Below are 83,095 nucleotides of genomic sequence, written 5' to 3' on the forward strand. Positions count from 1 at the left end.
GGGGGCGGGGTGGTGGGGGTGGCCGGTGAGGAGCGACTGCTCGGAGCGCAGATAGCCGCCGGGCGGCGGGGTGGCACGCGCGCGTGCGGTGAGCATCGCGGCGACCACGTCCCTGCTGTCGGTCATCTCGGCGGGCAGCTCGTGGTTGTCCAGCCCGGTGTGCCCGCGCAGCACCTCGGCGACCAGGCCGACGAGCGCGGCGTGGCCGAGGCGGTGCCAGGCGCCCGCCGTGTACACCTCGGGGTCGGCGGGCCGCCGGGCGCCGCGCACGCGCAGCAGCCGGGCGGCGCCGGGCGACCCGCCGCCGGGCAGCCGGTACACGAACCGGCCGTCGCCGCCCGGCGGGCCGGGCAGCGGTTCGGCCACCTCCCGCAGCAGACAGTTGAGCAGCGGCGCCGCCGCGTGGGCGTCGGCGCGCTCGGCGACGCCGTCGGCGGACGGCGCGGCCTCGGCGGGCGGGGGGATGAGGTCCACGCGATCCACTGGTTCCCTGGTTCCCTACGGTTCTTCCGGGCGGAGACGATCATTATCGCGTCGTCACAGCCCCTCCGTGACGTCGTACCCGCACCCTCAGGAGCCCACCCGTGCACCGTCCCCCCACCGCCGAGGCCGAGCTGGCCACGGAACTGGCCGCCGTACGCCCCGCTCTCGGCCCGCGGTACACGGCCGCGCTGCCCGGGGCCAGGGCGGCCGTGCTGACCCGGCTGTGGCGGGCACTCGTCCACGAACCCCTGCCGTGGATCGCGCGCCGGGAGGAGTCCGGCGGGGAGAGCCTGCTGCGGCTGCGCGACGGCCGCCGTCTGCACGGCCCGCGCGCGGATCCGTACGCGACGGCCGCCTATGTGACGGACGTGCGGCTGGACGGCGTGGCGTACGACGATCCCGCGCGCCTGACGACGGATCTCGCGGTGCCGCACGGGACGGGCTTCGCCGCCGAACTCGGCCACAGCGTCGCGTCGTTGGCGTTGTCGCGAGCCGGGCAGGAGCCCCCCGGCCTCGCCTGGCCGAAGGATCCGGGCGAGTGGCCGGTGCACGACTGGGAGTGGGAGCAGCGGGTGGTCGACGGGCATCCCTACCATCCCAACTGCCGTGCGCGGCCCGGTTTCTCGGTGGCCGAGCAACTGGCGTACGCGCCCGAGCACCGGCCCTCCGTGCGGCTGGGGCTGGTGCCGGTACCGGCCGACGAGTGCCTGGTGTCGGGCGAGTGGCCACGGGAGTTGCGGGACGGGTCGCGACTGGTGATCCCGGTGCATCCGTGGCAGGCGGCGCACGTGCTCAAGCGGTCCTGCGAACAGGAGGCCACCGCGCATCCGCTGATGTCGTTGCGCACCCTCGCCCTCTTTGACGGCCCGCACGTCAAGACCGCGCTGAGTACCCGCCTGACCTCCTCCGTACGGGACATCTCCGTCGGCTCCATCGCCGCCTCCGCGGCTCTCTCGGCGTTCGCGCAGACCCTGACTCCGTACACGGACGGCCTGCTGCACATGACCCGCACCCTCGGCGCGGCCGCCGCGAACTCCCCCGATCTGGCTGCCGTGTTCCGGGAGTCGCCGAGCGTGTTCGGGGCGCCCGGCGAACACGTCGTCCCGGTCGCCGCCCTGGCCGGCACCGAACTTCCCTCCTCCCCGGCCTGGCTGGCGGAGTTCGCCCGTCTCGCGCTCACCGTCGGGCTGCGACTGCTGGAGCTGGGCGTGGCGTTGGAGGCGCACGGCCAGAACCTGCTGGTCGTGCTGTCCGCGTCGGGCGCCCCGCTGCGGCTGGTCTACCGCGACCTGGCCGACATCCGGGTCAGTCCGGTCCGGCTGGCCCGGCACGGCATCCCGTTGCCGGACGAACTGCCCGAACGGATCCGCACGGACGACGTGAGCGCGCTGCGGCGCAAGCTGTTCGGCTCCCTGGTCGCGGGCGCGCTGGCCGGGACGGCGGGCAGCCGCCCGGTCCTGCGGGCGGCGCTGGAGACGGCCGTCCGGGATCTCCCGCGTTCGCCGGACCTCGTGGCGTTGTGCGAGGAACCGCTTCCGGCCAAGGCGCTGACGCTGATGCGGCTGTCGGCGGGGGCGCCCGGGGACCGGTGGGCCCTGTTGCCCAACCCGCTGAGCGGGGAGGCACGTTGACCGGGTGACGAGCACCGGCCGGGGACGAGGACCGGCCCGGACGCCGAAACCGGTTCCCCCGCCGTTTTGTGGCCGGACGCCTCTGATCAATAGGATCCGCCGATGATCAGAACACAACGGCTGGCGGCGGGCGTCTGCGCCCTGCTCGCCGCGCTCACGGCGGGGATCGCGTTCCCGGCCGGGGCGGTCGCCGACGAGACCACCGCCACCGCGCCCAAGGTCGACCTGGTCCTCGACGTCAGCGGTTCGATGCGGACGAAGGACATGGACGGCGGGACGCGGATGGCCGCGGCCAAGCAGGCGTTCAACGAGGTGCTGGACGCGACCCCGGAGAACGTTCTCCTGGGCATCCGCACCCTGGGCGCCAACTACCCGGGCGACGACCAGAAAACGGGCTGCAAGGACACCGCGCAGCTCTACCCGGTCGGGCCGCTGGACCGGACCGAGGCCAAGACCGCGGTGGCGACCCTGTCGCCGACCGGCTGGACGCCGATAGGCCCGGCCCTGCTGAAGGCCGCCGGCGACCTGGACGGCGGCACCGGCTCCAAGCGCATCGTGCTGATCAGCGACGGCGAGGACACCTGCGCTCCGCTCGACCCGTGCGAGGTGGCCCGTGAGATCGCGGCGAAGGGCATCGGCCTGACGATCGACACCCTCGGCCTGGTGCCCAACGTCAAGATGCGTCAGCAGCTCAGCTGCATCGCGGAGGCGACCGGCGGTACCTACACCTCGGTGGAGCACACCGACGAACTCACCGACCGGGTCAACCAGTTGGTCGACCGGGCCGCCGACCCCGTGGTGACGCCGGTCGCCACCGAAGGCGCTGCCTCCTGCTCCGCGGCCCCGGCCCTGAAGTCCGGGCTGTACACCGACCGCGAGGAGTTCGGCCAGGAGCGCTGGTACAAGGTCGACGTCGAGCCGGGCCAGGAGCTGCGCGCCTCGGTGAGCGTGTCGGCGGACCGGGCCATGAACCCCGACTACGGGGTGCTGCTGCGGGCGGTCACGGTGCACGGCCGGGAGATCGTGCGCGGCGAGGCGGCCGGCAACGGCCGTACCGACGTCATCTCGACCGGTCTGCGCTACCCGAAGGCGGAGAGCGACGAGGACGAGGCGCCCGCCGAGACGGTGTGCGTGGCTGTCACCAACTCCTACTCGGCGGCCTCGGGGGTGAAGACCACGCCGGGCATGCCGCTGGAGCTGACCGTGGACGTGGTCGACGGGCCGTCGCAGGCGAGCGACGTTGCCTCCTTCGGCCTCGGCCGCGGCTGGTGGCTGCTGGGTGTCCTGGTGCTGTTCGGCTTCCTCGCGGGTGTGCTGTGGGGCTGGGTGTCCCGCTGGCGGGTCGCGGTCTGGAGGACCAACTGATGCGTATCACACGTGTGTTGAGCGGCGCCCTGTTGGCGCTGGGACCGGTGCTCGGGCTGGCGCTCGGACCGGCGGCCGCACCGGCCGCGGCCGACTCCACCCCGTCGGCGAGCCCGTCCGACGACGGCTCCACGCCGACCGAGGCGGGCACGTCGTTCCGTACGGCGACGGAGATCGACCAGGGGCAGACGGCGACGGCGAGCGGGTCGGCGGGCGACTACCTCTACTGGTCGTTCCCGGCGGACTCCGGGCAGCGCCCCACCGTCAGGGCGACGGTGAAGCTGCCTCAGGCCCACACCACGCAGACCTGGCAGGTCGACGTGTACGACGGTCTGCGGCGCCGTCAGGCCTGCCAGTACGGCGCCCAGACGCGCACCGCCGGCCAGGGCACGGCCTCGGTGGAGCTGGCCTGTGTGCTGCGCACGGTCCGCGCCTGGTCGGAGCCGTGGGCCGACGACCCGCTGCCGGGCACGTACTACGTCCGGCTGACGGCCCTCGACCTGAAGGCGGCCGACCTGGGCCTGCCGGTCAGCACGGAACTGCGGGTGGACTCCAAGGACATCGGGGGCGCCGCGGCCGTCGACGGCTCGCTGGCGAAGCCGCTGGTTCCGGGCATCGCCGTCACCTCACAGGCGCAGGAGGACGATGCCGGCGACTCGTCGGCCACGGCCGTGCTGTCGAGCATCGAGCCGGACGACGGCTGGGCGTCCGGCTGGTGGTCCGACCGCTGGGTGTGGACCGCGATCGGCGCGGTGCTGGCCGCTCTCGCCGGGATCGGCGGATACACGCTGACCCGGGGGTCGGGACGGCCACGGCACGTACCGCCGGGCGCCTGAGCCCTGCTTGACGTCTCATCGGACGTCATCCGCCTGACGCTTCACCAGAAGGCCTGCCGCGGTTCCGTGGCGGGCCTTCCGTCATGCGCTGCGCCCCCGCCCGCGACGCCCTCCGCGGCGTCCGCCCTCAGGCCTCCCGCAGCGCTTTGGCCAGGGTGCCGTCGCCACCGACCTCGATCCGTCCGGCCCGCACGGCGTCGAGCACGCCCAACTCGCCCTGGGCGACGGCCGTGCAGGTGTCCGTTTCGAGGACGAGTCGCGCGTCGGGCCCCCCCGGCGCGGGCCCGTCGCCGTACACCGGCCCGTCCTGCGCGCCGACGTCCAGGTGGAAGATCCCTTCGTCGAGCCGGACTTCGACGAGCCCCGCGCTCCCGGACACCTCGCCGTCGAGCCTGCGCAGCAGCGGCAGCGCGAACCAGTGCGCGCGGAGGGCGTCGGTGGCCCGCCGCGCGCCGAGTTCGCCTTCACCCCACTCACCCAGGGCCTGCAGGACGGGCAGCAGCCCCCGGCCGCGTCCGGTGAGTTCGTACACGTAGGCCGCGCCCGGCGGGGGCAGCCGGCGTCGGGTGGTGAGCCCGTCGCGCTCCATGTCCTTCAGCCGTGAGGCGAGCACGTCCGTGCTCACCCCCGGCAGATCGGCGTGCAGGTCCGTGTAACGGCGCGGGCCGGCGAGCAGCTCCCGGACGATCAGCAAGGTCCAGCGGTCGCCGACGGTGTCGAGCGCACGGGCGGCGGAACAGTACTGGTCGTAGCTTCGGCGAGGTGACATGGGACGCAGTCTAGACATGTCGTTGGACTTTCCAAGCTGGAACTTGGTAAAACCAAGCAACACACAACCGGAGGGGCGAGCGCGCATGGAGTTCCGGCAGTCGAACAAGCTGAGCGAGGTCTGTTACGAGATCCGCGGCCCGGTGATCGAGCAGGCCGACGCGCTGGAGGCGGCGGGCCACAGCGTGCTGCGCCTGAACACCGGCAACCCCGCGGCCTTCGGCTTCGAGGCGCCGGAGGAGATCCTCCAGGACATGATCCGGATGCTCCCCCGGGCACACGGCTACACGGACTCGCGGGGCGTCCTCTCCGCCCGCCGCGCCGTGGCCCAGCGCTACCAGGAGCGGGGCCTGGAGGTCGGCGTCGACGACGTCTTCCTCGGCAACGGCGTGTCGGAGCTGGTCTCGATGGCCGTACAGGCCCTGGTCGAGGACGGCGACGAGGTCCTGATCCCGGCCCCCGACTTCCCCCTCTGGACGGCGGTCACCACCCTCGCGGGCGGCAAGGCGGTCCACTACCTCTGCGACGAGCAGGCCGAGTGGTACCCGGACCTGGACGACATGGCGTCCAAGATCACCGACCGCACCAAGGCCGTCGTCATCATCAACCCCAACAACCCCACCGGCGCGGTCTACCCGAAGGAGATCATCGAGGGCATCCTCGACCTGGCCCGCCGGCACGGCCTGATGGTCTTCGCCGACGAGATCTACGACCAGATCCTCTACGACGACGCCGTCCACCACTCGGCCGCCGCGCTCGCGCCCGACCTGGTGGTCCTGACCTTCTGCGGCCTGTCCAAGACGTACCGGGTCGCGGGTTTCCGCTCGGGCTGGCTCGTGGTGACCGGTCCCAGGCAGCACGCCAAGGACTACCTGGAGGGGCTCACCATGCTGGCCTCCATGCGCCTGTGCGCCAACGCGCCCGCCCAGTACGCCATCCAGGCGGCGCTCGGCGGCCGCCAGTCCATCCACGAGCTGACGGTGCCGGGCGGCAGGCTCTACGACCAGCGCGTCACGGCCTGGGAGAAGCTCAACGAGATCCCCGGCGTCTCCTGCGTCAAGCCCAAGGGCGCGCTGTACGCGTTCCCGCGCATCGACCCCAAGGTGCACCCGATCCACGACGACGAGAAGTTCGTCCTGGACCTCCTGCTGAGGGAGAAGATCCAGGTCGTCCAGGGCACCGGTTTCAACTGGCCGGCCCCCGACCACTTCCGCATCCTGACCCTCCCGCACGCGGACGACCTGGAGGCGGCGATCGGCCGGATCGGGCGGTTCCTGAGCGGTTACCGGCAGTAGAGGCGGGGCGGTGGGCCCGGCCGGACCCTTTGCCTGACGGAGTTCCCCGGACCGGCGCTTCCTCCCCGCACGCCGCCCGATCGCTGACGTGCGCACGCCCAGGTCCTGTGTCACGGTGCTCGCAGGCACGGCAGGAAGGGGCACGCGCGCGTGGGTGACCTGTTTCTCGTGCGGCACGGGGAGACCGAGTGGTCACGCTCGGGCCGGCACACCGGATCGACGGACGTCCCGCTCACCGAGCGCGGCCGGGACGAGGCACGACGGCTGGTGCCGCTGATCCGCGCGCAGCGGATCGGGGCCGTGTTCGTCAGCCCGGCGCGGCGCGCGCGGGAGACGGCGGAGCTGATCGGACTGCACGACGTCCGGGTCGACGCCGGTCTGCGGGAGTGGGACTACGGCGGCTACGAGGGCGTCACCACGGCCGAGATCCAGCGGACGCGACCGGACTGGTTCCTGTTCACGGACGGGGTCCCGCCCGGCCCGCCGGACCGTCCCGGGGAGACGCCCGAGCAGGTCGGCGAGCGGGCCGACCGGGTGCTGGCCCAGGTGGACGCGGCGCACACCGACGCCGGGGAGGGCGTAATGCTGGTGGCGCACGGGCACTTCCTGCGGGTGCTGACCGCCCGTCGGCTCGGACTGCCGGCGTCGGCCGGAGCGCTGTTCCGGCTGACGACGGGGACGCTGTGCCGACTGGGCACGGAACACGGGCGGCCGGTGATCGACGGCTGGAATGTCAGACCCGGGCCGTAGCCTTCGACCAGGCCCCCGCCGGAGGGGCGGCACTCGAGGGGAGCACGCCGTGACACGACCGCCGACCGCCGCCCAGCGGCGCGTGATCGACGCCGCCGACCCGGTCACCGGGCGGCTGCGGGGCACCGAGACCCAGCTGGCGGCGCTGGTACGGCACGGGCTCGCCTTCCGCCACCCCCGCCCGCCGCACGACCACTTCCTGACACCGGCGGGGCACCGGACACGCGAGGAGATCCCCGCCCCCGACACCGCACCGGCGACCGCCCCGGAAGCCGCCGCACGGGTCGGTCCCGAGCCACCGACGGCGGACACCGGCGTCTTCGCCGCGCGCGTCGGCGGCGAGGAGGGCATCGGTCCGGCCCCCGCTCCCGCCCGGGCCCGCGAGGTGCACAGCGCCTGGCAGGGCCTGCTCGAGCTGCGCCGGATGACCAACCCGGACGCAGGCACGGACCGGCCGTGCGGCTGGGAGCGCACCCACCTCGTGCGGGCCGCCGCGCTGGCCCTGGAGGCGGCCGGCCACCGCCCCGCCGGGCCGCGGGGCACCGACGGCTACCGGGTGCGGGCGACCCCGCAGCCGGAGGCGGTCGCCGTGCACGGACCGGACGACACGACACTGCGGGACTGCGCGGCCACCCTGGAGAAGGCGGGGTGGCAGGCCGGCGAGCACACCGATCCCCGCACCCGAGCGCGCTATCTGCTGGCCTCCCCACGCCGGGTGTGAGGTACATGCCAAGATCGACGGGCAGGGCACCGACATCGAGAAAGCGAGAAGGGGACACCGTGAGCGAGCCGTTCTCCGTCCGGATCACCGTACGCGGATACGAGACCGACGTGCAGGGGCACCTCAACCAGAGCGTGTACATCAACTACGCGGAGCACGCCCGCTGGTCACTGCTCCAGGCCGCGGGCATCACCCAGGCCGGCCTGCTCGCCAAGGGGGTGGGTCCGGTCGCCCTGGAGACGACCATCCGCTACCGGCGGGAACTGCTGGCAGGCGACGAGGTCGACGTGACCTGCGTCTTCGAGTGGGGCGGCGGCAAGACGTTCCGGATCCGTCAGACCATCAGCAAGGCGGACGGCACGGTGTCCGCCCAGCTCACCTCGGTCGGCGGACTGCTGGACCTCGAGGAACGCCGGATGGTGGCCGACCCGACGGCCTACTTCAAGGAACTGGCGACGGATCCCGGCCTGTTCGGGCTGTAGCTCACACCGGCTCCGTCTCCCGCTCGGTGTCGTAGGCCGCCCGCGCCTCGGCGATATAGACCCTGTCGCGCTCGGCCCAGTTCGTCAGGCGTTGCAGGGTCTCGTGCAACTCCTGCGCCACCGGGGTCAGTTCGTACTCGACCAAGGGCGCCGACTACCCGGGCGCGGCCCTGGTCACGAGCGCGCTCATGCTGACCGTGTACGTCATCGTCGGCGCCGGCGGCCGCGACGGCACCGCGACCGCGCTCCTGGCCCTGCTCGCCGCGGCCCTCTTCACGGGGTTCGTCCTGCGCCAGGCCCGGACCGCGCGCCCGCTGCTGCGCCTGCGGCTGTTCGGCTCCCGGCTGCTCAGCGGGGCGAACGCCTCGCCGTCATGGGCGCGACCCCGGCGAAGGTGACGCCGTTGACGAAGGGAAGGCGGGCGCCGATCTTCCAGACGCCGAGGGTCTGCAGGAAGGTGGCGAGGCCGGCCGTGACCAGGCAGGCGCCGGCGAGGAAGGTGAGTTCGGTGCCGGTGAGGCCTGCGGCCGCGCCGACGATCAGGGGCGGGGCGACGACTCCCGCGTACATGGCGGCCACGTGCTGGAGGCCGCTCGTCGCCATTCTCAGTGCGGGGAGTTTCTCGTCGACGGGGTGGTCGACTGCATGCGGGGACACGGCGGCTCTCCTCCGGTCGGGTACACGTCGGCTCTGACGCGGGTGTCAGGGAGGTGGTGCGGCGGTGCGGAAGTACCCGGAAGTCGGGGGTACTCGGAAACGGGGAGCGTGGGGAACCGTTCCGGGGCACGCGCGTTCCACGCGCGCCCCGGCCACGGCTACCGGTCGAGGGCCGTCCCCCTCGACCGGAGTTCAGTGCCCGCAGGGACGAAGTACCTCAAGGAGCAAGCGGGTTCAGCCCTGTGCGGCGATGCGTGCCAGGCGCTGCGCCTCTTCCCGCGTCGAGCGGGCGATCGCGTCCTCGTCGGCGTGCAACAGGCGTCCGTCCTCGACGATCTGACGGCCGTTCACGAAGGAGGCGGTGACGGGGGCGGCCGCGCCGAAGACCAGGGCGGTCACCGGGTCGGCGATGGAGGCGTGGGCGAGGGTGTCCATCTTCCACAGCACCAGGTCGGCCAGCTTGCCCGGCTCCAGCGAGCCGATCTGCGAGGCGCGGCCCAGGACCCGGGCGCCGCCGTGGGTGCCGAGGCGCAGTGCCTGCCGGGCGTTCAGGGCGGCCTCGCGGTGGGCGCCGAGGCGGTTGATGAGCAGGGCGTTGCGCAGCTCGGTGTGGAGTTCGCCGGACTCGTTGGACGCCGTGCCGTCGACGCCGAGGCCGACCGGGACGCCGGCCTTCAGCATGTCGGGGACCCGGGCGATGCCGGCCGCCAGCCGGGCGTTGGACGACGGGCAGTGGGCGACACCCGTCCCCGTCCGGGCGAAGGCGTCGATGTCGGAGTCGTTCATGTGGACGCAGTGGGCCATCCACACGTCCTCGCCGAGCCAGCCGGTGGACTCGAAGTAGTCGGTCGGGCCCATGCCGAACAGCTCGTGGCAGAACTTCTCCTCCTCGACCGTCTCCGAGCCGTGGGTGTGCAGACGCACGCCGAGGCGGCGGGCCAAGTCGGCTCCCTGCCGCATCAGTTCGGTGGAGACGGAGAAGGGCGAGCAGGGGGCGACGGCGACCTGGGTCATCGCGTCGAAGGAGGCGTCATGGTGCAGCCGGACGGTCTCCTCGGTGGCGGCGAGGGCGCCCTCCAGGGTCTCGACGGCGAAGTCCGGGGGCAGCCCGCCGTCCTTCTCGCTGCGGTCCATGGAACCGCGGGCGAGGGTGAAGCGGACGCCCATGTCGCGGGCGGCGCCGATGATCGCGCCGGACAGGTCGCCGGAGCCCTTCGGGAAGACGTAGTGGTGGTCCATGGCGGTGGTGACGCCGCCGCGGGCCATCATCGCCAGGGAGCCCTGGGCGGCCGCGCGGACCATCTGCTCGTCGATGCGCGCCCAGGTGGGGTAGAGGGCGACGAGCCAGTCGAAGAGGTTGTGGTCGGTGGCCAGGCCCCGGGTGATCCACTGGTAGAAGTGGTGGTGGGTGTTGACCAGGCCCGGGGTGACCAGGTGCCCGGTGGCGTCGATGCGGCGCTCGACGTTCTCCAGGCCGTCCGGGGCCCGGCCCGCGCCGAGCGACTCGATCCGGTTGCCGGCGAGAACGACGTGCCCGTTCGCGTACTCGGTGTCCTGAGCGTCGACGGTCGCGATCGAACAGTTCTCGATGACGGTGCGCCGGTCTGCTGCCATGGTGTCGTCCTTTTCACTCAGTGGACTCTGGTGGAGAGGGCACGGCAGGACCCTGGGAGTTTGAGTGCCGTGGCCGGTGAGGCGCGGGCTCACCGGCCACGGGTGCCGAAAAGGGGGCGGTTCAGAGGGGGCGGGGGGGGCGGTTCAGAGGTTGGTGAGGTCCACCGGGATCTTCGCCTCGCAGCCGTCCCGCACGACGGTGGCCTCGATCAGGCCGTAGGGACGGTCGGCCGCGTAGTAGACGGCTCCGTCGGCGGTGTCGTTCTTCAGCCCGAACGGCTTCAGGTCCACCAGGAAGTGGTGCTTGTTGGGGAGCGAGAAGCGCACCTCGTCGATCTCGCCGCGGTGGTCGATGATCCGTGCGCCCATGGCGTACAGGGTCTGCTGCAGGGAGAGGGAGTACGTCTCGGCGAAGGCCAGCAGCATGTGCTTCTTGACCTGGGCGTACGACTCCTCCCAGTCCGGCGCCTGTCGGGCGTCGTCGGACCAGTTGAAGCGCCAGCGGCTGGACACCTCGGTCGCCAGGATGCGGTCGTGCGCCTCGGGCAGCGTCGTGTACTCGTCCTTGACGTAGCCCCAGAACTCCGAGTTCGTCGAGTTCATGACGGTCAGGTCCTTGAGCCCCGAGACGACCTCCCAGGAGGAGCCGTCGTAGGTGATCTGGGCGAGGCGGGTCTCCTGGCCCTGGCGGACGAAGGAGTGTTCGTCCTCGCCGGGCGTGACGATCCGCTCCCAGCCGTACTCCTCGATGCGGATCCGCGCGGTCCTGATCGGTTCCTGCGAGGTCACGAAGTGGCGGGCGAGGTGGATGCCGAACTGCTCGGCGGACTCGATGCCGTACTCCTTGGCGAACGCGAACACCGTGTTCTTGGTGGTGTCGGTCGGCAGCACGTTGGCGTTCGAGCCGGAGTAGTGGACCTCGTCCATGTCGCCGCTCAGCGACACGGAGACGTTGAGGTCCTTGATGTGGTGGGTGGCGCCGTCCCGCGTGATCTTGACGACTCGGTTCTCGGCCTTGCCGTACTGGTTCTGTCCCAGGTAGGTGGGCATCTAGCTAGCTCCCTCGGTAAACGGAGTAGCCGAACGGGTTGAGCAGCAGCGGTACGTGGTAGTGCTCGCCGGGCACGACGGCGAAGGTGATCGCCACCTCCGGGAAGAACACTGCCGGGGGACCGCTGTCCCGGTTCGCGGGGGCGTCCTGCTGCGCATCGGCTTGCTTCTTCTCGGATCGCTCGAAATACGCCTCCACGGCGAAGTCGAGCCGTACATGGGTGGTCCCCTCCGGCAGCGCCGGCAGGTCCTTGCAGCGGCCGTCCGCGTCGGTCGCGGAACCGCCGAGCGCCCGCCAGTCCCCCTCCTGCCCGTGCCGGGCGCCCCGGCCCGAGCGGGCGAAGAGGTGGACGGCGACTCCCGCGGCGGGTCGGCCGACGGAGGTGTCCAGGATGTGGGTGGACACCGATGCGGTGCTGCTGGTGCTCATGGGGTGTGTCAGTCCTCTTCGACGAGTCGGGCGAGGCGGATACGGTTGATCTTGCCCAGTTCGACGCGGACGATCTCCCGTTCCTGCTCCGGCGCGTTGCCGATCCGTTCCCTGACCGCGTCGCGCATCTGCTCGCCGGTGCGACCGGTGGCGCAGATCAGGAAGACATGGCCGAACCTCTGCTGGTAGGCCAGGTTCAGTTCGAGCATCTCGGCCTTGAGCTCCTCGGAGGCGCCGGCCATGCCGCGCTGTTCACGGGCCGAGGCCGGGTCGCCGGGCTTCGGACGGCCGATCGGCGGGTGCCCGGCCATCGCCTCCGCCAGGTCCGTGGCGGTCAGGCCGGCCATGGCGGCGTCGCTGACGGTGTACAGGTCGGCGACGGTGGCGTAGGGGCGGGCCGCGAGCAGTCGGGCGGCCCACGCCGTGGAGGCGCACGCCTCGTGGAGCGCGGCGCGGGCCACGGACTCCTCGAGGCCGTTGAACCGGGCCAGGCCCGGGGGTGGGGAAGTCGAAGTCACGGGAGCCTCCGTGGCCGCGGGACGGCCTTCGTGCTTGAGCGGGCTGCGGCCAGCTAACGCCTGTCCGCGACACGACGTCAACACTTTGTTGAAAATTCCGGGTAACGAAACCCGGTCTCCCCCACCGGCCTCAACCGGCCTCCATCGACCCACCATCCGCCCCCGATCGGCCCCGGAGACTCCCCCAGGAGACCGCTCAGGCCTCTTTCTCCCGGTTGAGATAGTTGTAGACCGTGAAGCGGCTCACGCCGAGCGCGCTCGCCACGGTCTCCACGCCGTGCCGCACGGAGAAGGCGCCGCGCGCCTCGAGTATCCGTACGACCTCCTGCTTGGCCTTGCGGTCCAGGTCGGCGAGCGGTCTGCCCTTCCTGCGCTCCATGGCGGCGAGGATGTGGTCGAGGGAGTCGGCGAGCTGGGGCAGGCGTACGGCGACGGCGTCGGCGCCCTCCCAGGCCAGGACGACATCGTCGGCGCCGGCCTCGTCCGGCGGGATCATCTCCCCGCCCATCGCGTCGATCAGCGGCTTCACGGCCGCGATGAAGGCCTCGTCACCGGAGGTGCTCACACGCCCTCCCCGACGACATCGCCGCCCGCGTCCCGGTCCGCGTCCCCGAGGACGTTGACCTGGAGCGAGATGCGGGTGGCGCCCGCGCCGAGGGACTTGCGCAGCAGGGCGTCCACGGCGGCGAGCACGGCGTCGGCGGCCCCCTCCGCGGTGTTGCCGAACGGCCCGACGTCCACCGTGTCCAGGTCGGCCGCCTCGATCACCTCACGGGCGACCAGCGCGTGCGCGGGCGCCTCGTCGAGGTCGAAGGGCTCGGTGGTGAACTCCACTTTCAGTCGCATCGCGCCCCACACCTCTCTGAACGGGACCGGACCTTCGGCGCCCGGACCCCGACCTTAACGGACCGGGCGGACGATCACCCCGGACTCGGAATTCCGCCTCAGCCGGGCTCCGGCACCCCCTCATCCCCTTGACAAGCCGTCCGGCCGACCGGCAATCTTCCATTAAGCAGAAAATAACTTCCGCAATACGGAAACATTTGCCACGGAAGGGAGCGCGGAACCCTATGGGCTTCGAAGACCAGCGCTTCGACGTCAACCTGTCGATCCTCTTCACGGAACTCCCGCTCCTGGAGCGCCCCGCGGCCGCCGCCGCGGCCGGCTTCACCGCGGTCGAGCTGTGGTGGCCCTGGATCGACTCCCCCACCCCCGAGCCGTCCGAGCTCGGCGCCCTGAAGAAGGCGATCGAGGACGCGGGCGTACAGCTCACGGGCCTCAACTTCTACGCCGGACAGCTCCCGGGCCCCGACCGTGGCGCCCTGTCGCTGCCCGGCGAGGAGTCGGAGCGGTTTCGCGCCAACATCGACGTGGCCGCCGGCTTCGCGCGGTCCCTGGGCTGCCGCGCGCTCAACGCGCTGTACGGCAACCGCCTGGACGGTGTGGACCCGGCCGAGCAGGACGCCCTGGCGCTGGAGAACCTCGTCCTCGCGGCCCGGGCCGCGCACCGGATCGGCGCGATTCTGCTCGTCGAGGCGCTGAACCGGCCCGAGTCGCCCCGCTACCCACTGGTCAGCGCGCCGGCCGCGATCGGGATCGTCGACAAGGTCAACGACGCGACGGGGCTCGGCAACGCGAGGTTCCTGATGGACCTGTACCACCTGTCGATGAACGGCGAGGACCTGCCGTCGGTGATCGAGCGCCACGCGTCGCGGACCGGCCATGTGCAGATCGCCGACAACCCCGGCCGCGGCGCGCCGGGCACCGGCTCACTCCCCCTCGAGGACCTCCTCGACCGGCTGCGCGAGGCCGGATACGACGGCTGGGTCGGCCTCGAGTACAAGCCGGGCGACCGTCCGAGCGCCGAGGCCTTCGACTGGCTGCCCCGCTGATCCCCGTACCGAGAGGCACCCCCGATGAGCAACGCAGTGCCCGCACTTCCCAAGATCGCCTGGATAGGCCTCGGCATCATGGGCTCGCCCATGTCCGAGAACCTGCTGGGGGCGGGTTACGACGTCACCGGCTTCACCTTGGAGCAGGACAAGCTGGTCCGGCTGGCCGCCGCCGGCGGCAGGGCCGCGGGGTCCATCGCCGAGGCGGTGCGCGACGCCGACGTCGTGATCACCATGGTGCCCGCCTCACCGCAGGTCGAGGCCATCGCCTACGGCCCCGAGGGCATCCTGGAGAACGCTCGGTCCGGGGCGCTTCTGATCGACATGTCCTCGATCACCCCGCAGACCTCGATCGACCTGGCCCGGGCGGCGAAGGACAAGGGCATCCGGGTGCTCGACGCCCCCGTGTCCGGGGGTGAGGCCGGTGCCGTGGAGGCCGTGCTGTCCATCATGGCGGGCGGCGAGCAGGCCGACTTCGACGAGGCGGAGCCCCTCTTCGAGGCGCTCGGCAGGACCATCGTGCTGTGCGGTCCGCACGGCTCGGGCCAGACCGTGAAGGCCGCCAACCAGCTGATCGTCGCCGTGAACATCCAGGCGTGCGCCGAGGCCGTGGTCTTCCTGGAGAAATCGGGCGTGGACCTGAAGGCGGCGCTGGACGTCCTGGGCGGCGGGCTCGCCGGCTCGACCGTACTGGCCCGGAAGAAGGACAGCTTCCTCACCCGCGACTTCAAGCCGGGCTTCCGGATCGACCTGCACCACAAGGACATGGGCATCGTCACGGACGCCGCCCGCAACGTCGGCGCGGCCCTGCCCGTCGGCGCGGTGGTCGCCCAGCTGGTCGCGAGCCTGCGCGCGCAGGGCGACGGCGGACTGGACCACTCGGCCCTGCTGCGGGCCGTCGAGCGCCTCTCGGGCGCGCGACTCTGAGACCTCCGGGCGGCGCCGTCGCCGACATCTGTCCTGTCGCGCCCAGGCGGCGACGCCGCCCGGAAACCCTTACAGCAACCCGTTGCCGCCCGTCTCGCTCGACACCGGCGGACGGCAACCGAGCCGAACATCGATCTCGCGTAAGGGTTCTGACGGTACGTCACAACCTGGTACGCGCGGCCCGCGACCGTACCACGCGACCCGGATGAGGGGTGGTCGCCGGACACGGCGCGGGCGGGGCGAGGACCGCGGCGGCGTGCGAGCCAGTGCGGTGGTGAAGGAACGGGGCCCGCTTCTCGACCTGAGGGAAGCCCGCTCCCGGCTCCGTCGCAACCCGCCGCGGTCCCTGCCCCCGCCTCGACCGCACCACACCCCACACGCTTGGCCCCCCACCCCCGAAAGCTCCGTCCGGCGGCGCGAACGTCCTGTCGCGCCCAGCCTCGCGCCGCCGGACGGCCATCCACGCACCGGCGCTCCCCCGTCAGCAGGACCGACGGAGGAGCGCTGCGCGTTGCCCTGTGGACAAGGGCGCCGGTCCGGATATGAATACGAATATGAACGATTCGCCACAATATCCGCACATCGTGGTCCACCCTCCGGCGCTGGACGGTTCCCGGCGGGTCACCTCGGGTGACGCTGTTCTCGGGGTCGCCTCCCATCTCGACGACGTCGTCGAGATCCTCCGCCTGGCCGACCTGGACCGGATCGAGGTGGAGGAGAGCGACCTCATCGAGTGGCAGGGCGGCGGCCCCGACGACTGGCCGGGACTGTCGGAGGAGCACGGGCACCGCCACGAGGAGTAGACCCGGCCCGCCGACCAACCTCAAATCAACCTCTGAACTCTGTTCAAGAGGCTTCAACCGCCCCCGGACAAGGGCACATTGTGGTCACGCGGGACCCGCCGACACGGGGGCGGCGGGCCCCGCGTCCGGGGGTGAGGACATGAGCGGTGGTACGCCGGTCCGGCTGGAGCCGTACGAGGTCGCACTGCTGCGGGGCGGTCCGCGGGCGGCGGTCACGGTGGCCGCGCTCGCCCTTCGGCTGAGGGGGCTGGTCGACGCGGGCCGGCCGGGCAGGATCCGGGCCACGAAGACGACGCGGGCGCCGGGTGCGACAGGGGCGCCGTCGGCCGGGGATGCAGAAGGCGGTCGGCCCGCCCAGGACGCCCTGGACGCCCTGCCTGCTCTGGACGACCTGCCCGAGGCGGTCTACGCGGCGCTGCAACGGCCCGCGAGCTTAGCGGAGTTGGAGGCACTACCGGATGTGCGGGAGGCGCTGTCCGGACTGCGGGCCGGGCTGGTGGCGGCCGGGATGCTGCGCTCCCTTCCGCCGCGCCGGACCCGCGCCGCTCGACGCGCTCTGCGCACTCTGCGGGACGGACGTCCCCTGCCGGCCGACAGGAAAGGGCTGTCGACGGACGACGTCCTGATGGCGGTGGCTCTGTACGGCGAGCCCGCCCTGAACGTCCTGGCAGCGCGCTTCGCCCTGCGGGCGGGTCTGGTCGCCCGGGCCGAGGTGGCGGACAAGGGATTCCACCGACGCTCACCGCGCGGCGGTGGCACGGGCGGCGTGATGTACAGCTGCGGCGGTGGGGGCGGTGGGGGCGGCGGCTCGGACTGAGCCCCCGAGGACCCTCGGGAAACGGGTTCAGGAAACGGGTTCAGGAAACGGGTTCAGGAAACGGGTTCTGGAATCGCCTACCGGAGTTACGCACGGCAACGCTTCGGAAAACGCATACAGAACAGACGGAAAGGGGAGGCCGTTCCACCGGACGGCCTCCCCTTCGCGACGACGAACCTCGGCATCAGACCTTCGGCATCGACCGTTCAGCCTCGGACCTTCGGCATCGACCGTTCAGCCTCGGACCTTCGGCATCGACCGTTCAGCCTCGGGCCTTCGGTATCAGACCTACGCCTCAGACCTTCAGCGTCCTGATCGACGTCGGCGCATGCCCCGGCTCGGTGGCGAGTTCCTCGAACTCCACCACGTTGCCGATGTCGTTGGTGCCGCTCATCGAGATGTTGGTGACGCGCTCCAGGATCGCCTCCACGACGACCGGCACCCGGAACTCGGCGGCCAGCTTCTTGGCCTGCTCGAAGGCCGCCCCCAACTCGGCGGGGTCCGTCACCCGGATCGCCTTGCAGCCGAGACCCTCGGCGACCTTGACGTGGTCGACGCCGTACACGCCCAGCTCGGGCGAGTTGATGTTCTCGAACTCCAGGTTGACCTGGAAGTCGATGTCGAACGCCCGCTGCGCCTGCCGGATCAGCCCCAGGTAGGAGTTGTTGACGAGGACATGGACGTAGGGGATCTTGTGCTGCGCGCCGACCGCCAGCTCCTCGATCATGAACTGGAAGTCGTAGTCTCCGGAGAGGGCCACGACCTGCGCCTGCGGGTCGGCCTTCGCCACGCCCAGTGCAGCCGGGATCGTCCAGCCGAGAGGCCCCGCCTGGCCGCAGTTGATCCAGTGGCGCGGCCGGTAGACGTGCAGCATCTGGGCGCCGGCGATCTGGGAGAGGCCGATGGTGGTGACGTACCGGGTCTCCGGGCCGAAGGCCTTGTTCATCTCCTCGTAGACGCGCTGCGGTTTGATCGGGATGTCGTCGAAGTGCGTACGGCGCTGGAGGGTCGCCTTCCTCTCCTGCGCGGCAGCCGCCCACGCGGAACGGTCGGGAAGCGTGCCCGCCGCCCCGGACTGCCTCGCCGCCTCGACGAAAAGCTCCAGGGCCGCCTTCGCGTCCGAGGCGATCCCGTAGTCCGGAGCGAAGATCCTGCCGATCTGGGTGGGCTCGACGTCGACGTGGACGAAGGTGCGACCGGCCGTGTACACGTCGATGCGGCCGGTGTGACGGTTGGCCCAGCGGTTTCCGATACCGAGGACGAAGTCGGACTCCAGGAACGTCGCGTTGCCGTAGCGGTGCGAGGTCTGGAGGCCGACCATACCGGCGTTCAGCTCGTGGTCGTCGGGGATCGCACCCCAGCCCATCAGGGTCGGGACGACCGGAGTGCCGGTCAACTCGGCGAACTCCAGCAGGAGTTCGGCGGCGTCGGCGGTGATGACACCCCCGCCCGCGACGATCAGCGGACGCTCGGACGCGTTCAGCATCGAGAGCGCCTTCGCGATCTGCGCACGGGTCGCGGCCGGCTTGTGGACGGGCAGCGGCTCGTACGTGTCCACGTCGAACTCGATATCCGTCTGCTGGACGTCGACCGGCAGGTCGATCAGGACCGGGCCCGGCCTGCCGGAGCGCATGAGGTGGAAGGCCTGCTGGAAGACGCCGGGCACCTGAGCCGCCTCCAGGACGGTGACCGCCATCTTGGTCACCGGCTTGGCGATGGAGGCGATGTCGACGGCCTGGAAGTCCTCCTTGTGGATCACGGCGGTCGGGGCCTGGCCCGTGATGCACAGGATCGGGACGGAGTCGCCGATGGCGGAGTACAGCCCGGTGATCATGTCGGTGCCGGCCGGGCCTGAGGTGCCGACACATACCCCGATGTTGCCCGGGTGGGTACGGGTGTAGCCGTCGGCCATGTGCGAGGCGCCCTCGACATGACGGGCGAGGGTGTGGTTGATGCCGCCGGAGGCCTCGAGCGCCGCGTAGAAGGGGTTGATCGCCGCGCCGGGGACACCGAACGCGCTGGTGACGCCCTCACGCTTGAGGATCTCGACTGCCGCGCGGGCAGCGGTCATACGGGCCATGGGCTACTCCTGCTTCGACTGGTTCAGCTGCTCCAGCTGTCGGATTCGCTCTCCCGTCGCGCCCCGCGGTGAGCCCTTCCATCGGTGTACAGCATTTCGCACACTTCCGTAATACGGAAAGTATTTTCTACTATCTGGAAGTAATGTAAATGGGGGCGCGAAGGTCGTCAAGAGACGGACAAGCGGGGGCCGGAGGAGGACGATGGGGCCATGCCCGAGAGCGTGCCGGTGCGCTGCCCGGCCTGTCGGCGCGAGCGCCTCTACACCGCGCCCTGCTACCCGTGCGCGTGCGGTGCACCCGTCACGCCCGTGCTCGACCGGCGGACGGCGCCGACGACCGTCGTGCACCGGGCGTGGGACGACGAGTGGGTCGCCCTGCGCTGCCCCGCCTGCCACCGCCGGCACCAGTGGCCGCACCCTGAACTGGGCTGCGCCTGCGGAGCGGTGATACGGATCCCGGTGACCGACCCTGCCCCGGAGCCGGGGCCGGGGCCGGGGCCGGGGACCGAGCCGGGGCCGGGGACCGAGCCGGGGCAAGGGCAAGGGACCGGAACAACCGCGCCGACGTCGCCGTCGACACCGCCACCGCCATCCCCACCGGCACCGGCACCGGCACCGGCACCGGCACCGGCACCGGCACCGGCGGCACAACGGCGTGCCTTCCGGCCCGTCGCCATCCGTACCGCCCGCGACGCGGTCACCGCCGCCGCGCTCTATCTGAGCTGGCTCGGGCACGGGGACGTCCGGCGGGCCGATCAGCGGCCCACCTCCGGCATCGGCCTCGCCGCCCGCGGACTCGTGGCCCAGGTGGACCCCAGCGTGCGCCCTGCCTCGCTGCGGGACGTGGAGTGTCTGTGGCTGACGGCCATGACGGAATCCGCGGACTGCGTCTACTTCTCCCTGGCCGGATACGCCGAGGAGGCCCGCGCCCGCGCCGACCAGCTGCGCGTGCCGCTCTTCGTGCTGGACCTGACGGGCACCCCGCAGCCGGTCAACGCGATGGCCGACGCCCTCGACGCCGGGGATGCCTGAGCCCGACTTCGCGACCTACGCCCTCTCCGACCTGCGCACCGCCCTGCACATCGTGGAAGAAGACGGTTCCGAAACCCGTCTCAGCTTCGCCGCCACGACGAGAACGCTCACCTCACCCACGTCGGCCGGGCCGAGGCGACAGCCATTGCCGCGTAGAACCCGGGGCCGGGGGGCGGGGGGCCAGGGAGGGGAGGCTGGGGCGGAGAACCGGAAGTACCCGAAGAACCCGAAGAACCCGGGACCCGCAGTCCCCGCCCGGCAACACGGAAACACCGCTAAAGCGCGTTCTCCTCGCGGAGCTCGATCTTCCGTACCTTCCCCGAGACGGTCATCGGGAAGGCTTCCATGATCCGCAGCCTGCTCGGGATCTTGTAGTGCGCCAGCCGGCCCTCGCAGTAGGCGCGCAACTCCTCCAGCGACAGCGGGTCCGCCGCGTCGGCCGGGATCACACAGGCGAGGACCTCCTCGCCGTACTTCTCGTGCGGGACGCCGACGACCTGCACGTCCCGGATCCCCGGGTGGCCGTAGAGGAACTCCTCGATCTCTCGCGGATAGACGTTCTCCCCGCCCCGGATGATCACGTCCTTGATCCGGCCGACGATCTCGACGTATCCGTCCTCACGCATCACCGCCAGGTCCCCGGTGTGCATCCAGCGTCCCGCGTCGATCGACTCGGCGGTCTTCTCGGGCTCGTTCCAGTAACCGAGCATCACGCTGTAGCCGCGCGTGCACAGCTCGCCCGCGACGCCGCGCGGTCGGGTCACCCCGTCCACCGGGTCCACGACCTTCACCTCGATGTGCGGCAGGACCCTGCCCACGGTGCCGGTGCGATGCTCCAGATCGTCCTCGCGGCGGGTCTGGGTGGAGACGGGCGACGTCTCGGTCATGCCGTAACAGATCGACACCTCCGCCATGTTCATCTCGGCGACCACCCGTTTCATCACCTCGACCGGGCAGGGCGAGCCCGCCATGATGCCGGTGCGCAGCGAGGAGAGGTCGTAGGTCGCGAAGTCGGGCAGGTTCAACTCCGCGATGAACATGGTCGGCACGCCGTACAGGGAGGTGCAACGCTCCCGCTGGACCGCTTCCAGCGTGGCCTTCGGGTCGAAGGACGGGGCCGGGACGACGATGCAGGCGCCGTGCGAGGTGGCCGCCAGGTTTCCCATCACCATGCCGAAGCAGTGGTAGAAGGGCACCGGGATGCAGATCCGGTCCTGCTCGCTGTAGGCGATCGACTCGCCCACGAAGTAACCGTTGTTGAGAATGTTGTGGTGGGAGAGGGTTGCTCCCTTGGGGAAGCCCGTCGTACCCGAGGTGTACTGGATGTTGACGGGGTCGTCGCACGACAACTCGTTTCTGCGGGTGCGGAAGGCCTCGTCGAGGTCGGGCGTTCCACGGCGCAGCAAGGCATCCCAGCTCGGATCACCGAGGTAAACGGTCTCCCGCAGTTGCGGGCATCTGCCGCGTACCTGCTCGACCATCGCCCGGTAGTCGCTCGTCCGGTGGCCGGTCGAGGCGAACAGCACGGAGACCCCGGCCTGGTCGAGGACGTACTCGACCTCGTGCGTGCGGTACGCCGGGTTGATGTTCACCATGATCGCGCCGATCCGGGCGGTGGCGTACTGGACGAGCACCCACTCCGCGCAGTTGACCGCCCAGATGCCCACCCGGTCGCCCTTGGCGACCCCGCTCGCGAGCAGCGCGTACGCCAGCCGGTCGACGTCCTCGACGAACCGGCGGTACGTCCAGCGCCGCCCGGACGGCACGTCGACCAGCGCCTCGCGGTCCGGCCAGCGCTGCGCCGTCCGGTCCAGGTCGGCGCCGATGGTGTCGCCGAGCAGCGCGGTCGCGCTCGTCCCGTGCGCGTACGAAACGGCCTCGCCCCGGGCGTACGGCCCCTCGCTCACCGGAAGTCCTCCTCGCGGTACTCGTCCGCCGAACCCGCCTCGGTCGCCTGCCGCAGCTCGATCCGGCGGATCTTGCCGCTCACCGTCTTGGGCAGCGGGGCGAACTCCAGGCGGCGGACGCGCTTGTACGGCGCGAGGACCTCGCGGGAGTGCTCGAACAGCACCTTCGCGGTGTCGGGGCCCGGCTCCCAGCCCTCGGCGAGCACGACGTAGGCCTTGGGCACGGCGAGGCGCAGCTCGTCCGGGGCGGGGACGACGGCCGCCTCGGCGACCGCCTCGTGCTCCAGCAGCGCGCTCTCCAGCTCGAAGGGGCTGATCTTGTAGTCGGAGGCCTTGAAGACGTCGTCGGCCCGGCCGACGTAGGTGAGGTAACCGTTCTCGTCGCGGCTGCCGATGTCGCCGGTGCGGTAGTAGCCGCCGGCCATCACCTCCGCCGTGCGGTCGGCGTCGCCGTGGTAACCGGTCATCAGGCCGACCGGCCGGGCCGCCAGGTCCAGCGCGATCTCGCCCTCCCGCGCACCCGGCGCGCCCGACACCGGGTCCAGGAGCTCCACCCGGTAGCCGGGGCTCGGCCGGCCCATCGAGCCGGTCTTCAGGTCCTGTCCGGGACTGTTGGCGATCTGCACGGCCGTCTCGGTCTGCCCGAATCCGTCCCGGACGGTCACCCCCCAGGTGCGCCGCACCTGCTCGATGACCTCGGGATTGAGCGGCTCGCCCGCGGCCACCGCCTCGCGGGGCGGGGTGCGCAGCTGGGTGAGGTCGGCCTGGATGAGCATGCGCCAGACGGTCGGCGGGGCACAGAACGTCGTGACCCCCGCCCGGTCCATCTCGGTCATCAGCCGGGCCGGGTCGAAGCGGGTGTAGTTGTGGATGAAAACGGTTGCTTCGGCGTTCCAGGGGGCGAAGAGGTTGGACCAGGCGTGCTTGGCCCAGCCGGGCGAGGAGATGTTGAGGTGCACGTCGCCGGGCCGGAGCCCGATCCAGTACATCGTCGACAGATGCCCGATCGGATACGAGGTGTGGGTGTGTTCCACCAGCTTGGGGCGGGCGGTCGTACCGGAGGTGAAGTAGAGCATCAGCGGGTCGTCGGCGAGGGTGGGGCCGTCGGGCGTGAAGCCGGCCGGGGCCGTGTAGGCGTCCTCGAACCGCTGCCAGCCCTCGGGTGCGCCGCCGACGGCGATGCGCCGGTAGTCGCCGGGAACCTCGTCGAACTTGGCGGTGTCCTCGGTGCGGACGAGGACGTGCCGGATGCGGCCGCGTTTCACGCGGTCGGTGAGGTCGGCGGGGCCGAGCAGCGGAGTGGCCGGGACGACGACGGCCCGCAGTTTCATCGCGGCCAGCGCGGTCTCCCAGAGTTCGGCCTGGTTGCCGAGCATGACGAGGATGCGGTCCTCGGCTGCGACGCCGCGCCCGCGCAGCCAGTTCGCGAGCCGGTCGGAGCGCTCCGACAGTTCGGCGAAGCTGAGACGGGTTTCGGAACCGTCTTCTTCCACGATGTGCAGGGCGGTGCGTCCGTTGCCCTCGGCGATGACGTCGAACCAGTCGAGGGCCCAGTTGAAGCGCTCCGGGCGGGGCCACTCGAAACGCTCGTAAGCGGTTGTGTAGTCCTCGCGGTGTTCCAGCAGGAAGTCGCGGGCCCTGCGGAAACGCTCCGTCGCCGTCGTCATCTGTCCTCCGTGCTTTCTTGGCTTGCTCGGCCGGCGCCTTTGGGGCTCGCTCAGCCCCTGCGGCTCACTCCCGTGGTGCCGGACCATTGCCGGGCGGCTCTCTGCCATCGTGTAATCCGTGATGCAGGTCTCACTACCCCCGGACGGGGGTGTGCGGCACCAAGCCGCGCGGAAAGGGCGAGAACGTGGCGGCAGACGCGGCCGGAACGGTGGAGATTCGCGGTGCGCTGGCGCGGCTGCGGCGAACAACGGGGCTGCCGGTCGCCTTCGGCGGTCTGGTGGAGCCGGGGCGGCAGCGGATGCGGATCAGCGAGTTCAGCGGCGCGGCCGGTCTCGCGCTGCGCGGACTGGCGGTGACCTCCGGAAACGGTCTCGGCGGCAAGGCGGTGGCGCTGGCCCGCCCGTGCGCGGTGACCGACTACTCCCTCTCCCGGCAGATCAGTCACGAGTACGACGCGGCGGTCGCCGAGGAGGGCCTGCGCTCGGTGCTGGCGATCCCGGTGGTCGTACGGCGCCGGGTGCGCGGGGTGCTGTACGGCGCCCTGCGCACGGCCCAGCCGCTGGGCGACCGCACGCTGACCGCGGCCGTGCAGGCGGCGCGGGACGTGGAGCAGGCGCTGCTGGTCGGGGACGAGGCGCGGGACCTGCTGACGGCGGCCCGGCCGGGCACGGCGGGCGCGGGGCCCGGTCCGGACGCCGGTCCCGGCGCCGGGGCGGGGGCGGGGGCCGCCTGGGAGCAGGTGCGCGAGGCGCACACGGCCCTGCGCGCCCTGGCGCCGCGGATCGCCGACCCGGCTCTGCGCGCCGAGCTCCTCGAGGTCTGCGGGCTGCTGGCCTCCCGGCCGGCGGAGCGGGCGGCGGGGCAGCCGGTCGCCCTGGCCCCGCGTGAGCTGGACGTGCTGGCGTGGGTGGCTTCGGGGGCGACGAACGCGGCGGCCGCCGAGCGGCTGGGGCTGCGTCCGGAGACGGTCAAGGGCTATCTGAGGTCGGCGATGCGCAGGCTGGGCGCGCGCACCCGGGGAGAGGCGGTGGTCGCGGCCCGGAGGGCGGGCCTGCTGCCCTGAACCCGGGGCGCGCAACATGCCCGTAGCGCGGGCGGTGCAAGATGCGTGGAAGCGGCGATCACATCAGGCCAGGGAGGTCCCTCACGACAAGAGACCATTCATTCATCGTCTCCATGAATTTCCCTATGCGTCACGTTGTTATATGCCTCACCACGCCGTGCCTCCGAATTTCAAAGGGACGTTGCCTAGAATTTGGCCCGGACACGACACTCGGAGGGGAGCGGTGACCGTGCGACGGGACTTCAAGGAGCCTGCCAGATGCCGCCCCGACCTGGTCATCGGCAGGGACGAGCTGTTCACGGCCGCCCGTGACCAGCTGACGCGCGGCGGCAGTGTGCTGCTGCACGGTCCGGCCGGAATAGGAAAGTCGACCGTGCTGCGGGCATTGGCCGCGGATTACGGCGAGGCGGCCCGCACCGTCCTGCGCTGCTCGGCGACCGAGTCCGAATCCCATCTTCCCTTCCTGGCCCTGGCCGACCTCTTCGGCCTCGTGCTGGACGAGATCTCGGACAAGCTGCCCGTCGCCCAGCGCACGGCCCTGGAGTCGGCGCTCACCGGCCGGGGCGAGTCGACTCTGCAACGCGACGGTCTCGCCCTGCGTCTGGCCGTGCTCTCGGCCCTGCGCGCGCTCGCCGCCGCGGGTCCCGTCCTGCTCGTCGCCGACGACCTCCAGTGGCTCGACTCGGCCAGCGCCGAACTGCTCGGCTTCGCCGCCCGCCGCCTCGGCGACACCCCCGTCCAGCTGCTGTGCGCGGTGCGGACGGAGGAGCAGGAGTACGACCGTCATCTACGCGCGTCCCCTCCCGACACCCTCGCCGTCCGGCTCAACCCCCTCTCCCGCGCCCAGGTCTCCGCGCTGCTCGACCACCGCGGCTACACCGACCTGCCCCGCTCGACGATGCGGGAGATCCACCGCACCAGCGGCGGCAACCCGCTCTTCGCCCTGGAACTGGGCCGCGCCCTCGGCGAGAGCCCGACGCCGCCCCGGCCCGGCGAGCCCCTGCCGGTGCCGACCTCGCTGCGCGCCCTGGTCCTCAGCCGCCTCGACATGCTGTCGGACGAGGCCCGCCGCACCCTGCTCGTGGCCAGCGCCGGCGCCCGCCCCACGCTGGCCCTGCTGCACGCGGCCGGCCGCGAGAACGCCGAGGCCGAGACCGCGCAGGCGGCGGCCCTCGGGCTGCTGGCGACGGAACCCGAGGGACCGGCCGTACGCTTCGCGCATCCGCTGATCTCGGCCGCGCTGTACGCGGAGGCCCCCGCCCAGGAGCGCCGGGCCGCGCACGCCGCGCTGTCCACCGCCGCCTCGGATCCGATCGAGCGGGCCCGCAACCTCGCGCTGGCCACCACCGGCACCGATCCGGAGGTCGCCGCCCGGCTCGCCGAGGCCGCCGCACTCGCCCGCGACCGGGGCGCTCCCTCGGTCGCCGCCTCCCTCGGGCTGCTGGCCGCCCGGCACACCCCGCCGGACGGCGCCCCCGCCCCGGACGACCGGCGGCTCCAGGCCGCCGAGGACGCGATCACCGCCGGCGAGGTGGACCTCGCCCGGGACATCGCGCGCGAGGTGCTGACCCGGGCGACCGTGCCCGCCGAGCGGATCCGGGCCTGGGAGGTGGTGATCGAGGCCGCCGGGCAGTCCCTGGGCGAGGTCGACGCCGTCTTCCCGCAGGCCCTCGCCGACGCCGGTGACGACCCGCGGCTGCTCGCCCTGGTCCACTACCGGCTGGCCTGGCGCAAGCTGATCGTCGAGGGCGACTTCGCCGAGGCCCGCGAGGAGGCCGCGCACACGGCCGACCTGGCGGCCCGCGGTGGCGACCGGCGCACCGAGCTGATGGCGCTCTCCTTCCAGGCCTCGACCGAGACCCTGATGGGCCACCCGAACGCCCCCACCACCATCAAGCGGGCCCTGCGGGAACCCCAGGACCCCTACGTGGCGTGCCATCACAACGGCGTCGGGGCGGCCCGGTTCCGCTGGCTGCTGATGAGTGATCAGCTCCCCGAGGCCCGGTCGACCATCACCGCGCTGCTGCGCGAGGTGCGCCGGCGCGGCATGGTCGAGAGCGAGGTGCACTTCCAGCGCTTCCTCGCCGAGACCGAACTGCGCTCGGGGCACTGCGGGCGCGCCCTCGACCTGGCCCGCGAGAGCCTGCGGCTGGCCCGGGACTCCGGCATCGGCCTGGGGGCCTCCGCGATGCTGGCCTCCCTCGCCGAGGCCTCCGGCGGTGACGTCGACCGGGCGCTGGCGCTGGCCAGGGAGGCGGCGGGGAAGGCCGAGGAGGACGGCGACCAGATGTACGTATCGCGTGCGCTGGCCGCGCTCGGCCACGCCCAGTTGGTGGCCGGGGACGCGGCGGGCGCGGTCGGCTCGCTGCGCCGGGTGCGGGAGCTGGAGCAGGGGCTGGGCATCACCGATCCCGCCCGGGGCCGCTGGCAGGGCGACCTCGCCGAGGCGCTGGTCCGGGTCGGTGAGCCGGGCGAGGCGCAGGACGTCATCGACGTGACGCGCGAGCACGCGCTCCGGCTGGGCCGCGAGAGCGTGCTGGCCGTGCTGGACCGGGCGGAGGCGATGGTGCGGGCGGCCCGCGGCGACCACGAGGCGGCGCTGTCCCGGCTGACGTCCGTTCAGGACCGGCTCGCCAAGCTGGGGTACGGCCTGGAGGAGGCGCGGGCGGCGTTCGCGCTGGCCATGCTGCGCACCGGGCGGCCGGGCCCGACGTCGTACGACGAGGCCGCCAGGTTGTTCCGGCGGTGCCGGGCGCTGCCCTGGCTGCGCCAGGTGGACGCGGCGGTCGCGGCGGCCGCGCCCGGGACGGTCGCCGTGCCCGCGCAGACGGCTCATCCCTCCGACGCGCTGGAGGGGCTCGCCTCGATGGAGCGTCAGGTCGCCGCGCTCGTCATGGAGGGCGCGACCAACCGGGAGATCGCCGCGCGTCTGTTCATCAGCGTCAAGACGGTCGAGGCGACGCTGACCCGGGTCTACCGCAAGCTGGGGATCCGTTCGCGGGTGGACATCGTCCGACTGGCGGCGGGGCGTCACGCGAAGTGAGGAATCGGCGGGTTAACTGCCCCTCAGGGGCACCCCACCCTGGGCGGGTGCTGGGCCCCGCGATGCGGTTTCCCTGAGCGCCCCCTCGGCGGCGACTGTGGCTTCCCTGAGCCGACCGAGGGTTTTCCCTGCCCCAACTCCCTTAGGGGGTTCCCTCATTGGGGGAAACGGGTGCCGGGTTCTAGCTTGAGGGACGTGCCGCTCGCCCGGGCATACGGGGGTCGGTCCCGCGACCCCCGTGTAACCCCCCACACCCGCGCGACCCCCCACCGGCAATCCCCCACCGAGGAGATCCATGTTCGGGCTCAACCGGTTCAAGAAGACCGCCGCCGTCCTCGCGGCGACCGCCGCCGCGGCGGCGACCGCACTGCTCAGCGCCCCCACCGCTGTCGCAGCGCCGCAGCCGATCGTCGGCGGCACCACGACCACGACCACGACGTACCCGTTCATGATGCAGATCACGGACGCCTCGCAGAACCAGTTCTGCGGCGGCACCCTCGTCTCGGCGACCAAGGTGGTCACGGCCGCCCACTGTATGGTCGGCGAGACCACGAGCAGCGTGCGCGTCGTCGGTGGGCGCACCTACCTCAACGGCACCAACGGCACGGTCAGCCGGGTCAGCAAGATCTGGATCAACCCGAGCTACGCGGACGCCACCAACGGTGACGACGTGGCCGTCCTGACCCTGTCGACGTCGATGCCGTACACCACGGCGTCGTACGTCTCCTCGTCCCAGACCGGCGTGTACGCGGCCGGCACCACCGCCCGCATCATCGGCTGGGGCACCACCTCGGAGAACGGCAGCTCCTCCAACCAGCTGCGGACCGCGACCGTCCCGATCGTGTCCGACTCCAGCTGCAAGAGCTCCTACGGTTCCGACTTCGTCGCGACCGACATGGTTTGCGCCGGATACACATCCGGCGGCGTAGACACCTGCCAGGGCGACAGCGGCGGTCCCCTGCTCATCGGGGGCGTCCTGGCAGGGATCACTTCTTGGGGCGAGGGCTGCGCGGAGGCCGGCTACCCGGGCGTGTACACCCGGCTGACCACCTTCTCCAGCCTGGTGACGACGCAGGTCAACTCCTAGCCGGTCGGTTCCCGACCGGTGACCGCGTAGCAGTCCCCGACAACTCCTGAGCACCCCTCAGGGAAAGACCGGGGGGCGCTGCGAGCCTCCACGAGCGGCCCGCAGCGCCCCCTATCCAAGCCCTCACCGGTCTCCGGTGGGGGCTTCTCGTCTGCCGCCGTGCGCCGCGGGCGGAGCGCGGTGGTCACGGCCGTACGACGGTGCCGAACCGGATGTCGTGGGCCCGCCCCGGGTGCATGGTGGACAGCATCCGCTCGCCCTCGGCGGCCACGTCCTGCCGCTGGGCCTTGGTCAGGGTGCCGAAGGGCTCGATGACCAGGGCGTCCCGCTCCGGCTTCCACACACCCGCCAGGAAGCCGTCGACGAGAAGGGTGCGGTACGCCTGGTTGCCCTGCCAGGAGCGGCCCCGGTACTCGGCCGGGACGACCCGGGTGCGGTCGGCGTGGGAGAGGAGGAGGTTGTCGAACTCGGGGAGGAAGCGGGGCGGGGCCGGGGTGCGCGGGTCGGGGCGCGGCGCGTCGGGGAGGTCGAAGAGCTCGACGCCGTGCTCGTCGCGGAAGGTGAGGAGGTCCGGGCGCAGGCGTTCGAAGGCGTCGCGCAGCCGGGTCAGGCCGGCCCAGGTCTGCATGTCCTTGACGGAGGCCGGGCCGAAGGCGGCCAGATAGCGCAGGACCACGGAGTCCGCCGTCGGGGCGCTCCGCGCGGGCCGGCCCAGCCAGTGCTCGGCGGTGGTGAGCGCGACCTGCCCGCTCCTGCCCCACAGTCCGCGCGGCGTGACCTGGACGAGGGGCAGTCGGCAGCGGGCGGCGACGGCGAGGGACTGCGGGTCGGCGTCCGGCCACTCGACGCAGAGCGCCTCGCGCAGCTGCTTCATGGTGCGCGGTTCGGCCTCGACGAGGTCGCGGGCGAGGACGGCGAGCCGGTCGAGGTCGACTCCGGCGAGACCCTTGCGGAAGTACGTCAGCTCACGGTCGCGGGCGGGCTGGACGAACGGCCTGAGCGTCAGGCAGTCGTCGGCGGTGTGGGTGTGGATGGTGGAACGCATGCTGACGATGCGGACGGCCTCGCGGCCGGCCATCAGCCTCGACAGCTCCTCGGGGACGAAGCCGTCGAGACGGGCGGCCAGCGCGTAGTACGGCGGCTTCACGTTCTGCGCCTGGAGTCCGAGCAGATGCTCCACGGCGGCCCCGGCGGACATCGACGCCGGCCGCAGCAGCAACTGCCGTTCGAGGGTGGCGCGGTTGAGGGCCCGAGCGCCGAGCACGGGGCCCGCCGGGTACGTCGTCTTCGTCATGTACGCAACGTAGCGGGGCTTGCGGACAGCTTCAGTCCGCAACGCACGAGCGGTCGGCCCCGTGGGCGGTACCGGAGTGCGCCGAACACCGCCCGAATGCGAACTGATTGACGGAAAGAATGCCCTCATTCGGACAAGCTTTCGCATATATTAATTAAATGGATGATCTTCTTTCGATGTGTGGCAAACTCCGTCCAGCAAAGGAGCAAGACGGGGAGCAACCATGTCACCAGCCCGGTCGGACTTCGGCCCGGAACTGCGCCGGAAAAGGCACGAGTCCGCGATGTCACTGGCCCAACTGGCCGCCGAGGTCTACATCTCGAAGTCGTACCTGAGCAAGATCGAGCGCGGACTCGCCACGCCCACGGGCAGGATCGCCCGATCGCTCGACGCCAGGCTTCGCGCGAAGGGGGAACTCGCCGCGCTGCTGGCACCCGGGCCCGCGGAGGGCCGGAGCGGGGAATTGCCCTCGTCCGCGCCCATGGACGCCGTCTCCTGGTCGTTCCACCTGCACGACGACGGGGAGGGCGACTTCACGTCCCTCGGCCCGGTCACCTCGCCGACGGGAAGGGCGCCCGCGGTCGTGGCGCACAGCGCCATCCCCCTCGGCGCGCACGAGGACGCGGCGGTGGAAGCGGCGCTGCCGGTGTTCCAGAACCTCTTCCATGAATACCGCCGGCTCGGCCAGTTCTCCGGCCCGGCGGTGGTACTCCCCCTGAGCACGGCGGCGACGGCCACCCTCCGCGGTCTGGGGCGCGGCGCGCCGCTGGCGCACCGGGGCGCCGCCCTGCGGCTCGCCGCGCGTTTCGCCGAGTACACCGGCTGGATGTGGCAGGAGGCCGGTGACGATCGGGCCGCACGGTGCTGGACCGACCAGGCGGCCACACTCGCCGAGGCCGTCGGGGACCAGGAGCTCGTGGCGTACGCGCTGCTGCGGCGGGCCGAACTCGCCCTGTACCAGGATGATTCGCTCGCCACCGTCGCGCTCGCCAGGGCCGCGGGGACGCGGGCCCGGGGCCGTCGCATCCGGGCACTGGCCGCGCAGCGCGAGGCCCAGGGGCACGCGCTCCTCGGCGACGAGGACGCCTGCCGGCGGGCGCTGGACCGCGGCGCCGACCTCACGAACGAGTCATGGCCGCAGGCGGACGGCGATCCGGCCCTGGGCGGCACGCATCTTCCCGACCTCACCGCCTTCGTCACGGCCTGGTGCATGAGGGAACTCGGCCGTCCGGAGGCCGCGGTCACCCTGCTCGACACCGGCCAGGACGCCATCGCGCCGCACGCGGCACGCGCCAGGGCCCGCCACGGCGCGCGGCTGGCCCTGGCCCTGGTCGACGCCGGCGAGATCGAGCGCGCCTGCGCCGTGGCCGAGTCGGTGGCCCGCGACGTCGTGACGACCGACTCGGCCACCGTACGGACCGACGTGAGACAACTCCGGTCGGCGCTGACCAGCCGGAGCAGACACGCCGCGGCCCGCGACGTCCTTCCCGTCATCGCCGCCAGCCTGAGCGGCAACCCCGTACCGCACGCACCCGGAGGCTCCGGAGTCTGACCCGCCCGCGCGGCACTCCCGCTCGGGACCGGTCGGATCCAGCGCACGCCGGATCTCCCGCGCGACCGGACCCCACCGGCGCCTCCCGCCCCCACGCGTGTCCCCGCGGACCGTCCGTGTCCTGTTGCCGACCCGACCGCCTGTGTCCTGTTGCCGACAGAAGTGTCCCCAGGCAACACCGTTGACCGCCCTCGGGGCGGCTGAAAACGTCAGGTTCACCCACCCCGCCCAGCCACTCGGCGGCCTCGCGCCCGCCCGAGGCCGATGTGGCGATCCGCCCTTCCCACCCACCCCGGCACGAGGAGCAGCATGGCCCCCTCCCTCTTCATCAACTTCCGTCGCGCGGACACGGGTTCCGTCGGCCCCCACCTCGACACCGCACTCCGGCACGAGTTCGGCGCGCAGGCGGTGTTCCGGGACCAGCGCAGCCTTCCCGAGGGCCTCGACTACCGCAAGCAGCTCGAACGGGGCGTCAGGAAGTGCGACCTCCTCCTCGCGGTCATGGGATCGCGCTGGGCATCCGTGCGGGACGGCGCCGACCGCCGTTTCATCGATGACGAACAGGACTGGGTCCGCAGGGAGATCGCTCTCGCCCTCGCCGACGAGACGCCCGTCATTCCCGTCCTGATCGACGACGCGCGGCTGCCGAGCGCAAGTGAACTTCCGGACGAGATCCGGCTCCTGACCCACCATCAGGCGTGCTATTTCCGGCCGCACCAGGAACACATCGACCTGCCGCCGCTCGTCGCCGCGATCTGCAGGGCGGTCCCCGCTCTGTGTTCCGGGCGGCGCGACGGCGAGAGCGGCGGCACGGGGACGGGCGGCGGAACCACCTTCCACATCGACCGGATCAGCGGCGGCAGCCACATCTACGGCGGCTCGCGCCACACGATCAACAACCACGGCTCCGCCGCCAGGACCCCGGCATCCGTCCCCGAGGACGACGACCAGGAGCGCCCGTGACCACGACTCCAGACCTCCCGGCGGACGGCAGCCGCGACGAGAGAGAATCCGCCGCCTGGGACGCGGACGTCCCCGTCGCGGAGGTCCCGCACCAGCACGACGGCGCCGGCGAGCCGGGCGCTCCCCCGCCCGACCCGCCGGAAGGCGGCGGCGCGGGAGCCACCTCCGACGAACCCGCCGGACATCGCAACGACGGTGGCGTCCCGGGCGATCGCCAGGAGGCCGCGGGCGCCTCTCGCTCCTCCGACGCGCAGCCGCCGGGGCCTCGGCCACCACGGGCCGCCGCCCGGGACGAGGGCGACACGGACGAGCAGATCTCCCCCGAACACTTCTCCTTCGTCATCCGCCATTCCGCCGGCAACGCGAACGCCTACGGCGGACACCACAACACCGCGCTGTCGCTGAACGTGGGCGGCCCCCAGCCCGTCGAGTTCCAGCAGACGCTCCTGGCGGCCGACGGCATCCAGCAGCTCCACCGTCTGCACCGGCCGGTCCCGGACCACCCGGTGATGGCGGACTGCCTGAAGAGGAACCACCTCGTCCTGCTGATCGGGCCGAACGGGAGCGGGCGGGACACCACGGCCCGGGTCCTGCTGGCCGACGCCTGCGGCAGCGACCGCGTCGCCGTCCTGTACAGCGGGGGTGCGGGGCTGGCGCAGGCGCTGGCCGAGCAGGCCGACCGGCACCTCACGCCCGAACACGGCGTCGTGCTCGACCTCGGCACCGAGCTGCCCGCACCGGCCACGCTGGCGGCCCTGGCGCTGCGAGCGGGCTCGATCGGGGCCCCCGTGGTGCTGATCGCGGAAGGCGTCGGAGCCGAGATCGAGGCGCTGTCACCGTATGCGTTCCGGCACACCGGCCCCGACCTCAAGCAGGTGCTCGAGGCGCATCTGGAGTCCGCGCTCCAGCGGCACCGTGCCGAGGAGCACCAGGGGGACCACTGCCCGCAGCACGCGCTGCGCGAGTTCCTGCGCGACGTCCTGCGGGACCCGCGCGTGCACGACGAGCTCGGTGCGAACCTGCCGGTCCGTGAGACGGTGTCCCTGGCCGGCACGCTGGCCGCCTTCCTGCACCGTCCCCCGGAGGAGCTCGGCCAGGCCTTCGGCGCCTGGCGCAACAGGCTGCGCACCCTGGCCCGGAGCCTGCTCGGTCTGACCGCCTCGGTGAACGTTCTCGACCCTCACCAGCAGCCGTTGCGCATCGCCTACGTCCTCTGCGACGGCCTGCCGCTGTCCGACTTCATCCGCGTGGGCACCCTGCTCTGTGACGAGGTGCAGGAGGCCGAGACCCGGGAAGCCGCCCCCGAGCGCCGGGTCTTCGACCTCGCTCTCGACCAGCTGGCCGAGACCGGCGCGGGCGTCGCCGCGGCGCCGGACGCCGGCAGATCCGACAATCCGCGCCGTGTCCGGCTCGCGGAGCCGGAGTTGATGGCGAGCATGCTCGAGGTCGTCTGGCACGGACCGGGGTGGCTGCGGGCACCGCTGGTGCGGTGGCTGCAGAAGCTCGCCGAAGACCGGCTGGAACGAGTCCGGTCGCGGGCCTCGGTCATCGCCGGCCTCCTCCTGCGCCACGACTTCGACAGCGTCTACCGCGACCTCGTACAGGTCTGGGCCCGCAGCAGGTCGGCACGGGACCGGCAGTACGCCGCCCTGGCCCTCGCGGTGGCCGTCGGGGCCGAGGACCCGTGGCTGACGGCGCGGATCGACCGGCAGGTCGCCGACTGGGCCCGCAGCCCCTCACCGCAACTGCAGGACAGCGCGGCCCGGACCTACGGCACGGTGGTGGGCACCCGGGACGTTGCGGGCACGCTGCGGGCCCTGGAGGAACTCGGCAGCCGGCGCACACCCGTCCGCTACGCCTCCGTCGCCTACGCGACCGCCGCGCTGTTCCTGGCGGCCGACGGCGCCGAGCCGGTGGCCGAGGCACTCGGCCGATGGGTCCGGCATCCGGACAACGAGGCGTCCCCGCTGCGGCACGCGGTCGGGACGCTGATCGTGCTCGGCCCGTACGCCGTCGGGCCCGAGCTGCCGTCCCGGCCGGCCCTCGCCGGCCAGGCGATGGCCGACCCCGAACGGGCGGCGTCCCTGCTGCTGCTGTGGCAGCACGCGCTGGTCGACCCGGCCTACTCGGGGCTGGCGTGGGCCTTGCTGGAGAAGTGGCTCCTGGCCGGCGACAGGGACGGCGAACTGTGCCTGTTCCTGGAGGGGTTCGTACCGGGCTTCTCCGCCGCCGAGCTTCTTTCCCGGGCCGACTTCCATGTCACCCGCATGGCGCGGCGGCACCCGGCCTCCACCTGCGTACGGCGCGTCCTGCGCGCGATCCGCCGGCGCCGGCGCCCCTGAGCACCGGCCCGCCCAGCAGCGCCCGCCCGCTCACGACCCCTACCACCCCCGTCGAACCGATCACAGGAGGATCAGCCATGCGACGACGGCCCCGAGGCCTGTTCGCCACCGTGCGCGAAGCGGTACGCACGTGGTGGCGCTCGATGTACGACGACAACGGCGAGCCGGAGACGGAGGACACCTGGTCCGACGACGAGACCGACGGGCCGGAACCCCGCAAGAAGGTGTCCGTGCAGTCGTCACCGCAGGAGAACCCGCTCTCCATGGCGGCCCACGGCGACGTGTTCTCCTTCCAGGTCTTCCCCACCTTCCGGTGGAGCAGCAGGGAGATGTCCCGGGACACGCTGAGGACGCGGGCCCGCCAGCACGAGACGACGGCGCGGGAGGAACTGCTCCGGGTCGCCTGGACGACCGCGCGCGGCTGTGCTCCGGACGACCCGGTCGCCGCCGAGCGGGCGATCAACGCCAAGCTCTCGACGGACGGCAACTGGTGCTTCGACGACACGCAGGGCCTCGTCCGCTGCACGCCCTCGGTCCGGGTGCGGGTGGATCCGGCCGTGCGTGACCACGTGCTGAAGTACCACCTGGAGGAGCTGACGCTGAAGGAGACGCTGCGGGTCGGCGAGTTCCGGGCGAAGCGGGCGCGGGAGCTCACCGAGGCCTGGCTCGAAGTGATCAAGGACCTGGAGCTGCTCGGCGAACTCGACGCGCACAAGCGGCGCCTGCTGGTGCCGTTCGCCGCCACCTTCGCCGACGCGGACTTCCACGTGGTGATGTCGGCCCTGCGCAAGGACCGGCTCACCAGCGTCCAGGCACTGCTCCAGGCCCTCGAGGGCGCGAGCAGCGCGCACCAGCGTTCCGGCATGTACGAGTTCGCCGCCGCGTACGACACGGCGATCTACGCCTTTCGCCAGGAGATGGGCCTCCACCCGGGTTCCTGGGGCGGGGGCGTCGTCATGGCGGAGGGGTCGGACCTGTGAGAATCTCCCCCGTCCCGGCGAGGGTCTCCCCCGTCCCGGTGAGGAACTCCCTGGTCACCCGCGCGGCCGGGTCCCTGGCACCCGTCGTCCTGCTCGCCGGTCTGCTGGCCGGCTGCGGCACGGACGACCCGAAGGCCGGCTGCGACTGGATGAAGGACCAGGCCGCCGCCTCCGGCGCGGGCGGCACCGTGATCCTCGTCGACGGCTCGGCGTCCGTGCGCGGCACCGCGTCCGACGCCGGGGGCCTGGACTACGCCCCGGCGATCGACGCGCTGCTGAGGGAGCGGGTCGGGGCGGGCGACGTCTTCTCCGTCGGAACCTTCGCGGGCGCCCCCGGAGACGTCGACTGGGTCTTCCAGAAACGGTCCGCCGACTGGAAGAGGAGCGCGCGGAGCTCCGGCAACCAGGAGAGCAACCGGGACGACGCGATCGGCTGCCTCGCCGAGGACGTCAGCACCGCCCGGCGTACGGTCCCCGCCGGCGAGGGCACCGACGTCCTGGCCGCCCTGTCGACCGGCACCGGCCTGTTCCACGGTGTCGAGGGCCCCCGGCGGCTCGTGGTGCTCAGCGACGGCCTGTCGACCGTCGGCTGTGCCGATCTGCGCCAGGCCGCTTTCGGCTCGGAACCGGAGATCAAGGCCATCGTGTCGGTGTGCGCCACCCGGGGCGAGTTCGCCGAACTGCCCGACCTGGACGGTGTCGGCGTCACGTTCGTGGGCCTGGGCCGCTCGGCCGGGAACCAGCCGTCGGCGAACCACGCCCAGCGCGACTGGCTGGCCCGCCTCTGGAAGACCCTGTGCGAACGTGCGGGCGGCGCCGGGACGACCTGTACCACCAGCGACGCCCCGGTCGGCTCGGCACCCGCCCCGGACGCCACCGGCCCGGTCCCGGCCGACCCGGTGGTGCCGTACCGCAACGGCCGCTCCCGCACGTACCCGCTGCCGGGCGCCGCGTTGTTCGACACCGACTCGGCACGGCTGCGCCCGGCGGCCACCGCGCCGCTCACCGGCATAGCCGTCCGGGCCCGCACCACACCGGGGCTCGACCGCGTCGAGGTCGACGGCTACGTGGATCCGCGCGGCGGATCCGGCAACGACCGGTCGCTCTCCCAGAGCCGCGCGGACGCCGTGGCCGAGCTGCTCGTCGCGCACGGGGTGCCCGAGTCGCACGTCTCCGCGTACGGCCGGGGGGTGTCCCCCGGGTGCTCCCCCGGCAGGTCCACCGAGGACATGTCCGACAAGGAGCGGTTGCAGTGCGACCGCCGTGTGGACGTCCGCGTCTTCTGGAAGTGAGGTCGGGCATCACGTCATGAACATCAACGGCAGCAACGGTTCCGGACGGACGGATCCCCTCGATGCGCCCCGGGCCTGCACCAGGCCGCTCCTCCCGCTCGTCGGAGCCAACGGGCACCGCCCGGCCGGGCGTCCGGTGGATCCGGTGGACAGCCAGGAGTGCGCGGCGCTGACGCGCGCCTTCACCCGCGGCAACTCCGGGCTGGCCGAGGCCCAGCCCGCCCTCGGCGAGATGGGCTCCGCACTCCACACGACGTTCCAGTCCGCGCGGGAGGCGATCGAGTCGGTGAGCCGGTTCACGGCCCGGCACTCGGCGGGCCTGGCACGGGACGACGTCAGGAAGGTGCGGGACCGGCACAGCGCGGACGGGCCGGAGAGCCGGCGCCATGGCCGGCAGCCCTGGGTGTGGCTCCAGTGGGTCATGCTCGTGCTCAGCGCCCTGTTCGAGCTGCCGTTCGTCGGGGAGGCGGTGGTGCGGCTCCTCGACGTGCCGGACCCGGACGGCTTCTGGTCCACCGCGGTCCATGTGTTCGCCTACCTGGCCGCGATCGGGGTGTCCTGCCTCCAGTTCGCCCTCGCCTCCGCGCTCGCCCGGTCGCTCTTCCGGCTGCGGGTGCGCACGGGCCGCCGCACCGAACGTGCGCGGCGCGGTCCGCGGGCGGCCTGGCGGCACCTGTGGCGGCTGGACGGGCCGGCCGTGGAGACCCGGCGGCCCGACGACCTTCCCTGGCCCGGCCTGACCCTGCCGGTGCTCGGCAACGCGCTGCTCGTCGGCCTGCTCGCGGCGACCGCCCACAGCCGCGCGAAGCAGAGCGGCCAGGTCACCGCGACGTTCGGGGAGAACGGCTATCTCATGGCGGTCTTCGTCCTCCTCGCGCTCAGCCTCGCCACCCTGACCACCACGGTCCTCGCGCACAATCCGTACGCGGAGCGCCACAAGGAGGCGAAGGAGTCCCTGTCCGACGCCGAGGACGAGGTGCGCGAACTGGTGCCGGCGGCGCGGGAGAGCATCACCGCGCACGGCGCGTCCTGGCACCGGCTGCTCGCCGCGGTGGAGCGGACCGCGGCCGACGCACGCCGTGTGGTGGACGACGCCTGCGCCGCGATCGTCGACGAGCGGGCCGACACCGGGGTGGCGGGCACCCTGGAACTGCCCCTGCGGGAGTACGCCCTGCCCGTCGCCGCCGACCGCGGCGGAAACGCCACCCCCCGGTTGCGTCTGGAGGTCCTGGACCACTACACCGACCTGCTGAGCTGGTACTCCCCGGACCTGCTGGAACACCTGCTGGAAGGGGTCGTCCACGAGCTGCGCCTGCAGTTCCTGATCACGGACGGTCCCGCGTCCCCGGCCGGGGCGCCGGTGCCGGAGGAATGACCCGGCGGCCGCACCTCAGCGAGCAGGACCTCAAGCACCTGGAGCTGCTGCAGAGCGTGATCTCCCGGCTCAGCAACAACTCCTTCCTGGTGAAGGGCTGGTGCATCACGCTCAACAGCGTGCTCATCGCCATGGCGCACGGCCGCCCGGACTGGAGGACCGTTCCGGTGGCCGTGACCGTGGCGATCGGGTTCTGGCTGCTCGACGGCTACTACCTGCGGCAGGAGCGCCTCTTCCGCGGCCTGTACGAAAAGGTCGTCACGGGCGGGGAAGCCGCCCCGCCGCTGTTCACGATGGACACCCGTCGCCACGGCGGCGAAGCGCCCTGGCGAGCGGTCCTGCTGTCCCGGCCGATGCTGTTCTGCTACGGGGTGCTCGCCATCGCCGACACTCTGCTGATCCTCTTCCTGAGCTGACGTCCCGGGCCCCGCACGCTCGGACCCGCGCCCGCGCGCGCCCCGCGCCCCGCGGCGCTCCCCGGGCTCAGCGCCCGGCGGGACGGGGGCCGTTCACGGCGGGCAGCCTCTTCGTGCGGGGCCGAGGAGAGGCACCCTCGGCGGCGACACGGAAGGGGCCGACGGGCCGACGGGCCCCCGGCTGCCCGGCGCTGCCCGTGGCCGCCGCTGACGGCCTCGGGCCCGCGACGGACAGGGGTCGGGCGCGTGTACGGCATGTTTCGGCTGTATGCCATTCAATGGAAAGCTGCCTGGTGGCCGTGGCGGCGGACGCTCATTCTTGCCGCACGCCTCGTGGGGGGCCGACCGTCATGAGTCGGACACGCCGCTCCCGAGCGTTCTGCCCTTCCCGCCCGGCTCGCGAAAGGAGCGGCTGCGTGACATCGACGTCTGCAAGCCCCTCGCTCACGGCATCGTCCGCCCGGACCTCCGAACGCTGGAACCGCCGCCTGGTGGCCTTGCTGGTGGCCCTGATCTGGCCGACACAGCTGCTGGCCGTCGCCGGCATCGTCACGGCCAACACGACGGCCGACATCGCGCAACGTTTCCACACCACCCAGGTGGCCTGGTTCTCGTTGATCGTCACGATGGTCTCGACCCTGCTCATCCCGTTCGTCATCAAGGCGGGTGACCGGTACGGAAGGCGCCGGATCATGCTCGCCATGATCGGTCTCGGGGTCGTCGGCGACATCATCGCGGCCATGGCGGGCAGCTTCTGGCTGCTGCTGGTCGGCCGGGGCATCGCCGCTTGCTACGCACCGTTCGCCGCCCTGTCCTTCCCTGCCGTGCGTGACCTCTTCCCCGCCCGGATGGTGAAGCAGGCCAGCGCGATCCTCGGCGGCAGCATGGGTCTGGTGGGCGTGGTGGGGCCGTTGCTCGCCGGTTGGCTGATCGACGCCGGGGGTTACCGGGCCGCGCTGTGGTTCATCGCCGGGGCGACCGCGGTGGCGTTCGTGCTGGTGGCCCTGCTGGTGCCCGAGACCCCGCGCCACGACTTCCAGAACGGCTTCGACTGGCTGGGCGGCATGCTGCTCGGCGGTGGCCTGACGGCCGTGGTGTACGCGGTCGGCCAGGGAGGGAGCTGGGGCTGGACGAGCGGTGCGACCCTCGGCTGGACGGCCGGCGGGCTGCTGGCGCTCGTCGCCTTCGTCCTCGTCGAGCGCGCCAGCGCCCATCCGATCCTCGACCTGCGCGTGCTCGGCCGGCGGCCGGTCGCCCTGACCGTCAGCGCCGCGGCCGTGGGCCAGGCCACCGCGCTGGCCATGGCCTCCATGGGCATCCTGCTGGCCCTCTACCCGGCGATCCCCGGGGTCTCCGACGGCCTGGGCTGGACCAGCACGCACAACGCGCGGATCGGCCTGACCTGGAATCTGGTCATGCTGGGCACCGGATTCGCCGCCGGCCGCCTGCTGCGCAAGGCCGACGCCCGGCTGCTGTGGGGGATCGGACTGGGGCTGGGCGCGGCGGGATACGGGCTGATGGGCCTCTTCCACGCCGATGCCACCGAGCTCGTCCTGACGGCGTGTCTGGCCAACCTCGGCACCGGCCTCATCGTCTCCATCGCTCCCGTGCTCGTCCTCGGCGTGGTCACGGTGGAGGAGCAGGGGCAGGGCAGCGGCCTGATGCAGATGCTCTTCAACTTCTTCGGCACGGTCGTCCCCGCCGTGTGCTTCGCCGTCCTCGCCGCGCACAGCACGGTCCTCCAGGGCACCGCCTTCTACCTGGACGGGGGCTACACCTGGGTCTTCTGGACCGGAGCGCTGATCCTGCTGGCGGCGCTTGCGGTGTCCCTGTTCATCCCGGCACTGCGGGATCCGGAGAGCGACGCGGCCCCCGCCGCCGCCTGACCGGGCCGCACCGCCTTCGTCGCCCCCCGCCGAGTCACCGGGCGGGGGGCGACGCCGTCGCCCGGGGGGACGCGCCCCGGATCCACTCACGCCCCCGCCACGGCCTCACTGCCGTCGGCGGGGGCCGCCCGGCGGCGGAGCCGGCGGGGCCGTGACCGCGCCGAGGCTGCGGGACAGGGCCCGGGCCGTGGCACGCAGGGCCGGGGCGAGCACGCGGGGCTCCGCGTGGCCGGCCGGCACGACGACCGACAGCGCCGCGACGACCTCGCCGTCGACCCCGCGCACGGGTGCCGCCACGGCGTGCAGCGGGACGGGCTCCGCGCGGTTGACGACGGCCACCCCGGTGCTGCGGATCTCGGCGAGGGAACGCCGTAGCGCGGCCGAGGACAGCGGTACGCCCTCGGGCTCGTGTGTCAGGGCCTGTCCGAGGATCTCGTCCTGGAAGTCGGGGCCGGCGTGCGCCAGCAGCACCAGACCGACGCCCGTGGAGTGCAGCGGCAGCCGGCCGCCCACCCGGTACAGCACGTCGATGGCCGTGTGGGCCGACAGCCGCTCGACGAGCAGCGCGTCCGTGCCGTCCCGTACGGCCAGCAGGACGTGCTGGTGGGTCGCCTCGTACAGATCCTCCATGTAGGGCAGCGCCACCCTGCGCAGCCCGTGCGCGCGCGGCGCGAGCGAGGCGACCTCCCACAGCCGAAGTCCCACGACGTAGCGGCCCTCGGCGTCCCGCTCCAGGGCGCCCCAGTGCACGAGCCGCCGGGCCAGGCGTAGCGTCGTACTCGGCGGCGTGTCCGTGACGCGGCTGAGCTCGGCGAGGGTCAGCGAGCGACGGTCCTCGGAGAAGGCCGTGAGCAGCGCGAACGCACGGTCGATCACCGGCTCGCCCCGTGGCGGCCGTCTTCCCCGGGCGGCGGCACCGGACGTGCCCGCGTTGTTCGTCACCCGTGCAGTGTGACCCACCCGGCGACCAGCAACGCGTTGCGTCCAGGTTTCGACCGCATGCCATTCAATGGAATTCCGCCTGGTGGGACGGTGGCGACGGGCCCATCCTTACGGCACCCGTCCGCATGGCCCCGTCCTTGCGGCCCCACCTCGACGGCTCTGCCCGCCCCGGGCAGAGCCGATCAGATTTCCGAGGAGACCCCATGACTGCGGAGTTCGCCCAGAGCGGCGGTGCGAAGCGCCTCGCCCTGCCGGGGAAGCCGGTGCCCTTCTTCCTGGAAGCCGGAGAGGGTGAGCGGTCCCACCTCTTCGACGCCCTCATCACCGTTCTGCTCAGCAAGGACGAGACCGGCGGCCAGTTCGGCCTGTTCACCTACGCGGCTCCCAAGGGCGACGCGATCCCCACCCACAGCCATGCCGACGTGCACGAGACCTTCTATCTGCTGTCCGGCCGCGCCCGGGTGTGGATCCAGGACGGCGACGGCGAGACGTACGAGAAGCTGCTGAAGCCCGGCGACTTCGGCTATGTGCCCGCCGGCTGTCTGCACACCTTCCGCGTCGAGGCGGACGACACGAGGATCATGGGCGCGTCCAGCGGCGGCTTCGAGCGGTTCTTCGGCGAGGCCGGGACCCGCACGGACTCGTCGGAGCTTCCGCACCCGCCGTACATCCCCTCCCACGAGCAGCTGGCCCGGGTCGCCCGCGAGCACCGGCAGGAGTTCCGGTTCGACGTCCGTCCCCTGGACGGCTGACATGGCCGCGAACGCATCCCCCCTCCCGGCTTCCCTCTTTCCCGCGTCCTCGCTTCCCGCGTCCCCCCTTCCGGCGGAGCAGACCACGCCTGCGGGCGCCCGCGTGCTCCGGGGGGTCGAGTACGGCTCGCCGCCCGGATTCCGGCCGCTGCTGCTCGACCTGTACCGCCCCGCGCGCGACCCGGAACATCCCGCCCCGGTGGTCGTCTTCCTGCACGGCGGCGGCTGGCGGACCGGACGGCGGGACCAGTTCGGCCCGGCCTTCGCCGGGTGGCCGGTCGGACCGTTCGACCGGCTCGTGCGGGCGGGCTTCGCGGTCGCCTCCCTCGACTACCGGCTCAGCGGCGAGGCCGTCTTCCCGGCCCAGCTGCACGACGGCAAGGCCGCGCTGCGCTGGCTGCGCGCGCACGCCGGCGAGCTGGGGCTCGACGCGGGACGGGTCGTGCTGTGGGGCGAGTCCGCGGGCGGTCATCTCGCGGCCCTGCTCGCGCTGACCGACGGCAGGCCCGAGTGGGAGGGCGACGTCGGCGAGCCCGGTCCGGGCGTGACCGTGGCCGGGGTCGTCGACTGGTACGGGCCCGCGGACCTGCGCACCATGCAGCGCCAGTCCCGGCCCGACGCGGTGAGCGCCCCGGACGCCGTGGACTCCCGGGAGGCGCTGCTCATCGGCGCACCCGTACGGGAGGCACCGGAACGCGCCGCCGCGGCGAGCCCGGTGAGCCATGTGTCCGCCGCCGCCCCGCCCTTCCTGCTCGCCCACGGCACCGCCGACCGGTTCGTCCCCAGCGGGCAGAGCGAACAGCTCGCCGCGGCCCTGCGCGCCCACGGGTGCCGGGTGAGCCTGCACCTGGTCGACGACGCGGACCACCTCTGGGCCGGGCTGCCCGATCCGGAGCCCGTGTTCGCCGAAGCCCTGGAGTTCGCCGCCCAGGTCTGCGGCCCCCGCGGGCTTCCCGGCCCGGCCTGACTCCTCCTCCAACGTTTGGTCACCTGTATGAACGCCGCTCCCACCTGTCTGCGTGCCGACGAGCTGGAACAGCCGCTGGGCCTCGGCAACCGCCGCCCCAGGCTGTCCTGGTGGCTGCCGCCCGGCTCGCGCGAGCAGTTCGCGTACCGCGTCGGCACGGGCACGGGCTGGGACTCCGGCCGTGTCGACTCCGCCGACAGCATGCATGTGCCGTACGGGGGGCCGCCGCCCGGCTCCGGGGAGCGGATCACCTGGCGGGTCAAGGTCTGGACCGACCTCGGCGAGAGCGCGTGGTCGGGGGAGGCCTGGTTCGAGACCGGCCTGCTGGAACCCGCCGACTGGCAGGCACGGTGGATCGAGCCCGTCGTGCCCGGTGTGCCCGGCGAACCCGGTGATCCCGTGCCCGACGGGGCGGGTGTGCCCGGCGAACCCGGTGATCCCGTGCCCGACGGGGCGGGTGTGCCCGGCGAACCCGTGCCCGACGGGGCGGGTGTGCACGGTGCTCCCGTGCCCGGAGGACCCGGCGTCCCGCCCGCCGGGCACCGGCCCGCCCCGCTGCTGCGCACCGCGTTCACCGCGGGCTCCCCGGTCCGCCGGGCCCGGCTCTACGCCACCGCGCAGGGTCTCTACGAGGTCTTCCTCAACGGGGAGCGGGTCGGGGACGCCGAGCTGACGCCGGGGTTCACGCAGTACGACGTGCGTCTCCAGGTGCAGGCGTACGACGTGACGGCGCTGCTGCGGGAGGGCGAGAACGCGCTGGGGGCGGTGCTCTCCGACGGCTGGTTCCGCGGCCAGGTCGGGGTCACCCGGGCCCACGACCAGTGGGGCGAGCGGGTCTCGTTCCTGGCTCAGCTGCACCTCGAGCACACCGACGGCACCACGTCCGTGGTGTCCACCGACCGGCACTGGCGCTGGGCTCCAGGGCCGGTCGTGGCCGCCGACCTGATCGCGGGGCAGTTCACCGACCTGCGCGGCACCCCCGTCGGCTGGGACCTGCCGGGGTACGACGACTCGGCGTGGACGCCGGTGGAGGTCGCCGACCACGGACATGCCGGGCTGGTCGCCTCACCCGCCCCGCCCGTGCGGCGCGTCGAGGAACTCGCCCCGGTCTCGGTGACCCGTCCGCGCCCCGACCGGCAGGTCTTCGACCTCGGCCAGAACATCAACGGCTGGGTGCGGCTGACCGACCTCGGTCCGGCGGGCACCCGTCTCACCCTCACGCACGGCGAGTCCCTGGGCCCCGACGGCGATGTGACGACGGATCACCTCCGCGTGGACATGCCGTTCCTGCCCGAGCCGCTCCCGGCCGGCCAGGTCGACCGGGTCGTCTCGGCCGGCCGGCCCGGCGAGGCCTTCGAACCGCGGCACACCACGCACGGCTTCCGCTACGTCCGGGTCGAGGGTCATCCCGGCGAGCTGACCGCCGACGACCTGCGCGGTGTGGTCGTCCACTCCGACCTGCGGCGGACCGGCTGGTTCGACTGCGACGACGAGCGGGTCGACCGGCTGCACGAGGCCGCCCGGTGGGGTCTGCGCGGCAACGTCTGCGACATCCCCACGGACTGCCCCACCCGCGAACGCGCCGGCTGGACAGGGGACTGGCAGCTGTTCGTGCCGACCGCCGCCTTCCTCTACGACGTGTCGGGCTTCTCGGCGAAGTGGCTGCGCGACGTCGCCGCCGACCAGTGGCCGGACGGCACCGTCGCCAACATCTCGCCGGCCTGCCGCACCGAGGGGCCCAAGGGGCCGGTGGCGCATCTCAACGGCTCGGCCGGCTGGGGCGACGCGGTGGTCATCGTGCCCTGGCAGCTGTACCTGGCCTACGGCGACCCGGGGATCCTGGAGGAGCTGTGGCCCGCCATGACCGCCTGGCTCGGCCGGGTCGAACGGGCCGCCCGCGAGGAGCGGCACCCGGACCGGATCCGGCGCTCGGCCCTCCCGGCGCCGCACGAGCGGTATCTGTGGGACACCGGGTTCCACTGGGGCGAGTGGCTCGTGCCCGGTGAGAAGGTCGGTGACCTGGCGGCGTACGCGGCCCTGGACAAGGCGGACGTCGCCACCGCCTACTACGCCCACTCCACCCGGCTGGCGGCGCGCATCGCCCGCGTCCTCGGCCACGACGAGGACGCCGGCCGCTACCGGGACCTGAGCGAGCGGGTGCGCGCCGCCTGGAGGACGGAGTTCGTCGCGGCCGACGGCTCGCTGCGCCCGGACACCCAGGCCCACCACGTGCGGGCGCTCGCCTTCGACCTGGTCCCGGCCGGACTGCGGGCCAGGACCGCCGCACGGCTGGTGGAACTCGTCCGCGCCGCGGGCACGCATCTGGGCACCGGCTTCCTCGCCACCCCGGACCTGCTGCCCGTGCTCGCCGACTCCGGACACCTGGACGTCGCCTACGAGCTGCTGCTCCAGGACACCGCCCCGTCCTGGCTCCACATGATCGACCGGGGTGCGACGACCGTCTGGGAGCACTGGGACGGCGTCGGCGCGGACGGCACCGCGCACGACTCCCTCAACCACTACTCGAAGGGCGCGGTCGTCTCCTTCCTGCACCGCTGCACGGCCGGGATCAGGCCCGACGAGGACGCGCCGGGCTACCGGCGCTTCACCGTGGCGCCCCGCCCCGGCGGGGGCCTGACCCGGGCGCGGGCCGAACACCACTCGCCGTACGGGCCGATCCGCTCGTCCTGGCACATCGAGGACGGCCGCTTCCGCCTCTCCGTCACCGTGCCGCCCGGCACCACCGCGCACGTCGTCCTGCCCGACGGCGCCCGGCACCACGCCGGGCCCGGCACCCACACCTACGGCTGCGCGGCACCGGACGCCGCCCTGACGCCCACGGGAGCGACCCCATGACCGACACCACCGGAACCGCTCGACCCGCCCCCGCGGCAGGGCCGGCGATCCCCGGCTCCGCCCACGACCCCGGGCAGGACGCCCTGGTGCGACAGGTCCTCGCCACCGTCCGGGGCGACGACGAGCGGCTGCGGGAGCTGATCGGCGGCCTCGTGGCCCATCTGCACGCCTTCGTGCGGGAGACGCGTCCTTCCGAGGACGAGTGGCTGCGCGCGGTGGACTTCCTGGTCCGCACGGGCCGGGCCTGCACCGACCGCCGCAACGAGTTCATCCTGCTCTCCGACATGCTGGGCCTCACCTCGGCCGTGGACGAGGTCAACCACACGGGCCCGGCCACCATGACGCCCAGCTCGGTCGAGGGCCCCTTCCACTCGCCGGCGCCGCACCGCCCGATGGGCGCCTGGATCGCCGAGGGCCCCGAACTGCGGCGCGGGGAGCGGGCCGTGGTGCACGGCAGGATCACCGACTGCGACGGCGGGCCGCTGGCCGGCGCCGTGCTGGACGTCTGGCAGGCGAACGACACGGGTCTGTACGACAGCCAGGACGCCGAGCAGCCCGACGGCAACCTGCGCGCTCTGTTCACCACCGGTCCCGACGGCGCCTACTGGTTCCGTACGGTCAAGCCCGCCAGCTACCCGGTGCCGACCGACGGCCCGGTGGGCGAGCTGCTGCGGGCGCTCGGCCGTCACCCGATGCGCCCCGCCCATGTCCACCTGCGGGTGGAGGCCGCCGGTCACCGGTCGCTCACCACCCATGTGTTCGCCGCCGAGGACCCCTACCTCGGCTCCGACGCCGCGTTCGCCGTCAAGGACGCGCTCATCGCGCCCTTCGCACCGGGCGACGAGGAGACGGCGCGTCGGTTCGGCATGGAAGGACCGTTCCTGGCGGCCGAGTTCGACATCCGTCTGGCCGCGGTAACCGCGCAGGAAACAGGAGGCACGCGCGCATGAAGCTCGTCGGCATGGCGGATCCGGGCCGGGCATCCGGCCGCAGGCGGGCCGTGATCGGTGTCGTCGTGGACGGCCGGGTCACCCCGCTCACGGAGGTGGACGACTTCTACGCGGACCTCCCCCACTGGCTGGAGCAGGCCCGCGCGGTCCGCCGCGGCACGGTCCCGCTCGCGGAGGTGACCCTCGCCCCGCCGGTGCCGGCGTCGGCGCGGGTGCTGTGCGTGGGACTCAACTACCGTGCGCACGCGGCCGAGGGCGGTTTCCGGGCGCCGGAGCACCCCACCCTGTTCGGCCGCTGGACCGCCTCCCTGTCGGTGGGCGGCGTACCGGTCCCGGTGCCCGCGAACGAACCGGGCCTGGACTGGGAGGGCGAGGTCGCGGCGGTCGTCGGCGCCCGGCTGTGCGACGCCGGGGAGCAGGAGGCCGAGGCCGCCGTCCTCGGCTACGCCGTCTTCAACGACCTCACCGCCCGTACCGCGCAGAAGCTCACCGCCCAGTGGACGCTGGGCAAGAACGCCGATCTCAGCGGCCCGATCGGGACGGTCGTCACCGCCGACGAGGCGGGCAGCCTCGCCGACGGACTGCGCCTGGTCACCCGCGTCAACGGGGAGATCATGCAGGACGGGAACACCCGCGACATGATCTTCGGGGTTCCCGAGCTGCTGTCGCGGATCAGCGCCACCCTGACCCTGCATCCCGGCGACGTGATCGCCACCGGCACCCCGGAGGGCGTCGGCTACGTCCGTACGCCGCCCCGTCTGCTGCGCGCCGGTGACGTCGTCGAGGTGGAGGTCGACCGGCTCGGGACGCTGCGTACGCCCGTCACCGACGCGTCCGCGAGGTCCGGCGCGTGACCGGGACGACCGCCCAGGTACTGATCGCGGGCGGCGGGCCGTCCGGTCTCGCCGCGGCGGTCGAGCTCGGCCGCCGCGGCATCGCCACCGTGCTCGTCGAACCGCGCACCACCGTCGACGACGACCGGCCGCGGGCCAAGACCACCAGCATCCGCACCATGGAGCACTTCCGCCGCTGGGGCCTGGCCGACCGCCTGCGCGCGGCCGCCCCGCTGCCGGTTGCCTGGTCCCAGGACGTCATCTTCTGCACCGGCCTCCTCGGCACCGAACTGACCCGTTTCCGCAATGTGTTCGGGCTGTACGACGGCCGCGACGAACGCTGGGCGGAGCCCGGCCAGCAGGTCCCGCAACCGGTTGTGGAGCGGATCCTGCGCGCGGCGGTGGCCGCACTGCCCTCGGTCACCTGCCTGACCGGCCACCGGGTCACCGCCGTCGAGCAGGACGAACACGCCGTGCGCGCCACGGTCACCGACGCCGACGGCTGCGTCCGCGTGCTCACGGCCGGCTATCTGCTGGGCTGTGACGGCGGCGGCGGAGTCAGCCGGCAGGCCGTCGGAGCGGTCTACGCCGGCTCGTCCGGTGAACGGCCCAACCTCAGCATCGTCTTCCGGGCACCGGGCCTGGGCGAGGCGGTCGGCCTGGACCGGGCGGTGCAGTACTGGGTGGTGAGCCCCGAGGCCGCCGGTCTCATGGGACGTCTCGACCTGGACGACCGGTGGTGGGCCATCGTCCAGCGGACCGACCCCGACCACCCGGTGGCACCCGAGGCGCTGGTACGCGCTCTCGTCGGCGCCGGGCACCCCGGACCCGTGGAGGTGCTCGCCACCGACCCCTGGACCGCCCGCATGCTCCTGGTCGACCGCTACCGGCGCGGCCGTGTCTTCCTGGTGGGCGACGCCGCCCATCTGAACCCCCCGTGGGGCGGGCACGGCTTCAACACGTGTGTCGGCGACGCGGTGGACATCGGCTGGAAACTCGCCGCGGTCCTCCAGGGCTGGGGCGGCGCGGAGCTGCTGGACAGCTACCAGAGCGAACGGCGGCCGGTGGCTCAGCAGATCATCGCCGGCAGTGCCGCCCAGGACAGGCTGCTCGCCCCGTCCTTCGCCGACCCCGCGCTCCTCGGGGACACGCCCGAGGCCGGCCGCCGCCGTGCGCGGACCGCCGCCGCACTCCAGGCCAAGGCGGGCGAGTTCCACAGCGAGGGCCTCGTCCTCGGCCAGCACTACGCCTCGTCACCCGTCGTCGTCGACGACGGCTCCGCGCCCCCGCCCCTGGTGCCGCGCAGCTATCACGGCCTGTCCTTCCCGGGCGCCCGGCTGCCGCACAGCTGGCTCCCCGACGGCCGGTCCCTGTACGACGTGCTCGGCGACGGTCTGACGCTGCTCCTCCTGGCCGGCGCCAGGGAGCCCGACCGCGCCGCCTTCGCCGAGGAGGCCGCGGCCCGGGGCATCCCCCTGACCACCGTCGACCTGACCGGCCTGGTCCCGCGCGAACGCTACGGCGCCCCGATGCTGCTGATCCGGCCCGACCAGCACATCGCGTGGCGGGGCGCGGACGGCGTACGGGCCGGGGCCGTGCTCGATGTCGTCCGCGGCGCGACGGATTCAACGTCCTTGCATGACAACACAGTTGATGCTCTGTGATCCTCGCGTGCTCCCCCGTCACGCGCGGTCGCCCGGGTGCCGCGCCCAAAGGTGAAGGTCGGCGTCACGCACGGGAGTCGCCCCCTCCGTCGCCTCCCGGTCACCCGAACGCGCCCGCCCCGCCGAAGGAAAGGGGCAGGAAGCGCTCGGCCATACGGGCGTAGCCGGCCGCGTTCGGGTGCAGGCCGTCGGGCAGGTCGGCCACGTCGTCGGGCCCGAACAGCGTTGTCCCGTCGACGATGTGAAGCCGGTCGTCGCCGTCCCCCCGACGCTGCTCGACATGCTCGCGCAGCAACGCGCGGATGCGGGTGAGCGTGAGGGCTCCGAAAGCGAGTTCGGCGGGACGGTCGACGGTGCGGACCATGGCGTCGGGGCCCACCAGCGTTGGCCCCGGCCGCTGTTCGGCGGCCGGGCAGACGATGGGGCTGATGACCAGGACCGGTGTGGACGGGTGCCCGTCGCGGATCGTGTCGAGGAATCCGTGGAAGGCCGGGACGAAGGCACGTTCGCGCATGCTGTCGGCGTTGTGGACGTTGATGCCCAGTTCGAGGCTGATCGCGCTCGCGGGCAGGTCGCGGACGGCACGGGCCATGAAGGGGTCGAGCTGGCACTGCCCGCCGAGACCGAGGTTGACCAGGGACCGGCCGGCCGAGCGGGCCACGGCGGCCGGCCAGGTGGCGGTCGGGCGGTCCGCGTCCGGGCACTGACTGACGGAGCTGCCGTAGTGCACCCACAGGGGGCCGCTCGCGGGAGCCGGACGCACCGACGCCCCGTCCGGGACGCGGACGTCGATCAGCGTGACGGCCGGGGTGACGGGCAGCCAGATCTCCACGCGCCGTTCGACGGCCCGCGGGCCGATGGGGAAGCGCACGGTCGCGGGCTCGGCCGGTCCGGCCTGCGTCGAGCCGGTGGCGGGGTCGAAGAAGGCCGGGTCGATCGGGCACTGTTGCGTCGCCACCACCGGCTCACGCAGTTCGCCGTCGACCACCAGGTCGAAGACGCTGCCGCCGGACGGCATGCCCAGCGGGAGGACCACGGTCAGCCGGGCGTCGAGCTCGAGCTCGGTGGCGTCCGTGAGCATCTCGAACCGCACTCCGGACGGCACGGCGCTGTTGAAGTCGAACGCCCGGTCGGCCAGCCGCGCCCGTCCCGCGTCCGGGGAACGGTGCAGGGTGACTCCGGTCGTGTCGGTGGTCTTCCCGAGCGCGCCGACGACACAGTCGAGCGCGCGGTCGAGTACGGAATGCATGCGAGGACCTCTCGGCGGCACGGGTCAGGTCAGGTCAGGTCAGGTCAGGTCAGGTTCAGTCGTAGTCCTCTGTCCGGCATTCGTCGCCTAATTCGTCGCGTCGGTCCACGACCGGTCCCCCGCGGCCTCCTGCCCCTCGCGACACGACGGACCGCAGGAGCCGGCCGTGGCTCCCTGGTGGGCCGCGGGTCCGGGTGCCAGAGTCGGGGCCATGGCCATCGATGTCGCCGCCCTCCGGGCACACTTCCCGTCCCTCGCACAGGGTCTCGCCTTCTTCGACGGACCGGGCGGGACACAGACGCCCTCCCTCGTCGCCGAGGCCGTCACCCGGACGATGACCGGTCCGCTGTCCAACCGGGGACGGGTCAGCGCGTCCGAGCGCAACGCCGAACAGGCCGTCGCCGGCTTCCGGGCCGCCTACGCCGACCTGCTGGGCGTGCCGGAGACGGCCGTCGTGCACGGGCGCAGCGCCACGCAGCTCACGTACGACTTCTCCCGGACGCTGGCCGACGGCTGGCGGCCCGGCGACGAGATCGTCCTCAGCCGGCTCGACCACGACGCCAATGTGCGCCCCTGGATCCAGGCGGCGGAACGTGCCCGGGTCACCGTCCGCTGGATCGAGATCGACGCCGCGACCACGGAACTCGACCTCGGCTCCTTTGAGCGGGCGCTGTCGCCCCGGACCCGGCTGGTCGCGGTGACGGCGGCCTCGAACGTGCTGGGCACCAGGCCGCCGGTGCGCCGGATCGCGGACCGGGCGCACGAGGTGGGCGCCGTGGTGTTCGTGGACGGGGTGCACTACGCCGCCCATCACCTGGTGGACGTGCCCGCGCTCGGGGCCGACCTGTTCGTCTGCTCGCCGTACAAGTTCCTCGGTCCGCACTGCGGGGTGCTCGCCGGTTCGCCCGACGTCCTCGAAGGGCTCGTGCCGGACAAGCTGCTGCCGTCGCCGGACACCGTGCCGGAGCGCTTCGAGTTCGGGACGCTGCCCTACGAGATCCTGGCGGGCGCCACCGCCGCCGTGGACTTCCTGGCCGCGCTCGACCCGATCGAGCCGGGGCGGCCGGGAGTGCCCGGGGACGCGCCGGGGACGGCGGGGTCGCGCAGGGAGCGGCTGGCGCGGTCGCTGCGGTCCCTGCACGAGCACGAGAACGTGGTGCGCGCCCGGGTGGAGGAGGGGCTGCGCACGCTGGGCGACGCCGTCACCGTCCACTCGAGGGCGCGGGACCGCACCCCGACCGTGCTGATGAGTTTCGCGGGCCGTGACGCACGCGAGGCACAGGCGCATCTCGCCGCCCGGGGTGTCGTGGCCCCGGCGGGCTCGTTCTACGCCTACGAGGCCTTCACCGCGCTCAAGCTCGACGACCCCGCGCTGCGGGTGGGACTCGCGCCCTACAACGACGACGAGGACGTGGACAGGCTCCTCGACGGGCTCGCCTCGTTTCTCTGACGTGTGCCGCTTCTCCGACGCGTGCCGCTTCTCCGACGCGTGCCGTTTCCCAGACTTGCACCGTTCGTTTTCTTGAATGGTTCGTGTTTATGAAGTAGGTTCGACACCATGACAGCACCCCGTACACCGACCACCGCCGAGGAGCTGCGCGGTGTCGGCCTGCGGGTGACGGCCGCCCGTGTGGCCCTGCTCGAGACCGTCCGGAACGGCGACCACCTCGGGGTCGAGGCGATCGCCACGGGGGTGCGCGGCCGCGTGGGCCACATCTCCCTCCAGGCCGTGTACGAGGCCCTGCACGCGCTGACCACGGCCGGGCTGGTGCGCCGCCTCGAGCCCCCGGGCAGCCCCGCCCGGTTCGAGGGACGCGTGGGGGACAACCACCACCACCTCGTCTGCCGGTCCTGCGGCGCGGTCGTCGACGTCGACTGCGCCGTCGGTCACGCCCCCTGTCTGACCGCCTCCGACGACCGCGGCTTCGCCATAGACGAGGCCGAGGTCATCTACTGGGGCCTGTGCCCCGACTGTTCCACCGCCCCCAGCACCTGAGCGCCCGCGGGACCCGACGCCTGCGGTACGTGAGCATGTGATCCGACCAGCCCAGAAGGATTCCCCCATGACCGAGAACCATGATGCGATCGTGACCGACTCGAAGGCGGCGGAGGCAGGTGGCTGCCCGGTCGCGCACGGCGGCCGCGCCGCGCACCCCACCCAGGGCGGCGGCAATCGCCAGTGGTGGCCGGAGCGCCTCAACCTGAAGATCCTCGCCAAGGACCCCGTCGTGGCGAACCCGCTCGGCGCGGAGTTCGACTACGCCGCGGCGTTCGAGGCCCTCGACCTGGCGGCCGTGAAACAGGACATCGCCGAGGTGCTGACCACCTCGCAGGACTGGTGGCCCGCCGACTTCGGCAACTACGGCCCGCTGATGATCCGCATGGCCTGGCACAGCGCCGGCACCTACCGCATCAGTGACGGCCGCGGCGGCGGTGGCCGCGGTCAGCAGCGCTTCGCGCCGCTGAACAGCTGGCCGGACAACGCCAACCTCGACAAGGCCCGCCGTCTGCTGTGGCCGGTCAAGAAGAAGTACGGCCAGTCCATCTCCTGGGCCGACCTCCTGATCCTCACGGGCAACGTCGCGCTGGAGACGATGGGCTTCGAGACCTTCGGCTTCGCCGGCGGCCGCGCGGACGTCTGGGAGGCCGACGAGGACGTGTACTGGGGCCCGGAGACCACCTGGCTCGACGACCAGCGCTACACCGGCGACCGTGAGCTGGAGAACCCGCTCGGCGCGGTCCAGATGGGTCTCATCTACGTCAACCCCGAGGGCCCCAACGGCAACCCGGACCCGCTGGCCGCGGCCCGCGACATCCGCGAGACGTTCCGCCGCATGGCGATGAACGACGAGGAGACCGTCGCCCTGATCGCCGGTGGTCACACCTTCGGCAAGACCCACGGCGCCGGTCCGGCGGACAGCGTCGGCGACGACCCCGAGGCCGCCTCCCTCGCGCAGCAGGGCCTGGGCTGGAAGTCCTCCTACGGCACCGGCAAGGGCGGCGACGCCATCACCAGCGGCCTGGAGGTCACCTGGACCTCCAAGCCCACCCAGTGGAGCAACGACTTCTTCGACATCCTCTTCGGCTACGAGTGGGAGCTGTCGGAGTCCCCGGCCGGCGCCAAGCAGTGGGTGGCCAAGGACGCCGAGGCGATCATCCCCGACGCGCACGACCCGTCGAAGAAGAAGCTCCCGACGATGCTCACCACCGACCTGTCGCTGCGCTTCGACCCGATCTACGGTGAGATCTCGCGCCGCTTCCACGAGAACCCGGCCGAGTTCGCGGACGCCTTCGCCCGCGCCTGGTACAAGCTGACCCACCGCGACCTGGGCCCGAAGTCCCTGTACCTCGGCCCGGAGGTCCCGGCGGAGACCCTGCTGTGGCAGGACCCGCTGCCGGCGGCCGAGGGCGAGGTCATCGGCGCCGAGGACATCGCGGCGCTCAAGGCCAAGGTCCTCGACTCGGGGCTGAGCGTCTCGCAGCTGGTGTCCACCGCGTGGGCGTCGGCCTCCACCCACCGCGGCAGCGACAAGCGCGGCGGCGCCAACGGCGCCCGCATCCGCCTCGAGCCGCAGCGCGGCTGGGAGGTCAACAACCCGGACGAGCTGGCCCAGGTGCTGCGCGTCCTGGAGGGCGTCCAGCAGGAGTTCAACTCCGGCGCGAAGAAGGTCTCCCTGGCCGACCTGATCGTCCTCGGTGGCGCCGCCGCCGTGGAGAAGGCCGCCAAGGACGCCGGTCACGCCGTGGAGGTCCCCTTCACTCCGGGCCGCGTGGACGCCTCGCAGGAGCAGACGGACGTCGAGTCGTTCGCCGCGCTCGAGCCGACCGCCGACGGGTTCCGCAACTACCTCGGCAAGGGCAACCGACTGCCGGCCGAGTTCCTGCTGCTCGACAAGGCGAACCTGCTGACCCTGAGCGCCCCCGAGCTGACCGTCCTGGTCGGCGGCCTGCGCGTGCTGGGCGCCAACCACGGCCAGTCCTCGCACGGCGTCTTCACCGACACGCCGGGCAAGCTGACCAACGACTTCTTCGTCAACCTGCTCGACCTGGGTACGACGTGGTCGTCGACGTCCTCGGACCAGACCACCTTCGAGGGCCGCGACGCCGCCACGGGCGAGGTCAAGTGGACCGGCACCCGCGCCGACCTCGTCTTCGGCTCGAACTCCGAGCTGCGCGCGCTCGCCGAGGTCTACGCGAGCGACGACGCGAAGGCGAAGTTCGTGAACGACTTCGTCGCCGCGTGGGTCAAGGTCTCGAACCTCGACCGGTTCGACCTGATCTGATCCCGGCCTCCCCGGAGGATCGGAAACAGCAGGACCGGCTGGCGCGGCACGACCAGCAGGAACAGCACGACCAGCAGGAACAGCAGGAACAGCAGGAACAACTGAACAGCGACACCACGGCAGGAACACAGCCGGCACATCCAGGGCGTCCCGCCCGGTCCACAGCGACCGGGCCGGGCGCCCTGGCGCGTGGCGCCGCCGACCGGCCGTGCGGTGACGGCTGTCGCCCCGACGTGTTCCCGGTGCCGCCGAGGCTGTCGAAACCATTGACGAGGACATGCAGGCCCCCTATCTTCTGGCCGAAGTTACGAACCATGTTCGAAATACCGCACAGGCAGTTTCACGGACAAGGGACGGTCCTGCATGCCTCGGAAGTACCGCCGCAGACCCCTGCTCGTCTGCGTCCTGGCCCTCCTCGTCGCCCTGGTGACGGCGACCCAGCCGGTGGCCGCGGCCGACGGCCGCCCGTACACCAACCCACTGAAGTCGGCCAAGGGCGCCGACCCCTGGCTGGAGTTCCACGACGGGAACTACTACCTGATCACCACGACGTTCACGGGCGTTCTCGGCATGCGCAAGGCGCCGACCCTGGCGGGCCTCGCCACCGCGCCCACCGTGCAGGTGTGGTCGGACACCACCTCGACCCGCAACACCAACATCTGGGCACCGGAGATCCACCAGTTCAACGGCCACTGGTACCTGTACTACTCGGCCGGCCAGGGCGGCACCGCCTGCTGCGACTCCCAGCGCACCCATGTCCTGGAGAGCGCCGGCACCGACCCGCTGGGCCCCTACACCTACAAGGGCTCCCTCACCGGCTCCAACCTCGCGCCGGGCGGCTGGCTGATCGACGCGAGCGTGCTCCAGGCGAACGGAAACCTGTATCTCGTCGGAAGCGGTTTCGTGAACGGCAGCGCGCAGAGCCTGGTCATCGCACCGATGAGCAACCCGTACACGCTGTCCAGTAACACGTTCACGGTGATTTCCAGCCCCACCCTGGACTGGGAACGGGTGGGCGCGCCCGTCAACGAGGGCCCGGAACCGCTGTACCACAACGGCCGCACCTTCCTCAGCTACTCCGCCAGCTACTGCCAGACCGCCGACTACAAGCTCGGCCAACTGGAGTTGACGGGCAGCGACCCGCTGAACCCGGCGTCCTGGACCAAGAAGCAGACGCCCGTCTTCCAGCGCAGCGACACAGCCGGCGTCTACGGCCCCGGCCACAACGGCTTCTTCACCTCACCCGACGGCACCGAGAACTGGATCGTCTACCACGCCAACTCCTCCGCGAGCGGCGGCTGCGGAAACGGCCGGACGACCCGCGCCCAGAAGTTCACCTGGAACGCCGACGGCACCCCGGACTTCGGCACCCCCGTCGCCCCGGGCACGACGCTCCCCGGCCCGTCCGGCGAGACGGCGGCGACCCCGACCTCGTACACCCTCGTCAACCGCAACAGCGGCAAGTGCCTCGACGTCGAGGGCGGTTCCACGGCCAACGGCACGAACGTCCTCCAGTGGACCTGCACCGGCGGGACCAACCAGAAGTGGCGGATCGAGGATCAGGGCGACGACACCAGCCGGCTGGTGAACGTGGCCACCGGCGGCGTGCTGGACACCGCCGACTGCTCCGGCGCCGACGGGGCCGACCTGCGCCAGTGGTCATGGCTGAACAACAAGTGCCAGCGTTTCCGTCCCGTCTTCACCGCGACCGGCGACTACGTACGGCTCGTGAACGAGAACAGCGGCAAGGTCGCCGACGTCGCCGACTGCGGGACCGCGAACGGCGCCGACGTACGGCAGTGGACCTGGCTGAACAACACCTGCCAGCAGTGGCGCCTGGTGCCCACCACCTGAGCCCGGCACCTTCCTCCCCCTCCCTCCCCCTCCCTCCCCTCTTCCTCCGTCAGGAGAACTCCCTTGAGACGCAACGCCGTTCGGCTGATCCTGGCCGGCCTCGTCGCCCTCGCGGCCGTCCTCACCGGTGTGGGCGCCCCCGCCCAGGCCGCCGTGCCCGACTCCCCCGCCGTGACGTACACCAACCCGATCGCGGAGCAGCGCGCCGATCCGCACATCTTCAAACACACCGACGGCTACTACTACTTCACCGCCACGGTCCCCGCGTACGACCGCATCGTGCTGCGCCGGGCGACGACCATCCAGGGCCTGTCGACGGCCCAGGAGGTCACCATCTGGACCAAGCACAGCAGCGGGGTCATGGGCGCCCACATCTGGGCGCCGGAGATCCACTTCATCGACGGCAAGTGGTACGTGTACTTCGCGGCCGGGTCCACCACCGACGTATGGGCGATCCGGATGTACGTCCTCGAAGGCACCGGCGCCAACCCGCTCACCGCGACCTGGGCCGAGAAGGGCCAGATCAAGACCACGTGGGAGAGCTTCTCGCTGGACTCCACCACGTTCGTGGTGAACGGCGTGCGCTATCTCGCCTGGGCCCAGCGCAACCCGTCCGAGGACAACAACACCAGTCTGTTCATCGCCAGGATGACCAACCCCTGGACGATCTCGGGGACTCCGGCGGAGATCTCGCAGCCGACGCTCTCCTGGGAGACGATCGGCTACAAGGTCAACGAGGGTCCCGCGCTCATCCAGCACGGCGGCAAGGTCTTCATGACCTACTCGGCGAGCGCGACCGACGCCAACTACTGCCTGGGCATGCTGACCGCCTCGGCGACGGCCGACCTGACCGACCCGGCGTCCTGGACCAAGGGGACGCAGCCCGTCTTCACCTCGAACGCCTCGACCTCGCAGTACGGTCCGGGCCACAACTCGTTCACGGTCTCCGAGGACGGCAAGTCCGACATCCTCGTCTACCACGACCGCAGCTACAAGGACATCACCGGCGACCCGCTGAACGACCCCAACCGCCGCACCCGCGTGCAGAAGGTGTACTGGAAGGCGGACGGCACCCCCGACTTCGGCATCCCGGTGGCCGACGGGGTCACCCCGCAGCGCTTCTCCTCGTACAACTACGCGGACCGGTTCATCCGGCACTGGGAGTACCGCGCCCGCATCGAGGCCGGGGTCAGCCCGCTGGCCGACTCGCAGTTCCGGGTGGTCACCGGTCTCGCGGGCACCGGCACGGTCTCCCTGGAGTCGGCCAACTTCCCGGGCTACTACCTGCGGCACAAGAACTTCGAGGTGTGGCTGGAGAAGAGCGACGGCACGTCGGCGTTCGCGTCCGACGCGAGCTTCTACCGGCGGGCCGGTCTCGCCGACTCCGCGGGAGTCTCGTACGAGTCGTACAACTACGCCGGACGCTATGTCCGCCACTACAACTACGTGCTGTACGTGCAGACGCCGAGCACGGCCACGGACAAGGGAGACGCGACGTTCTACGCCCAATAGGGCCCCGCGCGGCCTGAGGAGCGCATGACGGCCGAGACTATACATAGGGTGTATACGCTCTATGTATAGTCTCGACATGCCTTCTCTGACCAGGAAGATGAAGAAAACGGGGGCCAGGTTGCGGGCCGTCGCCATCTCGGCGGCGGCCCTCTGCCTGGCGGTCACGCTGACCGGCTGCGGCCGCGCCGACATCACGCACCCGAGCGCCGCCCGCGCCCACCCCGCGCCCACCACCCAGGCCGCCCGCCTCGGCCCCGTCGACTGCCGTGAGGCGAAGTGCATCGCCCTCACCTTCGACGCCGGACCGAGCGAGAACTCGGCCCGGCTGCTCGACATCCTGAAGGAGAGACAGGTCCCGGCGACCTTCTTCCTGCTGGGCCGGCGGCACATCGAGAAGTACCCGGAGCTCGTCACCCGCATGGCCGCCGAGGGACACGAGGTGGCCAGCCACACCTGGGACCACAAGATCCTGACACGGATCACCCCGGAGGAGATACGCGAGGAACTCCGGCGCCCCAACGACGAGATAGAGCGCCTCACCGGCCGGCGCCCCACCCTGATGCGCCCGCCGCAGGGCCGCACCGACGAGACCGTGCACGACATCTGCCGCGAACTGGGCCTCGCCGAGGTGCTGTGGACGGTGACCGCCAAGGACTACACGACGACCGACTCCGCACTGATCCGACGCCGGGTGCTCGCCCAGGCCGACCGGGACGGCATCATCCTGCTGCACGACATCTACGACGGGACCGTGCCGGCCGTACCGGGGATCATCGACGCGCTGAAAGAGCGCGGATACGTTTTCGTGACGGTTCCCCAACTGCTGGCGCCGGGGACGGCGGTACCCGGGCAGGTCTATCGCTGACCCGACCCCGGCTGCCGGTCCACGACATCGACGGCCTCGACCACACCGCCACAGACACGAAGGTGAGTCCGAACCTGTGAGCCGGAGGGTGATCCACCGTCGGACGGCTGCGACTCCCTACGATCAGCGTGTGGTCTTCTTCCAGCTCGAACGCACGGTACCGCTTTCCCCGGACGACGCCTGGCGTCGCCTGACGCAGTGGTCCCGGCACGGCGACGTGGTGCCGCTGACCCACGTCGCCGTGCTCACCCCCGCGCCGACCCGTGAGGGCACGGTCCTCGTGGCCCGTTCGGGTCTCGGCCCGTTCGCCTTCACCGACCGGATGGAGGTGACCGTGTGGCAGCCGCCCTCCGACGACGAACCGGGCCGGTGCCGGCTGGAGAAACGCGGCCGGGTCGTCCTGGGCTGGGCCGAGATCGAGGTACGGCCGGGCCCCGGCGGGCGGGCCCGGGTGCTCTGGCGGGAGGAGTTGCGCGTGCGTTTCCTCCCGTCCCTCTTCGACCCCCTCGTCCGGACCACGGCCCGCTCGGTGTTCGGGCGCGCGGTCAACCGGCTGCTCCGCGGCCGATGACGGCGCGATCGCCACGGCAGCCGTGCCAGGCTGAGGGCATGACGGCAGCCGACGACATCGAGGAACTCGCGGTGGACGCCCTGCGCTGGCTGCGGGGCACCGCCCGCGACACCGGGGGCGGCGGTCTCGGCTGGCCCGTCAGACCCTCGGACGACACGATCGATCCGCAGCTCTACACCGGCACGGCCGGGGTCGTACCCGTACTCCTGGAGGCCTGGCGGCACTTCGGCGACGACTCCTACGCGGACACCGTCCTGCGCGCCGCCCGCGGCCTCGCCGACGCGGTCGACGACCACCCGGACCACTCCCTGTACTTCGGGCTGACCGGTATCGCCCTCGCGCTGAGGACCGTCCACCGCGAACTCGGCGACGACACCGCCGGGGCCGCCGCGGACCGGGCCCTGGAGCGGGTGCGGTCACACTTCGACGGAGTGCGCTGGGGCGTGCTGTTCGAGCTGATGGGCGGCAACGCGGGCATCGGCCTCGGCGCACTGGCGGCCGGCGACGCCGACCTCGCCGTACGGGCACTGGAGCCGTACCTGGAAACCGCCGAGCCCACCGAAGGGGGCGGCGTCACCTGGGAGTTCAAGCTCGGCGCGCCGGCCCGGCTGCACCATGTCTCGCACGGCACGCTCGGGATCGCGTACGCCCTGGCCGCCGTCGGAACCGCCACCGGGCGTACGGACCTGGTGGAGCTCGGGCGGGCCGGCGTCGCGGACGTCGTCGCCCGGGACGAAGGCGGTCCTGACGGTTTCCTCGTGCCGCACTCCGACCCGCACCACCGGCCCGACGTGGTCGAGCGGTACAGCTACGGCTGGTGTCACGGACCGGCCGGCGACGCCCAGGTCTTCCGGCTGCTGCGGGACGTGCTCGGTGAGCCCGCGTGGGCAGAGCTCGCCGACCGCTGCTGGCACACCGTGACCCGGTCCGGACTGCCGCGCCGGCTGCGGCCCGGGTTCTGGGACAACAACGGCCGCTGCTGCGGGACGGCCGGGGTGCTGGCGCTGGCCTCGGACCGGATCGCCGAGCAGGGCGACTCCCCCGGCTTCGCCCGGACGCTCGTGGCGGACCTCGCCTCCCGCGCGACCCGGGACGCGGACGGCGCGCGCTGGTCCAACCTCGCGCACCGGCCCGCCCCGGACCGCCTCGAGCCGCAGACCGGCTGGGCGATGGGCAACGCGGGCATCGCGCGCGAACTGCTGCGCCACGTCCGGCTGAGCCGCGGCGGCGACCCGCGCTACGCGTTCACCTGGCCGGACCAGCCGGCTGTGCGCCGTACGGCGGCTCAGGCCACCGAGCCGATCCGGCCCGTCGGCACCGACCTCGCGTCGTGATGGATGGGCGTGTGCGCGCCGGTGAGTGAGACCCCGCTGCCGCCGCGCCGTTCGGCCACGATCTCGGCGGCGATCGACAGTGCCGTCTCCTCGGGCGTACGGGCACCCAGGTCGAGGCCGATGGGGGACCGCAGACGCGTCAACTCCAGCTCGCTCACGCCTACTTCACGCAGGCGCGCGTTGCGGTCGAGGTGGGTGCGGCGGGAGCCCATCGCGCCGACGTAGGCGACCGGGAGCCGCAACGCCAGCCGGAGCAGGGGGACATCGAACTTGGCGTCATGGGTGAGGACGCACAGCACGGTCCGCGCGTCCACCCGCGTGCGCTCCAGGTACCGGTGCGGCCACTCGACGACGATCTCGTCGGCCTCCGGGAAACGGGCCTCGGTCGCGAAGACGGGACGTGCGTCGCACACCGTCACGCGGTAGTTCAGGAACTTGCCGACCCGCACCAGCGCCGACGCGAAGTCGATCGCGCCGAACACGATCATCCGGGGCGGCGGGACGGACGACTCGACCAGCACCGTGAGCGGCGCCCCGCAGCGGGATCCCTGCTCGCCGATCTCCAGGGTGCCGGTACGACCGGCGTCGAGGAGGGCGCCGGCCTCGGCGGCGACCGTACGGTCCAGCTCCGGATGGCCGCCGAAGCCGCCTTCGTAGAAACCGCTGTCGTAGGAGGCTCCGTTTCGGAAACCGCTGTCGTAAGAACCACCGCCATGGACACCACTCTCGTAGGAGGCGCCGTTGCGGAAACCGCTGTCGTAAGAACCACCGCCATGGGCACCACTGTCGTGAGAAGCGCTCGTGTGGGAACCGTTTTCGTCGGTCCCGCCGCGGCGGACGACCAGCGCGCGGCCGACGAGGTCCGCCGGGCCGGTCACGATACGGGCCAGGGCCGTGGCCCCGCCGGAGGCGGCGGCCGCCAGGGCGGCCGCGATCACCGGCCGGACCCGGTCACCGACCCGCACCGGGGTGACGAGGATGTCGATGATCCCGCCGCAGGTGAGCCCGACGGCGAAGGCGTCGTCGTCGCTGTAACCGAAGCGTTCGAGGACGGACTCCCCGTCCTCCAGCGCTTGCCGGCACAGCTCGTACACCGCGCCCTCCACGCAGCCCCCGGAGACCGAGCCGATCGCCGTTCCGTCGGCGTCCACCGCCAGGGCGGCGCCCGGCCGGCGGGGCGCGCTGCCGCCGACGGCCACCACGGTGGCCACGGCGAAGTCACGGCCCTGCCCGACCCACCGGTTCAGCTCCTCGGCGATGTCCAGCATCTCTCGGTCTCCTTGGCTGCGGTTGCGTGGAGGGCGGTGGTGCGAAGTGCGGTGCTGCGGGGTGCGGTGGTGCGGGGGCGGGTGCCCGTCGGGCCGGGGTGCTAGTGCACGCCCAGCCGGCCCTCGATCGGGTTGAGGGCGAAGTAGACGAGGAAGACCGCCGTCAGGACCCACATGAAGGCGCCGATCTCCCGCCCCCTGCCCTGCGCGGCCTTGATGGCGACGTAGGAGATGACGCCCGCGGCGACACCGGTGGTGATGGTGTACGTGAACGGCATCAGGACGACGGTCAGGAACACCGGGATCGCGGTCGCCCGGTCGGCCCAGTCGACGTGGCGGGCGTTCATCAGCATCATCGCGCCGATGACGACCAGGGCGGCGGAGGCGACCTCCTGCGGGACGATCGCGGTGAGCGGGGTGAAGAACAGACAGGCCGCGAAGAAGGCGCCGGTGACGACCGAGGCGAGGCCCGTACGGGCTCCCTCGCCCACACCGGTCGCCGACTCGATGAACACGGTCTGGCCGGAGCCGCCGGCCACCCCGCCGATCGCCCCGCCGGCGCCGTCGATGAACAGCGCCTTGGACAGGCCCGGCATCCGGCCCTTGTCGTCGGCGAGCCCGGCCTCGGTGCCGACGCCGATGACGGTGGCCATCGCGTCGAAGAAGCCGGCGAGGACGAGCGTGAAGACGATCATGCCGACGGTCATCGCGCCGACCTCGCCCCAGCCGCCGAACTCCACGTCCCCGAAGAGCGAGAAGTCGGGCATCGAGACCGCGCTGCCGTGCAGTTCGGGAGCGCCGGCCGCCCACTGCTCAGGGTCGACGACCCCGGTGGCGTTGAGGACCGCCGCGACGACCGTGCCGCCGACGATGCCGATGAGGATGGCGCCGGGGATGTTCCTGGCCTGCAGCATGAAGATCAGCAGCAGTGTGCCGGCGAACAACAGGACCGGCCAGCCGGCGAGTTCGCCCGCCGGGCCGAGGGTGAGCGGGGTCGCCTCGCCCTGGTGCACGAAGCCGGACTTGTAGAAACCGATGAGCGCGATGAACAGACCGATGCCCATGGTGATGCCGTGCTTGAGCGCGAGCGGGATCGCGTTCATGATCATCTCGCGCAGGCCGGTGACGACCAGCAGCATGATGACGACGCCGTACAGCACGCACATGCCCATCGCCTGCGGCCAGGTCATCTCCGGGGCGACCTGGGAGGACAGGACGCCCGAGACCGAGAGCCCGGCGGCGAGCGCGAGTGGCACCTTGCCGAGGAAGCCCATCAGCAGCGTGCTGAAAGCCGCTGCGAAAGCGGTTGCGGTGATCAGCGCCTGCGGACCGAGGGTGTCCCCGGCCGCGTCCTTGCCGGACAGGATCAGGGGGTTGAGCAGGAGGATGTACGCCATCGCCATGAAGGTGGTGACGCCGCCGCGCACTTCGCGGGCGACCGTGGATCCCCGCCCGGATATGTGGAAGTACCGGTCGAGCCGGGACCGTCCGGCCGGGACGCGGGTGCCTTCGCCCGCGTCTTCGGCTGTGGTCCTCGGCTCCAGTGACTGCTGGGTCATGGGCCATCTCCCAAGGTTCAAAGGGACACCCGCGTGGCGCCTTCGGCCGGCCGCGGGATTTGGGAATGGACGACCCGGGGGACGGCCCGAGACGAACAAGGGGAGGGTGGTCCGGGGGTGCGGCACCCCCGGACGACATCCTGATCGGACCCCGTGGGGTCACGTTCCGGTGAGGTGCTCCGGTCGTACCGGCGTGCGGTTGAGCTCCAGCCCGGTCGCGTTCCGGATGGCCGCGAGGACCGCCGGGGTGGACGACAGGGTGGGTGCCTCGCCGACGCCGCGGAGCCCGTAGGGGGCGTGGTCGTCGGCGAGTTCGAGCACGTCGACCGGGATGGTCGGCGTGTCGAGAATCGTGGGGATCAGATAGTCCGTGAACGACGGGTTCCTGACCTTCGCCGTCCTGGGGTCGACGATGATCTCCTCCATGACCGCCACGCCCAGCCCCTGGGTCGTGCCGCCCTGGATCTGGCCGATCACGGACAGCGGGTTGAGCGCCTTGCCGACGTCCTGGACACAGGCCAGTTCGATGACCTTCACCAGACCGAGCTCGGTGTCGACCTCGACGACGGCGCGGTGCGCGGCGAAGGAGTACTGGACGTGTCCGTTGCCCTGCCCGGTGCGCAGGTCGAACGGCTCGGTGGGCCGGTGCCGCCACTCCGCCTCGACCTCGACGCTGTCGTCCTCGAGCACGTCGACCAGGTCGGCGAGGACCTCACCGCCGTCGGTGACGACCCTGCCGCCCTCCAGGAGCAGCTCGGCGGTGGCCCAGGCGGGGTGGTAGGAGCCGAACCTGCGACGGCCGATCTCCAGGACCTTCTCCCGGACGAGCTCGCAGGAGTTCTTGACGGCGCCGCCGGTGACGTAGGTCTGCCGGGAGGCCGAGGTCGAGCCGGCGCTGCCCACCTGGGTGTTCGCGGGGTGGATGGTCACCTGCGCGACGCCCAGCTCGGTGCGGGCGATCTGCGCGTGCACGGTGATCCCGCCCTGGCCGACCTCCGCCATGGCGGTGTGGACGGTCGCGACGGGCTCGCCGGCGATGACCTCCATACGGACCTTGGCGGTCGAGTAGTCGTCGAAGCCCTCGGAGAAGCCGACGTTCTTGATGCCGACCGCGTAACCGATTCCGCGGACGACGCCCTCGCCGTGCGTGGTGTTGGACAGACCGCCGGGCAGCTGCCGTACGTCGGCGCCCTCGCTGCTCTCCCACTGGCGCTCCGGGGGCAGCGGCATCGCCTTGACCCGGCGCAGGATCTCGGCGACCGGCGCCGGGGAGTCGACGGGCTGCCCGGTCGGCAGCAGGGTTCCCTGCTCCATCGCGTTGAGCCGGCGGAACTCCACCGGATCCATGCCGAGTTCGGCCGCGACCTTGTCCATCTGCGCCTCGTAGGCGAAGCAGGCCTGAACCGCGCCGAAGCCGCGCATCGCGCCGCAGGGCGGGTTGTTGGTGTAGAGGGCGACGGCCTCGATCTCGACGTCGTCGACGACGTACGGACCGATGCCGAGCGAGGAGGCGTTTCCGACGACGGCCGGGCTGGCCGAGGCGTACGCGCCGCCGTCGAGGACGATCCGGCACCTGACGTGGGTGAGCTTGCCGTCGCGGGTCGCGCCGTGCTCGTAGGAGAGCTTCGCCGGGTGGCGGTGGACGTGACCGAAGAAGGACTCGAAACGGTTGTAAACGATTTTGACGGGTTTTCCGGTGCGCAGGGCCAGCAGACAGGCGTGGATCTGCATCGACAGGTCCTCGCGGCCGCCGAACGCGCCGCCGACGCCGGCCAGCGTCATGCGCACCTTGCTCTCGGGCAGTCCGAGGACGGGCGCGATCTGACGCAGGTCGGAGTGCAGCCACTGGGTGGCGATGTAGAGGTGGACGCCACCGTCCTCCTCGGGCACGGCGAGGCCGGACTCGGGGCCGAGGAAGGCCTGGTCCTGCATGCCGAAGGTGTACTCGCCCCTGACGACGACATCGGCGCGCGCGGCGGCCGCGGCGGCGTCGCCCCGGACGATCGGCTGGCGGTGGACGATGTTCGGGTGCGGGACGTGGGCGATGTGGTGGTCGTCGCGGCCCTCGTGGATCAGGACGGCGTCCGGCGCGGTCGCCGAGGCCTCGTCGGTGACCACGGGCAGTTCGCGGTACTCGACCTTGATCTTCGCGGCGGCGCGGCGGGCGGTCTCGGGGTGGTCCGCGGCGACGATCGCGACCGGCTCGCCGTGGTGCCGGACCTTGCCGTGGGCCAGGACCGGGGTGTCCTGGATCTCCAGGCCGTAGTTCCTCACGTCGGTCGGCAGGTCGTCGTACGTCATCACGGCGTGGACACCGGGCAGGGCGAGGGCCTCGGACGTGTCGATGGAGACGATCTCGGCGTGGGCGACCGTGGAGCGCAGGATCTGGCCCCAGAGCATGTCCTCGTGCCACAGGTCGGACGAGTACGCGAACTCGCCGGTGACCTTGAGGGTGCCGTCGGGGCGGAGCGTGGACTCGCCGATGCCGCCCTTGGTGCGGGAGGCCTGGGTGACCTTGGTCGGAGTGCCGAGGGGAGCGCCGTTGGAGGGCATCGTCAGACCGCCTCTCCCTGTCGGGCGGCCGCCAGGCGGACCGCGTCCATGATCTTCTCGTAACCGGTGCACCGGCAGAGGTTGCCGGAGAGCGCCTCCCGGATGTCCGCGTCGCTCGGGTTCGGGTTGCGTTCCAGCATCTCGTCGGCGGCGACCAGCAGCCCCGGGGTGCAGAAACCGCACTGGACGGCGCCGGCGTCGATGAACGCCTGTTGGATCGGGGCGAGTTCGGTTCCCTCGCCGGTGTGGGAGTCGGCGCCCTGGGCGGGCCGGTCGTCGGCCCCGTGGAGGGAGGGGGAGGCGCCTGCCGCGCCCGGTGTTCCCGCCGTGCCGCAGGAACCGGTTCCACAACCGCCGTGCTCGGCACGCCGCTTGGCGTAGTCCGCGAGGCCCTCTACGGTGACGATGTCGCGGCCCTCGGCCTGCCCGGCGGCGACCAGACAGGAACACACCGGGACGCCGTCCAGCCGCACGGTGCACGAGCCGCACTCGCCCTGTTCGCAGGCGTTCTTCGAACCCGGCAGTCCGAGCCGCTCACGCAGCACGTACAGCAGGCTCTCGCCCTCCCACACGTCGTCGGCTTCCTGCGGACGTCCGTTGACAGTGAAGTTGACGCGCATCACGCGGCTCCCTTCGCGGTGCTGCGGGGGCCGCGGTACGACTCCCACGTCCAGGTCAGCGTGCGGCGGGCCATGACGCCCACCGCGTGCCGTCGGTAGCTCGCCGTCCCCCGGACGTCGTCGATGGGGTTGCAGGCGGCGGCGCACAGGTCCGCGAACTGCTTGGCGACGGAGGGTGCGATGATCTTTCCGTTGTCCCAGAAACCGCCTTCTTCGAGTGCCGCGTTGAGGAAGTCCTCCGCGGTCTTCGCCCGGACGGGGGTGGGCGCGGCCGAGCCGATGCCGGTACGGACGGTCCGGGACTGCGGGTGCAGTGCGAGACCGAAGGCGCAGACGGCGATGACCATGGCGTTGCGGGTACCCACCTTGGAGTACTGCTGCGGGCCGTCGGCCTTCTTGATGTGGACGGCGCGGATCAGCTCGTCGGGGGCGAGCGCGTTGCGCTTCACGCCGGTGTAGAAGGCGTCGATCGGGATCCGGCGGGTACCGCGCACCGACTCCGCCTCGACCTCGGCGCCCGCCGCCAGCAGGGCGGGGTGGGCGTCGCCGGCCGGGGAGGCGGTGCCGAGGTTGCCGCCGACGCCGCCGCGGTTGCGGATCTGCGGGGAGGCCACGGTGTGCGAGGCGAGGGCGAGGCCCGGCAGTTCCGCGCGCAGATTCTCCATGATCCGGGTGTAGGGGACGGAGGCGCCGAGCCGCACGCTGTCCTCGCCGACCTCCCACTCGTAGAGGTCACCCACGCGGTTGAGGTCGAGCAGGTACTCGGGCCTGCGGTGGTCGAAGTTGATCTCGACCATCACGTCGGTGCCACCCGCAATCGGCACAGCGGTGGGGTGCTCGGCCTTGGCGGCGAGCGCGTCCTCCCAGCTGGCGGGGCGAAGGAAGTCCATGACCGGCTCTCTTCTTCGTCTCTTGGGTCTCGTGAGTCGTATCGAGCCAGAATCGGGTGCGGCGGGCCCGGCTCGTATCTGTGGTGTTCACGCGGAGTGGGGCCAGTACACAGCGCCTTGCTCCGACCGGGTCAGTCACGGAAACCATGAAGGAATTGGCTGGTCGGCCCAGGCATCTTGTAGATTCGTATGAACGGAAGCCCTCGGTAACCTCCTCGTTTTCCTGTGGAAACGTAAGAAACGACCTGGCCACCGAAGAATGCGGTTCGTGACTGTCCGCCGCGCGGGTCGGGCTCCCCGGTGCGGGCCCGACGGCGGGTCCTCACCCACCGCGTCCTTCAGGATTCATCGTAGTTTTCGAGACAAAGAACGGCGGCGACGAGATGCGGCTGCGCGCACTGCTGGACACCGATGCGCTGGGCCTGAGGCTCCTCGGCGGCGAGGACGAGCTGGAGCGCACGGTACGGGGTGTCATGACCACCGACCTGCGCGACCCGAGCCGCTACCTCTCCGGGGGCGAGCTGGTGCTGACCGGCCTGGCGTGGCGCCGGGACGCGGCGGACTCCGAGCCGTTCGTGCGGATCCTGGTGCAGGCCGGGGTGGCCGCGCTCGCGGCCGGCGAGGCGGAGCTGGGGGCCGTTCCGGAGGACCTGGCCGTGGCCTGCGCCCGGCACCGTCTCCCGCTGTTCGCGGTGCACGAGTCGGTGGCCTTCGCGACGATCACCGAGCACGTCGTACGGCAGGTGTCCGGCGAGCGCGCCGGGGACCTCGCGGCCGTCGTGGACCGGCACCGCCGGATGATGACCTCGGGCCCGGCGGGCGGCGGCCCGGACGTCGTGCTGGACCTGCTCGGCTCCGACCTGGACCTGCGGGCCTGGGTGCTGTCCCCCACCGGACGGCTCATCGCCGGCCCCGAGATGACGGGCCCGGGCCTGCCGCCCGACGCGTGCGCGAAGCTGGCGGCGGAGCACCTGGCGGCCGTCCGCACCGGGCGGCGCGGACCGCACCGGGTGATCATGGGCCAGACGACGTACTCGCTGTTCCCGATCGGCAGCGGCGCCCGCGCCCCGCAGGCCGCACGCACCTCGCAGGCCGCCCAGGCACCGCGGGACGTGCGCGAGAGCGTCCTGTCGGACTGGCTGCTGGCCGTCGAGGCGGACGCCGGGGACTGGGCGGACGAGCGCCTCGACCTGCTCCAGGGCGTCACCCAGCTGATCGCCGTCGAGCGGGACCGCCGCGACGCCGCGCGCACGGTGCGCAGGCGTCTCGCACAGGAGGTGCTGGAGCTGGTCCAGACGGGCGCGGCCCCGGCGGAGATCGCGGCCCGGCTGCGGGTGGCGGCGCCGGTGCTGCTGCCGGGGCTGGGGGCCGCCCCGCACTGGCAAGTGGTCGTGGCCCGTGTCGAGTGGGACGAGGGCGGGCTGGAGGCCGGCCCGGTCGCCCAGTCGCTCCTGGAGGAGATCCTGGTCGACCCGCTCGCCACCGGACCCGAGCCCTCCGACCGTATCGCCGTGGCCCACACCGGCGACGAGGCCATCGCCCTGGTCCCGCTGCCGGCGGTGTCGAGCGAGCACGACGGCTCCGAGACCGGCCTCCTCGCCGACGCGCTGCTGGCGTCCGTTCGGGAGCCGCTGTCGTCCGGCCTCGACGGCGACGGGCGGCTGACGCTGGGCGTCAGCGCGGCCGTGCACTCCGCGGAGGGGCTGCGCGGGGCCCTGGAGGAGGCACGGCACGCCCGGCGGGTGGCCGCCGCCCGCCCCGGCCGGGTCTGCGCCGCGGGCCACCAGGAACTGGCCTCGCACGTGCTGCTGCTCCCGTTCGTCCCGGACGATGTGCGGAAAGCGTTTACCGCCCGTCTCCTGGACCCGTTGCGCGACTACGACCGACGGCATCGCGCGGAGCTGATCCCGACCCTGGAGGCGTTCCTGGACTGCGACGGTTCGTGGACCCGGTGCGCGTCCCGTCTGCACCTGCACGTCAACACGCTGCGCTACCGGGTCGGACGGATCGAGCAGTTGACGAGCCGTGATCTCTCGCGGCTGGAGGACAAGCTGGATTTCTTCCTTGCGCTGCGGATGAGCTGACACCGAAGCGACACCGGTCACCACCCCTGGGTCACGGCCTAGGAAGCCTTTGGGGCGCGGAGTCCCACGACTTTGTGAAATCCTTCACCCGCCCCCTTGGCCCGGTCCCGGGATTCGTGCTGAGATGCGGCCACCACTCAAAGCTCGACGGCGCGCTCGGGGAGGGCAACGTGGCGTACACCGCCATGTCTGGTACCGGAACGACCTCAGGTGACGATCCCCTCCAGACCGCGGTATGGCGGCTGCGCTCGCGCGCCTGCTGGGCCGACGCGGCGGCTCTGCTCCCGCCCGACAGCGCGGCCGGCTCGGTCCAGCGCGCCGCACTGCTCGTGGAACGGTGCCTGTACACCGAGCAGGGCTGGCAGGACGCCGAGGACGCGCTGCGCACGGCGGAGGCGCTGGCCCACGACGACGAGGAGCGCGGCGCGGCCGCTTGTGAGCGAGGGCAACTCGCCTACGCGGCCACGCTGCACGGCGTGCGCGACCGGGTGGACGAGGCGCGGGCCGCGCTCGGCCGGGCGGCGGCGCTGATCCCGCCGGACGCGCCCGGACGGGCGCTGCTGGACTTCCGCCGGGGTCTGCTCGCCGAGAACATCTCGCGTTCACCGCAGGCCGCGAGGGCCGCGTACCGGCGCGCCCACACGGCCGCCGCGGCCCATTCCGACCTGCTGCTGCTGTCCTTCACCTGGCGCCACCTCGCCGGACTCGCCCTGCGAGAAGGCGAGGTGGCGGAGGCGCGGCACGGATTCGCCGAATCCCTGCGTATCCGGGAGGAGTTGGGCTACCTGGTGGGCACCGCCCCGGCGCTCGCCTCGCTGGCGGACGCGGAGGTCGACCCGGAGGCCTCGCGGCTGCGGGAGGAGGCGCGACGCCTGTTCCGGCTCCTGGGCGGCGTACCGACCTGGCTGGCACGGCAGTTGGCCCCACCGCCGACGCCCAGCCCGTCCGGAGTCTGAGGACGCGGCGTCGCCGGGGGCGGGTGAGGAAGACGACGCGCGCTCACGGCCGAAGGGGAGCCTCTCGACGACTCGAGCGGGCGAGGCCCTCGTACGGTCCAGAGGGGCCGTGCCCCTCTCGCGGCTCGAACAGGCCGGGCCCCTTGGGTGCCCGAGCGGACAACGCCTCGGCGCAGCCGGCCGGCAAGATCTTGCGCGCACCGCGGGCGGGCCACCGCTCGGACGGCGGCGCGGTGGCGCGGGGCGGCGCTCGGACGGCAGCGCGGGCCACCGCTCGGACGGAGCAGCGCGGGGCGGCGCTCGGACGGGCAGCGCGGGCGCTTTGGTGCTGTGGTGCTGTTCGGGCCCGGCGGGCGGCAGGGTCGTGGCCCGGCGGCGGTCGGCTCAGCCGCGGGTGCCGGTGAAGTGCCCGCGCACCAGCGCCTGCGCCCGGTCCGGCTCGCCGGCCGTCAGCGCTTCCAGCAGTGCCATGTGTTCCGCCGCGTCGGCCATCAGGTCCACCCGCCCGCGCCGCACCGAACCGCCGGCCGGCGGCCACTGCGAGCGCCGGTGCAGATCCTCGGCGACGCCGACCAGTTGGTCGTTGCCGGACAGGGCGAGCACCGCCCGGTGGAAGACCCGGTCGGCCTCCGCGTACGTGGCCGGGCAGCCGGAGGCCGCCGCGCGCACGCTCGCCTCGCCGGCCGGCCGCAGCTCCGCCCAGCGCTCGGCCGGCACCGTACGGGCGAGCCGCAGCATCACGGGAACCTCGATCAGCGCGCGCACCTCGGCCAGCTCGGCCAGCTCGCGGTTGCCCCGCACGACCACCCGGAAGCCCCGGTTGGGGACGACCTCGACGGCGCCCTCCAGCGCCAGCTGCTGCATCGCCTCGCGGACCGGCGTCGCGGAGACCCCGAAGCGATCACCGAGGACCGGCGCCGAGTACACCTCGCCCGGCAGCAGTTCCCCGGCGACCAGCGCGGTGCGCAGGGCGTCGAGGATCTGGCCGCGCACCGAGGCACGCTGCACCACCGGCCGGGGGCGCGGAACGGGGGTCTCACCGTGCGTGTGCTCACCCCGTGCGGCGCCCGCCGGACCGCATCTCTCCCGGTCCGCGTCCTCGGCGGACCCGGCGGACCCCCGCGACTGCGCCGGCACCCGGGTACGGCCCTCGGCCCCCGGCACGGCCGGGGATCCGGTACCGGTGGAGCCCTGCGCACCCTGCTCCACGGGGCCTCCTCCGGCCTTGTCGGTACTTGGGGTCATTACGGCGGGTTGTTACTCGTCCGTCAAGCACCTTAGGCGTACTGGCCGTCAGTTCAAATCCCGACGATACTGAGTAAGGTAAGGCTTACCTTTAATTCCTCTCGAAACGGCGGTCCCGGCATGCCCACAGCCCCGTCGGCCACAGCGGAGGCCTACACCCGCCTCGCGGAGGTCTTCCCCGGCCTGACCGTCACGGAGCTGGAACACCGGGAACCGTTTCCACAAGGCGGCGGCTGGGTCGCGGCTGCCGACCTCGCGGACGGCGGAGCAGCCCTGGAGGCCTTCCTCGCCTGGGACGACGCCCAGGTCGTCCGTGACTACGGGCAGTCCGCCCGCCCGGACGTCGTGGCCAGCTTCGGACTGCACCGGTACTCCTGGCCCGCCTGCCTGCTGATCACCGTCCCCTGGTTCCTGCACCGCCGGGTGCCCCGCCTCCCCGTGACGCACGTCTCCTACGACCGCACCGGCGACGGCATGCGGATGGCCGTCCGGCCGCCCACCTCCTTCGCCTGCCTGCCCGGCGATCCGGCGGCGCTGCTGCCCGGCGCCCGGGTGGTCCGGGACGAGGAGGCGCTGCGGGCGGAGGTGCGGGCCGCGATAGCCGAGCACCACGAGCCGGTGCTCGCCGGGTTCGGACCACCCGCGCGACGCCGCGGCCGGGCCCTGTGGGGCATGGTGACCGACGAGATCGTCGAGAGCCTCTGGTACGTCGCCGGACTGCTCGGCGAGAGCGAGAAGGACCGGGCACGACGGGAACTGGAACTGCTCCTGCCGGGCGCGACCCGGCCGTACGTCGGCGCGGCGTCCTTCCGCGAGCTGACCGGACCGGACGGCGAGACCCTGCCCACCCGGGACCGGGCGAGCTGCTGCATGTTCTACACACTGCGCCCCGAGGAATCCTGCGCCACCTGCCCGCGCACCTGCGACGCGGACCGCGTCACCAAGCTCACCGCGGCCGCCGTCAGTTGAGGCGGCCTCAGGCGCCCCCGCGGGCCGGGCGCCGCCGACCGTCCCGTAAGATCACCCGGACGAGACCACTCCCAGGGTTACAGGCAATTCACAACTTCCTCACCTACCCCGGGAACTTTCCGAGGAACCACCCGTACGGGTAGTCTTATTCGAACTCAACTCCCGCCCCTCAAGCGGCAGTTCGAGCAGAACGTCGCCCTGGGCATCCCCTTGCACTTCCTTGGCGGCCTCTTGCCCCGAAACCCCCTGAGGGACGGCGGGGTTGCGCCACTATGGCGGGCGTTACGCCCTATCCCAATGCAAGGGACCCCTGATGAGATTGACCGACATATCGCTGAACTGGCTGCTTCCCGGCGCCGTACTGCTCCTGGGCATGCTGGCGGCGGTGGCGGTGCTCGCGCGCGGCAAGCGCTCCTCCGGGGCAAACGCGAGCGCGGACGATTCGTGGGAGCGTACCGAGGAGCGCCGCAGGCGCAAGGAGGCCATATACGGCACCGCCTCCTATGTTCTTCTGTTCTGCTGCGCGGCCGTTGCCGCCGCCCTCTCCTTCCACGGCCTGGTCGGCTTCGGCCAGCAGAACCTCGGCCTGACCAACGGCTGGGAGTACCTGGTCCCGTTCGGCCTCGACGGCGCGGCCATGTTCTGCTCCGTGCTCGCGGTGCGCGAAGCCAGTCACGGCGACGCGGCCCTCGGCTCCCGCATACTCGTGTGGACGTTCGCGGGCGCGGCGGCCTGGTTCAACTGGGTGCACGCGCCCAGGGGCCTCGGTCACGACGGCGCGCCGCAGTTCTTCTCCGGCATGTCCCTCTCGGCGGCCGTGCTCTTCGACCGGGCCCTGAAGCAGACCCGCCGGGCCGCACTGCGCGAGCAGGGTCTCGTGCCCCGTCCGCTCCCGCAGATCCGCGTCGTGCGCTGGGCGCGTGCCCCCCGCGAGACCTACAGGGCCTGGTCGCTGATGCTGCTCGAGAACGTGCGCAGCCTCGACGAGGCCGTCGACGAGGTCCGTGAGGACAAGGCCCGCAAGGAGGAGACGAAGCTGCGCCGCCGCGAGCAGCACCGCGTCGAGCGGGCTCAGTTGAAGGCGATCAGCCGGGGCCACGGCCCCCGCTTCCCCGGCCGCGGTGGCGGCGGTGGCCGTCCGGTGGAGGCCCCGGCCGCCCTGGAGCCGGCCACGGCCGAACGGGTGTCCGCGGAGCCTGCCATAGCGAACTCGGCGGAACAGCTGCCCGTACGCTCACGGCCCTCCCTGCAGCCCGTACGCCACGCCTCCGACTCCTCCCTCACCGTCGACCTCACCGCGGAGGACGACACGATGGCCCTGCCGCGCCTCGACTCCCTGGAGCGCAAGCTCAAGGACCTGGAGCAGCAGTTCGGCTGACGGATCATCACTTTTCATGGGAAGGGGGCGCGACCGCCGAGGTCGCGCCCCCTTCCCGTTGCCCGCAGCCCGCAGCCCGCTGCCCGCCGCTCGCCGCTCGCCGCTCGCCGCTCGGCAACCGTCGCTCAACGGCGATTGCCGAGCCGCCTTCGTTCACGCGGCTCCGGCGCCGAGCTCGAACCAGACGACCTTGCCGCCGCCCTGCGCCCGTACCCCCCATGTGTCCGCGAGGGACTCCACCAGGACCAGACCCCGCCCGTGCGTGGCCTCGTCGGCGCTCGGCACCCTCGGCCGGGGGCGTTGGGCCACGGAGTCCCGCACCTCCACCCGCAGGCCGGACGGTGAGACGGTGGCCGTCAGGACCGCGTCGTCGTCGGTGTGCACGAGCGCGTTGGTGACGAGTTCACTGGTGAGCAGTTCCGCCGTCTCCGACCGCCCCGGCCTCCCCCAGCCCCGCAACAGTTCCCGCAGCGCCCGGCGCGTCTCGGGCACCGCCCGCAGGTCGGCCCGTCCGAGTCTGCGACTGAGCTGCGACGCCCGGTCCTGCTCCGCCACGTCCTCGGCCCTGCTCTCCCCCGCCAGTATCGTCGCCGAGGTGCTCGCGATCGCCGTCGGACCGCTTCCCCGTGCCTGCCTCTCCATGACCCCCGCCCGCGTGTCGATGTGGTTTCCCCTCCTGCTCGAACACGTTCACGGGGATCCTTGCCCGGTCGGCACCGCGCCAGTCATGTCGAATCATCGACGCCCGGGTGTTCGGCCATGTTCGGGCGGGCGTCCAGGTCGCTGCCGGGAACGGGGCGACCGTACGACGGCGCTGTTCGGACCGTCCGGGAGAGGCCGCGTGCGGTACGTCCGCACCTCGCCCGAGGGCGTCCGGAGCGAGCGCTGTGACGGTTCGGGCGTCCCGCGCGGCACGTGGCCCCTGTGCCGCCGGTGACGTCGGCGTGGCCCGATCCGGGCGAGTCGCCGCCGGTGGACCGGGCCGCGCGCGCCGGTCCTGATCCGCCGGGCCCGGCGACCGGCGGGGAAAGCCCTGGTCGACGGGCCGGTTCCGCTTCGTGGGGTACGCACCGGCGCGAAAGGGCGGGCCGCCGGCGGAGGCGGTGATCGGCCCCGGATCCCGGGTCATGGGGCTGCCGCACGACGGCGCCGACGTGCCCCCGGGGGCGTGCACCCGCGCAACGGCACCCGACCGTGTCACCTCTCTCGCGAGCGGGAGTGAGCCGGCGTGTCCGCGGTGCGATACGGCCGCCGCCCCGGCCGTCCCGACCGCCTCCGTAGCTACGCGCCCAGGCGGCGCGCCGACCGCCGGGGATCAGCCCGTCTGCCGATCCACCCCTGCCTGCCTGGCCGTAGGCGAGGAAGGGGTGGGGCAGCGGGTACCGCCCCCACCGCGTCCTCCGCGGACCTGCGCCTCTCCGCCGCGCCGAGCACGCCCTCGCCCGGCCGACGAGGTTGGCCGGAATCCGCCGGTGCGCGAACGGCCTTGGCAGGGAACAGGGTTGGACGGGCCGGTGATCGAACCGCTGCCTTCCCAGCACCCCACCACAGCGGGTGCCGCCTCGGCCGCCTCGGCCGCCTCGGCCGCCTCGGCCGCGGTATCGGCGTCCGGACGAACAGACGGACGGACAGACGGACGAGCAGACGGACGACGGGACAGACGGACGACAGGACGGACGACCGGACGCCGAGACCGCTCGTGTCGGGATGGTGGTGCCTAGCCGGCCTCGACTCCCTTCGTGCCGATGTGGAAGATCTTGTGGGTGCCGCGGGTCATGTCGACGATGAGCTTCGTGGTGTCGCTGCCCCAGGTGAGCGTGACGACGGCCTCCGTGTAGTTGGCCGTTCCGCTGTCGGTGACCTTCCACGCCAGCGGGACGTTCTGCGCCTGGAGGACGCCGTCGGCGTGGTTCTTGTCCTCCCAGGCCGCCAGCTCCTTCTGGAAGGCGGGGGTGAGGTAGTGCTTGCGGAGTTCGTCCGCGAGCTTGCCGCCGCCCTCGTCGGTCACCGCGTCGATGTAGGCGCCGTAGAAGTCGGCGATGCGCGTGATGTTGTCGGACGGCTTGCCGCTGACGCTGCGCGGGCTGCCGGCGGAGGCCTGCGCCGTCACGCCGAGACCGAGGGCCAGCGCGAGGCCGGCGGCCACGGCCGTACGGCGGCGGGCGGTACGGAAACGGGTCGTGCCGTTCTTGGCGGTCGCACTGTCGTCGTTGGTCGCGCTGTTGTTGCTGGTCGTGCTGTTGTTGCTGGTCATGCTGTTGTTGCTGGTCGCGCTGATGTTGCTGGTCATGTGCGTGTTCCCCGTGTGTCTCGTGTGTGCGGCCCGTCCGGCCCGGCTGACGGCTGTGTGGTCGTACGGGGCCACCGGCCCTCCCGACCCCCGTGGCGGGAGGGCGGCGGCCCCGGTTCTTCCTCGGTGGTCGGGTGTCAGTGGAGCTTGTTGACGGCCGTGACGGTCGTCTTCTTGAAGGCCTTCACCGGGGCGTCCCCGAAGTCGCCCAGCTGGCCCCAGTCCACGACCGTCACCGTCGTACCGTCCCGGCCGACCGAGAGGAGGCGGATGTCGGTGGCGCCCCAGGAGGTCTCGGTGTGCAGACCGTAGACGTGGGCGCCTTCCTCCACGTCGAGCTTCCCGTAGTCCTTGAGCGTGGCCTCGACCTCCGGGTCGGCCTGCTCGATCCACACGGGGCAGGACTTGATGTCCTGGTTGACCCGTGCGAACCGGCCCTTCGCCGCGCTGACGCTCGACAGCTCGACGCTCACCTGGCGGGCGCTCGTGTCGAGGTCGGTCCGGAAGTCCCGGTACCAGGAGTTCCGGCCGTCGCCCAGCGCCATGCCGAGGCAGCGGTCCACCTCCACGTCCGGGGACGCACCGGCGGTGACCTTGCCCGCCGTCCAGGACGAGCTGGGGTGCGGCGGAAGGTCGGCGGCCGAAAGGAAACCGGGCGCTCGCAAAGTGGCGGCGCCCGCCGGTACGGCGAGTACGGCACCGACGGCGAGGCCCGCGGCCGTGAGTGCGGTGAGTCCGGTGAGTCCGGTGAGCCCGGTGAGCGTGCCGGCTCGGGTGCGCTTGGACATGGGTGTCCCCCGTGAGTGAGTGCGTGGCTGTGGGTCGTCACCATGAAGCCGGTTGGTCGGTCCGGCCCTGGTCGGTGCGACACCAAGAGCATCGGCGGTACGGGCGGCCCGGTGCAACGGTCGGCGCCCGATCGGCCGAGGTGGAACCATCCCAGCCCATCTGACGTGCAGGTATGTGAGTGCCTGGGATGACCGCCGGGCCGGACGAACACGGGGAGAACGGTGTCGACCGACGACGGTGTGGCCGATGTGACGGAGTTCGCGGCGCTGCTGACCGAACTGAAGGGGCGCACGGAGCGCAGCTACGGCTCCCTGGCCCGCCGGCTGGGCATGAACACCTCGACGCTGCACCGGTACTGCGCCGGGGAAGCGGTTCCACAGGACTTCGCCCCCGTCGAACGGCTCGCGGAGTTCTGCGGGGCGACACCGGAGGAACGCCTCGAACTGCACCGGCGGTGGCTGCGAGCGGTGGCGGCCCGCCAGCGGGCCCGGAACACGGCGGCTTCGGAGACACCGGAACCCGGCGGCACTCCTGGAACACCGGAAGGCAGGGAAGGCAGGGAAGGCGGGGAAGGCGGGGAAGGCCAGGAAACCGGTGAGGCCCGCGAACGGTCGGCAACACCGGGAACGGCAGCGTTACAGGGGACACGGGAACAGCCGGTGACGCGGGAAACGCCAGTAACAACTGGGGCGCCGGAAACACCGGAAACCGCAGCACCCTCGGAGACCGCGAAACCCTCCGAAACACCGGCAGAAACGGAACCCAGGCCTACGGCGGCCACGCAGGCTCGGAAACCGGACGGGAAACAGGTACCGCCTCGCCCTTGGTACCGCCGTCGGCGCACCACGGTCGCCTTCGGTGTCGCCTGCGCGCTGCTCGCCACCCTGGGAACGCTGTCCGCGCTGCCCGGCGGCGGCCGCCCCTCGGCCGTCGGCGACGTCGGCCGGCCCTCCGGTTCCGCCACGGCCGCGCCCCGGACAACGAAATCAACCCCCTCCCCGACGCCCGGCGCCGCCTCGGCCACCTCACCCACACCCGGCACCGCCTCCCCTTCCGCCCGCCCCGCGAGGAACTCCCCCGCCCCGGACGCCTCCCCCGCCGACGGCAAGGCCTCGAAACCCGCGTCGGTCGTACCGCTCGCCTGGACCGTCGACTCGCAGGTCTGGGCGCTCGGTTGCAGTCACGACTACGTCATCGACAAGCCGCCGGCGCGGGTTCCGCCGCCCCCGGCGGAGCAGGACGCCGGCCCCTGGGCCACCGCCCAGGCAGCGGTGCACGGGCGGGAGACCAACGTGGAGATCTCGGTCCAGGGCCGCAGTTCCACGGCCGTCGTGCTGACGGCGCTGCGCGTGCGGGTCGTCGGTCGTGCCGCGCCCATGACGGGCACCGCGTACGCCATGGACCAGGGCTGCGGCGGCTCCCTCAGCAAACGTCACTTCGCGGTCGACCTGGACAAGGACCGTCCCGTGGCGCACTCCGTCGCCGGCAACGACTCGGGCACGCCGATCCCGGCGGTGAGCCTGCCCTACCGCGTGTCCAGCACCGATCCCGAGGTGCTGCTGGTCACGGCACGCACCGAGGCCTGTGCCTGCGACTGGTACCTCGAACTGGACTGGTCGTCCCAGGGCCGTACCGGCACGGTCCGTATCGACGACCGCGGCCGCCCGTTCCGCACGAGCGGCATCAAGGGGCTGCCGCGCTACTGGTACGGCTCCGAGAACGGTGAACGCCAGTGGGTCCCGACCGGCGACTGACATCCCCGACCGGCGGCCACCCTTCTACGGCCGGGGCACGTTGCGCAGGTTGGAGCGGGCCATCTGAAGCATCCGGCCCACTCCGCCGTCGAGAACCATCTTCGAGGCGGAGAGTGCGAAACCGGTCACCATCTCGGCGCTGATCTTCGGCGGGATGGACAGGGCGTTGGGGTCGGTGACGATGTCGACGAGGGCCGGGCCCTTGTGCCGGAAGGCGTCCTTCAGCGCGCCGGCCAGCTGTCTGGGCTTCTCCACGCGCATACCGTGGGCACCGCAGGCACGGGCGACGGCGGCGAAGTCGGGGTTCTTGTTGGTGGTGCCGTACGAGGGCAGACCGGCGACCAGCATCTCCAACTCGACCATGCCCAGCGACGAGTTGTTGAAGAGCACGACCTTCACCGGCAGGTCGTGCTGCACCAGCGTCAGGAAGTCGCCCATCAGCATGGCGAATCCGCCGTCGCCGGACATCGACACCACCTGTCGGCGGCGGTCGGTGAACTGGGCGCCGATCGCCATGGGCAGCGCGTTCGCCATGGAGCCGTGCGAGAAGGAGCCGATGACACGGCGACGGCCGTTGGGCGTGAGGTAGCGGGCTGCCCAGACGTTGCACATACCGGTGTCGACGGTGAACACGGCGTCCTCGTCCGCGAGTTCGTCGAGGACGGCGGCGACATACTCCGGATGGATGGGAACGTGTTTCTCCACTTTCCGCGTGTACGCCTTCACCACCCCCTCCAGCGCGTCGGCGTGCTTCTTCAGCATCCGGTCGAGGAAACGACGGTTCTCCTTGGCCCGCACCCGCGGGATGAGACAGCGCAGGGTCTCCCGTACGTCGCCCCATACCGCGAGGTCCAGTTTCGAGCGACGGCCGAGGTGTTCGGGGCGTACGTCGACCTGGGCGATCTTCACGTCGTCGGGGAGGAAGGCGTTGTAGGGGAAATCCGTTCCGAGCAGGATCAGCAGGTCGCACTCGTGGGTGGCCTCGTAGGCGGCGCCGTAGCCGAGGAGGCCGCTCATCCCGACGTCGTACGGATTGTCGTACTGAATGTGTTCCTTGCCGCGCAACGCATGCCCCACCGGGGACTTGATCTTCCCGGCGAACTCCATGACCTCGGCGTGCGCGCCGGCCGTGCCGCTGCCGCAGAACAGCGTGACCTTGTCGGCGGCGTCGATCATCGCGACCAGTGCGTCGATCTCGGCGTCGCCGGGGCGGACGGTGGGCCGGGCGGTGACGAGAGCGGTTTCGACGGCTTTCGCGGGGGCCGTCTGGTCGGCGATGTCACCGGGCAGCGACACGACGCTGACGCCACGGCGTCCGACAGCGTTCTGGATGGCGGTGTGCAACAGCCGCGGCATCTGTTTCGGGCTGGAGATCAGCTCGCTGTAATGGCTGCACTCGCGGAACAGCTGATCGGGGTGGGTTTCCTGAAAATAGCCGAGACCGATTTCGCTGGACGGGATGTGCGAGGCGAGGGCCAGGACGGGGGCCATGGAGCGGTGGGCGTCGTAGAGGCCGTTGATGAGATGGAGGTTGCCGGGTCCGCAGGACCCCGCGCAGGCCGCGAGTTTCCCGGTGATCTGGGCTTCCGCACCGGCGGCGAAGGCGGCCGTCTCCTCGTGCCGGACGTGGATCCAGTCGATGGCGGGGTTGCGCCGCACCGCGTCCACCACGGGGTTGAGGCTGTCCCCCACGACACCGTAGAGGCGCCGCACTCCCGCGCGGGCGAGGATGTCCACGAACTGTTCCGCGACGTTCTGCTTGGCCATGGATCGACGCACCCCTTCGGTCTCCTCGGGTCCCTGACTCCACAGTGGCCGCGGCGACTCGGTTACGCCTCCCAGACGGCCGCCGCCGTGCGGTCGTCGGCGTAGCCCTTCACCCTCACCTGGGTGTCGGCGAGGAAGGCGGCGAGACCGGGCGGAGTGGTGCCCGACCAGCATCCCGCCAGGTACGCGGACAGCTCCCGCTCCCCGCGCAGGGGTTCGGCCAGACCGTCCGTGCACATCAGGAGCGTGTCACCCGGGCGGGCTACGGAGGCGCGGAAACGGAACGGCTCGCGGGGCGGTTCGGGGTCCGGGTCGTAAGGGTTCGGCGGCGTGGTGATGCCCAGGTCCATGGTGAGCCGGTCCCCCTCGGGCGTCTCTGCGGGCAGCGACCCGAACCCGACGACCGGTGCGCCCGCCACCTGGCCCACCTGCGGCTCGATGTCCCGCCACACACCGTCACGCAGCCGGAACAGGCCGCCGGCGCCGACGCCGAAGAAGACGCGCGTACGGCAGGCGGGGTCGGCGGGCAGGAGCAGACAGCGCAGGGTGGCCGCGTACTCCTCCGGTTCCAGGCCCTGTTCGGCGGCGCCGGCGCGGAGCCGACCGAGGCTGCGGTCGGTGAGCCGGTGCAGGCCCGACTTCAGGTCTCCGCGCCTGGCCGCCCGCATGTCCTCGGCGAGCCGGACGTGACTGCGGCCGACGGCCTGCCCGATCCACCGGCACACCTCGGCGGCCGCCCGATGCGCTCCCGGGGTCGCGCGGGCGCCGGTCGCCATCGCGACCAGGATCAGCGCCTGCTCCCCCGCGCCGAAGCGGGCGGTGAGGAACGCGTCACGGCGCGGCTCCCCCCGGTACCGCGCGGAGTCCCCCCGCACCGAGGCGGCCCGCAGCGTCCAGACTCCGTACCGGGCGCCGTCCAGGACGGTGTCGGCGACCAGGTCGGCGAGGTCGTCCGGGTCCGCGGGCGGAAGAGCGGTGGGCTCGGCGTCGTAGGTGGGCGGCCCCGAACCGACGTACTCCTTGGCGGCGGACAGGGGCGGGACGGCGGGCAGGGCGGGCAGGCCGGAGACAGTGGGGGGATGGTCCGGCGGGGAGGTGCTCGGTGCGACGGGGGCGCGTGCGGAGTCCGGCTCGCGTTCGGGGGCGGGCGCGGGGTTCGTCGCGTAGAGGGGGGTCGCCGAACCGTCGACAGAGGCGGTGGGGGCCTGCGGGGGCGGCGGAGCGTGGGCCGGCACGGGGGGCATCGCGGGCGGTGGGGGCGGTGGGGGCGGCGCGGTGGGTGAGGCCGGACCGGTGCCCCCGCCCGGTGCGGTCGCGCTCGC

The 83,095-nt window shown here is 72.3% G+C and carries 67 protein-coding genes and 3 pseudogenes (1 of these 70 running past the window's edge); 43 read left to right on the forward strand and 27 right to left on the reverse strand.

Annotation, left to right across the window (positions count from 1 at the left end; all coding sequences use genetic code 11):
* Positions 1–483, reverse strand: partial view of an IucA/IucC family protein gene (locus QQM72_RS09795; protein WP_399076588.1) — the start only. 1,083 nt of this gene lie to the left of the window's left edge; the window shows 483 of its 1,566 coding nt (coding positions 1–483); it begins with the start codon at positions 481–483; its stop codon lies off the left edge, out of view.
* Positions 484–584: 101 nt separating this feature from the next.
* On the opposite strand from QQM72_RS09795, the gene QQM72_RS09800 reads away from it, so the two are divergent.
* The 3 genes from QQM72_RS09800 to QQM72_RS09810 all read left to right on the forward strand — a co-directional run bounded on the left by QQM72_RS09800 (position 585) and on the right by QQM72_RS09810 (position 4,315).
* The gene (locus tag QQM72_RS09800; protein WP_314220408.1) at positions 585–2,114 is read left to right on the forward strand and encodes an IucA/IucC family protein; all 1,530 of its coding nucleotides are present in this window, start codon (positions 585–587) and stop codon (positions 2,112–2,114) included.
* A 102-nt stretch (positions 2,115–2,216) separates the two neighbouring features.
* Positions 2,217–3,479 carry a VWA domain-containing protein gene (locus QQM72_RS09805; protein WP_314220409.1) on the forward strand — a complete coding sequence of 421 codons (1,263 nt, stop codon included), beginning with the start codon at positions 2,217–2,219 and terminating at the stop codon, positions 3,477–3,479.
* Positions 3,479–4,315, forward strand: a complete 837-nt coding sequence (locus QQM72_RS09810; RefSeq protein WP_314220410.1) for a hypothetical protein — start codon at positions 3,479–3,481, stop codon at positions 4,313–4,315. Before QQM72_RS09805 ends, QQM72_RS09810 begins: the two co-directional genes overlap by 1 nt.
* Positions 4,316–4,442: 127 nt before the next feature.
* Here the strand turns inward: QQM72_RS09810 and QQM72_RS09815 are convergent, their stop codons facing one another.
* Complete coding sequence (locus tag QQM72_RS09815) at positions 4,443–5,084, reverse strand: winged helix-turn-helix transcriptional regulator (RefSeq protein WP_314220411.1); 642 nt, start codon at positions 5,082–5,084, stop codon at positions 4,443–4,445.
* Positions 5,085–5,169: 85 nt separating this feature from the next.
* Between QQM72_RS09815 and QQM72_RS09820 the strand changes: the two genes are divergently transcribed.
* The 4 genes from QQM72_RS09820 to QQM72_RS09835 all read left to right on the forward strand — a co-directional run bounded on the left by QQM72_RS09820 (position 5,170) and on the right by QQM72_RS09835 (position 8,331).
* Positions 5,170–6,378, forward strand: a complete 1,209-nt coding sequence (locus QQM72_RS09820) for a pyridoxal phosphate-dependent aminotransferase (RefSeq protein WP_314220412.1) — start codon at positions 5,170–5,172, stop codon at positions 6,376–6,378.
* Positions 6,379–6,528: 150 nt separating this feature from the next.
* Entirely contained in the window at positions 6,529–7,128 is a 600-nt protein-coding gene (locus tag QQM72_RS09825) for a histidine phosphatase family protein (protein ID WP_314220413.1), read from the forward strand.
* 49 nt (positions 7,129–7,177) lie between these two features.
* A complete protein-coding gene (locus QQM72_RS09830; protein ID WP_314220414.1) occupies positions 7,178–7,849 on the forward strand; it encodes a hypothetical protein in 672 nt (223 codons plus the stop codon).
* Positions 7,850–7,908: 59 nt separating this feature from the next.
* Positions 7,909–8,331 (forward strand): acyl-CoA thioesterase, encoded by a 423-nt coding sequence (locus QQM72_RS09835; protein WP_314220415.1) that lies wholly within the window; start codon positions 7,909–7,911, stop codon positions 8,329–8,331.
* 1 nt (position 8,332) lies between these two features.
* On the opposite strand, the pseudogene QQM72_RS09840 reads toward QQM72_RS09835, so the two are convergent.
* A pseudogene (locus tag QQM72_RS09840) lies at positions 8,333–8,479 on the reverse strand (winged helix-turn-helix transcriptional regulator); the annotation flags it as partial.
* Between QQM72_RS09840 and QQM72_RS09845 the strand changes: the two are divergent.
* Positions 8,475–8,696, forward strand: a pseudogene (locus QQM72_RS09845) (MFS transporter); the annotation flags it as partial. The pseudogenes QQM72_RS09840 and QQM72_RS09845 overlap by 5 nt on opposite strands.
* A gap of 1 nt (position 8,697) precedes the next feature.
* Here QQM72_RS09845 and QQM72_RS09850 read toward each other — a convergent pair.
* The 7 genes and pseudogenes from QQM72_RS09850 to QQM72_RS09880 form a co-directional block, all read right to left on the reverse strand.
* Positions 8,698–8,934, reverse strand: a pseudogene (locus tag QQM72_RS09850) (solute carrier family 23 protein); the annotation flags it as partial.
* 288 nt (positions 8,935–9,222) lie between these two features.
* A complete protein-coding gene (locus QQM72_RS09855; protein WP_314220416.1) occupies positions 9,223–10,602 on the reverse strand; it encodes an 8-oxoguanine deaminase in 1,380 nt (459 codons plus the stop codon).
* A gap of 144 nt (positions 10,603–10,746) precedes the next feature.
* Positions 10,747–11,652: a factor-independent urate hydroxylase gene (gene pucL, locus QQM72_RS09860; RefSeq protein WP_314220417.1), complete on the reverse strand. Its 906-nt coding sequence runs from the start codon at positions 11,650–11,652 to the stop codon at positions 10,747–10,749.
* Between the two features lie 4 nt (positions 11,653–11,656).
* The gene (gene uraH / locus QQM72_RS09865; RefSeq protein ID WP_314220418.1) at positions 11,657–12,082 is read right to left on the reverse strand and encodes a hydroxyisourate hydrolase; all 426 of its coding nucleotides are present in this window, start codon (positions 12,080–12,082) and stop codon (positions 11,657–11,659) included.
* A gap of 8 nt (positions 12,083–12,090) precedes the next feature.
* Entirely contained in the window at positions 12,091–12,600 is a 510-nt protein-coding gene (gene uraD / locus QQM72_RS09870) for a 2-oxo-4-hydroxy-4-carboxy-5-ureidoimidazoline decarboxylase (protein ID WP_314220419.1), read from the reverse strand.
* A gap of 196 nt (positions 12,601–12,796) precedes the next feature.
* Positions 12,797–13,165 (reverse strand): helix-turn-helix domain-containing protein, encoded by a 369-nt coding sequence (locus QQM72_RS09875; protein ID WP_020125443.1) that lies wholly within the window; start codon positions 13,163–13,165, stop codon positions 12,797–12,799.
* Positions 13,162–13,446, reverse strand: a complete 285-nt coding sequence (locus tag QQM72_RS09880) for a hypothetical protein (protein WP_314220420.1) — start codon at positions 13,444–13,446, stop codon at positions 13,162–13,164. Before QQM72_RS09880 ends, QQM72_RS09875 begins: the two co-directional genes overlap by 4 nt.
* Before the next feature lie 224 nt (positions 13,447–13,670).
* On the opposite strand from QQM72_RS09880, the gene QQM72_RS09885 reads away from it, so the two are divergent.
* From QQM72_RS09885 to QQM72_RS09900, 4 genes are all read left to right on the forward strand, one after another.
* Positions 13,671–14,492: a TIM barrel protein gene (locus QQM72_RS09885; protein ID WP_314220421.1), complete on the forward strand. Its 822-nt coding sequence runs from the start codon at positions 13,671–13,673 to the stop codon at positions 14,490–14,492.
* A 36-nt stretch (positions 14,493–14,528) separates the two neighbouring features.
* Positions 14,529–15,419: a 2-hydroxy-3-oxopropionate reductase gene (locus tag QQM72_RS09890; protein ID WP_399076657.1), complete on the forward strand. Its 891-nt coding sequence runs from the start codon at positions 14,529–14,531 to the stop codon at positions 15,417–15,419.
* Between the two features lie 554 nt (positions 15,420–15,973).
* Entirely contained in the window at positions 15,974–16,222 is a 249-nt protein-coding gene (locus QQM72_RS09895) for a hypothetical protein (RefSeq protein WP_314220423.1), read from the forward strand.
* A gap of 139 nt (positions 16,223–16,361) precedes the next feature.
* Positions 16,362–17,039, forward strand: a complete 678-nt coding sequence (locus QQM72_RS09900; RefSeq protein ID WP_314220424.1) for a TIGR04222 domain-containing membrane protein — start codon at positions 16,362–16,364, stop codon at positions 17,037–17,039.
* A 295-nt stretch (positions 17,040–17,334) separates the two neighbouring features.
* Here the strand turns inward: QQM72_RS09900 and gcl are convergent, their stop codons facing one another.
* Positions 17,335–19,119 carry a glyoxylate carboligase gene (gene gcl, locus QQM72_RS09905; RefSeq protein ID WP_314220425.1) on the reverse strand — a complete coding sequence of 595 codons (1,785 nt, stop codon included), beginning with the start codon at positions 19,117–19,119 and terminating at the stop codon, positions 17,335–17,337.
* 210 nt (positions 19,120–19,329) lie between these two features.
* Between gcl and QQM72_RS09910 the strand changes: the two genes are divergently transcribed.
* Positions 19,330–20,151, forward strand: coding sequence for a hypothetical protein (locus QQM72_RS09910; RefSeq protein ID WP_314220426.1), 822 nt, complete (start codon positions 19,330–19,332; stop codon positions 20,149–20,151).
* Between the two features lie 275 nt (positions 20,152–20,426).
* On the opposite strand, the gene QQM72_RS09915 is transcribed toward QQM72_RS09910, so the two are convergent.
* On the reverse strand, positions 20,427–22,058 hold the full coding sequence (locus QQM72_RS09915; RefSeq protein ID WP_314220427.1) for an AMP-binding protein: 1,632 nt from the start codon (positions 22,056–22,058) through the stop codon (positions 20,427–20,429).
* Positions 22,055–23,725 (reverse strand): AMP-binding protein, encoded by a 1,671-nt coding sequence (locus QQM72_RS09920; protein ID WP_314220428.1) that lies wholly within the window; start codon positions 23,723–23,725, stop codon positions 22,055–22,057. The genes QQM72_RS09915 and QQM72_RS09920 overlap by 4 nt, the downstream gene beginning before the upstream one ends.
* 185 nt (positions 23,726–23,910) lie before the next feature.
* Between QQM72_RS09920 and QQM72_RS09925 the strand changes: the two genes are divergently transcribed.
* The 3 genes from QQM72_RS09925 (at position 23,911) to QQM72_RS09935 (ending at position 28,919) form a co-directional block, all read left to right on the forward strand.
* Positions 23,911–24,789: a helix-turn-helix transcriptional regulator gene (locus QQM72_RS09925; RefSeq protein ID WP_314220429.1), complete on the forward strand. Its 879-nt coding sequence runs from the start codon at positions 23,911–23,913 to the stop codon at positions 24,787–24,789.
* Between the two features lie 223 nt (positions 24,790–25,012).
* Positions 25,013–27,832 (forward strand): helix-turn-helix transcriptional regulator, encoded by a 2,820-nt coding sequence (locus QQM72_RS09930; protein ID WP_314220430.1) that lies wholly within the window; start codon positions 25,013–25,015, stop codon positions 27,830–27,832.
* 295 nt (positions 27,833–28,127) lie between these two features.
* On the forward strand, positions 28,128–28,919 hold the full coding sequence (locus QQM72_RS09935) for a S1 family peptidase (protein WP_314220431.1): 792 nt from the start codon (positions 28,128–28,130) through the stop codon (positions 28,917–28,919).
* A gap of 184 nt (positions 28,920–29,103) precedes the next feature.
* On the opposite strand, the gene QQM72_RS09940 is transcribed toward QQM72_RS09935, so the two are convergent.
* The gene (locus QQM72_RS09940; protein ID WP_314220432.1) at positions 29,104–30,213 is read right to left on the reverse strand and encodes a winged helix DNA-binding domain-containing protein; all 1,110 of its coding nucleotides are present in this window, start codon (positions 30,211–30,213) and stop codon (positions 29,104–29,106) included.
* A 223-nt stretch (positions 30,214–30,436) separates the two neighbouring features.
* On the opposite strand from QQM72_RS09940, the gene QQM72_RS09945 reads away from it, so the two are divergent.
* The 8 genes from QQM72_RS09945 (at position 30,437) to QQM72_RS09980 (ending at position 41,019) form a co-directional block, all read left to right on the forward strand.
* Positions 30,437–31,765, forward strand: a complete 1,329-nt coding sequence (locus QQM72_RS09945; RefSeq protein WP_314220433.1) for a helix-turn-helix domain-containing protein — start codon at positions 30,437–30,439, stop codon at positions 31,763–31,765.
* Between the two features lie 309 nt (positions 31,766–32,074).
* Entirely contained in the window at positions 32,075–32,728 is a 654-nt protein-coding gene (locus QQM72_RS09950) for a toll/interleukin-1 receptor domain-containing protein (RefSeq protein WP_314220434.1), read from the forward strand.
* Positions 32,725–35,070 carry a hypothetical protein gene (locus QQM72_RS09955; protein WP_314220435.1) on the forward strand — a complete coding sequence of 782 codons (2,346 nt, stop codon included), beginning with the start codon at positions 32,725–32,727 and terminating at the stop codon, positions 35,068–35,070. Before QQM72_RS09950 ends, QQM72_RS09955 begins: the two co-directional genes overlap by 4 nt.
* Positions 35,071–35,147: 77 nt before the next feature.
* Positions 35,148–36,050, forward strand: coding sequence for a hypothetical protein (locus QQM72_RS09960; RefSeq protein ID WP_314220436.1), 903 nt, complete (start codon positions 35,148–35,150; stop codon positions 36,048–36,050).
* Complete coding sequence (locus tag QQM72_RS09965) at positions 36,047–37,342, forward strand: OmpA family protein (RefSeq protein WP_314220437.1); 1,296 nt, start codon at positions 36,047–36,049, stop codon at positions 37,340–37,342. The genes QQM72_RS09960 and QQM72_RS09965 overlap by 4 nt, the downstream gene beginning before the upstream one ends.
* A gap of 16 nt (positions 37,343–37,358) precedes the next feature.
* Positions 37,359–38,717, forward strand: coding sequence for a hypothetical protein (locus tag QQM72_RS09970; RefSeq protein WP_314220438.1), 1,359 nt, complete (start codon positions 37,359–37,361; stop codon positions 38,715–38,717).
* The gene (locus QQM72_RS09975; RefSeq protein WP_314220439.1) at positions 38,714–39,133 is read left to right on the forward strand and encodes a hypothetical protein; all 420 of its coding nucleotides are present in this window, start codon (positions 38,714–38,716) and stop codon (positions 39,131–39,133) included. Before QQM72_RS09970 ends, QQM72_RS09975 begins: the two co-directional genes overlap by 4 nt.
* Before the next feature lie 416 nt (positions 39,134–39,549).
* Positions 39,550–41,019, forward strand: a complete 1,470-nt coding sequence (locus QQM72_RS09980; protein ID WP_314220440.1) for an MFS transporter — start codon at positions 39,550–39,552, stop codon at positions 41,017–41,019.
* Positions 41,020–41,124: 105 nt separating this feature from the next.
* On the opposite strand, the gene QQM72_RS09985 is transcribed toward QQM72_RS09980, so the two are convergent.
* Complete coding sequence (locus QQM72_RS09985) at positions 41,125–41,961, reverse strand: IclR family transcriptional regulator (protein WP_314220441.1); 837 nt, start codon at positions 41,959–41,961, stop codon at positions 41,125–41,127.
* A gap of 203 nt (positions 41,962–42,164) precedes the next feature.
* Between QQM72_RS09985 and QQM72_RS09990 the strand changes: the two genes are divergently transcribed.
* From QQM72_RS09990 to QQM72_RS10015, 6 genes are read left to right on the forward strand one after another with little or no spacing between them, the layout of a single operon-like run.
* Complete coding sequence (locus QQM72_RS09990) at positions 42,165–42,713, forward strand: quercetin 2,3-dioxygenase (RefSeq protein WP_314220442.1); 549 nt, start codon at positions 42,165–42,167, stop codon at positions 42,711–42,713.
* Between the two features lies 1 nt (position 42,714).
* Entirely contained in the window at positions 42,715–43,680 is a 966-nt protein-coding gene (locus QQM72_RS09995) for an alpha/beta hydrolase (protein WP_314220443.1), read from the forward strand.
* Positions 43,681–43,707: 27 nt separating this feature from the next.
* Positions 43,708–46,536 (forward strand): family 78 glycoside hydrolase catalytic domain, encoded by a 2,829-nt coding sequence (locus QQM72_RS10000; RefSeq protein WP_314220444.1) that lies wholly within the window; start codon positions 43,708–43,710, stop codon positions 46,534–46,536.
* Positions 46,533–47,486 carry a dioxygenase family protein gene (locus tag QQM72_RS10005; RefSeq protein ID WP_314220445.1) on the forward strand — a complete coding sequence of 318 codons (954 nt, stop codon included), beginning with the start codon at positions 46,533–46,535 and terminating at the stop codon, positions 47,484–47,486. The genes QQM72_RS10000 and QQM72_RS10005 overlap by 4 nt, the downstream gene beginning before the upstream one ends.
* A complete protein-coding gene (locus QQM72_RS10010; RefSeq protein ID WP_314220446.1) occupies positions 47,483–48,340 on the forward strand; it encodes a fumarylacetoacetate hydrolase family protein in 858 nt (285 codons plus the stop codon). The genes QQM72_RS10005 and QQM72_RS10010 overlap by 4 nt, the downstream gene beginning before the upstream one ends.
* Positions 48,337–49,983, forward strand: a complete 1,647-nt coding sequence (locus tag QQM72_RS10015; RefSeq protein ID WP_314220447.1) for an FAD-dependent monooxygenase — start codon at positions 48,337–48,339, stop codon at positions 49,981–49,983. The genes QQM72_RS10010 and QQM72_RS10015 overlap by 4 nt, the downstream gene beginning before the upstream one ends.
* A gap of 100 nt (positions 49,984–50,083) precedes the next feature.
* Here QQM72_RS10015 and QQM72_RS10020 read toward each other — a convergent pair whose 3' ends face one another.
* Complete coding sequence (locus QQM72_RS10020) at positions 50,084–51,232, reverse strand: SGNH/GDSL hydrolase family protein (RefSeq protein WP_314220448.1); 1,149 nt, start codon at positions 51,230–51,232, stop codon at positions 50,084–50,086.
* A gap of 211 nt (positions 51,233–51,443) precedes the next feature.
* Here QQM72_RS10020 and QQM72_RS10025 point away from each other — a divergent pair, with 211 nt between their 5' ends.
* The 8 genes from QQM72_RS10025 (at position 51,444) to QQM72_RS10060 (ending at position 61,651) form a co-directional block, all read left to right on the forward strand.
* Entirely contained in the window at positions 51,444–52,682 is a 1,239-nt protein-coding gene (locus QQM72_RS10025) for a cysteine desulfurase-like protein (RefSeq protein WP_314220449.1), read from the forward strand.
* A 108-nt stretch (positions 52,683–52,790) separates the two neighbouring features.
* On the forward strand, positions 52,791–53,228 hold the full coding sequence (locus QQM72_RS10030; RefSeq protein ID WP_314220450.1) for a Fur family transcriptional regulator: 438 nt from the start codon (positions 52,791–52,793) through the stop codon (positions 53,226–53,228).
* A 67-nt stretch (positions 53,229–53,295) separates the two neighbouring features.
* On the forward strand, positions 53,296–55,515 hold the full coding sequence (katG, locus tag QQM72_RS10035) for a catalase/peroxidase HPI (protein WP_314220451.1): 2,220 nt from the start codon (positions 53,296–53,298) through the stop codon (positions 55,513–55,515).
* Between the two features lie 363 nt (positions 55,516–55,878).
* Entirely contained in the window at positions 55,879–57,369 is a 1,491-nt protein-coding gene (locus QQM72_RS10040) for a family 43 glycosylhydrolase (RefSeq protein WP_314220452.1), read from the forward strand.
* A 63-nt stretch (positions 57,370–57,432) separates the two neighbouring features.
* Positions 57,433–58,881, forward strand: a complete 1,449-nt coding sequence (locus QQM72_RS10045; protein ID WP_314220453.1) for a family 43 glycosylhydrolase — start codon at positions 57,433–57,435, stop codon at positions 58,879–58,881.
* 76 nt (positions 58,882–58,957) lie between these two features.
* Entirely contained in the window at positions 58,958–59,746 is a 789-nt protein-coding gene (locus tag QQM72_RS10050; protein WP_314220454.1) for a polysaccharide deacetylase family protein, read from the forward strand.
* A 130-nt stretch (positions 59,747–59,876) separates the two neighbouring features.
* Positions 59,877–60,317, forward strand: a complete 441-nt coding sequence (locus tag QQM72_RS10055; protein ID WP_314220455.1) for an SRPBCC family protein — start codon at positions 59,877–59,879, stop codon at positions 60,315–60,317.
* 38 nt (positions 60,318–60,355) lie between these two features.
* A complete protein-coding gene (locus tag QQM72_RS10060; protein ID WP_314220456.1) occupies positions 60,356–61,651 on the forward strand; it encodes a lanthionine synthetase LanC family protein in 1,296 nt (431 codons plus the stop codon).
* Here the strand turns inward: QQM72_RS10060 and QQM72_RS10065 are convergent.
* The 5 genes from QQM72_RS10065 to QQM72_RS10085 all read right to left on the reverse strand — a co-directional run bounded on the left by QQM72_RS10065 (position 61,603) and on the right by QQM72_RS10085 (position 68,541).
* Positions 61,603–62,919, reverse strand: a complete 1,317-nt coding sequence (locus QQM72_RS10065; protein WP_314220457.1) for an XdhC family protein — start codon at positions 62,917–62,919, stop codon at positions 61,603–61,605. The two genes, QQM72_RS10060 and QQM72_RS10065, sit on opposite strands and share 49 nt — an antisense overlap.
* Positions 62,920–63,020: 101 nt before the next feature.
* The gene (locus tag QQM72_RS10070; RefSeq protein ID WP_314220458.1) at positions 63,021–64,478 is read right to left on the reverse strand and encodes an NCS2 family permease; all 1,458 of its coding nucleotides are present in this window, start codon (positions 64,476–64,478) and stop codon (positions 63,021–63,023) included.
* 159 nt (positions 64,479–64,637) lie between these two features.
* On the reverse strand, positions 64,638–67,031 hold the full coding sequence (locus QQM72_RS10075) for a xanthine dehydrogenase family protein molybdopterin-binding subunit (protein WP_314220459.1): 2,394 nt from the start codon (positions 67,029–67,031) through the stop codon (positions 64,638–64,640).
* Between the two features lie 2 nt (positions 67,032–67,033).
* On the reverse strand, positions 67,034–67,651 hold the full coding sequence (locus QQM72_RS10080; protein WP_314220460.1) for a (2Fe-2S)-binding protein: 618 nt from the start codon (positions 67,649–67,651) through the stop codon (positions 67,034–67,036).
* A complete protein-coding gene (locus QQM72_RS10085) occupies positions 67,651–68,541 on the reverse strand; it encodes an FAD binding domain-containing protein (protein WP_314220461.1) in 891 nt (296 codons plus the stop codon). The genes QQM72_RS10080 and QQM72_RS10085 overlap by 1 nt, the downstream gene beginning before the upstream one ends.
* A gap of 383 nt (positions 68,542–68,924) precedes the next feature.
* On the opposite strand from QQM72_RS10085, the gene QQM72_RS10090 reads away from it, so the two are divergent.
* Together QQM72_RS10090 and QQM72_RS10095 are read left to right on the forward strand one after the other, a co-directional pair.
* The gene (locus tag QQM72_RS10090) at positions 68,925–70,625 is read left to right on the forward strand and encodes a PucR family transcriptional regulator (RefSeq protein WP_314220462.1); all 1,701 of its coding nucleotides are present in this window, start codon (positions 68,925–68,927) and stop codon (positions 70,623–70,625) included.
* 170 nt (positions 70,626–70,795) lie between these two features.
* Positions 70,796–71,581, forward strand: a complete 786-nt coding sequence (locus QQM72_RS10095) for a hypothetical protein (protein WP_314220463.1) — start codon at positions 70,796–70,798, stop codon at positions 71,579–71,581.
* Positions 71,582–71,965: 384 nt separating this feature from the next.
* Here the strand turns inward: QQM72_RS10095 and QQM72_RS10100 are convergent, their stop codons facing one another.
* A complete protein-coding gene (locus QQM72_RS10100) occupies positions 71,966–72,790 on the reverse strand; it encodes a GntR family transcriptional regulator (protein WP_314220464.1) in 825 nt (274 codons plus the stop codon).
* Positions 72,791–72,946: 156 nt separating this feature from the next.
* On the opposite strand from QQM72_RS10100, the gene QQM72_RS10105 reads away from it, so the two are divergent.
* Positions 72,947–73,795, forward strand: coding sequence for a (2Fe-2S)-binding protein (locus QQM72_RS10105; RefSeq protein WP_314220465.1), 849 nt, complete (start codon positions 72,947–72,949; stop codon positions 73,793–73,795).
* Between the two features lie 313 nt (positions 73,796–74,108).
* On the forward strand, positions 74,109–75,173 hold the full coding sequence (locus QQM72_RS10110; RefSeq protein ID WP_314220466.1) for a DUF2637 domain-containing protein: 1,065 nt from the start codon (positions 74,109–74,111) through the stop codon (positions 75,171–75,173).
* Between the two features lie 153 nt (positions 75,174–75,326).
* Here the strand turns inward: QQM72_RS10110 and QQM72_RS10115 are convergent, their stop codons facing one another.
* The 3 genes from QQM72_RS10115 to QQM72_RS10125 form a co-directional block, all read right to left on the reverse strand.
* Positions 75,327–75,815 carry an ATP-binding protein gene (locus QQM72_RS10115; protein WP_314220467.1) on the reverse strand — a complete coding sequence of 163 codons (489 nt, stop codon included), beginning with the start codon at positions 75,813–75,815 and terminating at the stop codon, positions 75,327–75,329.
* A 1,075-nt stretch (positions 75,816–76,890) separates the two neighbouring features.
* Complete coding sequence (locus tag QQM72_RS10120) at positions 76,891–77,463, reverse strand: hypothetical protein (RefSeq protein ID WP_399076628.1); 573 nt, start codon at positions 77,461–77,463, stop codon at positions 76,891–76,893.
* Between the two features lie 137 nt (positions 77,464–77,600).
* Positions 77,601–78,251: a hypothetical protein gene (locus QQM72_RS10125; RefSeq protein WP_314220468.1), complete on the reverse strand. Its 651-nt coding sequence runs from the start codon at positions 78,249–78,251 to the stop codon at positions 77,601–77,603.
* Between the two features lie 222 nt (positions 78,252–78,473).
* On the opposite strand from QQM72_RS10125, the gene QQM72_RS10130 reads away from it, so the two are divergent.
* Entirely contained in the window at positions 78,474–80,006 is a 1,533-nt protein-coding gene (locus QQM72_RS10130; RefSeq protein WP_314220469.1) for a transcriptional regulator, read from the forward strand.
* 24 nt (positions 80,007–80,030) lie between these two features.
* Here QQM72_RS10130 and QQM72_RS10135 read toward each other — a convergent pair whose 3' ends face one another.
* A complete protein-coding gene (locus QQM72_RS10135; RefSeq protein WP_314220470.1) occupies positions 80,031–81,773 on the reverse strand; it encodes a pyruvate dehydrogenase in 1,743 nt (580 codons plus the stop codon).
* Between the two features lie 62 nt (positions 81,774–81,835).
* A partial coding sequence (locus QQM72_RS10140; protein WP_399076633.1) for a protein phosphatase 2C domain-containing protein occupies positions 81,836–83,095 on the reverse strand: 1,260 nt, incomplete at its 5' end.

The sequence above is a fragment of the Streptomyces zaehneri genome, from assembly GCF_032248645.1.
Classification (GTDB): Bacteria; Actinomycetota; Actinomycetes; order Streptomycetales; family Streptomycetaceae; genus Streptomyces; species Streptomyces coriariae.

Bases quoted from the DNA above. Each gene is read 5' to 3' on its own strand.
- QQM72_RS09805 (WP_314220409.1), top strand. From the start codon at position 2,217: ATGATCAGAACACAACGGCTGGCGGCGGGCGTCTGCGCCCTGCTCGCC.
- QQM72_RS09810 (WP_314220410.1), top strand. From the start codon at position 3,479: ATGCGTATCACACGTGTGTTGAGCGGCGCCCTGTTGGCGCTGGGACCG.
- QQM72_RS09815 (WP_314220411.1), bottom strand. From the start codon at position 5,084: ATGTCACCTCGCCGAAGCTACGACCAGTACTGTTCCGCCGCCCGTGCG.
- QQM72_RS09820 (WP_314220412.1), top strand. From the start codon at position 5,170: ATGGAGTTCCGGCAGTCGAACAAGCTGAGCGAGGTCTGTTACGAGATC.
- QQM72_RS09855 (WP_314220416.1), bottom strand. From the start codon at position 10,602: ATGGCAGCAGACCGGCGCACCGTCATCGAGAACTGTTCGATCGCGACC.
- pucL (WP_314220417.1), bottom strand. From the start codon at position 11,652: ATGCCCACCTACCTGGGACAGAACCAGTACGGCAAGGCCGAGAACCGA.
- uraH (WP_314220418.1), bottom strand. From the start codon at position 12,082: ATGAGCACCAGCAGCACCGCATCGGTGTCCACCCACATCCTGGACACC.
- QQM72_RS09880 (WP_314220420.1), bottom strand. From the start codon at position 13,446: ATGCGACTGAAAGTGGAGTTCACCACCGAGCCCTTCGACCTCGACGAG.
- QQM72_RS09885 (WP_314220421.1), top strand. From the start codon at position 13,671: ATGGGCTTCGAAGACCAGCGCTTCGACGTCAACCTGTCGATCCTCTTC.
- QQM72_RS09895 (WP_314220423.1), top strand. From the start codon at position 15,974: ATGAACGATTCGCCACAATATCCGCACATCGTGGTCCACCCTCCGGCG.
- QQM72_RS09900 (WP_314220424.1), top strand. From the start codon at position 16,362: ATGAGCGGTGGTACGCCGGTCCGGCTGGAGCCGTACGAGGTCGCACTG.
- gcl (WP_314220425.1), bottom strand. From the start codon at position 19,119: ATGGCCCGTATGACCGCTGCCCGCGCGGCAGTCGAGATCCTCAAGCGT.
- QQM72_RS09910 (WP_314220426.1), top strand. From the start codon at position 19,330: ATGCCCGAGAGCGTGCCGGTGCGCTGCCCGGCCTGTCGGCGCGAGCGC.
- QQM72_RS09920 (WP_314220428.1), bottom strand. From the start codon at position 23,725: ATGACGACGGCGACGGAGCGTTTCCGCAGGGCCCGCGACTTCCTGCTG.
- QQM72_RS09935 (WP_314220431.1), top strand. From the start codon at position 28,128: ATGTTCGGGCTCAACCGGTTCAAGAAGACCGCCGCCGTCCTCGCGGCG.
- QQM72_RS09940 (WP_314220432.1), bottom strand. From the start codon at position 30,213: ATGACGAAGACGACGTACCCGGCGGGCCCCGTGCTCGGCGCTCGGGCC.
- QQM72_RS09945 (WP_314220433.1), top strand. From the start codon at position 30,437: ATGTCACCAGCCCGGTCGGACTTCGGCCCGGAACTGCGCCGGAAAAGG.
- QQM72_RS09950 (WP_314220434.1), top strand. From the start codon at position 32,075: ATGGCCCCCTCCCTCTTCATCAACTTCCGTCGCGCGGACACGGGTTCC.
- QQM72_RS09960 (WP_314220436.1), top strand. From the start codon at position 35,148: ATGCGACGACGGCCCCGAGGCCTGTTCGCCACCGTGCGCGAAGCGGTA.
- QQM72_RS09970 (WP_314220438.1), top strand. From the start codon at position 37,359: ATGAACATCAACGGCAGCAACGGTTCCGGACGGACGGATCCCCTCGAT.
- QQM72_RS09975 (WP_314220439.1), top strand. From the start codon at position 38,714: ATGACCCGGCGGCCGCACCTCAGCGAGCAGGACCTCAAGCACCTGGAG.
- QQM72_RS09990 (WP_314220442.1), top strand. From the start codon at position 42,165: ATGACTGCGGAGTTCGCCCAGAGCGGCGGTGCGAAGCGCCTCGCCCTG.
- QQM72_RS09995 (WP_314220443.1), top strand. From the start codon at position 42,715: ATGGCCGCGAACGCATCCCCCCTCCCGGCTTCCCTCTTTCCCGCGTCC.
- QQM72_RS10000 (WP_314220444.1), top strand. From the start codon at position 43,708: ATGAACGCCGCTCCCACCTGTCTGCGTGCCGACGAGCTGGAACAGCCG.
- QQM72_RS10005 (WP_314220445.1), top strand. From the start codon at position 46,533: ATGACCGACACCACCGGAACCGCTCGACCCGCCCCCGCGGCAGGGCCG.
- QQM72_RS10010 (WP_314220446.1), top strand. From the start codon at position 47,483: ATGAAGCTCGTCGGCATGGCGGATCCGGGCCGGGCATCCGGCCGCAGG.
- QQM72_RS10020 (WP_314220448.1), bottom strand. From the start codon at position 51,232: ATGCATTCCGTACTCGACCGCGCGCTCGACTGTGTCGTCGGCGCGCTC.
- QQM72_RS10025 (WP_314220449.1), top strand. From the start codon at position 51,444: ATGGCCATCGATGTCGCCGCCCTCCGGGCACACTTCCCGTCCCTCGCA.
- QQM72_RS10030 (WP_314220450.1), top strand. From the start codon at position 52,791: ATGACAGCACCCCGTACACCGACCACCGCCGAGGAGCTGCGCGGTGTC.
- katG (WP_314220451.1), top strand. From the start codon at position 53,296: ATGACCGAGAACCATGATGCGATCGTGACCGACTCGAAGGCGGCGGAG.
- QQM72_RS10040 (WP_314220452.1), top strand. From the start codon at position 55,879: ATGCCTCGGAAGTACCGCCGCAGACCCCTGCTCGTCTGCGTCCTGGCC.
- QQM72_RS10050 (WP_314220454.1), top strand. From the start codon at position 58,958: ATGCCTTCTCTGACCAGGAAGATGAAGAAAACGGGGGCCAGGTTGCGG.
- QQM72_RS10060 (WP_314220456.1), top strand. From the start codon at position 60,356: ATGACGGCAGCCGACGACATCGAGGAACTCGCGGTGGACGCCCTGCGC.
- QQM72_RS10065 (WP_314220457.1), bottom strand. From the start codon at position 62,919: ATGCTGGACATCGCCGAGGAGCTGAACCGGTGGGTCGGGCAGGGCCGT.
- QQM72_RS10070 (WP_314220458.1), bottom strand. From the start codon at position 64,478: ATGACCCAGCAGTCACTGGAGCCGAGGACCACAGCCGAAGACGCGGGC.
- QQM72_RS10075 (WP_314220459.1), bottom strand. From the start codon at position 67,031: ATGCCCTCCAACGGCGCTCCCCTCGGCACTCCGACCAAGGTCACCCAG.
- QQM72_RS10080 (WP_314220460.1), bottom strand. From the start codon at position 67,651: ATGCGCGTCAACTTCACTGTCAACGGACGTCCGCAGGAAGCCGACGAC.
- QQM72_RS10085 (WP_314220461.1), bottom strand. From the start codon at position 68,541: ATGGACTTCCTTCGCCCCGCCAGCTGGGAGGACGCGCTCGCCGCCAAG.
- QQM72_RS10090 (WP_314220462.1), top strand. From the start codon at position 68,925: ATGCGGCTGCGCGCACTGCTGGACACCGATGCGCTGGGCCTGAGGCTC.
- QQM72_RS10105 (WP_314220465.1), top strand. From the start codon at position 72,947: ATGCCCACAGCCCCGTCGGCCACAGCGGAGGCCTACACCCGCCTCGCG.
- QQM72_RS10110 (WP_314220466.1), top strand. From the start codon at position 74,109: ATGAGATTGACCGACATATCGCTGAACTGGCTGCTTCCCGGCGCCGTA.
- QQM72_RS10115 (WP_314220467.1), bottom strand. From the start codon at position 75,815: ATGGAGAGGCAGGCACGGGGAAGCGGTCCGACGGCGATCGCGAGCACC.
- QQM72_RS10120 (WP_399076628.1), bottom strand. From the start codon at position 77,463: ATGACCAGCAACATCAGCGCGACCAGCAACAACAGCATGACCAGCAAC.
- QQM72_RS10125 (WP_314220468.1), bottom strand. From the start codon at position 78,251: ATGTCCAAGCGCACCCGAGCCGGCACGCTCACCGGGCTCACCGGACTC.
- QQM72_RS10135 (WP_314220470.1), bottom strand. From the start codon at position 81,773: ATGGCCAAGCAGAACGTCGCGGAACAGTTCGTGGACATCCTCGCCCGC.